A 94232-nucleotide genomic window follows, 5' to 3' on the forward strand; every position below is an offset into this window, starting at 1 on the left:
CGAAAGGGAATAGGTTCGGACAGCCGTATCGGAAGCAAGTTCCTTTACCCGGGTTGCGGTTATGGCGGTTCGTGTTTCCCGAAGGATGTTAAAGCTTTGATAAAGACCGCAGAGAAGCATGGATATGAAATGAAGGTGCTAAATGCGGTGGAGTCTGTGAATGAAAAGCAAAAGAGTGTACTTTTCAATAAATTGTTCAAGCATTATAAAGGGGCTTTGCAAGGGAAAAAGATTGCTGTTTGGGGACTTGCCTTCAAACCGGAAACAGACGATATGCGTGAGGCGACTTCATTGGTCACTATTGATCGGTTGCTGAGGGAAGGATGCAAAGTACGGGTGTATGATCCTGTGGCAATGGAGGAATGCCGTCGTCGTATGGGCGGGGGTGTGGAATATGCCGCAGACATGTATGATACTGTCTTGGAAGTGGATGCTTTATTGATACAGACTGAGTGGAAACAGTTCCGGCTACCCAATTGGAGCCTATTACTGAAATTGATGAACAATCCGGTCATCATTGATGGGCGGAACATTTATGACGCAGAAGAACTTCAACATTTGGGCTTTGATTATTACTGTATAGGAAGATGAATAAGTTGAAAGCATTAGTCTTTTACCAGTACCTACCTCCATGGAGGATTGATGTGTTTAATGAGATGGGTAAATATTATGACATGACCATCGCATTTACGGATGCTGACAGTGAGGGATTCACCTATAACAGGAAAGAATTGCTGGAAAAACTGGAGAATATTAAGGTCCTTTTCTTGACTAAAGGATTCAGGATTGGAAATAGGCCTGTACGTCTGGGAATTTTCAATTTAATCAAAAAAATAGATCCCGATGTCATTTTCTCCCATGAGTATTCCTATACAAGTATTTTGGTAGCCTTGTATAAGCAAATGGGGCTATTTCACTACAACTATTATCTGACAACATCTGACAACTTGAAAATGGCCGAAATATCTTCCGGATTGAAGGCTAAATCCAGGAGCTATGTATTGACCCACAGCAATGGGATTATAGTCTATGGTGATGCTGTGAAGCAATGGTATCAAAGAAGATTCCCCCGATTGCGGATAGAGGTATGTCCTAATATACAGAATCCTCAAACATTGTTGGCTTATCGCTCACAGTTTCAACCTATCCTTCAAAAATACATTCAACAATATGGTTTGGCAGGGACTTCTGTTATTCTTTACACAGGTAGGTTAGTAAAAGCAAAAGGGTTGGATTTGCTGTTAAATGCGTTTGCAAAAGCACAAATCGTAAATTATAGATTGGTCATTGTAGGTGAGGGGGAACTATCAGAAAGCTTGCAACAACAAGCAAAGCGACTTGGGCTGAAAGACAAAGTGGTTTTTGCCGGATTTCATACCGATGTCGGTTTGTATGCATGGTATGAAATAGCCAATTTTTTTATTCTGCCGAGTAGGTATGAACCCTTTGGCGCTGTTATTAATGAGTCTTTGGTTTACGGATGTCCCGTGGTGGCAAGCAAGTATATCGGTGCCACGGATTTTGTGACCAAAGGCAATGGAATGTTATTTGATCCCATGAATGAAACAGAATTCATTTACATAATAAGGCAAGCCTGTCGGAAATATTCCAATAAGCCTTTATCTAGGGCAAACTTGATGCCATGCTCTTTTGACAATTATGTATCTGCTTTTTATAATATTAATCGAAACAAGTGAAAATAGATTATCATAACATGCCGAAAGGGGCAGGTATGACAACGTTTGCCATACGCTACATAATGAACATTGTTCGAACATGGTATTTATTTCATTTGAAATATCCATGGGTGAAATACAATGGTTTCGTGAGAGTTATGGCTCACACTACTTTTGCCAGAGGCATGAAAATAAGTATTGGTCATAACGTCCAGTTTGGAGAATATTGCAATATCGCTTCTGATGTCGTATTTAAAAATAATATCTTGATAGCCGGACGTGTTTGTTTTGTCGGAAGAAATGATCATCAGTTTGATACTGTGGGTGAACTTATCTGGAATAGTTCAAGAGGGTACAATGGCATAACGATTGTTGAAGATGATGTATGGATAGGGCATAGTGCTACAATCGTGGGCGGTATCACTATCGGCAAAGGGGTGGTAATAGCGGCTGGAGCTGTAGTGACACAAGACATTCCGGACTGTGAAATTTGGGGAGGTGTCCCTGCAAAGAAAATAAAGGATCGGTTCTCGACAATTAGTGAGAAAGAACATCATCTACGATATATTAAAAGGATACAAGACAATAAAAGAAAGAATTAATATTACAATGATAATAAGCGGACTGCTTCACATAAACTTTCAGTATAATGGACTATCAAGATCTATGAATATGAAAAGATAAACATGAAAATAAAATGAGAAAAGTAGCATTAATTACTGGTATTACCGGCCAAGACGGTTCCTTCTTGGCCGAATTCCTTTTGGAGAAAGGATATGATGTACATGGCACCATTCGCCGCTCATCTGTTGATTTCAGGGAACGGATCGCGCATTTGGAAGGCCATCCCGCTTTCCATCTTCACTATGCGGATCTAGGGGATTCCACGAGTCTCTCGCAGGTGGTGAAGAGGGTAAAGCCTACGGAGATTTATAACCTCGCTGCGCAGAGCCATGTGCAAGTCTCTTTTGATTCACCGGAGTTCACGGCTGATGTGGATGCTACCGGGGTATTACGTATTCTAGAGGCGGTAAGGCAAAATGATCTTACGGGTACTTGTCGTATTTACCAAGCCTCTACTTCCGAATTATATGGGAAGGTGGAGGAGGTTCCTCAGAATGAGAAAACGCCTTTTCATCCGTATAGCCCCTATGCGGTGGCGAAGCTGTATGGTTATTGGATCGTAAAGGAGTATCGGGAGGCTTATCATATGTTTTGCTGCTCGGGTATCTTGTTTAACCATGAATCGGAACGACGAGGCGAGACTTTCGTGACTCGTAAGATCACGTTGGCTGCCGCACGTATCGCGCAAGGGAAACAGGACAGGCTTTTATTGGGTAATTTATCGTCGCTTCGTGATTGGGGGTATGCCAAGGATTATGTGGAATGTATGTGGCTGATCCTTCAAAATGAGAAACCGGAGGACTTCGTGATCGCTACGGGTGAGCAACATTCCGTACGGGAGTTTAGCGAATTGGCTTTCCGTTATGTGGGCTTTGAATTGTACTGGCAAGGTGAGGAAGAAAATGAGAAGGGAATCGACCGCAAGACGGGAAAGGTGCTGGTGGAGGTATCTCCCGATTTCTATCGTCCCACCGATGTGGTTAATCTTTGGGGAGATCCATCGAAAGCGAGACGTGAGCTGGGGTGGAATCCGCGAAAGACTTCTTTTGAGCAACTGGTGAAGATAATGGTGGACGCGGATATGGCGAAGGTGGCCGTGGAACGTGCCTCTGCGCATGTTCGTACTAATTTGGCTGAGTATCTAGAGAAGGGCATCGTGAAATGATGGAGAAGAACGCTAAGATATATGTAGCCGGCCATAGAGGATTGGTCGGCTCTGCCATTTGGGAGAATCTGGAAAGAAAGGGATATGAGAATCTGGTAGGACGTACGCATAAAGAGCTGGACTTATTGGATGGCATCGCTGTCAAGCGCTTTTTTGATGAGGAACAGCCGGAGTACGTGATTCTCGCAGCCGCTCATGTAGGGGGGATTATGGCGAATAGTAAGTATAGGGCTGATTTTATCTACCGGAACTTACAGATTCAGCAGAACGTGATTGGTGAGAGCTTTCGCCATGGGGTCAAGAAATTGTTATTTTTAGGTAGCACTTGTATTTATCCACGTGATGCGGAGCAGCCGATGCGAGAGGACGCTTTGCTGACTTCTCCGCTGGAGTACACGAATGAGCCGTATGCGATCGCCAAGATCGCAGGGTTGAAAATGTGCGAGAGTTTTAATCTGCAATATGGTACGAATTATATCGCTGTGATGCCGACTAATTTATATGGCCCGAATGATAATTTTGATTTGGAACGTAGCCATGTATTGCCAGCTATGATACGGAAGATCCATTTGGGCAAGTGTTTGAATGAGGGAGATTGGCAAGGTGTTTGCCGGGATTTAGATGCCCGTCCAGTGGAGGGTATTGATGGACATTGCTCCCAAGAGGAAATTCTTTTGGTTTTGGCTCGTTATGGGATCTCTTCGGATAAGGTGGAGCTATGGGGAACTGGTAAGCCGCTTCGAGAGTTCTTATGGAGTGAGGAAATGGCAGATGCGAGCGTATATATCATGGAACATGTGGATTTTAAGGATACTTATTCGCAAGGAGATACTGATATCCGTAATTGCCATATTAATATAGGTACCGGGAAGGAGATTTCGATCGCTACTTTGGCAGATTTGATCGTGAGAACAACCGGTTATCGAGGTAAGGTAGAGTTCAATCCCACAAAACCGGATGGAACTATGCGTAAATTGACCGATGTGACCAAACTGCATGAGTTGGGATGGCATCACCGGGTGGATATAGAGGATGGCGTGAGAAAAATGTATTATTGGTATCTAAGCGCTGTTATAAGATAAATGATTGCTTATGGATACGCATGTTGTTATTGCCTGAATACCTTGTATTCGGTTTTTATATGTATCTTTGTGAGAAAACAATAGATATATGATAGCTGAAATTAAATTCAAGAATATGTTCTCATTCAGAGATGAGACAGTTCTTAGCTTTGAGGCAGATAAGAGTAAGGATTTGGAGTCATATCATGTTGTTGAGCTGGCTCCGGATGTAAAATTACTTAAGTTAGCTGTCATTTATGGAGCCAATGCCTCAGGAAAAAGTAATATTATTAAGGTTTGCGATTTTATAAGGTCCTTTATAACTTGCACTCCACTTAATAAAGCGGAGCTAATTAAGATTGTTCCGTTCTTGCTAAATAGAACAAGTAAAGAACAAGCATCAGAGTTTTCTGTTTCATTTTATGCCATGAATGGAGACAAGGCTATCAGATATGTCTATTCCGTATTGTTGGAGACTACGCACATTGTCCGGGAAACCTTGATTTATTATCTCAGTCAACAACCGGCCACTGTTTTTGAACGTAGCATGGAAAACAATGTCTCTTCCATCAAATTTGGTCAAAAAGTTAAAATCAGTACGGCTGCAAAAGAGGAAATAACCTTAAAGTGTTTACCTAATATGTCTGTCTTTGCAGCTTACATGCAGGTAAATACCAATATTGCAGAAATGGAAACAGCCCTTCAGTATTTGACTAAACAAATGATGCCTGCGATAGTACCTACATCATCACTTAGCCGCTATGCAGAAGAGGCAATTAAAAAAGAAACTGCCAAAGAATATATCCTAAGGTATTTGCAGGAAGCAGACTTCAATATTTCGAATATTTCTTCAAAAGAGCAGGAGACTAAAAAGGGAGTAGTAAATTATACCATGTATCAGCACAAGGTCTCTTCCGGGTTGGGGGGGAATGATTACTATGAGTTCCCGGAGTTGTATGAATCAGATGGTACCATACGAACATTCGGCTTGGCATCCCAGATACAAAATAGTATTGGAAGCAATGCATTCCTTGCTGTAGATGAAATAGAATCATCTCTTCATCCTAAGTTGATCGAATATATGATTGAACGTTTCTTGAAGGAGTCAAAGCAAGCTCAGTTACTGCTTACTACTCATTATGACGGTCTGTTGGGGGAAGAGGATCTGCTTAGAAAAGATAATATCTGGTTCGCCGAGAAGAACACAGATGGAGCCAGTGTACTATATCCTCTAACTGATTTCAAAGGCTTGAATAGAATAAGCTCTCTACAAAAGGCGTATAAGTTTGGTAAATTTGGGGCAGTTCCTAATCTATAAATACCGGCCTTATGAGAAACGTTAGAAAGAATATTGCCACTAGACAAGTCATTCATATTGTGGGTGAAGGACTGACTGAATTGTTTTATTTCAGTCATCTTAAAAAGTTTCTAGGCTACAGATACTCTATATCTCCACGTCTGTTTGAGAATAATAGTATCGAGAAGATTGATAAAAAGATAAAGGAGCTTCTAAATGAAGATGTATTTGTAATCTGTGTTTTCGATGCCGATGTTAGCAGACGATCAGATGCTGAAAATAGGAAGATGGCAGCTCTGAAAAAGAAATATGAGAAGAATGGTAATGTTATTCTGTGCGACAGTTTGCAATCAATCGAATATTGGTTCCTTTTGCATTTTGAGGATACTTGCCGTCATTTCCTAGATTCAGCAGCTACAGAAAGGGCTTTGAAGCGCTATCTTCCAACATACGGCAAAACACGTAAATATCTGGAAAAAGATAGCTGGGTAAGGGATATGATTGCAGATGCAAAAATGATTAAAGCTTGTGAACTTGCAGAGAAGTATCAAGGTCGAGATTCATATAGTGAGATTTATAAAGCTATTAAAAAAGTAAAAGAATAGTAATCCATAATCTATTCTCTATCTTATCTCCAAGCTCTCCGGTCTTCTTTTTCTCCTTAGGGGAAGTAAGAAGGCCGGTTTCTTTATCGTCTATCCTTTATCGCTTTGAATGTCCTCTTCCTTTTTAGATAAAATGCCAGAATTAAACTGTCCCGCATAAGTTCCGGGATGGTGCTCAGTGTACTTTTCTCCAGATTCTCTTTACGCTTGGGCGCATATTCCGGCTTCAGCTGGTGATAGGCTTTCCGTGCCTCATAAACCGCTTTCGCATTTTGGATATGACCTTCCATCAGAAACTTAGCGGCGGCGATATAGTCCAGCCAAAAGCGAATGCGCATCACATGCTTTAAATCAGCTTCCCGGGAGTTCTTATAAAGCATCAGCAAACTATTCCGGAAATTGAGGAAGGTCTTGCGGGGACTTTCCGCGTTCAAGGTGGCTCCACCGACGTGGTAAACGATGGATTGTGGGACGCATACCAACCGATATCCCCGTGAACGTAAACGCCAGCACATATCGACTTCTTCTTGATGTGCGAAGAATCCGGCATCTAATCCCCCGACTTCCTTATACGTAGCCGTACGAACGAATAAGCAGGCTCCTGTCGCCCATAAGATATCGGCGGGAGTGTCGTATTGCCCCTCGTCCTTTTCCACGATATGCAAGATTCTCCCCCGACAAAATGGATAGCCGTATTTGTCAATGTATCCTCCGGCCGCACCCGCGTACTCGAAGTATTCTTTATTTCGTTGAGCCCGTATTTTGGGTTGGACACAAGCGATTGACGGATCAGAGTCGAGAGTGGCAATCGGGGCATCTAACCAATTGGGAGTAACTTCTACGTCGCTGTTTAATAAAACGCAATATTCATGGTCGAGCCTTTTGAGCGCTTGATTATATCCTTCGGCAAATCCGTAGTTCCGGTCGAGGCAGATAATGCTGACCGTGGGGAATTTTGCTTTCAACATCTCGATCGAGTCATCGGTAGAACCGTTATCTGCTACGATAACCTCCGCCCATTCCGGAGAGTTGGATACGACGGAAGGAAGGAATTCCTCCATTAGCTTTCTTCCGTTCCAGTTTAAGATGACAATCGCTACTTTTTTCATCCTTGTTGCTCATGTTTATGTTTCCAACGTTTATGGGTCCATAGCCAGTAGGCCGGATCACGCAAGATCATTTTCTCTAAAAGTCGTGCGTATCGCTCGGTGATGTAATTCTCCGGAGTCTCTTTTGGATTCTCCGTAATCAGCTTCATGTCTACGGTGTAATATCCTCTTTTTACCTTTTGGGTATCGAGGAAGATTACAGGCAGGTTCAGTTTCCGTGCGATACGCTCCGGACCGGTTAATATGGCTGTATCTTGATGAAGGAACTCGGTCCAATAATGCAGGTTGGCCTTGCTGGGTGTCTGGTCCGCCAAGAAGATGACGACTGATTTGGTTTTGTCTTGTTTTAACTTGATGATATCCCGTATCGTATCGTTTTTCTTGATGCCGAAAGAACCGAACTGTGTCCTGAGATCGGCGAATAGCTTATCAAAGGCCTTGTTGTTTAACGGACGGTATATCTGATAGATGCGTGAGTCCTCAAAACGGGTGGTCGATCCGGAGAACCATTCCCAGTTGCCATAATGCCCCATCGTGAGGATGAAGCAAGTATGGCCTTTCGCCATAAGTTGGTCAACCAATTCCGGGTTCCTCAGATAAGCACGCTGTTGTATCTCATCCAGAGAGATATGGGCTAGTTTAATCGTTTCTACGATATAATCGGCGAAATGATGATAGAACCGACGTTCTAATTGGCGTAATTCTGCCTTGGATTTATCCGGGAAAGAGGCGGTTATATTACGGCGCACTACTTTTACCCGGTATCCGGCTATCTTATAGATAAGGACATATAGGATGTCTGATAACACGTATAAAGCTCGCATGGGAAGTAAGGCGTGTACTTTTACCCAGCTATAAAGAAAGGCATATTGTATTTTATCCCACATCTTAGTTGACGGTTGATGATTGATTGTTGACTATTAATGCGGTGCGATCCTCATTCCAGCCGCCTAGTACGACTTTGCGGGTCTCATTGACCAAAGCGGCATCATAAGGGATTTCTACCTTTATATAGTTCTCGGTGAAACCGTGCATCTTGCCGTCTTTCTTGGTGTGTTCGAATAAGACATTCGCTTCTTGTCCGATATGGGCCTCATAAAAGGCATGAAGTTTCTGGTCTGAGATATCCAAGAGTTGTTGACTGCGTGCGTGTTTGGTCTTTGGGTCTACTACATAATCGATCTTCAGCGCTTGGGTACCCGGGCGTTCCGAATAACTGAACACGTGCAGTTGGCTTATATCCAAGCTATCGATGAATTGGCGGGCCTCCTCGAAGTACTCGTCTGTCTCGCCACGGGTTCCAACGATTACGTCTACGCCAATGAAAGCATGCGGCATTACTTCCTTGATCTTTTCGATCTTATGACGGAAAAGAGCGGTGTCGTAACGGCGGCGCATTAATTGCAAGACAGCATCGCTACCGCTTTGCAAAGGAATATGGAAATGAGGAGCGAAACGTTTGCTATGGGCCACGAAATCTATGGCCTCGTCGGTAATCAGATTCGGCTCGATGGAAGAGATACGATAGCGTACGATTCCCTCTACCTCATCCAAAGCACGGATTAAGTCGATAAAGGTTTCGTCGGTACTTTTGCCGAAATCCCCGATATTTACCCCTGTCAATACGATCTCCTTTCCTCCTTTACGTGCGACTTCCTGCGCCTGTTCCACCATGCTGGCGATCGTCCCGTTCCGGCTTCTTCCACGGGCGAAAGGAATGGTACAATAGGAGCAATAATAATCGCATCCATCTTGTACTTTCAAGAAATGACGTGTACGGTCATCGGCCGAGCAAGAAGGGGAGAAGGAACGTATATCCTTGCTTTGTGAGGCGATAACAGTTCCTCCGTGTTCTTTTTTTTCTAGGTTCTCTAGATATTGAAGGATATCTAATTTCTGTTCGGCGCCAAGAACCAAGTCCACGCCTTCTATATGGGAGACTTCCTCCGGCTTCAACTGTGCGTAGCAACCGGTCACCACGATAAAAGCGCCGGGGTGTTGCTTGCTGATCCGACGGATCGCTTGCCGGCACTTCTTATCGGCCAGTTCCGTTACGGAGCAAGTATTCACCACGCATATATCCGCTTTCTCTCCGGGGCGCACCTTGCGTACCCCTTGTTCGGCTAATAGCTTTCCAATGGTAGAGGTCTCCGCGAAATTTAGTTTGCAACCCAGCGTATAATAAGCGGCCTTTTTATTGTTAAATACGGTCTGATCTATCATTTTCGATTTAGTTAGAGTGCAAAGGTACTAATTAAGCCCGGATTAGTAAAGAGTTCGGATTGAGATGGACTTAAAAACTCTTTACTATTGCATAAATAGTTTTCCGGAAGCCTATCTATTCTTCTTTACTATTGGATATATTCTACAAACCACGTCGTGGTCTGTGCGATTCACGTCGTGGTCTGTATAAACCATGACGTGGTCTGTAAAAACCATGCCGTGAACTAAGGAATAGATACAGTCAAGCAACATTATTTATGAAGACTTGTTATCGAATAGTCCTTGCTGCGGCCTTGTTTTGTTTATTGTGCCGATAGAGGAAATACGGCAACTAGGGCTCCACTAAGATTAATACCGGATTGTTATCATTCTCGGGTTGCTCCCAATCGATTAGGTAACGGTTGTCGTTTGAGATGTATTTGGGAGTGAAATAGGCTTCTTCGGGAAGTTCAAATGAGTTTTCCGGGTATATGAATTGTACATAGGCTAATTGCTTCTCCGCTATATCATAATATAATGTATAGGTATCTTTATCGGAGAAGTTATGCATATAGAGCCGGTCTCCGATTTGCCCGGGTATGACAGGGATCGTCTTTGTCCTGAACAGGTCGTTTTTTATATCGTCTATCGTGATATTATAACGGAGTTCCTCGGGCGTTCGGTATTTACCTAGATCGAGGACGGCATAAGGAGTTAGCTTCATGTCGTTGGAAACTTTAAATATCGTATCGCAGAACAACTCCTTAAATGCGGCAATCTTATTTCCGTCGAAAGGACGGAACTCATAGGTAAATGTCATGACGAAAGGAGGTTCTGTATAAGATTTATAGTAAGGTATGCTATCCGATATGACTGTATCTTGGCAAAAATAGAACCGAATGGGTGCGTTGCCAGAGAGGTTGGGTACGTGACCTAGGATAACGTTCGTCTTAGGGAGTGGATAAAATCCCCGGATGTTCTTATCCGGAATTTGAATGGTTTGGTGGAATTTCCCTTGCCAATCGTATACCTTTATTCGGATGGGGCTATCTTTTATATAAATAAGATGATCATGAGGTTCTAGTCCGGATATACGACTAAACTCATCCGGACCTCCTCCTTGTTTGCCGATATCGTATAAATATTTTCCTGCCAAGTCGAAAACAGAAGCTCTGTTATCATGCTGCACCAATAGCTTATCGCCGTGTTTAATAATGCGGGAGATGTATTTGATCAAGATTGAGTCATTCGTTTGCAGAGGGATGAATTGGATGGATTTCGCCCATTTCTTTAAGGCTACTTCTTGAGGTTGATGGTCAAAAACAGTTGCTAGGTCAATTGTTATACATTCCTCTGATTTCTCGCTTGTGCCGGTACAAGCGGTTAGTAATATCGCAAATATAATAAGCCATTTATTCATAAAAATATCTTTGTCCTAAAGTTAATAGGACAAAGATATTTAATTTATTTCGAAATATTCGTAATATTATGAAGATTTTGTACTGTTATTTCCAATCCACTAAGGATGATTTAAAATAGTTCCAATCGGCCTTTTCCCATAAGGGGGCTTGCGCGCCAAGTCTTACTTTATATTCGTCCCAATGTGTGTTCTCTACTTTGGACCAACCTTTTTCGGCGACACCAGCCAAACGGGGCATTAACAGGAATTGCAGATCTCTGAAATTGGTGATCGTCTCGCACCAGATAGCGGCTTCTATACCCGCTACATCTTTTTGAGGATTCTCTACAGTTGGGTTGAAGGTCATTGGGTCCCAGTCGTACATTTCTTGGATCGTTTGTTTCTCGTAGGCGGCCATACCCAGACGTTCTTGCTCCGCGTTTTGGGTGGAGTCCGCACTTGGTTCCAGATATTTATGGTCCAGATAAACGTAACCGCTCGGCGAGAGAATCACTTTCGCTTTTTTGGATATACCAAGTCCCGGATCTTTTGGTGCCTCTTTCATGAATTCGGCGAATAAGGCCATGATCTCTTTATATTCGGCAGGTATATTATCTTTTTTCTTAGAAGAGTTCTCGCTTTTTTGCTTCAGATAAATCCAGTGCTGGATGACATCGCCTTCCGAGATATCCGCACGGGCGGTTTCTTGCCAGCCGACCATTTTCTTTCCATTCTTCAGTACGATTTCCCGTGTCTTATTTATAAAACGGACGAACTTATCATGGGGTAAGCCGATCGCCTCGTCGCCTCCGATATGAATGTAGTTTCCGGGTGCTAAAGCGGCTAGCTCCGCGATAACATCCTCCGTAAATTGCATCGCTTTCGGATCGTCTACGTCGAGGGCATTGAAGGCCTGCCCCGGGATGTTAACCTTGGTCTTGAATTTGACAGCGTTCTTGAAGTCCGGATAAGCGGCGAATACGGCAGCTGTATGCCCCGGGATATCTACTTCCGGGATGATCGTGATGAAGCGTTCTTTCGCGTAATTAACGAGATCCTTGAACTCCTCTTGCGTATAATAGCCTCCTTTTCTGCCGTTGTTGGGAAGTTGACCTCCTATTTCCGCTAGCTCGGGATATTTCTTGATCTCGATACGCCAGCCTTGGTTATCGGAAAGATGCATATGCAGTACGTTCATCTTATATAAGGCGACCATATCGATCACTTGTTTCACTTCCTCGGGATCGAAGAAGCAACGAGATACATCGAAAGAGAGTCCGCGCCAAGCGAAACGAGGTGCGTCCTTCACTTCCAGTAGCGGTAGATAAATCTTCTCGCCTCCGGGTTGTAGGTTACTACCCACGATTTGTTTCAAGGTAGTGATACCTCGATAGATACCTTCTAGGGTAGTGGCCTTGATGTAGATGTTTCTCTTTTGGATGGAGAGGGAGTAAGACTCATCTACGGGGACACTATCTTTCGGACTCAATCCATAAGCTTTTGGCAGGTCGGCGAACTCTTTCGGATCTGTCAACTCGAGGAAGATGATGCAATTCGATTCTTTGTCTGAGGCAGAAGCCAGCTTGATGCCGGACAACTTTTCTATCTCGTTGGATAGCAACTCGCCCATACCCTTTAAGGATTCGTCCGCATAACCGATCTCGATGCCGGGATGGATCGTGAATGTACCTTCGCCTACTGTCATTTGGGCCGGAGCGGGGATAATGCTTACGCTTCTTTCTCCAACATCTGGGGATGAACAGGCGATAAATGTAATAAAACTACAGAGGGTCAATGCCCATGCGAGAGTGATTCTTTTCATTCTTATTTTAAATTTATAGGTTATATCATGGCAAAAGTAAGGATTTGTTTTTACTTTTACGCGAATTTCACAAAAGTGTGCTATGATCAAAGAGAATTTCATTAAGATTTACGAGGAGAGTTTCAAGGAAAACTGGGCCTTGCCGGCATTAACGGATTACGGGAAAAGTAAAACCTTTACTTTCGGTGATGTAGCAACGGAGATCGCACGTATTCATCTTTTATTCCATGAGTGCCAAGTCCGTCGTGGAGACAAGATCGCGTTGATCGGTAAAGACAGCTCCCGTTGGTGCATCGCTTATATGGCGGTTGTTACTTATGGGGCGATTATCGTGCCTATTCTTCAGGACTTTAATCCGAATGATGTACATCATATTATTAACCACTCGGAATCTGTCTTTTTGTTTGTTAGCGACCGGATTTGGGATTCTTTGGAGGAAGATAAGATCGAGGAGGTTCGCGGCGTATTCTCTCTTTCTGATTATCGTTGCTTGCATCAACGGGATGGGGAGAATATCCAGAAGTTGATGAAATCGCTGGATGAGAAGATGACCGAGAAATATCCGGATGGCTTCACCCAAGAGGATATCAAATACGCTGAGTTGGATAATGACAAGGTGGTAGAGATCAACTATACATCGGGTACGACCGGATTTAGCAAAGGGGTTATGTTGACGGGGAATAATTTAGCCGGAAACGTGACGTATGCCCGGACACTGGATCTATTGTTCCGGGGTGAACGTGAGTTATGTTTCCTGCCTCTGGCCCATGCCTATAGTTGCGCTTTCAATTTATTGGTACCCATGGCATTCGGTGTGCATGTCTATTTATTAGGTAAGGTGCCGTCTCCTAAGATCTTATTAAAGGCATTCGAGGAGGTGAAGCCGAACTTGATCTTGATGGTTCCCCTGATTTTGGAGAAGATCTATAAGAAGATGATCCTTCCTCAGTTGAATAAGCGAACCTTGAAGTTGGCCTTGAATATCCCACTGTTGGATTCACGTATCTATGCGCAGATCCGCAAACATTTGGTGGATGCCTTGGGAGGACGTTTCCGTGAAGTGATCGTGGGGGGCGCCGCCATGAATCAAGAAGTAACGGATTTCTTGTATAAGATCAAATTCCCGTTCACGATCGGTTATGGTATGACGGAATGTGGCCCGTTGATCAGTTATGACCATAATAATGAGTATGTGCCCGGTTCTTGCGGACAGATCTTGAAAGGGATCATGAAAGTCCGTATCGATTCGGAAGACCCTTATAATAAGGTAGGCGAGATTCAAGTATCGGGCGAGAACGTAATGAAAGGCTATTATAAGAATGATGAGGCAACCCAAAATGTCTTCACGGAAGATGGCTGGCTAAGGACTGGTGATTTGGGTACGATCGATCATGACAACCGTATTTTTATACGTGGACGTAGCAAGACGATGATCTTGGGCGCTAGCGGACAAAATATTTATCCGGAAGAGATTGAATCCAAATTGAACAATTTGCCATTCGTGATGGAGAGTTTGGTCGTGGAGAAAAACGGGAAATTGATCGGGATGGTGTATCCGGATTACGATACGGTGGATAGTACGGGTATCTCGCATACGGATCTTCCAGTTATCATGGAACAAAATAGGATAGAGTTGAACAAGCTCCTGGCTCCTTACGAAACGATCTCGGAGATACAATTGTATCCGACAGAATTTGAGAAAACACCGAAGAAAAGCATTAAGCGTTACCTATACAGTAATTATTGATAAATAAATAGAAAGCAAACGCAGCTAATATTCAGCATATTGTAAAAGCGGTAGAAAATAATTCAAAAAAAAACGTCTTATGTTGTACAACATATATGATTAATACATACATTTGCATCGTTTTACAACAACAAGATATTATAGACCGTTTAAATTAAGAACAAAATGAAAAAGTTAGTTGCATTTGCTGCTGTTATCGCAGCTGTATCATTCGCATCTTGTGGCAACAAATCTGCTGAATCTACCGAATCTGTTGCTGAAACAGAAGAGGCTACTGTAGTTGAGGAAGCTCCTGTAGTAGAAGAGGATGCTGCCGCTACTGATTCTGTAGCTGTTGAGGTTACTGACTCTGTTGCCGTAGAAGCTGCTCCTGCTGAATAATAATCAGTAAACGAGTTTTGAGGACAGTCTGTATGCGTTGAACATACAGACTTTTTTTGTTTATAAACCATAGATAATGATATGAGACAAATTTTACTTCTTCCATTGGCCGCTCTATTGGCTATGCCGGTATTCTCGCAGACTCCTGCCGATACGACGCTTACGATCCGGAACATAGAGATTCAGGGTACCCGTTTCGCCGGGTTGAGCGAGAGGGGCGGGATGAAAATCTTGCGGGTAGATAATAACTTGAGTAGCGTTACCAATACGGCGGCGGATGCTTTTCGCCAATTGCCTTCTGTCATAACCGATATGGAAGGAGCCGTTACATACAGGGGCTCCGGTAATGTCGGGATGCTTGTCGATGGAGTTCCTTACGGTTTGCTGGAAGAATATAGCGGTGACGTGCTGATCCAACTTCCCGCCCTGTTCTTTAACCAGATCTCATTAGGGGCATTTCCTCCGATTAATGCGGTGCCGGATGGTGACGCGGGCATACTCAATCTGGTGCCTCGTATGTATGGAACGGGAGATTCCCCTCTATATGTTACGCTTGGGGCGGGATGGAATGAGCGATATAACGCAGGAGCGGTATTGAATTTGCATCCCGGAAAATTCCATATCAACGCGAAATACAATTATAGGAGGGAATACCGGGAACGATCTTTCAGCAAATCGACCGCGACCGCTAAAAACCGGACGGAGATGAATAATAATGCCACGGCTCGTCCGGACGTACATGTGGCGGATATGAAAGTAGACTATGATCTTTCCGCGAAAGACCGGATCACCGTGCATGGCCTGTATCATTTGATGGATTATAGCCGGTATGGACGCATTAACAACCGGGTATTCAACCCGAAAGGGGAGCAAATGAAGTACGTGATCCGTAACCGGTATAACGACCAGCGCCAGGAAGCTTATGCCGCCGAAGCGTATTGGAACCATGAGATTTCGGAGAATCAAGGTTTTTATACCGTATTCAACTATAATAATTTCTCGTATGATGAGGATAATGATTTCAAGAATGAGAATCCTCAAAACGGGAATATCATCTCGGAGGATAACCAATTTATCGACCATACGAAACATAATTATTTCTGGGGATTTGGATATGGGCAGGAGATCGATGGTTGGGATTTCAAGCTTGGTTATATAGGTCGTGCGCGAAACGAGGATTATCTGACGGCTGCTTTTGATAAGGTGGACGGTAGTTTTGAGTTAAGTCCGGCGAAATCGTATAATTACGATTTCAACCGTTATCTGAATTTGATCTATGCGGACGTGGTTAAGAATTGGGGCGCTTTTAACGCGGAGATAGGGATACAGGCGGAATTTAGTCATTTTAAGATGAATGAGTTTAGCCCTTCTTGGATCAACGACCCTTATTGGCAGGGGATAAAAGGCAAAGAGAACAAGAGTTCTCGTTTTCATTTGTATCCTCGTGCCCGTTTTACTTATGAGGTGAATAAGAGCAATCGTTTAAGCTTGAGTTATCAGCAACGGGCGATTCGTCCGAATGGCAGCTATTTGTGCTCTTTCTTGAATAACAGTGATCCTACCCATATCATACAGGGGAATCCGGACTTGAAGGATGAGTTTATACATAACGTAGAGCTAGGATATCAGTTTTCGGCTCCCCGTTTTCGTTTGACTCCGGCTATTTATTACCGGAATCGTACGAATCGTATCATGGAGATCGCTGGCCAAGTAAATGATGAGACGGTTTGGAAGAAAGAGAATATCGGACATAGCCAAGCAGTCGGAGCCGACTTGTCCGGTAGCTGGAATCCGGTACGTATCTTGACGGTCGGTTTCTCCGGGGATATCTATCGGGACGAGATCGATGGGCGTACGGTAGGCTATGGCGAGAAGAAATCCTTGGTTTGCTGGGATGTCAAGGGGAATGTGAACGTAAGTATTACGCCGACTACGGATTTTCAGGTAGACGGCTTCTACGTTTCCGACCAGCTTACGCCTCAAGGTAAGATCAAAGGCCGTTATAGCGTAAATGCCGGTCTCTCTCAATATTTCCTCAATCGTAAATTATGCGCGAACTTAAGTATCAACAATATATTCGATAGTTTAGAAGAAACAACGATTATTGATGCCCCGAACTTAGAAATGACGCAAAAGCGCAATCGTGATGCCCGGGTAGCTTGGCTTACGTTGACTTATCGTTTATAAAGTAGGTTCCGTGCCCTGTGTTCCATCTTGTTTGTGCTTTTGGATGAACAAGATGAAACGCATGGAACGGTCGTACGTGAAATAATTCCAGATCCAGTCGATCAGTACAATTAGCTTATTCTTGATTCCTAAGATGGAGCGTAAATGTACGAGCATCCAAACCAACCATGCCGTAAATCCGTGTAATTTCACCTTATTTAAATCGGCAACCGCTTTATTCCTGCCGACAGTAGCTAAAGTTCCCAAATTCTTATAATGGAAAGGTCTCGGTTTTTTTAGAGCCTCGATCCGTTGTAGATTTTCGGCTAATAACTCACCTTGCTGAATCGCTACCTGAGCGACTTGCGGATGTCCGTTCGGGTAATCCGGTTCTGTCATCCAGCAGACATCTCCTATGGCGAATATATTGGATAAGCCTTTTACTTGATTACATTCATTGACGATAATCCGTTCCCCCCGGGTCAAGAGTTCTCCTTCGATATGATCGAAATGAACCGCTTTCACACCACTTACCCAAAGTAAGGTTCTAGTGGGTATGGTTTGTCCGTCATCTAAGAAAACGTTCCCATCCTTATAGTCCACGACACGCTTCTGAAGAATGATGTTAACGCCCATATCCTCAAGGAAGCGTTTAGCGTTGGAGGAGGCTTCCGGAGACATGGCCCCTAGTAATTTAGGGGACCCTTCTATCAGATAGATATTCATATGAAAGTTTCCTAGATCCGGATAGTCTTTCGGCAAAACAAACCGTTTCATCTCGGATAAAGCGCCGGATACTTCTACACCTGTAGCCCCTCCACCTACAACAACTATATTTAGCAAAGCTTGCTTCTCGTCCGGGTCCGTACAAGTAGTCGCTTTCTCTAAATTAATTAATAAGGTGTCTCGTAAAGCTAACGCCTCTTCTACCGTTTTCATGGGTAGAGACTGTTCCTCGATCGTTTTGTTTCCAAAGAAGTTGGTGATAGTTCCAGCGGCGATTACAAGATAATCATATTCCAATTCGCCGATGGAGGTTTGAATGGTATGCCCTTTCGGATTGACGCCATATACCTCTGCCAACCGGAAGTAAAAGTTCTTTCTCTTCTGGAATATCTTTCGATATGGAAAGGATATTTCATTATATTCTAAGCCGGAGGACGCTACTTGATAAAGCAAGGGAGGAAACTGGTGATAGTTGTTCTTGTCGATTAAGACTACTTGAAACTTGCTCTTTTTCAATTTCTCAGCTAGTTTTAACCCTCCAAATCCGCCCCCGATAATTACGACCCGCTTTTTGTCTGTGTAAGGAATGTTGAAGCCCATGATCTAAACGCTTTTCCTATATAAACATAGAAAGAAGCGAATTGGTTCTTCCTTTAATTATTAATGTATGTAAGTGGGTTGAGGCTTTATTTACAGGAAGGTTTATCGTGTTTCGGGGAAATACGTTTCTTTACCTTCCGCTTCAATCGCAAAAACTGCAATATGGAAAGTATACGCATCAAGATTATGAATAAGATAACCCCTAGCAAAATATAGCAAATTATCGGCGATGTCATTTTACCCTCTTCTTTACAAATTTTATCCCAGTCTTTAATTTGGAATAGTAAAACATTAAAAAATATGGTGGTCATTATACACTATCTTTTATTAGATCATCCATACGGATAGGTGTCTAAAATCAATGAGGCAAAGATAAATGAGCATAACTTATTAGGAGTTATACAACTTGACAATTTAAATGTATATTCTGATAGGGGGTGTTTTCTACAACGATTTAAGTTTTTTCCTTAGCTCCGTGGGACTATATCCAAAGCGTGCCTTGCAAAATTTGTAGAAATGCGAATGCGAGGAGAAATCGAATTCATCTATTATGTTCTTAAAATCATCCTCGCTGTTAGCTATGGCGACCAATAGTCGTTTGGATTTCTCTTGCATCAGCCATTCGTAGGCTGGAATACCGAAAACTTTTTTTAACTTCATCCGAAAGGAATTTACTCCGTAACCTATCATTTGAGCTAGATCTGTTACTGTTTTAGCTTTTATATAATTCTCGGCGATGAGTCTCTCAAACTCTGCTGAATGCGTACTTGATAAATAGAAAAAGTAGTCTAATTCCTCTTTTCTATAAAGCTTTTTCAATAAGTAGAATAATTCCGTTCTCTTTAATTCATACAAAGGGTAGTTCAGGAAATTATTTTCAAGATATTGTCCGACAAGTTCTAGAAAACCGTATAAAGGTTCCACTATTTTCAGCTCTATCCACTTAGAGATAGGTTGAGGTAATATTCCGTACGGATGTTGGTAATACGGTAACTCATTCATCGTTAAACTGTCAAAAAAGAAAATGATGATTTTTGAACCTAGGGTGATATCATATGTATAATTTTCAAATGATCTTAGAAAGATCATATACTGTTCACCGATTGTTTTCTTTTCTTCTTTAGTGGAATATATAGTTATGGATCCGCTTAAGATAAAAATAATCATATCGCTGGATAAACCAGATAAGGTTTGTGTTATTTCCTCTGACATCAATATGATACTAAAGCCAGCGTGTAAGATTCGGTTTTCAGATGTTTCCGGAGAAATTCTGTTAATAAGCTTGTTCATGAAATTATTGTTATTTAGTTTGTTATACAAATATTTCCCCCTTCAGTAAATCTAGATGCAAAAAAAGCGCAATGTATTAGTATGGTCTGTATACAAACTATCATTTTTTGTATACATTATGATATGAATGAAAAATAAATAGGAATCAGAGGAGGTCTCTGATTCCTTGTAAAATAAGATCTCCCATTTTTTTATGGGAAGAATTAAGTTTACTAATACTTTAGGAGGGTAATTTCTATTATCACAATAGAATGAAATAAAAACTAAATACGTCTTACAAATGAAAATAAGACATTACGTATGAACAAGCTTGAATATTATAACGTATTGTGTTTTATTTTCTAAGTCGTTTTATTTATCCGTGCGGAATGGAAGCACCGGTAATCCTTGTATGTTTTGCAAGTTGCCAATTTGGAAATTCCGGAAACCATAACCAGCGGCTATTGGGGCTTTTACGCCCGGAGCTGAGATAATAACGGTTTTCTTGTTAGCGTCTATAGTTGCGTTTGCCTTGTGGAAACGCATGTCTTTTCCGGCTATCTCGAAGCCTATGATCCCGTTATCTCGATTGAAGCCATCTTCCGCATTCTTGAAAAAAAGAATGATTTTATCTTTATCTATTTCCATATGATCGTATTGGGGGCCCTCACAAGCGATGGTTGTATAACCATAGGTTTTGTTTAGAGCCATATAACAAAGACGCTCACCGATCTTTTGTTTCTCTTTGGGGTGTATTTGCCGTTTCTCGTAATCCTGTACCAGATCGTTTGTGGAAACAATACCGCTATTGGGGATCAACCGGGTGGCTTTGTATTGCTCTTCACGAAGGTACGCGGCTTGGTCTCCTTCTCCATATTCGTAAGGGGCGATTTCTACCAGATAGAAAGGTAATTCTCCTTGTCCCCATAATCCTCTCCAATGTTCTACCATTGTCGCTAGGCGTTTAGCGTAGTCCGGGTGTCCGACATTTGACTCTCCTTGATACCATAGGAAACCTCTGACCGTATATTTGCTGGCTGGTTTCAGCATTCCGTTATACATGATCATGGGTTGTAGCATCGGATGGATTTTCTCATCGTTACCCGCTAAGGATAGATCGATATCGCTATAATTCCGCAGGATGTCTTTGGGCAACCAACCTTCCACTGTGGAGCCGCCCCAGCTACAATTGATGATACCTACCGGCACGTTCAACACCTCGGTCAACAGGGTTGCGAAGAAATAGGCGGTAGCTCCGAACTCCGGGGCGTTTCGCGGATCACATACTTTCCATTCGCCACCTACCGGATAATCTTTCGGTTCCAAGGCTCCGACCCGTTGGATCGTAGCGTAACGGATCGAGTTCTTATATTTCCCGGATGTAGCGATAGCGTGGTTACCTCCCTCGATAGGGCAGTGCCAGAAACCTCTTAATGGCATTTCCATATTAGATTGGCCGGAACCGAACCATACCTCGCCGATCAGAAGATCATGCAAGACAATCTTGTCTTGTCCATTCTCTAATGTTAACTGTTGCTTTTCGAAACTGGCCGAGGGCGTCTGAACCCAGATTTCCCATCTGCCTTGATCGTTTACTTGGGCCGTGTATTCCGTATTGTCCCAAGAACTACGGACTTTCAGGCTTGAATTTGGGGTTGCATTTCCCCAGAGCCGTACTTTAGTGGCTTGTTGGAGTACCATGTTGTCGCCTACCAAAGCTGGCAGCTTGATCTCGGCCCGGAGGTTCACCAAACCGAGAAGGAGGCCGATCGCCATCCAATAGAATTTGTTCATATCGCTTGTTTTTTTTGATGTCGGAAACTTCCGACGGTTGTTAATCTGATAAAAAAGAGCCGGCAGGCGGTCTTTCGGACGGCTATTCGCCGGTAAGTCGTTCGATAATCTCCATACACATCCGTCCGTTGTGATAGGGACATTTCCAGAAACCGGCCTTGTCATCCTCGCGATTGATCTCGTGATCGAGCGATACGCTCCAATGCCATTCCCCTTGTTCCTTGTCGATCAAATAACGCTGAATGAATTTCCAGCATGTATAGGCTGTGCCTAAGGCAGGCTCATCTCCGAAATGTTGATACAAGTTGAAATGACCCACTACATTCTCGGCTTGCACCCACCAATGCAGGTCCGTGTCGGCTTTCTTCTCATCCGGGTGATACTCGTAAATGAGGCTACCGTTCGCTAATAACCCGTCTTCGGCCGCTATCGCTATCTTTTGAACCAAAGGCTCTACTTTCTGAAGGATCTCGTTGTTTCCCAATTCGATAGCGGCCTCATGCAGTAACCAAGATGCCTCTATATCATGACCGTAGGAGATGATACGGTATTTGCTTTCCCAATCCTCGTTGAAAAAGAGGTTTAAATGATAGGTACGGTGATCCAAAATCTTGTCGGTGAAAATCAGGATCAAGTTTCGGAGTTGTTTTTTGAGGTGCTCGTCTTTCCATACCCGGTACAAGTTGGTATAAGGTTCGAGGATATGCAGATGGGTATTCATTGTTTTTTTCTCATTCTCATCCTTGTCGCTGAGTCGCATATCCTCTATCAGTTTCCAGTCTTTCGTAAAGGCTTCCATATAACCGTTCTTTTCCGGGTCGAAACTATATTGTTCGATCGCCTTGAAGAGACGGATCGCATAATCCAACGCTTCTTTATCTCCGGTAGCCCGGTTGTACTCGCTTAATCCGTAGATAGCGAATCCTAAGGCGTAGATTTGCTTTTTGGTTTGCACCGGTTGACCGGTATAGTCTAATTCCCAGTAAATACCCTCGAATTCTTGGTCGTAGAATTTATCGATAAGGTAGCGTTTTGCACGGGTCGCCGTTTCCAGATATTCCGGCTTTCGTAATAAACGGTATGCGGCGGAGAATGTCCATAGGATACGGGCGTTCAAGATGGCGCCTTTAGGGGCATGTACGACTCGTTGGCCGTTTCCCGTGATTTGCCCATGGAAACCACCATACTCATTATCAATCATTCGGTTCATCCAAAAAGGGAGGATATTGTTCTCTAGCTCCCATTGAACCTCGTTTTGTAAATCTTCGGTGATTTTATTCATTTGTTTCTTTTCTTTTGGTTTCTAATGTAGCGGTGATTTCCTTCATCTTTGTCTCGCTAAGCGGATAGAAAGCGATAAATACAACAGACAGGATCGTACCTACGGCCGGTAAGAAACTGAGGAACATCTTGATTCCGCTAATCGTTTCCTCGCTTTGTACGGTATTGGCCTGAAATCCGAAGAAAGCGAGCAGCCAGCCTGTGATAGCCGTGCCGATCGCCCATCCGAATTTCTGGCTCATAGACGAGGAACTGAAGATCAATCCTGTGGCACGGTTCCCGGTTTTTAGTTCTGAGTAATCCGTGCAATCGGCGTACATGGACCAAAGTAAGGGGAAAATACTACCGGCGCAAATACTGATGAACACTTGGAACGTGAATATCAGGGCTAGATCCGTCTTGTCGAGCCAGAAAAAGAGGATGCTTAAGACCGAGGCGATCAGCATGGAGCCCATATAGGTTCTTTTCTTTCCGATCCGGTTGCTTAATGGGGCGGCCAAGATTACTCCGATAATGTTTGCCGCCTGTCCTACCGCCAGATATAATCCGCTTAAGACGAAGGAGACTCCGAAAAGAGATACATTGGCATAGGCTTCCTCAACGATAAAGTATTTGAAATAATATACGGTAGCCCCGTCGCGGATGGAATTGAAAACCAGAGCGGAGACACCTGCTCCCAATAGTATCCACCAAGGCTTGTTGCGCAATAGGTCTCTCAAGTCATCTTTTAACGAGCCTTGTTGCTCTTTAATCGGTTTTACCCGTTCTTTTGTCCATGCGAAACATCCATAAAAGAGAATGGCGCACAGGATAGCGATAACTACGACCGCTAGGGTCCATCCATGTTGTTGATCCGCCAATTCATCGCTATTTTCGCTAAAGAAGCGTACCATCGGCATGAATAGCAACAGAGCTATAAAGCTACCGATATAAGCGAATACCATTCGATACGTAGAAAGGGTATTGCGGTCTTGTGGCAACGGGCTCATTACTCCAAGCAGGGATGCGTAAGGCACGTTTATAGCGGAGTACACCATCATCATCAAGGAATAGGTGATATAGGCATAGATCAAATTACCTGTTTGTCCGAAAGAAGGAGTCGTGAAAGTGAGCACTCCGATAGCGGCGAACGGGATCGCCAGCCAAAGCAAATAAGGGCGAAATTTTCCCCAGCGTGTTTGCGTACGATCCGCCGCGACGCCGACAATCGGGTCAAAGACCGAGTCCCATATACGAGTTATCAAGAACATCGTACCTACGGCTGCTGCCGGTAATCCGAATACGTCCGTATAGAAAATCATCAAGTAAGCGCCAAACAGTTTCCAGAACATGGACGATGCCATGTCCCCGAAACCGTAGCCTATCTTCTCTGTTAGTTTAATCATATGAGTGGTTTTTGTAGGTTATTTCAGGAGTGGAAGATTTCGATCGATCAGCTTTTTCAGCGTCTCGACAGATGCGGTCGTAGTCAGCCCGTCGGCCGGAGTGTTCATGCAGTAATCTACCAATTTATCGATTGTGGATACAGCCACGTGCATACGGGTATCGGAGGATGCGTAGTAAATATATACGGTTCCATCCTCATCCGCGATCCATCCGTTAGAGAATAAAACGTTGGATACATCGCCGATCCGTTCCTCATTTTCCGGAGCCATGAAATAGCCGGCGGGTGTGGCGATAGGTCTCGTGGGATCTTCCAACGCGGTCATATACATATAAAGCACGTAACGTAATCCGGCGGCGCATCCCCGTACGCCATGGGCGAGATGTAACCAGCCTCTCGGTGTTTTGATCGGGTGGGGGCCTTCGCCATTTTTCACTTCCTTGATCGTATGGTAGTAACGTTGGTCGATGATGGTTTCTTCCTTGACTTCGGCGTGCGTGATATCATCAATCAAGGCCCATCCGATACCACCGCCACTTCCCGCGTCGATAAATCCGTCTTGGGGGCGGGTGTAAAGGGCATATTTACCATTTACGAATTCCGGGTGTAATACGACGTTACGTTGTTGGCTCTTGGTCTTTAAATCCGGGAGACGTTCCCAGTTTCTCAAGTCTTTTGTCCGGGCGATAGCTGCCGTGGCGGTTGCCGAGGATAGATCTCCGGGAGCTGCGTTCGGGTCATGGCGCTCGGCGCAAAAGATTCCGTAAACCCAGCCGTCTTCATGAGCGGTTAGGCGCATGTCGTAAATATTCGTGGCCGGGACAAGATCGTCCGGCATGGTTACCGGGTAATCCCAAAAACGGAAATTGTCTACTCCGTTCGGGCTTTCGGCTACGGCGAAGAAGGATTTACGGTCGCTTCCTTCTACACGTACCATTAATATATATTTACCATTCCATTTGATTGCGCCGGAGTTCATGGTTGCGTTCATGCCGATGCGTTCCATCAAGTAGGGGTTTGTCTTTTCATTTAAGTCATATCTCCAGAAGATCGGGGTATGTGCGGCTGTCAGTACAGGGTGTTGATAACGGGTGAAGATTCCGTTTCCGTCTTCTAAAGGGATATTTTTCCGGCTTAACAAGGTTTCGTGTTTAGCGAAGAGTTCGTTTACTTTTTCTTGAAATTGTTCCATGATGTTTTTGCTTTAAATGATATTATCAGATGGTGGGAGACGGGGCACGCCCCGTCTCTACAACTGGATATGACGTGATTTATCTGGTTATGTATGATGTTATTTATATAGGTTGATATCGGAGGCGAACAATGTTTTCGGATTTTCAAAGAACTTCTTGAAATCCTCGGCAGAGGCTTGTCCGGGATAAGGGCCAAAGAAGTGAGTGACTTTTTCACGGGCGTTTCTCCATACCAATACATAAGCGACCGGATATTTCTCCATGGCAGGCAGCAGGGTTCCCGTCCACCATGTGGAGTCTGGTATCCCTTCGTAGCCGGTCTCCGTGACCGCTATGATCTTATGGTTGGCTTTGCCTATGCTGTCTATTACTGAAAGACTGGTATCCATGCTTTTCAAGAAGAAATCCTTATCTTCCCGTTGGTAAGCGTCGAAGCCTAGGACGTCGATCAAGTCATGTCCGGGGTAACGTTCCAGATAAGACGCTTGATCCTGCGGCTCTGTACCTGTGGAATAAGCGTATACGATCTGGTCTGTTGCTCCGTGAGCGTTTAGATAATCGGCGGTCATTCGCCATAGCGCTTTGTATTCATCCGTGGTACATAAATTCTGTCCCCACCAGAACCAACTTCCGGTGTGTTCGTGCCAAGGACGGAATAGGACGGGAATCTTGGTGCCATCGCTTGTTTTCAAGGAAAGGATGAAATCATTCACTTTGCCTAGCCAACTTTGGAATTTCTCATAGTTCTCCCCTTCCGGAAGGATCGATTTCACGACAGCATGGTCTGATACGTCCCAAGCGTCCCCTCCGGTTTTAGGGTTACGGGGATGCCAACTTAAAGATACCAAGCCTCCCCGGTTATATTGGTTGATGATTTCCTTGCGTATTTTCTCGAAAGGTACTTTATCAAGGCTTTTATCTCCCCCGAGTTCGATCTCTCCAAGATCAAAGCTGATAACGGCCGGATAATCGCCGCATACTTTTCGCACGTCTGAGCCTCCTTCGTCAAATTCCCATCCGATCCCATAAACCGTATCATCGTGGTGTCCGAACATGATTCCTTTTTGTGGAATCGCACGTAGGTTCTCTATTAAACGTCCTCTCGGCGAAACCTGTTCGCTTGTCGGCTCTAGTCCTTTCTTCGACGGTGAACAGGCGATTAATGCCCCTAGGCATAACATGGTAATTAATTTCGTGTTCTTCATGATAACTGTCTTTCTTTATGAACGCAAATGTAAGAGGTATCGGGCAGACAATCTAGTATTATTTTATCGGATAGTGGTATTATTTTTATTTCTTAGCTTGTACCTGTATACGTTCTTTCGAGGTTATCTTCTTTTCAAATACCCTTGTGTCGATCTTGATAGGCTCGCTCGTGAAATCCGGGACATTATAGGAATAGACAGAGCGATCGTAATAGGTTTCCGGATCTTCCTGGGGAAGGAGAAAGGGCTTGCTTATCTTGCCATTCTCATCCATGCTTGCCAGATAAAGGCGGGTATAAAGGCCGTCACCCCGGCGGCTACTGAAGACAAACCAGCGGGAGTTGCTACTCCAGTTGTGAAAGCTTTCGGTGTCATCGCTATTTACTTCGGATAGCTTGCGGAGGTCTCCGCTTGTCAAGTCCAGTAACCATAGATCCGCCTCTTTATGCCAGATCGAAAAGTTTCCGTAATCGGATAAGGTGAACATAATATATTTGCCGTCATAGGAAGGACGGGGGAAAGATACGCTTTTCCCTAAAGCCTCAGCGTTCACCAACGTATCGATACGGCTCCCGAATGTACCGGTAGAGGGATCGAAATCGATACTACATAAATTATATCTTATCTCTTTATATTCTTCGGGAATCTTTTTAGCCTCGGCGGAACAAAAGTAAAGCGTACGACCATCCGGGGAGAATGCGGGGAAGGTCTCGAACCTGTCTTTCTTTTGCAAAGAATCGCAAAGAAGTAGATGATGATCTGCCGGATGGTAAACGACTACATCAGATTCCAAATCCAAGACTTCTACCCGCTCGTCCTTAACCGTATGGAACGATTGCCGGGTGTTGTTCGTGGAATACGCTATATATTCGCCTCCGGGATGCCAGTAGGGATAGACGCAAGCGGCGATTGTCTGATCTGTTTTCGTGTTGAGGTATTCATCCTTATTGCCGGTTCTCATAAAAGTGGCTCCATGCGTCCCTCGGATGTGAAGACTGAAATGGCTCGGGTCCGTACGATTGAAGGCATGGCAGTTTACGCACATACCTTTGATCAGCGTGTTTTCCACCAAAGGTCTTTCTTTATGAGACGATAGATCACGCTCATAAATACCCATACGGCTATAGACTTCATAACCGGGAGCGATCTTTCGGTATACTAGGCCGTAATCGATCGGGTGGGGGCTGATGTACATGGGGAAAGGTTTGTAAGTACTCCATTTACCCTTTTGCTTGATACTGACAGTAAAGAGTAAACTATCGCCTTGATTGGAGTTGAGCAGTTGCTTCCACTCTTTTTCCGGGAAATTGACATGCTTCGCGTTTATATGTACCTCTTTGCCTTGGTGCCCTTTTACGATAACATCTATCCGCTCATAGGAGGTATCCGTATAAGAGAAATTCATTGGAGCTATCGTGGCGGGAACTGTTACCCCGATATAATCCGGATAGATGGACGGGTATTTCTCTATTTGTTCGGGGGATACCACCGAATCCCCACAGGCGGTAAATAACGCTATACATATACTATATAATAAGATAAGCTTTCTCATGGCCGTTTATTTTCTGAATAATAAGTAATACCAAAATGTCTTCTCGTATTTCGGGCGAAGGATAGGCTCGGAGTCTTTCTGCGTCATATAGACACGGGCGAACTCGCTTACCCCTTCCAATACGTTGCGGGAGATGCTCCAAGGAAGGCCTTGGAAATTAGGATGCTGCTGTGTCCAAATGAAAATCAATGCCTCTTGATAAGAGATGGGTATGTGGTTATAGCCCAGATCTTTTCCCAGCGGATAATATTTCATGAAACGTTCCAGATCCTTCTTTTGCAAGACATAGGCTAACATATACTCGAAAGCCATCCGGTTACTTTTGTTATGTTGCAGCAATAAGCCTAGCATGACATCCATTTCCGTGTCGCTAAACAAGAAATCTTCCGTATATCGGGCTTTTCTCAACCATCCCCATTCGGGATGCTTCTCTATCTTTTCATCGTTATTTAGGTAGCTCATGGCATGGGTCGCCCATTTCTTATAGAACAAGGTATGCTGCAAAGCCCGCAGGTATTTGGCGGCGACAGCGTATTGTCCATTGATCAAGTTGGTCTCGGCCAGACGCATATAGGCACGTCCGCTTTTCTTATAGTCGGGGATAGCTTCCATCGCCTCGAACATATAGCGTTGTGAGGAGTTGATCATTCCCAGATGATAGAATATCTCGCTGGTTGGGAGCGGTGAGGTAAAATCTCTTTGGAAGGTCGGGATCAATCCTTCCGTTCCATTCTGGTAGAAATGGAACATGCGATCCCCTAATTGTCCGGTCTTGGCGAGAGCCAGATTTAAGCAGGTCACGGAGAAGGGGGAATTAGGCTCTTTGTTTTCTGCCGCCTTGATGATCTGGTTCCATTGTTTCATGCGGGTGAGGTAGTCGTATTTCATGGCCTCTTCCTTATCCGGATTGCTGGCGGCATAGATCCATGTGCCACCACCGATAAGGAGCAGGGTGGGGATAGCAGCCATCCAAACTTTAGTACCCTTTGCCGGTGGGGGTAGCAAGGCTAGTGCCCCGGGCATTATGGCTACGGTAGCGATTGTCAGTAACAGGGTGTTGGGAACGATCATGGGGAAACGATAATAATCGATGCCGGTCATGAGGCTAAGCAATGGATATTGCGTGAGGTTTTGTGCCAATAGGGGGCATAGGATTCCAAGCAAGATGTAGATAGGAATCCATATATAGGATTTGTTGGATACTATTGGTACGGATTTGATGCAATGCCCGATTGCTACTCCGATAACGAAGATGAAATAGGCCCCACCACCTACCACCCAGTAGAGCACCGGCATCATTAGGAGCGTATAGATAATTCGTCCCCATGAATGAGCGGTTTTTCGCTGGATGACTAGAGCGAAGAGGGCGAGAGTTATGGAGACGGGGAATGCCAGCAGGGCATTCTCATCACATAAAAATACCCAGAGCAGGATGGAAGGGAGAAAGCTGAGCGGATACCAAAAGTCGGAAGCCCCCATTTGTTTGGCCAGCCAGTTTATTTGCCGTTGGATAAGCACGAGAACGATCGCCAAGATCGTAGCCCCTGCCCAAGCGAAATAATAGAACTGCGTCAGGAACTCCGCTATATATTCAGCGATGCCTCCGGGATGGAGACATTTGTCGATTCCATATTCCGGCGTGAACAGGAATAACTGGAATTGCTCGTGGTAATGTAAATGATGAGGATAATAAAGCCCCCAAAACAGGCAAATCGCACAGCCGAATAATAAGGAGGCGATTCCTCTTATGTATCTATATTTACGTGTATTTTCCATGATTCTATTATTTAAAAGTCTCAGCTTCCTCGTCGTAGTAGATCTCTTGTACATCTTCAGCGTCGAAAGGAAGCTCGCTAGTGGATAATTCAGGTATATTATAAGATTTTAACGTGATATCGTAATGTTCCGGATCCTCTTGCGGGAGAACGAAAGGTTTATAGGCTTTTCCCGTACTATCCACGTAAGAGAAATAAGGCTTTCCGTATAGTCCGTCATCCCGCTTACCGGCAAAGACAAACCAATGGCTGTTAGAGGACCAGCTATGGTAGGTATCCGATTTATCGGAGTTGACGGCAGGTAAGGTATCTATCTTCCCGGTCTGGAGGTTCATCATATGCAGGTCTGTTTCTCGGTGCCAGATCGGGAAGGTTCCATAATCGGCTACCGTGAAAAGCAGGTATTTACCGTCGGGCGATATCTTGGGATGGCAGGCGGAGCCATTATGCTTCTGGGCATCCCATACGGTCTCGATCCGTTGGCCCCATTCCTTGGTATCTTTATGGAAAGATATGCGGCATAGGGAATATTTTAGGTTATGGATACTATCGGGCAACGGCTGGATGGGAGCGGAGCAATAATAGATCCAGTTCCCATCGGGCGAGAAAGTTGGGAAAGTCTCTAACTCATCCTTCCGGCTAGTCAATGGGGAGGTGATGAGTTGTTTCTTTCTGAAATCTGCGACCATTAGGTCGGAGGTCGTATCATAGACTTCCAACCGCTTACTTCCTAACGAATGAAAAGCAGGGATGATAATATTCGTGGAAAAAACGGCGAACTGCCCCGATGGATGGAAATCGCCATAGACAGCCCCATTCGGCAGACTGTCGTTGCTCAGTTTCAACTTCCTCAAATGTCCGTTACGGTTCAGCAGGGTGCCTCCTTGCTTTCCCCGTAAATGGAACATGGATAAACTTCCTTTCTTATTTCCGTAAATATGGCAGTTCATGCAAGAACCGTCGGTATCTTTGTTGTCGGCAATAACCCGTTCCTCGAAGGTATTGATCTCCCGCTCGCATAATTGGATCTTGTTCCATACCTCGTAGCCGGGTTCTATAAGTCGGTAGCTTATATAACTATCCAGTTTCTCCGGAACTACTTGCCAGTAGAAAGAGGGGTAACGAAACCATTTACCCTTGATACGGGCGACTACGGTTATTTGCAGGCGGTTGCCCACTTCCTGCTCTAAAAGGCTTTCCCATAGGTTTAAAGGGAAAATAGCTTTCTTTCCGAAAGATAATTGTATCTCTTTTGATTCCCCTTTCAAGGTTACTTGCATAGCGTCCGCATCGTTTCTCAATAAGAAGTTGAGAGGGGCGATATTCGTGGGAATCATGATATCCGTATAATCGGGATACATGGGGATTGGGTCTGTGGTATCCTCTATTTGCTTCGGGGTAGGGGCACATCCTGCCAGCAAGCAGATTATCCAGACGAGGTAATAGGTTATGTTCTCTTTCATGATTCTTGCTTCTTTCATGGCTTACTCTCCTTTCCGGGCTCTGTGGTCGCAAAATGATAATAGAACCAATAGGTCTTGCCGTATTTCTCTTTCAAACTCGTGTCCTTTGCCTCATAAAGCCGGGTATAATCGGCGAATTCTTTCGCTATCTCTACCGGGATTTGGTATTTTATAAGCTCTTCCGCACGGATATTACCTTGGCGGGCGAGATGGATCAGCAGGGCCTCGGCGAAAATGGGACTAGAGACCTTACCCGGTACATAATCTTCTACAAAAGAACGGAGATCTTTGGAGAGTAAATGATAGCAGAGTAAGTATTCGTAAGCACGGAGATTGCCGGCGTTCGAGGCGACTAAGTTCTGTAAGGAAGTCACGGCATCGTTACCGGAACGTAGTTGGTCTTGGGTCGGGATGTCTCTGCGTTTCTTCTCCAGCCACTCCTTTACTCGCGGGGTTTGCTGACCGGGTATTCTCTTTTCGGCCCAGCTTTTATGAAGGAGTGTCTTGTCTAATATACGTAGATATTTAAGAGCTGCTTCATCATCCCCATTGACCAGATTGATCTCAGCCAGCCGTTTGATCATACGGCTACCCGAATTGCGAGGAGAGAAGATCATACTTAGCATGGCGCAATGCTCGGCCATAGTCATATCTCCTAACGTGAACCATAACTCGTTGGCGAATAGGATAGAGAGAAAAGAAGCAGATGGGTTTACGGGAAGGATCAACCCATTCGTACCCGGTTGATTCCACGCTAGGAGGTTCCGGGAGAGAGACACGGGTGAGTTGATCTCGGATGGATGCGTGGCATTGTACAGGTTCCGGTAATAGGTCACCCAAAGGATTTGGCGGTCTGTCTCGAGATGTTTCCTCATCTTTTGTATATTTCCGAAATAATGTTCCACATCGAGGCTGAGTACATACTCCCGGTCGAGATCCGGCTTACTCCACCAAGTGGTAGCGGGATATTGGGTCGCTGGAAGAAGTAATATACCTGCCGCAAGCAGGGCACTTAGCTTTTGATGGTGCGCTATGATTCCGGCGGCCAGCATAAGGGCCAGACAGAGCCATGCCCCGTACCCGAAGCACCAATAGCAAAGAAGCATGGCGGGAATGCAGGTAAGAAGACGTTGCCCCTCAGTTTGGCTCCGGCTATATAACAGGAAAACACCTTCTGCTCCGATCAAGGAGAGAGTCGCGGATAACGGATAGGCGAGTCCGCAAGACCTTCCGGCCTCCCATAATACAAGTAGTATCATAAGAGGAAGGGCGTATCTCTTGCTGACGAATTGCCGGAATGTCCGATAGGTAAGCAGGGCAAATAAAGTTAAGACAACGCTTAGGATGAACGGGCCTCCCCCGATATAATAAAAGAATTGCGTAAGGAAATCGCCGGTGAGACAAGCCAGCCACGCTTCCTCCTGAAAATATCCACGGAGAAACTCGCCGCTGTACAAGAACAGCATCATTTGCTCTTTGTGGAACAAATGATAGGGGTACATCCAGAAGAAGAAAGCGAAGATCGCTATCGCCAGTACCGCTAGCGTGATCGACAGATCCTGTTTAATGATTCGCTTCATCCAGTTCCTTTCGTAGCTCTTCGGTCAAGGAGGTTTTTATCATCTTATAGAGGAATTTCCCGACCGTTTGGTTGATATGTTCTTTCATGAACGCATAATTAAAAGCTTGCGTCTCTACTCTCAAGGAATCCCATGTCTGCTTGATGCGGATGGAATCTTCCGGCGAGCAAGTCTTAAGCGCTGTCCATAGGGCATAGGATTCGCTATCGGTCTTTTGTTTCCAGTCTTTCCAATGCTGCAAGGCGTCGTTTTGCGGTGTACCGGAGGCCGAGCTGATGGAGTCTATCCGTACCGAGGTCACACCCGGTTCCGTTACGACCAGTAACTCTTGAAACTTGAGACGCAAGAGGATACGCATACGGAGGACTTTCATCTCTTCTCCCGTTCCTTGGAAAGTAAACCGTGCGTTCTCTATTCTCGTAGAATCGATATTTTCGATCGAGGCGTTTTCCATGGGTGCCAGATAAATCCATTCCCCATCCTGCTGCGCGGTGGGTAGGGTGCCTTTTATGATGTATTTGGAATCGTTAGATTGACAGGCAAATAGGCACAACAAAGTGAATATTCCTATAAATAGATATTTCATCGATCGTGTTCATTAGTAATTAGAGACTCAAAGTTTAGACTGCGTAAAGTTAGTGTTTTTTCGGAAAAGGGAATGATGTTTTTTTGACAAAGAGTGATACTTAATTTACGTCGCTGTTGGGGAGGAATGAAAAAAGGAGAACGCTGATTAAGACATCCTCCCTTTTTATGAAATAAAGAACAATTAAGCGTTTAGGACTTTCTTGAAGCGATGGATAAATTCCTTGGCCTCATCCATCGTCAAACAAAGCGGAGGAAGCAGACGGATCGTATTCGTTCCGGCTACGCCCGTGAACACTTTCTCCTCAAAGAGAAGTTTGCTACGCACTTCCTTGATAGATTCCTCGAACTCGATACCGATCATCAAACCACGGCCCCGAATTTCCTTGATACCCGGAAGTTTATGAAGCTCTTCCAATAAATAGGCACCCACTTTCGCCGCGTTATCAATCAAATGCTCGTCTTCCATAATATCGAGAACGGCGATAGCGGCCGCGCAAGCCAAATGGTTACCGCCGAAAGTAGTGCCGAGCATACCATAAACCGGCTTGAATTTCGGGCTGATCAATAACCCACCCATCGGGAAGCCATTGGCGATACCTTTCGCTACCGAGATCAAATCCGGCTTGATACCGGCATATTGATGCGCGAAGAATTTACCGCTTCTTCCATATCCGGATTGAATCTCATCCAAGATCAGACAGGCATCATAAGTCGTACACAGGTTGCGTAACTCACGCATAAAATCATCCGTTGGCAATTGGATGCCACCTACACCTTGGATACCTTCGATGATCACGGACGATACATCCCCCTTCTTCAACTCTTCCTCTACGGCGGAAGCGTCGTTCAATGGAAGATAAGTAACCGCTAGATCCTCATTTACCGGAGCGATGATCTTCGGGTTATCCGTGACACGGACGGCGGCGGAGGTACGCCCATGAAAGGCGTGCTTGAATGCGATCACCCGCTTCTTCCCGTTATGAAAAGAGGCGAGCTTTAACGCGTTCTCGTTCGCCTCCGCTCCGGAGTTGATCAAGAACAACGAATAATCATCGTAGCCGGAAGCCTTCCCTAGCTTATCCGCTAATTTTTGTTGCAAGCTATTGATAACCGAGTTCGAGTAAAAGCCTAATTTATTTACCTGCTCGGTAATCGCCTTTACGTAAGTAGGGTGGCTGTGCCCCACCGAGATCACGGCATGGCCGCCATATAAGTCGAGGTACTCGTTTCCCTCGCTATCCCATACATGACATCCCTTGCCTTGTACGATCTCTATATTAAATAATGGATATACGTCGAATAAATTCATCTTTATAGTATTTTTTAAAACGCGGAGGGTTTTAAGTGTAAGCCAACCGTCTCCTCCAATCCGAACAATAGATTCATGTTGTGGACCGCTTGGCCGCTAGCGCCCTTCAATAAGTTATCGATCATAGAGATGATAAGAAGCTTATCATCTATTTTCTGTAAGTGGATCAAGCATTTATTCGTATTTACCACTTGTTTCAAATCCGGGTTCTTATCAGTGATAAACGTGAAGCTGTGATCATCATAGTATTCCTCATAAATACGTCGGATCTCCACCAAGTCGATCTTGCAATCGATGTATGTCGTGGCGAATATACCACGGGAGAAATTACCGCGTACGGGGATGAAGTTGATCCGGCTTGAATAGCTCTTCTGCAACTGGCTCAAGCTTTGGTTGATCTCGGCCAAGTGCTGATGCGTAAAAGGCTTATAGATCGATATGTTGTCGTTGCGCCAGCTAAAGTGAGAGGTGGAAGAAGGCTTCACGCCCGCTCCCGTCGATCCCGTGATGGCATTGACATGCAAGTCGGAATTCAGCATCAAGTGCTTCGCCAACGGCAATACGCCTAATTGGATGCAAGTAGCGAAACAACCTGGGTTCGCTATATGCCGGGCGTTGCAAATCCGGCGGCGGTTCAATTCCGGCAGGCCGTACACGAAATCGTGCTCCGGGCCTTCGATCCGGTAGTCCATGCTCAGGTCGATAATCTTCACGTTCTCGGGAACCGTGTGGCTCTCCATGAACTTTTTCGTATCGCCATGAGCGGTACAGAAGAACAGAAGGTCGATGCTATCTAACGGCAACTCGCTGGTGAACACCAAATCCGTCTCGCCATAAAGACCGCCATGCACGTCCGTGATCTTGTTACCGGCGTTACTGCTACTGTTTATAAATGTAAGCTCGGCATCAGGGTGGTTTAGGAGCAGGCGGATCAATTCACCCGCCGTGTAACCCGCTCCGCCTATAATTCCGCATTTAATCATATCTCTTCGTCTTTATGGTTCGTATAATAAACACGCAACGGAGTGGAAAGAACCTTGATGAAGCCTTTAGCGTCCTCGGCGGTCCAGCCTTTCTGCATCTCTCCGTACTCACCGAATTTCGTCTTCACCAAGTCATCCTCAGATTCTACGCCAACGGTAGAGAAGGACAACGGACGAAGCTCCAGAATAGCCGTACCGTTCACGTTACGCTGAGACTCTTGCAACATCGCCTCGATATCGCGCATCACCGGTTCCAGATATTGGCTCTCGTGCAAGAACATGCCGTACCAGTTCGCTACCTGATCCTTCCAGTATTGTTGCCATTTGCTCAACGTATATTTCTCTAGGAAGCGGTGCGCCCCGATAATCAACATAGGAGCGGCAGCTTCGAAACCGACCCGTCCCTTGATGCCGATGATCGTATCGCCCACGTGCATATCACGGCCGATACCGTAAGCCGCCCCGATCTCCTCGATCTTCTGGATAGCGGCGATCTTATCCTCGAACACCTCACCATTCACGGCATGAACCTCACCGTTCTTGAACTCGATGCGCAATTGCTCGCTGCCGGTTTTCTCCACTTGTTTCAGATAAGCGCTCTCGGGTAATCCTTGCGCAGAATCAAGAATCTCGCCACCGCAGATAGAGGTTCCCCAAAGACCTACGTTATAGGAATATTTCAACTTCGTGAAATCGGCCTCGAAACCGTGTTCCTTCAAGTAGTTGATCTCTTCCTCGCGGCTCAAGGCCATATCGCGGGTCAACGTGATAATCTCCACGTTCGGAGCCAATACCAAGAAAGTCATATCGAACCGGATCTGGTCGTTACCGGCTCCGGTAGAACCATGGGCGATAGCGTCGGCGCCAATCTCGTTCGCGTAGCGGGCGATCGCCAAGGCTTGGAAGATACGCTCGGAGCTTACGGAGATCGGATACGTACCATTACGCAACACGTTTCCGAAAATCATGTACTTCAAGCTCTTCTCGTAATACTCTTTCGTAACGTCGATCGTCACGTATTTCGTGGCGCCTAGCTTATAGGCGTTCTCCTCGTTTTGTTTCAATTGTTCCTCGCTGAAACCACCTGTGTTAGCGCAAGCGGCGTATACCTCGTATCCTTTTTCTTTAGCCAGATACATGACCGTGAATGAGGTATCCAAACCTCCGCTGAACGCTACTACTACTTTCTTCTTCATCGTTTCTCTATTTTATGTTGTTTTTCTATCGTATTAATTTAGTCCTTTTTAGTCTGATTACGTGCCTCCCGCTCTCGTTGCGCACGATGCGGATCGGCCGGGTCGAACAGCATGGCCGTGCAGATGCAATACTTACGTTCGGTGCGTTCCAAGATATCGTGGTTCACGCAACCGTTGCAACCTCGCCAGAAAGCCTCATCGTCCGTCAAGTCGGAGAACGTAACCGGTACATATCCCAGCTCGGTATTCATCTTCATCACGGCAGCGCCGGAGGTAAGGCTGAATATCTTCGCTTTCGGCCAGCGCATGCGGGCAAGTTGGAAAGTCATGTCTTTGATGCGTTTTGCGATACCCAAGCCCCGGAAATTCGGATGTACGATCAAGCCGGAGGTAGTCACGTACTGCTTGTTTCCCCATGACTCGATATAACTAAACCCGGCGAACTCGTTTCCCGCCAAGGCGATCACCGCTTTGCCCTCTTTCATCTTCTGGGCCACATACTCGTGCGTACGTTTGGCGATACCCGTGCCCCGGACTTTAGCGGCAGACTCGATCGTATCTAGGATCGTATCCACATATACCTCGTGAGAGGCATCAGCGATCATAACATCAATTTCTATTTCTTGTTCCATTTTATTGTTTGTTCTTAGTTTTTTCCTTTTATATAAAATGTGATAAAGCGGCAATCACCTTCTCTTGGCTCACACCGTTGCGGGGGATTACCAAGATCGTATCGTCTCCGGCTATGGTGGCCAGTATCTCGCTGGGGGCATGGGAGTCTATGTCCGAGGCAATTCCCATGGCGTAACCCGGTCGTGTCTTCACCACCGCCAAGTTTCCGGAAAACTCGATATTCGGCTTTTTCTTGCCTTCAGGCTGTGCTTGTTTGCTTATACTCTCTTCGGGAAGGCGATATACATAATCTCCGTTTCCGTCGTGTACCTTGGCTACTTTCAGTTGCTTGATGTCGCGGGAAAGCGTAGCTTGCGTAACCGAGAATCCGCTATCTTCCAATTCTTTAAGCAGTTCTTCTTGGTTACTGATCACTTTCGTCTGTATAATACCGCAAATGGCATCCAATCGTTCCTTCTTTGTACTCATGTTGTATATTTATGCAAAACAGGCTGCAAATATAAAGAGTATTGTTGAATAAATATACAATCAAGGGCTTTTTTTTCTGATATAAGTAGGGGGTAAGGGATTTTCCTGCTTAGCCTAGGTTTAATCACTGTAAGTGTTAGGCATTTCATCTATTTATATTCATCTTCTATCAGCCGTTGGATGATCATGCAACAGCTGTTAGAAGATCATGTACCAATTGGTGGATGATCATGCAACGGATGGTAGATGATGGATGTTATTGAAAGAAAAGGCTAATACTCCCTATAGAAAGAACGAAAGGGGGTGGTCGTTTTGAACAAAATGGTAGTATCTTTGCGTTATTAAAAAGAGAGTATCAGGTTTAATTTCAAGTAAAAGGATATGAGAAAAATAGCAAGTTTATTCGTGGCCTTGCTTTTATTGGCAGGCTGTTCCAGCGTACCGTTGACAGGACGTAAGCAAGTGCTGTTGGTTTCGGACCAAGAGGTGTTATCGTCCAGCCTTACCCAGTATAACGATTATATAAAGACGGCGAAGAAGTCGACGAACGCGAACAAGAGCGCTATGGTAACCCGGGTCGGCAAGAGGATAGCCGCCGCTACGGAGGACTATTTGCGGGCGAACGGGATGGCGGATGAGGTAAAAAACTTCTCTTGGGAGTTTAATTTGGTGAATGATCCGCAGGTGAACGCCTTCTGTATGCCGGGAGGCAAGATCGTGGTGTACGAGGGATTGCTGCCTTTGGTTTCCTCGGACGATGAATTGGCGGTGGTCATCGGACATGAGGTCGCCCATGCCGTAGCTAAACACAGCAATGAGCGTATGAGCCAGCAACTAATGGCCCAATATGGGGCGGCTATTTTAGGTGCGGCCGTAAGCAATAAGAGCGCGGCGGTACAGCAAGCGGCCAATACGGTATATGGTGTGGGAGCGCAGTATGGCGTAATGCTTCCTTTCTCCCGTAAGCACGAGTCGGAAGCGGATTATATGGGATTGGTATTCATGACTATGGCGGGATACAATCCGGACGTGGCAGTCAACTTCTGGCAAAAGATGTCCGCCGGAAAGAGTGGCTCTACGCCGGAATTTATGAGTACGCACCCCAGTGATGCCACTCGTATAGCGGAAATCCAAAAAGTCCTACCCGCAATCAAAACCAAATACAAAAAGTAGTTGACAGTTGACAAGTGACAGCTATTTTACCACTTGTCTCAATTTTCAATTAAACAAGATTCCCATCTTGTTCATTAAGAAACAAGCATTCATATTCTGGGCTATCCCTTCTCTTAGTTGATAAGAGAAGGATAGCTCCTCGTCTTTTATATCCGCTTCGAAGCGGTAATTCTTTATTTGTTCCGGGAACTCTTCCTCCAAAGTACCCAACACTAAATCGTGGGTGGCGATGATGCCGCAAGCCTTATAAGCGACCAGCTGTTTCATAAGGGCAAGAGAGCCTTTCTGCTTGTCGATAGAATTTGTTCCCTTCAAGATCTCGTCCAAGATGATAAATAGCTTCTCCCCGTTTTGCAGCCTGTCGATAATCATTTTCAGCCGTTTCAACTCCGCGAAGAAATAAGACTCGTTGCTAGCCAAGGAATCCGAGGTACGCAAGCTGGTAACCATGTGGGCGGGATAAACCGTCAAGGAGGCGGCACAGACCGGAGCGCCTACGCAAGCCAATAAGTAATTGACACCGATCGTCCGGAGGTATGTACTTTTTCCGGCCATATTCGCTCCAGTGATAATCAGGAACCAAGGACTTTTGCGGATATCGATATCGTTCTTTACGCAGACATCCCGGTTCAAAAGAGGATGTCCCAAAGCCTTGCCTTCCATTTGGAAATAAGTGTCGGCAATCTCCGGATAGATGTATTCCGGATGGTTGAAAGCGAAACCACCCAACGAGTTCAGCGCGTCGAAACGAGCCAGCGCATCGAACCAAAGCGGAAGTTTATCGGAGTAAGTCTGAATCCAGCGTTCCAAAAGGATGGCATGGCGTGTATCCCGCAAGTAGAAGAGATTGAAAATGATACCCGCCAAACTGAATCGTTGGTCTAATCCTCCGATATACGACGACAAGCGTTTGATAGCATGCGAGGCCAATTCCTTCTCATTCGCTAATTGCCCGCTGATCTCTTTCAGCTCTTCCGACTGGAAATTATCTTCTTCCACACATTGCATCAGCTTTGAGTACCGATTGAAAATAGACTCCATCTTATTGACGGTCGCGTAAAGCGCATTGATTTCCTTGGCTCGTCCGTAAGCGATCACTAACGTGATTAAGAAATAAATATTCAATAAACTCCCGCTGATCCAATCCAGCGAGTAAGCGATACCCAATACGATCCACAACACTGGGACCGCCCAGATCAATAGTTTCCACGGTAGGCTATCAACGAATTTATGCTTACGCTGAGTGAGTCGGTCCATAAAGTTGATATCGTTGTCTCTCGTATCTTGCGTGTCCTGCCGGATGATTCCCGTCACATAGAAATGCTGCCGTAAGGCGGATAAAGCCGCTAATTCCTTGACAGCCTCTTGCCGTTTGACGATCTCCTTCTTATCTGTCAAGGGATTCGAGAGCCAACCGGCCAGTCGTTCCCGCCCGAACCCGGTTACGGTACGATTGAGCGATTGAAACAAGGAGCGGTCTCCAAACACATCCAGATCCAAGCAGAAAGAGTGCTCGCCCGAGATCTTATCGGCCGCCCCGTCGAACGCGCTGAAATCATAGTCTAGTCCTTTTAGCTCATCCTCGTTCAGTTTGATCAAGGTCTCGGCGTATACTTTTCGTGCGTACATTTTATTATGGTACCACATCAGGAGCGCGAACGGGATGATATAAGCGAAGGTGATCCCCGTCAGCCATTGCCAACTCTCATCCCTGAATATCCATAAGGAGAGGATCGCTCCCACCACTAAAGCCAACCGGATACTCCCCATCAAATGGATCTTCTTTTTCAAATTACCCAAGCGCCGTGTATAAGCGTCGATATTTTCTTTGTAATAACTATAGACTTCTTCCATAGGCGCGAATATAGGAAAAATGAACTAACCTCTTGAATTTTGGTTTATATATTATATTCATAGGTGAAATGACCATTATTCATGTAATTTGGGCGATAAAGCCAACTGCCGTTTCCCCTATATTCGCGGACACATTTATAATTTAAGATCATTTATGAAAAAAACGATTATATCCTTTCTCTTCCTTCTTGTTTGCGGTATGGCACATTCGCAAGTTTTAGCGAAAGGGCCGGAAGAGAGTTATAATGCGGATAGTATTCGTGCGATTTTGGATAAGTCACCTTATTTTACCTTATTCAAGGACAATTATTTTATTGGCGGTATCCCTATCGGCAACAAGCCTACGGCGAGAAACTCCGACGTTAAATTCCAGTTGAGCATCGCCCAGCGTCTTACGAAAAGTAAACTCCCCTTCGATACCTATCTTTTCTTGCAATACACGCAAAAGGCTTTTTGGAATGTCTTTCAAGAGTCCTTGCCGATGCGCGACTTGAATTTTAATCCGGGTATCGGTTTGGGGCACCTTATCGTGCATAAGAATAAATATATCGGGAAAGGCTATTTGATGGTCGAGCACGAGTCGAACGGTAAAGATAGCATCTTCTCCCGAAGTTGGAACAAGATCACCCTAGCGGCGGCTGTCCTGTTGAATAAGAACTGGGAAGTTCAATTCAAGGGCTGGATACCGATCGTGGACGGCAAGGAAAATAAAGACATCCTTAAATATAATGGTATATTCCAAGTAGCCGCTAATTACCGGACAGACAACAGGCGCTTTAACTGCGGGGTTATCTTGACCAAACGAAAGACTTGGTTCAGCTTTAACACTCAGATCGAGTTGAGCTATAAGTTTAATAATAACGAGAACCAATATTTCTTCCTGCAATATTATAATGGTTACGGTGAGAACCTTTTGGAATACAATCAATACAAAAGCATGCTGCGGATCGGTTTCGTGATCAAGCCGCAAGATTTCAGTATTTACTAAAAAATATCCTTCTTGATAGATCTCATTGATCGGGCGATAGATGTAATATATGATACATTTCGTTTCTTTAGGAAACAATACATTTACAGACTTTGTTTTCTAATATATTGAACGTTTCCCGGATAATTAAAGAGATACGCCATGAAGGAAAAAATTGAACAATTAAAAGCTCTCAACCACAAAGCTGAGTTAGGGGGCGGAGAAGACCGCATTGCGAAGCAACATGCGGCAGGTAAACTAACCGCTAGAGAAAGAATCGAACTACTATTGGAAAAAGGTAGTTTCGTGGAAATCGACAAGTTCGTGACACATACGTGCCATGAGTTCGGTTTAGAAAAACAGCGTCCATTAGGGGATGGCGTGGTCACCGGTTACGGAATGATCGGGCAACGCACGGTATTTGTTTTCGCTCAGGACTTCACGGTATTCGGTGGAGCCTTGTCCGAGACGTATGCCCGTAAGATCTGTAAGATCATGGACATGGCAACGGAACTAGGCGCTCCGGTGATCGGGTTGAACGATTCGGGAGGCGCACGTATTCAAGAAGGAGTTCGTTCCTTGGCGGGATACGCCGAGATATTCCTCCGGAACTCGTTGGCTTCGGGCGTGATCCCGCAGATTAGCGCCATTATGGGCCCGTGTGCGGGTGGAGCGGTTTACTCGCCGGCGTTGACGGACTTTATCTTTATGGTAAAACAAACGAGCTATATGTTTATCACCGGCCCGGAGGTCGTGAAAAGCGTGACGCAAGAAGAGGTTACGATGGAGAATCTGGGAGGCTCGGAAGTGCATAGCACCCGTTCCGGAGTGGCTCATTGCACGGCGGATAACGATATGGATTGTATCTTGAAGATACGTGAGTTGATGTCGTTCTTGCCGAATAATAATATGGAAGAGCCGCCATTCGTTCCTACTACCGATAGCCCGAACCGCATCGATCCGCAATTGGATCTGCTGGTTCCTACCAATCCCAACCAGCCGTACGACATGAAGGAACTGATCCTTTCCGTGGCTGATGATCAAAACTTCTTCGAGATACAAGAGGAATATGCCAAGAACATCATTATCGGTTATATCCGTTTGAATGGAAAGACGATCGGTGTCGTGGCGAATCAACCTGCCGCATTGGCCGGTACGCTGGATATCAATGCGTCCGTAAAGGCGGCCCGTTTCGTCCGTTTCTGCGACGCGTTTAATATACCGTTGTTGACGCTGGTGGATGTACCGGGTTTCTTGCCGGGCGTGAACCAAGAGTACGAGGGGATTATCCGTCATGGCGCTAAGTTATTGTACGCATATTGCGAGGCTACCGTGCCGAAAGTGACCGTCATTACCCGAAAAGCTTACGGCGGCGCTTACGACGTGATGAGCTCCAAGCATATCCGGGGCGATATCAACTTCGCTTATCCAACCGCCGAGATCGCTGTCATGGGACCGGATGGTGCCGTGAATATCTTGTTCCGTAAGGATTTGAAGACCGCGGAAGATCCCGAAGGCAAACGGAAGGAATTGCAAGCCGATTACCGGGAGAAGTTCGCTAACCCGTACCGGGCCGCTGAGTTAGGCTATGTAGACGAGATCATCGAGCCGTCTATCACACGCAGCCGCTTGATCCGTAGTTTTGAGTTGCTGGCCAACAAACGGCAATCCAATCCTCCGAAGAAGCATTCCAATATTCCTCTTTAAAAACGAATCCTTATGATAAAGAAAGTATTAGTAGCCAATCGTGGCGAGATAGCGATGCGGATATTCCGCACCTGCCGGGTGATGAACATCCCGACCGTAGCGATCTATACGCATGTGGATCGCGGAGCATTACATGTACGTTATGCGGAGGAAGCTTACTGCATCTCGGAAGATGAAGCGGATACCTCTTACTTGAAGCCGGACTTGATCCTTGAGATCGCCAAGAAGACAGGAGCCGCCATTCATCCGGGTTACGGCTTTTTGTCGGAGAATGCCGACTTCGCTCGTCGTTGCGAGGAGGAGGGCGTGATCTTTATCGGCCCGAGCGCCGACGTGATCGCGAAGATGGGTATCAAGACCGAGGCCCGTAAGATCATGAAAGAAGCCGGTGTGCCGGTTGTACCCGGAACGGAAAAACCGGTGACGGACATAGAGGATGCCAAGAAGGTAGCCGCCGAGGTGGGTTATCCGATTATGCTAAAGGCGCTTGCCGGAGGCGGTGGAAAGGGTATGCGCTTGGTGCATGGCGAGGATGAGATGGAAGCGGCTTTCCGTATGTCTCGTTCCGAGGCTGCCAACTCGTTCGGGAACGACGCCATCTATATCGAGAAGTATATCGAGAACCCCCATCACATCGAGGTGCAGGTACTCGGGGATAAATATGGGAACGTGATCCATCTGTATGAGCGTGAGTGCTCTATCCAGCGCCGTAACCAGAAAGTGATCGAGGAAGCGCCCTCTCCATTCGTGAAGGAGGCCGCTCGCCAGAAGATGTTGGCCGTAGCGGTGGAGGCTTGCAAGAAAATCGGTTACTACAGTGCCGGGACGTTGGAGTTCATGATGGATAAGGACCAGAACTTCTATTTCCTCGAGATGAATACCCGCCTTCAAGTGGAGCATCTGGTGACGGAGGAGACAACGGGCGTGGACTTGGTTCGCGATATGATCTTGGTGGCCGCAGGAAATCGTCTGCCTTATAAGCAGGAAGATGTGGCTTGCCGGGGGCATGCCTTGGAATGCCGTATCTATGCGGAGGACCCGGAAAATAACTTTATGCCCTCTCCGGGCGTGATCAAGGTGCGTGAGGCTCCCGAGGGACGTAACGTACGTCTGGATAGCGCCGCTTACGCCGGTTTCGAGGTGTCCTTGCATTACGATCCGATGATCGCCAAGCTTTGCACATGGGGCCGGACCCGTGAGTCCGCCATCTCGAATATGATACGTGCCTTGCGGGAATACAAGATCTTGGGAATCAAGACAACGATTCCGTTCCACCTGCGTGTGTTGCATAATGCGACCTTCTTGAAGGGGAATTACGATACGACCTTTATCGACACCAAGTTCGATAAGGAAGACTTGAAGCGTCGCCAGAATAGCGACCCGACCGTCGCCGTGATCGCCGCCGCCTTGAAGCATTACGAGGAGGAGAAAGAGGCGGCCGCCCGTGCGACGACCGTTCCGCTGGTAGGGGAGTCCCTGTGGAAGCACTACGGGAAGTTACAAATGTTGGCCAATAACTTTTAATGAGAGGAGGAATGATTATGTCAAAGGCTTTAGCGACTTATTTTGCCACGGTTAACGATATTCCCGACACAGAGTTCAAGGTAGAGATTCTGGAAGACGGGCCTATCAAGAAAGTATCCGTAAACGGTACCGTTTATGATGTAGATTACAATCTGGGCGGAGATACGATCCACTCGATCATCATGAACCATAAATCTCATGGCGTACAAATATCCAGTGTTGGAGATTCCACCTATGAGGTAAAGAATAAAGGTGATTATTTCCAAGTACAGGTGATTGACGAGTTGAAGAAATTACGCCTGTCGAGAACCAGTTCCAAGACGGTCGGCCGTCAGGTCATACAGGCCCAGATGCCGGGCGTGATCCAGAAGGTATATGTCAAGGTAGGCGATGAGGTCAAGGCGGGAGACCCGCTTTGCGTATTGGTTGCCATGAAGATGGAGAACGAGATCCGTACGCCGATCGATGGAGTGGTGAAAGAGGTGTATATCAATGAGACGGACAAGGTCTCCGTGGGTGATAAGATGTTGGTTGTAGAGTGAATTGTCTCGGGGTTATAGTTTTCCCTCGAGAGAATAGGAAAGGAATCGGAGTAGTCCGGTTCCTTTCGCATGTTTGGTAAAATTATCTTAAAAAACATTCTGTTTTTCTATCGTGTTACAGAGTTATTATTTCTACATTTGTAGCGTTTAAACCTAAATCATGAAGTTATGTTGACAGCAATGGTCATTGTGTTCCTTGTCGGTTATTTGATGATCGCATTGGAACATCCTCTAAAGATAAACAAGGCGGGAACGGCTTTGCTTATCGGTACGGTCTTATGGGTTATGTACACGTACGCAGCCCCGTTTTTCATCCCGAGGGCCTCGGCAGAGGAATTCAGCTTGTTCTTGGAATCGTTCCCCTCTTTGGGTTCTTTAACGTTTAAGGAACAATGTACCCGGTTCGTCGTGGAGCATCAGGTTCTGGATAGTATCGGAGAGATCGCCGAGACGCTTATATTCCTGATCGGGGCGATGATAACCGTGGAGCTGATCGATGCCCATGGCGGTTTCATGTTTATCACGAATCATATTACCACGAAGAAAAAGAAGAAACTGCTGGTGTTGATTGCCGTGATCACGTTCTTTATGTCGGCCGTGTTGGACAACCTTACGACCTCGATCGTCATGATCATGTTGATCCGTAAGTTGCTCGGGAATTATAAAGAGCGGTGGGTGTTCGGCAGTATCATTATTATAGCGGCGAATAGCGGTGGCGCTTGGTCACCGATCGGCGACGTGACTACGATCATGCTTTGGGTAAGGGGAAATATCTCCACCTCATCCACGATCCCCCATTTGATCCTGCCGAGTATCGTATCGGCGTTGATCCCGGTCTTGATCGCCATGCGTTTCTTGCATGGCAACGTGACGCCCCCTAATGCGTTCTCGCAAATGGAGGCGGACAATGAGTTGCTGAAGAAATTGAAGGATAAGGAGAAGTTATCGATCTTGATCATCGGTGTGTTGTGTTTATTGTTCGTGCCTGTATTCAAGACGGTTACTCATCTTCCCCCGTTTATGGGTATCTTGATGGGAGTGGGTATTCTTTGGTTTTATACGGAGATGCTATACGCTCGTAAACCGATCGACGAGGACTTGAAATTGCGTTTGTCCAAGGTGGTTCACCGTATAGACGGGGCGACCTTGTTATTCTTCCTCGGAATCCTTTTGGCGGTGGATGCCTTGCGTTGCAGCGGCGTATTGTCGGATTTCGCTTTCTGGCTGGACGATACGGTAGGCAATGTGTATGCGGTGAACCTGATTATCGGCGCCTTATCGTCTATCGTGGATAATGTTCCGTTGGTAGCGGGGGCTATCGGTATGTACCCGGTGGCTACGGACGCTATGGTGGCTGCGGCGACTGATCCGGCTTATCTGGCGAACTTCATGCAAGACGGCGTGTTCTGGCAGTTCTTGGCTTATTGCGCAGGAGTAGGTGGAAGTATGTTGATCATCGGTTCCGCCGCCGGAGTCGTCGTGATGGGCTTGGAACGGATCAATTTTATTTGGTACTTGAAGAATATCTCTCTGTTGGCCTTGGCGGGATATTTGTCCGGCGCGGTGGTATATATTCTCCAGAACTTAATATTCTAAATAAGTATATGATATTAATTGCGGATAGCGGATCTACGAAGACGGAGTGGTGCCTGGCGGATCAAGGCAGACCGGTCCGTACGGTCGTGACAGCGGGTACCAATCCTTATTTCCAGACACGGGAGGAGATTGCCGGAGAAATCCGGGGTGCCTTATTGCCTGCGTTGAGGGGTGAGCGGATCGATGCCATTTACTTCTATGGCGCCGGTTGCGCCTTCCCGGAGAAGAACCGGATCGTGGAAGAGGCGATTACGCCTTATATCCCGGCTCCCATAGAGGTGTATAGTGACTTGATGGCGGCTGCTCGTGCCTTATGCGGGAGCCGTCCGGGAATCGCCTGTATATTGGGGACGGGATCGAATTCTTGTCTGTATGACGGGACGGAGATAACGGAGCATATCTCTCCCTTGGGATTCATTCTGGGGGATGAGGGTAGTGGCGCCGTGCTCGGGAAGTTATTGGTAGGGGATTGCTTGAAGCGTCAGTTGCCGGCGCCTTTGGTTCAGAAGTTTATGGATCAATATGAGTTGACGCCCGCCTTATTGTTGGAGCGGGTATATAAACAACCTTTCCCGAATCGTTTCTTGGCTACCTTATCCCGTTTCTTGTTGGAGAATATCACCGAGCAACCGATTTATAATTTGGTCTATACGAGTTTCCGTAGCTTTTTCCTCCGTAACGTGGCGTTATATCCGGGAGCTGATACGTACCCGATTCATTTCGTAGGCTCTATCGCCTATTATTATCAGGAGGTATTGAAAGCTGCGGCCTTATCCTTAGACTTGAAGGTCGGTACGGTCGTACAGGCTCCCATGAACGGATTGATCCGGTATCATTTTACGAACGAAGAAAAAAATGAATGAGTTATGGCATTTCAAAAGATAACCGAGTCGGAATCGTTGTACGATAATCTGGATCAGATGTCTGTCCGGGAGTTGCTGGAAGGCATCAATAACGAGGACCGGAAAGTGGCGATCGCCGTTGGCCGGGAGATCCCGAAGATCGAGAAACTGGTAACCCGTATCGTAGAGCGGATGCGGAGAGGCGGTAGGCTCTTCTATATCGGGGCGGGTACGAGTGGTCGCTTGGGTGTCTTGGACGCCTCCGAGATCCCTCCCACGTACGGTATGCCGAATACCTTGGTGATCGGTTTGATCGCCGGCGGTGACCGGGCGCTCCGGAATCCAGTGGAGTCGGCGGAAGACGATCTGGATAAGGCTTGGGAGGAACTTCAACAATATCATATCAATACGAACGATACCTTGGTGGGGATAGCCGCCTCGGGTACGACTCCCTACGTGATTGGCGCCCTGCGTAAGGCACGCTCCGAGGGAATCCTGACGGCCTCTATCTCCTGCAACCCGGACTCCCCGATGGCGGCGGAGGCGGAGATCGCCATCGAGCCGGTAGTAGGTCCGGAGTTCGTCACCGGAAGTACGCGGATGAAGAGCGGTACGGCCCAGAAGATGGTGCTGAATATGATCACGACCTCCACGATGATCAAGCTTGGCCGGGTGAAGGGGAACCGGATGGTGAACATGCAACTGACCAACCAAAAATTGGTGGATCGTGGCACCCGTATGATCATGGAAGAGCTTCGTCTGGATTACGAGCAGAGCAAGAATCTCCTGCTCCTACATGGCTCCGTCCGGGAGGCGATCGATTCTTATCACCGTGAATGGCGGCTGAATCAATAAATAATTCCTATCTTTCGGGGTAAAACCTAAAAGATCGTTGATTATGATGTGGGATTTCATACTAAGACTTTTCGTGGCAGGTATTCTGGGCGCCGTTGTCGGGCTAGACCGTGAGTACCGTGCGAAGGAGGCGGGTTACCGGACTCACTTCCTTGTTTCGTTGGGTAGCGCGTTGATCATGGTTGTCTCCCAATATGGCTTCCAAGATGTCATCCTAGAGAATAGCGTAAGTCTCGATCCGAGCCGTGTGGCCGCCCAAGTGGTGAGTGGCATCGGTTTCATCGGGGCGGGTACGATCATCATCCAGAAACAATTCGTGCGGGGATTGACTACCGCCGCCGGTATCTGGGCGACCGCCGGTATCGGTCTGGCCGTCGGCTCAGGCATGTACGGGCTCGGTATCGCCGCCACTTTGTTGACGCTCGCCGGGCTGGAGCTGTTGAGCGTTATTTTTAAAAGCATTGGGATGCGAAGTTCCTTGGTGGTATTCTCTACCTCCGACAAGGAGGCGATCAACCGGATCGCCCGTGTTATCTACGAGAAAGGTTTCCTGCTGGTAAGCTATGACATGAAAAGACTGGGGCATCAGGAGAAGGACGAGTACGTCGTCAGCATCGTGTTGAAGGCCCGTAAAAACACGGAGGAAAGTCCACTGTTGCTATTGATGGAGCAATTTCCGGAGGTTACGGTGGAGAGAATTGAATAGTTATTCTGCATTGGCGGTAAGTTTTTGTATATTTGCGGCTCGAAACTATTTAATAATCGTACGATGAATTTTATTTCTAAGCTATTCAAGAAGAACGTATCTGAGGCGGAAGAGGCCGGCAAAGGTTCCGTGGAGGAGTTCGTATCTTTAATCCGTGTATATTATCAAGCCGTTATGGCCGTGAACTTGGGTATCACCAACTTGAACATGCTCGCCGATATGGCTTTGTTCAAACGCATGTTGAAGATACCGACCCAGAATAACAAATTGGGTGTCGCCGAGAAATCCCGTGTGCGCAAGGTGTTGATGGAGGATTACGGCCTAAGCGAGGCTTTCTTCAAGGAGATCGATAGCTCGGTGAAGAAGAACTGCAAGAACCAGAACGATATCAAGACGTATTTCTTCATGTTCCAAGGTTTCTGCAATGACTTGTTCAACTTGCTTGGCAATCTGATGCAGTGGAAGTTCCGCTTCTCTATGCTGGTGAAGAAGTTGCTGTATAATATGACGACGAAGACGGTTCACGATATCTTGACCAAGTCCGAGTGGAAGGATATCAGCGTGCAGAAGGCCGCATGGAGCGTGCGTAAGTATGCCGAGAAACTAGGCTACTCCGAGCAATGGATCACGGACTTCGTGTATAACGTCGTGCTTCTGGCGAAAGAGGACCAGAAGAAGGAACTCAAAAAGAACAAGGAAGCATGACCACCGAGCTGCATCCGCTAGGCTTCTTCCTCCCGGAGAATACGAGATTGCTGATGCTGGGAAGTTTCCCGCCTCCAAAAGCTCGTTGGAGCATGGATTTTTACTACCCGAATATCCAGAATGATATGTGGCGCATCCTTGGCTTGATTTTCTATGGGAACAAGGATGCGTTCCTGCAAGACAAGAAGGCGTTCAGCGAGGAGAAGGCGAAGGCTTTCTGCCGGGAGAAGGGGATCGGGATCGGTGATACCGCCATGGAGGTGATCCGCTTGAAAGCGAACGCCTCCGATAAGTTCCTTGAGGTGGTACGGCCGATCGATCCGGAAAAGGTCTTGTCCCAGATACCGGAATGCGTGGCGATCGTGGTAACCGGGCAGAAAGCGATGGATACCCTCCTCTCCGTATTGCCCGGCACGGAGGAGCCGAAAGTGGGCTCTTCCACGGAGTTCACTTGTATGGGGAGGCAGATGCGCCTGTTCCGCATGCCCTCATCCTCCCGTGCCTACCCGAGGCCGTTGGAGGAGAAGGCCGCTATTTACCGAGGGATGTTCGAGACTTTGGGGATGGTGTGATGAACCACTATTTACTTATTCAAAATGCCTTGCCCTTGCAGGGGACTGAATTATAGAAAAAACGTAATGCACAAATACTTTTTTGTATAACCTTTGTAGATTCAGATAAAAGTATTACCTTCGCAAGCAATATGACCTCCCACGCTTCCCGTAGAACAGCGCACCCGGGGAGGTCTTCGAGTTTTTATATGGTAACTTCTGATAAAATTGACCGATAAAATTGATTATACAAAGAAGCCGTTGACTATCGCCGAGCAAATTGCACGGCTAAAACAACGGGGGCTTATTTTCGATGATGAAAGCGAGGCAACCTTTTATCTTTTCAACATTAGCTACTATCGGCTTCGTGCTTACACTTATCCGTTCCAAGAGAACGGTGAAGATTGCGACCATAACTTTACCCGTAAAGATATTCACTTTGAGGACATCATTGCCCTTTATTGCTTCGATCGCAGACTGCGCTCACTCATTTTCAATGCAATTGAAAAGATTGAAGTGGCGGTACGCACAAAGGTTGTACAAGTTTATGCCGAAAGCACAGGCAATAGTCATTGGTACGATGATGAAAGTTTGTATCGCTTCGGCTATGACGACTTGATGGAACATATCGAAGCGGACGTAAACCGTAGCAACGAGGATTTTATCAAGCATTACAACTCCAAATACAATGACCCGCCGATGCCACCAAGTTGGATGGCGCTCGAAGTGGTGTCGTTTACCACATTGAGTCGCTTGTTCCAATCCTTAAAGTTAGACAACCGCAAAGAGGATATCACCGAACAATTTGGCTTGAAGAAAGTGGCTATCTTGGAGAATTGGCTACACGCCATATCCAATCTTCGCAACTGTTGCGCTCACCACAGCCGCGTTTGGAATCGCCGCTTTATGGTCAGCGTGACCTTACCATACAACACTCTTTATCTGTTTATGGATAGAACCACAATCGGACAAATTCGCACAAACAAGTTGTTTGCCGTGCTTTCTTGTATCGCCTATATCCTTGACATCATTAGTCCCGGTAGCGACTTCAAAAAGCATATCAAAGAATTGCTTAAGTCTGATTGTCATCTGCTCGAACTTAAAGATATGGGATTCCCGAAGTATTGGCAATCCCTCCCGGTTTGGCGAGAAAAATAGCAAACTTTGCGTCTTAAAGCGCACCCCGATAGTTTACCTCTTTACTTTTGGTAGCCCTTGACTCGTCAAGCTATCTGGTTTGTTTTTATATACCCCTCACCAAGTTTTTCTTGTGCTATAAACTTTTCTCTTTTGTAATACAGATCTTGTACCTATGTGTGGGGACTGTATTAGAGAAGATATACTCTCTCATGGGGACATGTCTGGGGACTAATTCAGTACCACCTTAAAAGCTTCTTCTTTTCCGTTTGAGGCATATAGCTTCAAGACAGGTATAACACTACGAGGTCCTGCGTTTAGGATGATTGAGTAAGTATCTCCTTGGGATAAATCGATTTGAGTGGTATAGGTGCCACTTGTTTCGGAGGAACTTTCAGATGCGGATTAGACGCTGTTTGTGGATGCGAATGAGAATTTTCGGATGCGTCTGTTTCGCATGCCCTCTTCCTCCCGTCCAAACATACAGGAAACGATATGCTCCTCATGGGTGCGATACCGGCCAATCTCTATTTGCGAGCCCTCACTGAAACCGGTTGGAAGAATGCGGCCTGCCATGCACAAATATTCTCTTTAGTCAGCGGCCGGTCATAATGGCTTACATATTTTAAGTACTTGATGCGACATTAGAACAGGAGAAACGTCGCAATATTCACGACGTTATTCAGCTTAAAACGTCTGATTATGGAGTTTAATGCACGAACTTATTTCCATTGAGGATGCAAGATACAGTTGTAGCATCTTATCGCCGTAAGATGTATGATCTTACTGTTGTAGGATGTATGATCTTACCGTTGTAAGATGTATCATCTTTCACGGATACTTGACATCTCCTTGTCTTGCGTCTTTTAGCAAAGTGACAGTTTGTAAATTTAAGTCCCGGAGAATCGATTCTTTCGGGCAAAGATGCGGTATGCTCCCGAAAACGAAAGAAAAAAGCGACAATCGATTGGTTGATAGGGCAATGCTGGAAAACGGCCTTTTATTCTAGCGGGATTTATTCATCGTATTTCATGTTTTGGGGGCAGGAAGGGAAGAAAAACGGTGCTACAATAGGGTTATAACAGGGTAAGAATGCCCATTTGCGACTACTCATAACCCTATTCTTGACTACTTACGATGCCCAACGGCAGTATCGGCCTAGCCTAACACGACCAGTCGTGTAGGCTTTTGGTGCCTATCAGAGGTGAAAAACGCTCTGTTTTAACAAAAAAGTACTTTTATGGCTATTTCTTTCTCGCTAGTTTGTTTCGTTTGTAAAATGAGTGTGTTATAGTAAGTGCTTTATATTGATCATAAAGATTGTTTGGTGTCAATTTTGCAGATAGAAGGATATTTTTAGGGAAGGTGCCATATAGCATAAAAAGGCGAGACTTGATAGCCTCGCCTTTTGTTTGGGTGGTGATTAAAAGATATTCTAGGATTAATTTTTTGTTTTAAATCCAATATGTCCACCATTATAAAAAGTTACAACATCACCAATGCTAATTTGGCCATAACCATTTATTGTTACTGTATGGTCATCGCTCATATCTGTAACGGTGTAATTACCGCTAGGAACAAAATAGAACCATATACTCATATAGGTTACACTTCCGTGGATCATATTTTTACCACCTGTTTCAGATGTGAGTTCAATCCATCCTCCGGTATATTCTGGATTTGAAGTTACTACGACTTTGCCATAGCCACTAGGAGTGGCAGCTTCATAAGTCATAGGATGAGGACCTAGAACTCCATTTGCTGCTATTACCTCTGTTGTTATTGCGAATAAAAGAACTGCTAAAAATAAAAATGCTCGTTTCATAATGATATAAATTAAAAGTTTAACATAGAGGAATAGGGGTTAGACCCTTATTCCTCGAATTCTTGTCCTTATTCCTTGGCCTTGAACATCCAGAACCAAGCCGTACCTCCTTCGCCTGCGCCAGCCTCGGGAGCGCAAAGATATAGATGGTTGTCATCTGATACTAGGATGTGGTAATTATACTCGGGTGCGTTGTCCGAGTTTGGTTGGACTCCTAATAAAGGATTCGTACCGGAGAATGACAGCGTGCCGACATCCCAGCCTTCCTTGGCTATGGCAGAGAGATCCCAAGAGATGTTACCACTTTCGCCACGGCTCATCTCTACTTTCTTCCCATTCAAGGTGAATGTCATCCATCCTTTTTCGAGGGTATCATCCGGATAACCTTTTTCAATACATTGATTATCGAAAGCTTCGTTTGTATTACCTGACGCTATATCCTCGAATTTCCACCAACCCGGGCCGCTGTCACTCATATAACCACCATTACCCCAGTAATTAGGAGCGTCCGTTGTATCCCAAACCCACGTGCGGCTATTGTATTCCGGACCGAAGAGCTGCTTGTAGATAGAAGGAACGTCGACGTATTCACTAATTGTCACATCTTGTGAATAAGATACGATCGAGCCGTCTTGGTTCATAGCCCGGACGGTCAAGCTCGTGAGGGGAGGAGTGCCAATGATGGAACCCTCGGTTCCGGTGGCTAGGATGGCCCCGTCTTGATCCAATACCTGTACGGTCAGCGTGGGATTGGTGGAGAAGGTGAACTTGTTTTGTCCGACCGTCGTTTGCGTAAGCTCTACACGGGCTTGCAGATCCGTTTCTGTTATGCTCGCTGCTATGGAGCCTTCTTCCTCTATCGTAGGATCGCAGGCGGTGAGGAGCATCGCGAATAGCGGGATAGCTATACTATATTTCTTCATGATTTTCTAATTAAAAGTTTGACTTTGTTGAAATCGTTTTTACCAGCGGTTATATTGGCTGTCCGAGCCTTCCCAGCCGGCGTTCTGGGCAATGCTGCCGTTCGACATATCCACCTCGCTCTCCGGTATCTTGAAGAATCCGGCGGTAGCGTTATATCGGGTGGCGTAGCCACCTCCGTGAGCCTTGTTAGAGTCCTCTTGGCCATTGGTGTATATTTTCACGTTGGTCTGCTTTTCCAATGCGGCGGCGGCTATATGCCAGCGGCGGATATCGTTCCATCGAATGCTCTCGAATGCGAGTTCCCAACGGCGCTCGTTTTGCAGGGCTTGGAGCGAGTAGGACGAAATAGGGCTTAAGCCGGCTCTCTCGCGAACCCGGTTGATTCCATCCGTGTTCTCTTTCAACTCGGATTGCATTAGTAATACATCGGCGAAACGGATAAGCACAAGGTCGTGGATATTGTTTAGCTGTAAGTTCTCGGAATTCTGAGCCCAGCCATCGGTTCCGTACATCAGGTTCTCGAAACATACGGAGTAGGCGTCTCCATTCTTTGCGGCTACAGGGAGCCATTTCTTGGAGAGGTATCCAGTTTCTTGGATAAACTCACCACCTCCACCGAATGCCCATCCTTGCTCGGTCCAAGCGGCGCAATCCGAAACGGATGCGTCACGACGTTTGTCGTTAGGTTCGGAGCTTCTCCAGTCGTTCACGAGGTTCGGGGCGGCAGGTCCGGCTCCCCAGCCTTGCCCGAAGGGGAACGATTCGGCCACGCCTGCCATGCCACGTACGCCGAAGTGTAGGGCGAAATTATTCGCGTAACCAATGCTTGTGCTCCAGTCGGCTAATTTGTTGTATTTGATAGCGAACAATGTCTCAGGATTTACGGCATTGTCATCTTCCACCCATTTCAGGCCCTGTCCGGTGGTATAGTCGTAATCTTCTACCGTAAACCGGTTTGTATAGGCCCAAAGGTTGCGGAAGTCCGACGTGACCAATGAGTATCCCGAATTGTTAACGCAATCGTCGATGTAGCCGATCACTTGGTCTTTTGTCAGTGTGGAGCCGTCGGGCAAAGCCACGGAAGTCAACGGTGAGTAAGTGGTACTGGTCAGTGCGGCCAAGTCTTCTCCATTGCAATACATACCCGTATAGAACAACCAAGCACGGCCAAGCATGGCTTCGGCGGTGTATTTATCGACATGTCCGTCCGTCTTGCGAGTGGCGGGCATAATTTCCGCTGCATCACGCAGGTCTTGTAGGATTTGTCCCCATAGCTCAGCGGCGGTCGGTTGGCTTGGCTCAACGGATTGTGAGGTGATAGTGAGAGGAACACGACCGTACATGGAGGCCAGCTCGTAATAATAGAAAGCGCGTAGGAATTTCGCTTCTCCCTCTATCTGGTTCTTGTCGGATTCTGCCAGTTGGATATTTTCAATACCATCCAGCAAGGAGTTCGCACGGTTAATACCTTGGTAACGGTCTTTCCAGAATTGTTGGGTCATGTCTTGCTTGGAGTTCAGCAACATATCCAGAGATTGCATATGCAAGTCGTTTGGACCTCCGCCCCCTAGACAATCGTCGCTGGCCAGCATAGCGGCATAAAGGAAAGAGCACTCAGGTGTGGCGGACACTTGGTTCAAGTTCTGATAGATACCGGCTAACGCTTGTGTGGCATCCTCGGTCGTAGCGGGAAAGTTCTCGCTACTTTTTGTTACGTAATCCTCGGCATCCAGCGTACAAGAGGTGATTCCCCCCATGATCGAGGCCGCGATACCGATTAAATATATTGTTTTTTTCATCTTGATAATCAATTATTAGAATTTGACATTAACTCCTACCATATAGGTTCTCGCTTGGGGGTAGTTACCTACATCCACGCCCGTTACCCAGCTCTCTTTATCGTTGAGAGCGGTTCCGCACTCTGGATCCATTCCTTTATAACCTGTGAAGGTAAAGAGGTTTTGGGTGGAGACATACAAGCGAAGCTGCTGGAATTTGCAACTTTTCCATAGACGTTTGATGTCGTAGCCTAGGGTTACGTTTTGGATACGGAAATAGTCTGCGTCGTCCACGTAAATATCGGAAATGTTGATATGGTTCACGGTGTTACCGGGCAACAGGATCGGGTATCGGTTGGATGTTCCCTCGCCATGCCAGTAATTGTAGACGTTGCTGCTATAGTTATCGAACTGTCCGTTACCAAACTTACGATACGTGTGGGCAACCTGCATGCCGAACGCTCCGTAAGTGGAGATGTTCAAGTCAAAGCCTTTCCAGCTAAAATCTAGATTCAAGCCCATCGTGAGGTCTGGATGAGGATTACCGATCTCCGTCTTATCGCTGTCGTTGATCACGCCATCGCCATTGACATCGACAAATTTCAAGTCACCCGGGGCTATCGAGGTGCCTTGCAGGGAGTTAGAGGCATTCCCACCGCAATTCTGGTCAAGATAGGCCTGTATATCCGCTTGATTTTGCATCACGCCATCGGTCTTATAGCCCCAGAAGTAACCGATAGGATGTCCTTCTTCCATACGGGCCATATAGGTGGTTCCCTCGGACAGAAGAGCGTTACCTCCATTTACGTAATGAGTACCGTTATTAACTTCTGTTACCTCATTCTTGTTATGCGCGAGGTTCAAGCCGATGCCATAGCTAAAGTCTGAGCCTACCTCATCCCTCCAATTTAAGGCAAGCTCGATACCCGTGTTCTTAACTGTACCGGCATTTGCGACCATGGAAGAGAAACCGTTGATTGAAGATACGGGTACGTCGATCAGCAAATCTTTTGTTTTCTTACTATACCAATCGAAGTTTGCGTTTAACCGGCCGTTCAAGAAGCGTGCGTCTAAACCTACGTTCGTCTGCTCCGATGTTTCCCATGTAATCTCGTTATTGGGTAACAAAGAGGGGTAAGCGCCTTGGGTTCCTCCGTTTTTATTATTATTGAAGGAATAAAGTCCTAAATCACCGAACGCGTATGTGGAGGCGTATTTGTACGCTCCGATATTCTCATTACCGTTTTGTCCCCAGCTGGCACGGACTTTTAAGAAATCCATCCAGTTCTTCGTGTTTTCCATCCAGCTCTCGTTACTCATCACCCAACCGGCGGAGAATGAAGGGAAATATCCCCAACGATGGCCATTGGAGAAGTTCGAGGAGCCATCGGAACGGATGATCGCGCTCAACATATAAGTTTCCTTGAGGTCGTAGTTGACACGGCCGAAATAGGATAAGATGGAGTGGTCATTAGTGGGATATCCTCCTACTATGCCGGCTGTACGGCCAGAGAAGTTGTTGAAATACGCATGCGTGAAGTCTCCGAAGATGCTGGTGGTAGCATGTCCTTCAATTCTCTCTGACATATTATTCCCCTCTCTGGAATACTCCGTACCGACCAATACGTCGAAGTGGTTCTCCTTGATGTCGAAAGCGTAGCTCAATGTATGTGTCATACCCCAGTTCCAGCCGATGGTCATATTCTCGTCCAGATAATCATCCGTATTCTGGTCGTTGTTATTATTTTTATAGATGCCGTTGTATGCTTTGTAGAGGCTGGAGTTCTGTTTGTAATAGACTTGGCCTTTATACTTCAAATCCTTTAACGGCTGTATCTCTATATAACCGATGGCGCTAAGATTGTGGTTCCGGCTTTTATTATTGCCACTGGTGGTATTTAGCAAGGTGTTCATCGGGTTATTGATGTATTGGTTGAGCCCGAGTAAACCCATTGCTCCGGATCCTTGCGCGATTAGGTCGTCGTAGTCGAATAACTCTCCTTGGCTATTGTATAATGGAACCAATGGATTGGCTCCCATCATGCTATAGATGCTGTTGGAGTATTGGTTACCGATTTGGATACCTTGGTTGGATGTGTGTTGGTAATATACGTTCTCACCGAATTTTATGATATCCAGATCCTTGTTTTTCCAAAGGATATGCTCGGAATTTAAACGAATGGTGAAGCGGCTGTAGTCGGATTTAACCGGACCACCGAAAATACCGTCTTGATACTGATAACCTACGCCAGTAGAGAACTTGGAGAGCTCTGAACCTCCGGTCACGTTCACGGAGTGAGATGTGGTTATTGCGTTCTTGTTGCGAAGTAACTCCAGCCAGTTCGTACCCGGGTTGGAACCGTTTTGATAGGATTCCAGTAAATCTGCGTCTAGGTATTGTGACCAATTGAAGGGCGATACGCCGGCGTTGAAGTTGATCTGGTCTTGAACGGCCATGTATTCTTTGGCGGTAAGCATATCCGGCATCTTTACTACATTCTGCCAACCGATGTTGCCGTCATAGGATACTTGCACTTTTCCTTCTTTACCTTGTTTTGTGGTAACCAAGATAACACCATTCGCCGCGCGGGCACCATAGATGGCGGAGGAAGCGGCATCCTTTAATACGTCGATACGCTCGATATCGGCAGGGTTCAAGGAATTGATATCGCCACCGGCCACACCATCAATAACATAGATAGGAGCCGTATCTCCATTCGTACCGGCACCACGGATGTTTACTTTAAATCCGTCACCCGGCTGACCGGAAGAAGCCACGATATTGACACCCGGGCTTTGATTCTGTAATGCGCTTAGTGGGCTGATCGTATTACGTTTAGCGACTTCATCGCCTTTTACCTCTACGGTCGCACCTGTCACCAACTTTTTCTTTTGTACACCATAACCTACTACCACTACCTCGTCCAAACTCTGTGAGTCCTCTTTCAAGGTGATCTGTAAGTCGGATGTTTGGGCGGTTACGGGAATCTCTTGGGTCATATAACCGATGTAGGAGATCTCTATGATAGAGCCGGGGGCGGCCTCTAAGCTGAACTTACCATCCAAATCGGTTATCACTCCGTTTGTCGTTCCCTTTACGATAACATTGGCACCGATGACTTCCATTCCTGTTGCGTCTTTCACGGTACCAGTGATTCTTTTTGTTTGTTGCATGACTTCCATCGAAGTACTAGGGGCGGCTAACATTTGTGGTATGCCACCTAGCTGGAAGGCCATACATGCGCCTAAAAACAGCGTCGTTTTCTTAATTGTTGAATTCATTATTTTTTACATTAAATCATATAAGGCTAAACTAAAATTCATTTACTCAATAGGGTCATTAGCGGTTAACTGCTAAAAACATTAGATTTTCGGTCCTTCCTCATAGGCAATTGTTTTTTGTTGTTAATATGTATTGTTAATTTCTGTCGCAAAATTACGTCGGATCCCAAGTGCGTTCAAATACTATTTTATCCAAGAATAATACTTTTTTGCCGGAGTGTATTTTTAACACATCGATGGGGTAGCCGTAGGCATGAAAGCCTTTGTGACTGGTCGCAAAGATAGATGTGTGAAGGAAAAGAGAAGGGGGGATTTTGTATAGAAATAGGGGGGGATATGTATTTATCCCTGTTAAAAAGGTCTCTTATACAATGATTTTTGTCTTTTTGTAGTTATCCCGGAACTCTTTGGGAGAGCAGTTTTTCTTTTTCTTAAAGATACGGTTGAAGTTCGAGAGGTTATTGAAGCCGCAGTCATAACAAATCTCCGCGATGGATCGTTGCGTGTCCACCAGCATGCGGGCGGCGTAACCGATACGGATATCGGTGATATAGTCGGAGAGGGTCTTCCCTGTCCTCAACTTGAAGAAACGGCTGAAAGCGGAAGGGGCCATACCTACGAGTTCAGCCAGTAGGTTCAGGCGGATATCCTGTTGGTATCGCTCGTTGATGTAATTTTGTACTTTTTGGATACGACGACTCTCGGAATGTATATCTGTTATTTTAGCGAACGAGGAACTAGCCAATACTTTGTAGTCCTCCTCGATGGAAAGCTCATACAAGATGGTCAAGAAGTTGATGACCGCATAAAAACTTTGCTCCTCGGAAACCAGCTTTTCCAGTAAATGGTAAACCTTCAAGATGGAAGACATCGGGAAACTGATGCCGCGTTGAGCTTTCTCCAACATTTTCCGGATACTGTTGAATTGGTTTTTCTCCAATATATTATTCCCGAAGAGATTGGGAGAGAACTGGATCGTGATCTCATGGATCAGAGGCGATTTACATGCGTTCTGCTCCCAGACATGCTCCAGTTCTTTCCCGGTTATCAATACTAACTCGTATTCTCCGATCACTTCCGCGGAATCACCGACCACACGCCTTACCCCCGGAGCGTGCTCAATGAAATTGAGCTCGTACTCCAAGTGGCAATGGATCGGATAGGTAAATTCTGTCTTACGTCGGTCTACGATGTAGAAGCAATCCTTTTCCGATAGTGGGGTTATTTCGTGGATAATGTCCATGTTTAGCTGACTGTTGATAGTTGACAATTGACAGTTAATGAACCTCGGTCAGCTCTATGACCTTGCTACGGGCATGAGCCGTAGAGAACACGTTCATTCCTATTTTCATCAAGAAATCTCCGCTGAAGGTACCTCCGTCGGTAACCAAGGTCGATTTCTGGCCCGGCATGAGGTTTATCTCTTGTACCTTATATTTCTTATTCGGGTCCAATCCTTGTAGCTTTACGGGGAAAGTCTTTTCTCCGAAGCGAGGGTGGATATCATAAGCGAATAGGACGGATTTGCTTTTTGCCTTATCCACGTACATCACGGATGAATGGTTGGTCTCGTAGGGGGAAACAAGACGGTAGAGATCGCCGTCGAGGATTGTGCCCTTTAGACGTTTGTAGTTGGCAACCGCTTCTTGGCAATATTTCATCTCGTCTTCGTTCATTTCCTTCAAGCTGATATCGAAGCCCATCTTACACATCATGGCCACGTCGGTACGGAACTTGATGGAGGTATTCTTGTTCCAGCTAGTCACGTGGGCGCACATTGCCTTTGCCGGGAAGAACTGGGAGAATCCCCATTGGATATACAAACGCTCGATCGGATCGGTGTTGTCGCTGCACCAGAATTCCGTGAAGTATTTCAATGCCTCGTAATCACAGCGGGCTCCACCACCGGAACAAAGCATGATTGGTAGGTGAGGGTATTTTTCGGCTACCCGTTTGAATACGTTATAGACTCCTCGTACATGATCGATATATAATTGATTCTGTTTCTCCTTGAGGTAAGGAGAATAGACATTGGTAATCGGGCTGTTGCAATCCCATTTGAAGAAAGCCAGATCCGGATTCTCGGTCATGATATTATCCACTACGCTGAATACGTAATCCTGTACTTTCGGGTTACTTAAGTCCAAGACAAGTTGATTGCGGTAGTAATAAGTCTCACGATTCGGTAGATGGATCGCCCAATCCGGGTGTTTCTCGAAAAGTTCGCTCTTGGGGTTTACCATCTCCGGCTCGATCCAGATACCGAATTTCACGCCGGCATCTTTAGCGGTCTGCACCAGATGAGGAATGCCGTTCGGCAACTTATCGTGTGTAACCTCCCAATCGCCCAATCCGGCCTTATCGTTTTGACGAGGGTATTTATTAGCGAACCAACCATCATCCAGCAAAAACATATCTACACCTAGATGCTTGGCTTCTTTCATTAGTTCCTCCAATTTCTTCTCGTTGAAATTGAAACCGGTCGATTCCCAGTTGTTCAGTAGGGTAAGTCGATCGCCTTTACCATCCTTGATCTGGTAATTACGTGCCCAATCATGGATATCACGACTGGCTTTTCCGGTTCCTTGGTTACTCAACGTAAAGATAAACTCAGGGGTGACGAACCATTCGTTCGGCTTCAATTCATAGGCGGACGCATAGGGATTGATGCCGGAGATGACACGAAGGTTACCGGCGTTGTCCACCTCGAACGTAAAGCGGTAGTTTCCAGTCCAACCGATCGTTCCCATTAAAACATCTCCTGTATTCTCGCTGGCCGGGGCACCTAACCCAATCTCAAAAAACGGGTAAGCGTGCATGGCGGCACGGGAGCCTAGTTTCGTATCGATAATCTTTTTCCCGAATTTCAAGTCTTGGCTGCTCATCTGTACTTCCTTGGCCCAGTCACCGCTAAACTCGGTCAATATATAGCGAGGACTCTCGAAATAAAGCATATTGGAAGCGTATTGGGTAATCGTGACCGGTTTTTTCTCCATATGACGAATCTCGGTCCAAGCCTTGATGACGTTTTCTTTAGCGAAAGTTACATAATGCAATTTAGCCTCCACTGGGTATACGTCATCTTTCAGGGAGATGATTGTCTCCGTAACGTTATTGTCTAGTTTCTTGGATTCGCTGGAAACATACTTGAATATACTGGTCATGTTCCCATCGTTGTGCTGGATGGCGAAAGCCGGTTCGAAATAATCCTCCGCTCCTGAACAAGGATACACTTCCCATCCACGGGTTGATACGCTGCCATCCGTTCCGGCTTGGATATTCCATGAGAGGTTCTCAAATTCGGATTCGTTTACTAATTTATTTCCCAGATAAGTTTGGTAGAGCCGTCCGTTGGGGGCTACTTGTAAAATCAAGTCCGTCTCGTTGGTCGAGATTAAGATCATCTTTTGATCGGCGGCTTTTACGAATGGCAAACAAAAACACAAAAGGATAACTGTAAGTAATAGATTTTTCATGGTAAATTATTTGAATGTGTAAATAGTAGAGACGTAGCGTGCCACGCCTCTACTAGAATACATATTGTAATTAATTCTGCTCTTTCAGGATCACGTCGTGAGCGCCACCCTCAACGATACTTGTAGAGGAGACAAGCGTGATCTTGGCATGCTGCTGCAACTCTTGGATAGAGATGGAACCGCAGCTACACATCGTAGCGATCATCTTACCCAATGTTACGTTTAAATTATCTTTCAATTTTCCGGCATACGGTACATAGCTGTCCACGCCTTCCTCGAATTTCAAGGACTCGTTTCCACCCATGTCATAGCGCTGCCAGTTCTTCGCACGGTTAGATCCCTCACCCCAATACTCCTTCACGAAGTTGTTTCCGATTTTCATCTTCTTCGTAGGAGACTCGTCGAAGCGGGCGAAATAACGGCCCATCATCAGGAAGTCGGCACCCATAGCCAACGCTAATACCATATGGTAATCGTGTACCAAGCCACCATCGCTACAGATAGGGATATAAACGCCGTGTCTCTTGAAATACTCGTCACGAGCTTTCGCTACGTCGATCAAGGCGGTAGCCTGTCCGCGACCGATACCTTTCTGCTCACGGGTGATACAGATGGAACCACCACCGATACCTACCTTGATGAAATCCGCTCCGGCGTCAGCCAAGTAGTTGAAACCATCTTGGTCAACCACGTTTCCGGCACCAACCAGTACCTTGTCTCCGTAGGTATCCTTGATCCAGTGCAAGGTCTCGTACTGCCATTCGGAATAGCCGTCGGAAGAGTCGATACACAATACGTCAACGCCAGCCTCTACCAATGCCGGAACACGTTCCTTATAGTCGCGGGTGTTGATACCGGCACCTACTAATAATTTCTTATCTCCGCCGGATAACTCTTTCGGATTCTCACGGTGGCTATCGTAGTCCTTGCGGAATACGAAGTATTGAAGCTTCTGATCCTTGTCGATGATTGGCAATGTATTCAACTTATGATCCCAGATAATCTGGTTCGCCTCTTTCAAGGTCATGCCTAGCTCGCCAACGATTAGTTTAGCGAACGGGGTCATGAAATCTTTCACCTTCATGTCGATCGGGTCTTTGCCTTCACGGTAATCGCGACTGGTTACCATACCTAGCAATTTGCCGTTAGGCGTACCGTCATCTGTCACACCAATCGTAGAATGTTCTGTCCGGCGGACTAGCTCAAGCACGTCGGCCAAGGTATTCTCGGGCGTAAGATTAGAGTCGCTGATAACGAATCCGGCCTTGAATTTCTTTACTTTGCGAACCATATCCGCTTGGCTCTCGATCGGTTGCGAGCCGAAGATGAAGGAAAGTCCTCCGTTGCGAGCCAACTCGATTGCCAGTTTAGGGCCGGAAACCGATTGCATGATCGCGGAAACGAAAGGAATATTTAATTCAATAGCGGATTTCTCGCCAGACTTGAATTTCACAAGCGGCGTTTTCAATGAAACGTTTGCGGGAATACATTCTTTGGTGGTTAAACCGGGAATAAGTAAATACTCACCAAATGTTCTCGATACATCGTTTAAGTAGATTGCCATAAGATTTTATATTTACAGGATGAGTTTTTTTAATTGCGCAAAAGTAGCGATTTCTGTTCATATATGAATCACATGTTTACATGAAATGTTCGAAATATGCGTCACGCAACATTTATAGTTATGGATTTGTTATTAATGTAGATTTAAAAAGGAGGAAAATATGAGAGTTGTAGTTGATAAGGCTCAATCCAGAGGGTATGCGAATCACGGTTGGTTGAAAACACATCACACGTTTAGTTTTGCTAATTATTACAATCCGGAAAGGGTTCATTTCGGGATGCTACGTGTATTGAATGATGATTCCGTGGCGCCGGGTGAGGGATTCGATATGCATCCACATAAGAATATGGAGGTTATCTCCATCCCGTTAAAGGGATATTTACGCCATGGGGATAGCATAAAGAATAGCGAGGTGATTACGCCGGGAGATATTCAGGTGATGAGCGCCGGTACCGGTATCGTGCATAGTGAGTTCAACGACAGCGGTAATGAACAATTGGAGTTCTTGCAAATATGGGTATTTCCCCGTGAGGAGAATACCAAGCCTCATTATGCCAGTTATGACGTGCGTCCGGTTACTTCGGAAAAGAATAAGTTGTCCTTGATCATCGCTCCGGATGGTAGCGCTCCTGCGTCGATCAACCAAGACGCTTGGTTCTCTTTAGGAAACCTAGATGCCGGTCAAGTAAAGGAGTATAAGCTACATAGTGAAAATAATGGGGTTTATTTATTCGTGATCGACGGAGAGGTGGAGGTAAGTAATACGATCCTGTCTAAGCGTGACGGGGCCGGATTCTGGGAAACCAATAGCATTACGATAGAAGTCTTGAAGCACGCTAAAGTTCTTTTGATAGAAGTTCCGATGATGAAATAAATGTTGATAGGTTAGTGCTGGCGGGTATCTTAATAGTTGATGTAACAAAGCTATTAGGGTACCCGCTCTTTCCTTTTAATGTTTTATCGGTTTATCCGTGAAGTAATCGATCATCTGTAAGATCGCCCGGCTACAAGCTGGACAGAATGGAGCGTAATCACGCATCATACAGTGATCCATCGGGCGATAAATGCCTTTAGCGATGTAACCGCCTCCCTCGAATACGCCTGCCTTATCCTTATGGGCGTCATCTAATGGGGTAGGTATCGGTGTATTAGCCGGTAGAAGATCTTTCCATTTAGCATCGAAGTTAACCAAGGTCGTGATGTTCGGTTCCCAAGGCTCGTACTTCAAATTATAAAAATCTTGATAAGCGACCTCGGAACTGAAGTATTCATCGGCTAGGCCGGCGAAACTATGTCCGAACTCGTGAACAAATACGACTGGGGTACGCGGGTTATCGGCGGTTCCCATGGCATAAAAATTATACATACCGCCACCACCGTAAGCGTCCGTGTTTACCAAGATGAAGATTGCGTCGCAAGGAGCGTTCCATACGGCGTCACGTATAGACTTCATATCCGGGGTGGTTAAATAGCGATCTACCCCAAACGTATAATAACCGGAATTCAATGCGGTATTCTTGAATATACCTTTACCGGATACATCTGTTCCCGATTCTTCCGAAACGGCATCTACCGCCCAGACATTGAAATCTTCCCGGCGAGTGTCATAAGGCGGGGTCTTAAACAATGCCTCCGTAAAACGTTTGGCATCAGCTACAAATTTCTCTTGCTCGTCCGCCGTATAACCTTCCGCTAAGAATACGAGGTCTACTTTCCCGGAGGAATCCCCGTTATATTGGATTTTTGTGATCCGGTTTTCCTTGAGTTTCCCCCGGTCAATAAAAATACTGGCCGGATCAATCTCTTGTTTCAATAAAGGATGGAACTGCATGTCGGCCTTGTCTCTTGCCGTAATCTCAATGATGACAGGAGCTTTCGGATAGGGGATAGAGATGCTATTTGTCCAAGATTGTGTCTCGGTCTTCGCTTGCTCCGTACTTCTCCATTCTTCGAATAACGTATTGAATCCTCGTGAGTAGATCAACTCTTTACCGGCTTTATCATATACATTAATATAATACCCTCCATAACCAAACGGATCGATCAAGTTTTTGACCGGCCCCGCCCAGACAGGTTCTTCCCGGAGTTGTTGTATAGCGGCGGCTTGGAAATCCCAATTTCCACTCAATGCGAAATCAATCCGGAGACTTTTCTTCGTGAAGTGTTTTTCAAAATTAGTTTGTGCCAGACAAGTGAAACTGTAAAGAATGGCGAATAATAATAAGGTTATTCTTGCTCTCATAGATCTATAATATTTATCATGTGTCAACTTTATGACGCAAATGTATATTATTTTTTTTTAGATTTGCCACGATTAGTGTATTATACTCGTTTATAAATAAATTAGACCTATGTTTAGAGAGATCAGACGAAAAGACCGGATTTTGGATAATGAGTTGGCAATTCGTTTATTGGAGGAGGCGGAATATGGTTTTTTGGCCATGTCGGGGATAAATGGGTATGGAATCCCGATCAATTATGTAAAGGAAGGGGATTCTATTTATTTCCATTGCGCTCCGGAAGGGTATAAGCTGGAATGTCTACGAGAAAACCCGAAAGTGAGTTTCACGGTAGTTGGCGCTACACAAATCGTTCCGGGAAAATTCACGACAGGTTACGAGAGCACTATCGCTTTTGGAGAGATGCATTTGGATTTGCCGGAAGAAGAGCGTCGGTATGCCTTGCGGCTACTCGTGAATAAATATTCATCGGCGTTTAAGGAGATCGGCGAAAAGTATATTGAGAAATCTTTTTACCGGACTAATATCTTACGTCTAGATATCTCGCATATCTCGGGAAAGTGTAAACGATTGTCTCAATTAGTATAAAAAAAGGGGGCCTAACCCCCTTTCCTGCAATATATCAATGATGGCTTAAATAATTAGAGACTCCTGCGTTTGTCGCTTTCATGGCGTCTTTTCCTTTGGACCAATTTGCCGGGCAAACCTCGCCATATTCTTCGAAGTGCTGTAAGGCGTCGACCATACGGAGAGCCTCGTCTACGTTACGGCCTAATGGTAAATCGTTGATTACATAATGACGGATCAAGCCCTCTTTGTCAATCAGGAACAGACCCCGGTAAGCGACCGGATTTCCTCTGGAGATAAGTTCTCCACTTTCGTTCGTAATATAATCAGCGGCCAATACGCCAAAGTTTTCAGAGATGGTTTTGGAAAAATCGGATACGAGTGGATAAGTCACCCCATGGATACCTCCTTTATTCTTATCTTGGTTTAACCATGCGAAATGAGAAAATTGAGAATCGACGGAGCAACCAACCACCGCTACGTTACGTCTTTCGAATTCCTGTAACTTTTGTTGGAAGGCATGTAATTCTGTCGGGCAAACGAATGTAAAGTCCATCGGATAGAAAAACATGACTACATACTTCTTGCCTACATATTGTTCCAAAGAGAAATCCTCGATGATCTCATTGCCATTCACTACTGCCGGAGCGTGGAATTCCGGTGCCTTTTTACCTATTAATGCTTTCATATTATAATTAATTTGTTTGTTAAGTAACAAGCGTAAGTGAAGGTTTGTTGTTGCTTTTTAGTAAAGAGACTGATTTTCTTGTGAAATAGACCTAAAGTTTATGCTTTAAAATTTCTCTGATTTTCAAAGATTTTATTTCTTTGTAACTTATTGATGTTAATAAAGAAAGTATATGGAGGTTTCCGAGGTAAAACAGCGTTTGCTGACAGATTTTTTTACATATTATCCCATGGGAGGTGCTCTGTATGATAAAAACGGTGCGCTAATTGATATAAATAAGTCCTTAAACGAGAAATTTCCTTTTACGAATGAAGCGGACTTCTTATTAAATAATCTTTTTCGTACAGATTTGTTGACCGATCTTCAAAAACAATATCTGCGTGGGGGAAGCGTGGTTTCCGGTTCTTTGCCTGTACCGTATTCTATCATCCCCTCAATGAATGAGAATAGAGAGATTCTTGGATATACCTTATTATTAACGGGTAATCCGGCGGTCGGGCAGGAGGCAGCCGGTTATGACCGGGAATTGAAGGAATTGACGGACATGTCGCAAAAGATGGCGGAAGCGGTTCCTGATACGATCCTTTTGGTAAACAAGCAACTGGTTGTAGAGAGGATTATCGCTTATGCTATGGAGACTTGTATAACACCAGAGTCGATCAATCGGCGTATCGATGATCTTCCGGGTTTCATTTATCCGGATGAGACTAAGCGTCGTGTGGCTGCGATCGTGCAAAGTTGCTTGAATAAGTCGGAGATCATGAATTTAGATTTATCGATTCCGGGACATAACGCTCCGATCGTTTATTTTAAACTACGGTTGGTACCTGTACATGACCGGTATGTGATTATTTATATACGGAATGTATCGGAGCTCGTTGAGCAGGAGAAAGCGAATGAGGCGTTAAGCAGTAAGTTGTCCGAAAGCCGGATGATGATGGAGCTTGCTTTGCAGAATAGCAAGATTACGACTTATTCTTTTAATTTCAGCCGGTTTAAGTCTTGCGATAAAGTACATTGTAACCGTTGTTTCCAGTTTTATGGCACGACCAATAGTTTATTGAAACGTAATCAGTTCATCTGTCAGGCTTTGCCGCAACTTCGTCACCCGGACGATTCTGGCGACTTTTTCTATCTATTCAATACGATCCGTACGAATAAATTGGATGAATATAAAATAGATTTTCGTCTAAAGAACGATGATAACACCTATCGGATCTATGAGGTGATCGGTAAGACGCATGAGAAGGATGAGAATGGTTTTCCGAATTTGATTGTTGGCTGTATGATCGATGATCAAGAACGATTGGAGTTTGAGGAAGACTTGATCCGTGCCAAGGAAAAAGCGGAGGAGGCGGATATGCTTAAGTCAACTTTCTTAGCGAATATGACCCATGAGATCCGTACACCATTGAACGCTATTGTCGGCTTCTCTGATTTGTTAGGAGTGGAGGAGGATTTGGAATTGCGTCAAAATTATATTAGCTTGATCAAGATGAACAATGATTTACTTTTAAGTATAGTAAATGATGTTTTGGATATTTCCAGAATCGAGTCTGATATGATGACGTTTACTTATATGGATGTTTATTTACCCTCCTTTATGAAAGATATATATAACTCCATACAATTACGTAAGCCGGAAGGGGTGGAAATAACCTTGGATGCATGTTCCGATATCATATTTAATATAGATCGGAATCGATTATGGCAAATTTGCATGAATTTATTGACGAATGCGGTTAAGCATACCAAGAAAGGTAGTATCTGGTTTGGATATACGCTTGAGGCTGAGGGGAAAATGGTTAAGTTTTATGTCTCGGATACAGGCTGTGGCATTCCCAAGGATGAATTGGATAATATCTTTGCCCGATTCGTGCAATTAAGCGATTTTGAGCAAGGAGTCGGATTGGGATTAGCAATTTGTAAAGGTCTGGTATTAAAAATGGGCGGTAATATTTCAGTGATTTCCGAAGAAGGATTTGGTTCTACATTTATTTTCACTTTACCTATGAAAAGACCCAATAGTTGGAAAAACTAGTGAACAAAACTCTTTGAAATTCGGTTGTCTATATAAGAGATGATTTAGGTTGTAGTCAATTTCCATAATAAGCATTAACTTATACATGCTTTTGGTTTATGTTTTGCCATAAGAAATTCTGGACTTATGGCCTAATCTTTTTGTATCATACCTGTAATCAAGGATTTTATATGACGAAAATAGAAATAAAGAATTTATCTATTCTTTTCGGCCCGGAGAAAATGCGTGCGAAAAGAATGCTAGTAGCGGGAAAAAGTAAACAAAACATTTTGAAAGAAACGGGTTGCACGGTAGCTGTACGTAATGCGAACCTAAAGATTGAGGAAGGGGAGTTATTTGTGATAATGGGACTTTCCGGAAGTGGAAAATCTACGCTGTTACGTTGTATTAACCGATTGAACGAACCCTCTTTGGGAGAAGTCTTTATCAACGGAAAAAACATAACGACTTCCTCGGATAAAGAATTATTGGATATACGGCGTAAGGAAATGGCTATGGTTTTCCAGCATTTTGGATTGCTGCCCCATCGCACGGTATTGAGTAATATCGCTTTTGGCTTGGAGTTACAAGGGGTTCCTAAAAAAGAAAGAGACCAGAAAGCTGTGGAAAGTGTAGCCCTAGTAGGGTTAAAAGGATACGAGAACCAGAAGGTTAGCGAGTTGTCTGGAGGTATGCAGCAACGTGTCGGATTGGCCCGTGCGATCGCGAATGATCCCGAGGTGCTCTTGATGGATGAGGCTTTTTCTGCCTTAGACCCATTGATCCGTGTACAGATGCAGGATGAGCTATTGAAACTACAAGAGAAGATGCAAAAAACGATCATCTTTATTACGCATGATCTTGACGAGGCGATTAAGTTGGGGGATCGTATCGCCATTATGAAAGACGGGGAGGTCGTGCAAGTAGGTACCCCTGAAGAGATCTTGACAGATCCGGCCAATCATTATGTCTCTAGATTTACGGAAAATGTAGATCGTGGACGTATCGTTACGGCCTCATCGATTATGATAACCCAGCCGGTTGTCGCTCGTATCCGTAAAGATGGCCCGGAGACCGTGTTGAGGAAAATGAAAGAGAAAAACTTATATGTATTGCCGGTCGTGGATGGGAATAGGCAATTTCTGGGCGAGGTTCGTTTGAAAGATGTCTTGGCTCTTCGGAAAGCGGGGAATCATGATCTCTCATCGATTGTGATGAAAGAGGTGCCTTCGGTTCTGGAAAACACGACGGTTGAGGATATGCTTCCTTTGTTACCGGAGATCCGGCAGGCCTTACCGGTCGTTAATGAGGCCAACCAATTGGCTGGCTTGGTTTCTACTTCATCGATTATAATCGAGATGACGGGGAAGGATAAAGAGGAAATAGATCAAATTGTTCAAAATGCGATAGAATTATGATAAATATAGGAAAATATATAGAGATTGCCATTAATTGGCTGACTGAGCATTTCGCTCGTTTTTTTGATGTGATAAATGATGGGGTCGGAGGATTTATCGATACTTTTCAAGATGGGCTGACTTGGATTCCGTTTTATGTGATGATTTTGGGCTTGGCATTGTTGGCTTGGTTCAAGGCAGGAAAAGGAGTCGGCGTGTTCACGGCATTGGGTCTATTGTTAATTTACGGAATGGGTTTCTGGGTGGAAACGATGCAGACTTTGGCCTTGGTACTGTCTTCTACCATCATCGCCTTGATGATCGGAGTTCCGTTAGGAATTTGGACCGCACGCAGTGATCGGGCGGATAAGATCATCCATCCGGTCTTGGATTTGATGCAAACGATGCCGGCTTTCGTCTACTTGATACCAGCCGTTTTGTTTTTTGGTTTGGGACCGGTACCCGGCGCTTTCGCAACGGTGATTTTCGCCATGCCTCCGGTTGTACGGCTGACCGATCTGGGAATCCGTCAAGTCCCGGCCGATATTGTGGAGGCTACCCGCTCATTTGGCGCTACTTCCTCTCAGTTGCTTTATAAGGTGCAATTGCCATTGGCTTTGCCAACGATCATGACGGGAGTGAATCAAACGATCATGCTTTCACTTTCTATGGTAGTGATAGCGGCCATGATCTCGGCAGGAGGATTGGGTGAGATTGTCTTGCGAGGAATTACCCAAATGAAAATAGGTTTAGGTTTCGAAGGAGGTATAGCGGTCGTTATCTTGGCTATTATCTTGGATCGTATTACGCAGGGCTGGGCGAAAGGTAAAGTGAATAAACAAAAGAAATAAGAAACATAGAAAAGAAAGAAATAGATATATGAGACGATTTACGATTATTATTGGATGCTGTATGCTTTTGGTGACCTTGCAATTTATTTTCAGTTGTGTGGATAGCAAGGATCGAAAGAAAATATCGATAGCGTACGCTAATTGGGCGGAGGGCATCGCTATGACCAACTTAGCCAAAGTGATATTAGAGGATCAAGGATATCGGGTAACATTAAAAAATGCGGATATCGCCCCGATCTTTACTTCTGTCGCTTCGGGAAAAGCGGATGTGTTCATGGATGCATGGTTACCGGTGACCCATGCGGATTATATGGAACAATACGGGGACCGGCTTGAGACACTCGGAACGGTTTATGAGCATGCGAAATTGGGCTTGGTAGTTCCGGAGTACGTTACCATTCGTTCCATCGAGGATTTGAATGCCCATAAAGATCAGTTTAAAGGTGAGATTATAGGGATCGATGCCGGCGCCGGTTTGATGAACTCGGCGGATAAGGCGGTTCAAGATTATTCTTTGGATTTTGATTTGAAATCTTCCAGTGGGGCTACGATGGTCGCTTTCTTGAAAAAATCGATTGATGCGAACGAATGGATCGTGGTTACCGGATGGACCCCTCATTGGATGTTCTCACGTTATCCGTTAAAATTCTTGGAAGACCCGAAAGAGGAATTTGGAGACTCGGAGCATATCGAGGTTATCGCTACGAAAGGATTCTCTGAGAAAGATCCATATGCAGCCTCTTTTTTCAAGAACTTTAAGTTAACCGATGAACAACTGAGCGAATTGATGTATTATATGGAAGACGGGACACGTACGGAATCGCGATCAGCCCGTGCTTGGCTTGAAAAACATCCCGAGATAATCAAATTATTCTTACCTTCGCAGGAGAATCAATTGAATGGGAGCCATGAGACAAATTAAGGGAGTCATATGTATTTTAATAAGTATCGTTATGTGTTGGTCTGCTTCAGCCGCAAACAATAAACGTTATGTGAATATCGTATTTATCGGGAATAGTATCACGTTTGGCGCCGGGTTACCGAAGCCTGTCCATGATGCGCCTCCTGTAAAGGCTGCGTTGTTTTTAAGCAAGTGCCCGGAAGTGGCTTCGGTCAAGTATTCCAATAGAGGACAGAGCGGCTGTACTACCGTTGATTATTTGCCGGATACGAATACGCTCTTCCCGTGGGCCGTACGTGCTGCCGATAAATTTAAGGATGAGACTTGGGCGGATTTGGTGTTCTCTATTATGCTGGGGACGAACGATAGCGCGATAGAAGGCACGAACGGCTGCCCGGTAACGCCCGAGCGGTATTATGAGAACATGAAGACAATTATCAATCGCTTATTAGCTTTATACCCGAATTGCCGTATTGTGGTACATCGTCCTCTATGGTATAGCCCGAATACGTATAATGGAGCTAAATATTTGGAAGAAGGCTTGCGAAGGCTCCAAGATTATTATCCGCAAATACAACGATTAGTCGATTATTATGCGTCTCATTTTCCCGGACAAGTCTTTCTGGGAGATACGAAGGGATTTGATTACTTTAAGGAAAACCATTTGACAGATTTCCAAGCGGAGAAGGGCAACGCCGGAGTGTTCTATCTTCATCCGAATGAGAAAGGAGCGGTCCGGTTAGGCGAATTGTGGAGTGAGGCGATTCGTCAGGCTTTAGGGCTTTGACCTCTATAAAAAAGCCATGCCATCCCAAGAAGACGACATGGCTTTTTAGGTCCATTTATAGGTATGACAAGCAAGTATTCGTTTATCTTTTTCCTAATCGATGATCTATTAATACGGCATGATGTTCTCCGTATAATTTAAGTTTCTCGACAATATTTTTCGCTGTAGCCTCTTCCTCTACCTGCTCTCGGACGAAGCCCCATAGGAAATCTTGTGTCGCCTTGTCTTTCTCTTCGGAAGCGATATCGACAATCTTGTCGATTGATCCGGATACATGCACCTCATGCTCGTAGATATGCTGGAAAATCTCCAACGGCTCTCCCCATGCTGTAGGAACGGAATTAACTACTCCGATCGTCACTTGTCCGCCACGCTTGATTGAGTAATCGATCATTTTATAGGCATGTTCAAGTTCCTCTTGCGATTGTTTTAACGTCCAATGCGCGAAACCATCCAGCCCTATCTGAGTGAAATGTACCGACATGGATAAATATAGGTTGGATGACCACATCTCCATGTTGATTTGCTCGTTGAGAGCATCTGATAATTTTCTGCTTAAAATCATAATGGCTTATTCTATTTTATGTTGTTTATAAATAGAACAAGCCATTATCGGTTTTGTTGAGTTTTTACGAAGGAAAGTGTATCGAGGTTATTTGATCTCGATTACTTTCTCGGCCATTTTAGCCTCTTCCTCAGTTCTTTTCGGTATGCTGATACTCAAGACGCCGTTCTCAACCTTCGCCTCAATCTTGTCTTTCTCTACATTGTCAGGCAAAACCATGGTTTGTTGGAACTTGCTATAAGAGAATTCGCGTCTCAGATAGCGTCCGTCTTTCTTATCCTCATTCTTTTCTTCTTTTTTCTCCATAGATACGACCAAGTTGTTGTTCTCATCGATCTTGATGTTGAAATCGTTCTTCGTCATACCGGGAGCGGCTACCTCAACTCGATAATCCTTATCGGATTCTATCACGTTGATGGCTGGAGCTGTAGAGTTTGCTTTTATCATCCAGTCGTTGTCAAATAAATCATTGAATACATACGGTAACCAATTTTGACTTCTTCTCATCGGTGTCATAATACAGTCCTCCAATTATTAGTTAAACATTCTATTTACTATTCTTATTTCTGAACTCGTCCTTTTTAATCTCGAATTCGCTATAGATACTTCAAATGGCATGCCAATCTGATAATGTGTGTGTTAATGCGGATAAAAGAGATTGAATAAGGTTTAACTCACGCATGGGGAACTTATGATTCGGGGGATGCGGGTGCAGGGAATAATATCTTTTAGAAACTGGAATAAAATACAATGAAACGGAAATCTGTAATATTGGCATAATATACGTTATTTTGGCACGATAGAATGACGGGTTGGATAATAACTTTTATCTTTAGACGTTTTTAATAGTAAATCGGTTCGTATATGAGAAAAAAGATAGAGTTGTTTGGACTGCGAATGAAAGCTGCGGTACAGAGCCATCCGGTAGAGGTGTCGCTTTCGGTTTTGGCCTGTGCGATGGGATGTTATGATTATGAAAGCGAGGGTAGTTTTTTCGACATGGTACTACAGTATATGCCAGTTGTTTTCTTGTTTGTTTATACCTTGAACAGGTGTTGCGCGAGGATGAGGAGACGTTTGTTGTATTATTTCTCGGCGTTGTTATGGATTCCTTTTTTAATGATGCCAGTAGAGCGATCTTTCTCTTCTACGCATCTGGTTTCGTTGATCATTGTGATACTCGTTTATTTGGGAAGTGGATGGATGAAAGATAACAAGCGCTTTGTGGAAAATACGCTTTTCTTTGTCCGGTCGCTTTTATATGCGGGCGGGCTTTCGGTGGTTATTTATCTGTTGTCCGGATCGATCTATAAGTCAATCCAATATATTTTCGAGATCTGGCAAGATGAGGCAGAAAGAATAATCGCTTATACGGCCTTTGTCGTTTTTAGCATCATTTTCCCACTATTGTTCTTGATGTTTAATGAACGAAGGGAGCGATCTTGGCTTCCTTTCAAGAGCAAGCTATTTGATGTTTTGCTAAACTATGTGCTTTCTCCGGCATTGCTTATTTATGCGGTGATCTTGTATCTGTATTTTATTAAGATCGCTGTCCTGTGGTCATTGCCTAAGGGAGCGGTTGCTTCTATAGTGGTAAGTTTTACTGCCGCCGCATTTATATTAAAAGGATGTCAGGTTTTTCTTACCCGGAGGTATTACGATTGGTTTTATGATCATGCCAGCCTTGCTGTGTTTCCGGCGTTGGTGATGTTTTGGATAGGCACGCTTTATCGGATTCGTGAGTATGGGTTTACCGAACCAAGGGTTTATTTAGTTGTCGTGGGGTTGATATTGACCGGGGCTGCCGTTTTATTTTCCGTCAAACGTTGGGCATCTTATTTATACGTAGCCTGTTGGGCGATCCTTTTGCTGGCGAGCGTAACTTATATCCCGGGGATGACGGCCAAAAATATTGAACATATCTCCCAAATGTCTCGAAAAGATGATCCGATGAAGAAGTCTTGGGAGGTGGAGTATATTCATATTTCCTCGGATAAGCCGGTTGATATCCGGGGATATAATACAATGGCGAGCTTACGGAGTTATAAAATGAGCGATGCTGCTCGGTTAGTGGCGGAGAATGATACGATCGCGGTTTACGATGAAGAGGATGTCTTGGTCTATCAAAAATCCTATGATGGTTTTTTGGACGGGCAATTGCGGAAAGTCGGGCTTTCGCGGCTGGCTCCTATCCCAGAGTCCGTCTATCCCGATCTTCTCCGGATCGATATGGATTCATCCGCCATTATTTTGGAGGCGATAGACTTGCGGAGAGATTCCGCCAATCATATTAACTATATCATAGGATCATGTTATCTAAAACAGTGAAATTGTATGTCTAGAAGTAAGGAGTTGGTTTTATTGGCCCAGCGTATCCGGGCCTTGTCTCAGACGGGGTTGGTTTATTCATTAAGCGAGTACGATACGGAACGTTATGAAGAGTTGAGCCGCCTAAGTGATGAGATAACGGCTCTGGCTACCGGATTGAAGCCCGATGATGTGGCGAGTGGTTACCGCCCGGCCCAAGAGTATGTAACCCCGAAAGTCGATATCCGTGCGGTTGTCTTTAACGAGAAAGACGAGATTTTGCTGGTCCGTGAGAAAATGGACGGATGTTGGTCGTTGCCCGGCGGATGGAGCGATGTGGGGTATTCCCCGAAAGAGGTAGCGGCGAAAGAGGTGAAAGAGGAGACGGGCTTGGATGTGCTTCCGGTCCGCTTGCTGGCCGTGATGGATATGAGCAAGCATCCGCATCCCGCTATACCTTATTATGTATATAAGTTTTTTATCCTTTGCGAGTTGAAGGGCGGGTCGTTTACCGAGACCTTCGATATCTTGGGGAAAGGCTTCTTTCGATTGGAGGAGTTGCCCCCGTTGTCCTTGGAGCGTGTGCTGCCGGAGCAGATCCAACGGATGTACGCCTATTATAAGCATCCGGGCGAAGATGTTTATCTGGATTAAGGATACTTTTGTACCTTCGCGACTTCATTTTAAAAACAATGTTATGAAAAGATATTGTCAGACCTTGGATCTGAAAGAGGACGAGCAGTTGATAAAAGAGTATTGCTATTGGCATTCGCCGGAACATATCTGGCCGGAGATACCGGAAGGAATCCGTGCGGTAGGGATCTTGAATATGGAGATTTACCGTTTGGGAACCCGGTTGTTCATGATCGTGGAGACGCCGGATGATTTTGATTGGGATGCGGCGTTCGCCCGTTTGGCGACGATGGATAAGCAAGCGGAATGGGAGGACTTCGTGGCGAAGTATCAGAAAGCCGCTCCGGGAAGCTCCTCGTCGGAGAAATGGCAGTTAATGGAATGTATGTTTAAATTGCCGGGTGCGAGTAAATAGACGGAAGAATGGAAAAACAAAAGAAACAGTCGCTGGTGGCCGCCCCGGGAGGGAAATCTTATTTGGTCCCGTTTATCTTGATCACGAGTTTGTTCTTGCTTTGGGGATTCGCCCACGGACTCTTGGATGTGCTGAACAAGCATTTTCAAGGAGTCTTCACGATGACCAAGGCAGAGAGCGGTTTGGTGCAATTCTCTACGTATATCGCTTATTTCTTGATGGCGTTGCCGGCGGGAGCGTTCATGAAACGTTACGGATATAGGAAAGGGATTATCATGGGTTTGCTATTGTTCGCTATCGGTGCTTTCGGGTTTATCCCGGCGGCTTTTTTGCATTCGGCTACGCCTTTCCTGATCGCCTTGTTTGTGATCGCTTGCGGGCTTTGTATCTTGGAGACGGCGGCGAATCCTTATTCTACGATATTGGGGCCGTCCGCTTCCGCCGCCCAACGGCTGAACTTATCCCAGTCTTTTAATGGATTAGGTTGGATATTGGGGCCTTTGGTAGGTGGTTTGTTGATATTCGGGGCACCGGAGGGAGATTCGATGGCGTTGACTAAACCTTATATCTTGGTAGGTGGTATCGTCTTGTTCGTGGCTTTGCTCTTCTTTTTCACGAAGTTGCCGGAAATTAAGCCGGAAGAAGAGGAGGAGGAGGTGACCGCTATTGTCGAGGAGAAACCCGCTGCCTTCCTATGGAAACGTAGGCAGTTTGTACGTTCCGTGGTCGCCCAATTCTGTTATTGCGCCGCGCAGACGGGAATCTTCGGGTTCTTTATTAATTACGTGACGGAGATGGACCCGGGCATCAGTAATTTGCGAGCGTCTCGTATTCTGGCATTCGGTGGAATGGCCTTGTTTATGATCGGGCGTTTGAGCGGTAGTTTTACGATGAAGTGGTTGGCTCCGGGCCGCTTGCTGACTTGGTATTCTTTGTTGAGTGCCGTTTGTATGGCTTTGGTGGTGGCTTCCGTAGGTACGCTTTCGCTATACGCTCTTTATTTATCCTTTTTCTTCATGTCCATCATGTTCCCTACGATTTTCGCCTTGGGGCTGGAAGGTATGGGCGTTTATACCAAGAAAGCCTCTTCTTATATCGTGATGGGAGTCGCCGGCGGCGCTTTCAGTCCGATGCTGATGGGATATATCGGCGAGGAGAATATGGCGCTGGGCTTCATCGTCCCGTTGATCGCTTTCTTGTATATCTTGTATTTCGCTATCAAATGCAAGCGGTAAATTTGGAATGCTGTTTTTTACTTATGGAATCCGGATAATAAACCAGTATGGCTTGTGTATGAAGGCTTGGGCTTCATGGGATAAATGTTACGCTCAAGCAATATCTGCTTATCTATATCGTTTTCATTTTAAATAAAATAAAAGAGAGTGGATATGAATAAAGGTTTGTTTTTGTGTGGGCTATTTATAGCTCTATTTCTGGCTGGTTGTGGGGATGATGAGGTTAAAATCGCTAATCAGATGACTTTATACTCAAGGCCGGATACGATTCATCTGGGGGGTGACTTAGGGATGGATTCCATATTGGTGAAGGGCTTCACGGCTTGTGAGGCGTATGACGCGAAATGGGGAACATTGCCGGAGGTTGTTGCGTGCGAGTTTGATATGAATGCCTCTTATCTCTATTTCTCGTATGAGGCAAAGGTGGTTTCTTTAGAGGATAGTATTTATGATATAGGCCAGAACTCGTATGCGGAAGAGAAAGCGGGTTTTTTGAAGGATTTTAGTTCGCAAGGCTTCGTTATCAGTTCGCAGCATATGCGAGATGATAAGAGGCAAGTGATAGCATGTACCTATTTAATATATGTAGAGAAGAATTCGGATGGAGAGAAGATCGATCGCTGGCTTCCTATGCGACCGGAGGAGTTGCGATGGCGTTATCTTCGTGTAAACTTTGATCAATTAAAAATATAAAATGATATGAGACATTTAATAGTTGTATGTCTAGCTTTTATGACGGGCTTTAATGTGGCTTGCTCACGGGATGTGGATCTGGGAAAAAATGATTTGCATTCAGAGTCGATGATAGAGAAGGTAAGTGATGATACCTTGGATATCATAGGGTTCACTCTAGCGCATGAACTGGCTACGACTGAAGGGTATTTGCCTTATGGCGTAGGGGATGAGTTTGGTTATACGGGTTCTTATACCTATAAGTCCTATGTGGTAAGGACGGAACATACATATCAAGATGATGGTACTAGTTTATGGGTTTGGAATGATACCATAAACTCTAGGGTCGGTTTTTATCCTTATCTTAGATCTGAGGTATATGATCTTGCGGATATTCAATTCCATATCCGGTCGTGTGCTTATAGATCAATGATGTCTGTCGGAGAAACAACAGATATGTATGATACAGCCCTCCTACACATCATTCGTTCCATTACTACAGGAGAGGATATGGATGTATGGATTCCTTGTAAACCATCGGAATTGAGGTATCGATGTGTTGTCTATCATTTAGAAGAGTGAACGGAATGTTTTTAGCCAAGCTCCGGCAGTAGATAATACCTGGAGCTTGACAATATCATTATCACTGCAACATCTGCATCAACTTATCCAACTTCGGAGCCATGATGATCTCCGTACGGCGGTTCTTGCTACGTCCATCGGCGGTCTCGTTATCAGCGACCGGCATAAACTCCCCACGACCACAAGGCTGTATCTGTAGCGGATTCACCCCGTAGTCCTTGGTAAGGATACGCACTACGGAGGTCGCACGGATCACGCTTAGATCCCAATTATCCTTGAATTGGGCGGTATTGATCGGCTTGCTGTCCGTATGGCCCTCTATATAAACGTCTATATCGTTTTGCTTATTCAACACCTCGGCCAACTTAGCCAACGCTTCCTTGCCTCGTTTATCGACCTTTGCGCTACCCGATTGGAACAGAAGCTTATCCGACATGGCTACATATACTTTACCATTCTTCTCGGTTACGGTCAGCTCATCACTGTTGAAACCCAGCAAAGCGTCTTTCACGCTACTCAACAGATTCTGTACCTTCGCGTTCTGTGCGTTCATCATATCCTGTAGCTCGTTGATGGTACGCTCACGCTCGTCCAGCTCACTCATCTTTTGCTGTAACAAGGCATTCAGTTTGTCCTGCTCACCCATATTGGTATTCAACATGGTCTGGTAATTACGGATATCACGCCCCATTGTGGTCGTATCCCTTATCAAGGCGGCGATCCGGTTGTTGAGCGCGTCGTTATCGTCCTTGCATTTAATCAATTCCTCCTTCAAGGCGTCGCCACGTCCGATCGCCTCCAACCGGCCGTTCTCGGCAAGGAGGTATTTCTTTTTACTCACGCACGAAGAACATAAAAGGAGTGCGGAGACCGAGATAAATAACAATCTTTTCATTTTACGCATAAAATTTCGTGCAATGTAATATTTATTACAATTTCCTACACGCAAGTTTAGGATATTTGTGTCTCATAAACCAATATTAAAGAATCAGCGGTATGAAAATAAGAGAAATAATACAAACGCTGTTCCCGACAAGAACTTGGAAACTAGCCGCTATCATAGCCGGAGGTGTCCTTTGCGGGCTGGGGTCTTATACCTTATATGCTTCCCGGGCGTGGACTTATTTGTCCGACGACCCGGCTACTTGCGTGAATTGCCACATTATGGGCCCTTATTATGCTACATGGAATCATAGCTCGCACAGCCGTAACGCCACTTGCAACGACTGCCATGTGCCGCACGAGAACGCCGTGAAGAAGTGGTTCTTCAAAGGTATGGACGGAATGCGCCATGCCTCGGTATTCATGATGCGAGGGGAACCGCAAGTGATACAGGCGATCGACGAGAGCGCGGAGGTAATCATGAATAACTGTATCCGTTGCCATACGCAGTTGAATACGGAATTCGTGAATACCGGAAGGATCGATCATGAGATGGCAATGGCGGGAGAAGGGAAAGCTTGCTGGGATTGCCATCGCGAGGTGCCACACGGAGGTATGAACAGCCTGTCTTCTACACCGAATGCGTTGGTGCCTTATCCGAAGTCCGTATCGCCGGACTGGTTAAAAGATATGCTAAGTAAATAATAATAAATCAGTATAGTTATGGAAAAGAAATTAAAATCATGGCAAGGTTGGTTGCTGTTTGGAGGAACCATGGTCGTTGTTTTTGTTTTGGGTATGATCGCTGCTTCCGTGAACGAGAGACATGCGGAGGTCACTAGCGTAATGAATAATAAGAAGACGGAGATCACAGGAATCGAGGCTCGCAATGATAAGTTCGAACCGAATTATCCACGTGAGTACCAGACTTGGGAAGCTACGGCGGATACGAGTTTCAAGAGTTTATACAACGGGAATCAGGCGGTCGATGTGCTGGAGGCTCGTCCGGAAATGGTGATCCTTTGGGCTGGTTACGCTTTCTCTAAGGATTATTCTACCCCGAGAGGGCATATGCATGCGATCGAGGATATGCGTAACACGTTGCGTGTAGGCGCTCCGATGACAGAGAACGAGGGGCCGCAACCGGCTACTTGCTGGACTTGTAAAAGCCCGGATGTTCCCCGTATGATGCAAGCGATGGGCGTGGATAATTTCTATAAGGGCAAATGGGCTTCTCTGGGTAAAGAGATCGTGAATCCGATCGGTTGCGCCGATTGCCATGAGCCGGAGAATATGAACCTGCATATCAGTCGCCCGGCTTTGATCGAGGCTTTCCAGCGTCAAGGCAAGGACATCACGAAAGCGACCCAGCAAGAGATGCGTTCCTTGGTTTGCGCGCAATGCCACGTGGAATATTATTTCAAGGGCGATGGCAAATACTTGACTTTCCCTTGGGATAAAGGTTCTACGGTTGAGGATATGGAGGCTTATTACGATGAGGCCGGTTTCGCCGATTATACGCATAAGCTAAGCCGTGCTCCGATTTTAAAGGCACAGCATCCGGATTATGAGATCTCCCAGATGGGTATCCATGCGCAGCGGGGTGTATCTTGCGCCGATTGCCATATGCCGTATAAGAGCGAGGGGGGCGTGAAATATAGTGACCACCATATCCAAAGCCCGTTGGCTATGATCGACCGTACGTGTCAGGTTTGCCACCGTGAGAGCGAGGAGACTTTACGCAATAATGTGTACGAGCGTCAGAATAAGGCGAATGAGATGCGTAACCGTTTGGAGACCGAGTTAGCGAAAGCGCATGTAGAGGCGAAGTTCGCGTGGGATAAGGGAGCTACCGAGGATCAGATGAAAGATGTATTGAAATTGATCCGTCAGGCACAATGGCGTTGGGATTTCGGCGTGGCTTCTCATGGTGGCGCGTTTCACGCTCCGCAAGAGATTCAAAGGATATTAGGCAATGGATTGGATAAGGCGATGCAGGCTCGTCTGGCTACCGCGAAAGTGTTAGCGAAATTAGGTTATACGGATGATGTTCCGATGCCGGACTTCTCTACGAAAGAAAAGGCTCAGCAATATATCGGTTTGGATATGGCCGCTGAACGTACCGCCAAGGAAAAATTCCTAAATACAATCGTTCCTCAATGGGTGAAAGAGGCGCAAGAAAATAATCGTTTAGCGAAGAACATTTGATTATGTGGAAACAACCTTGGGGATATGCTGAAGGCTGGGTCATCTGTGCCGGTTTACTGATTACGGGATTTGGCTTGCAACTGATCACCGGCCCGGTTCAGGCAGGGTTGTTCCAATATCCGGTGAATGTGGCCGGAGGATTGATTTTTCTGTTGGTTCTATGTATAGGGTTTGTTGTTGGCCGGAAAATCACGGTTGTCCAGTGGTTTTCCGGGTTAACGGCGAGCATTACCTCTTTATCGGCTCTTTTGTCAGTTGTGTTGGTTATGGGATTTGTGGGTCCGGGTATCGAGCGGATTACGATGTCGTGGCCTTTTATCCTGCTGTTTCTCTATTTCTTGTTTGTCTTGGGCTTTGTCACATTGAAGCGTATCGTATCGTTTCGCTGGAGGGATGTTCCGTTTATGCTGAACCATGTCGGTTTATTTATCACGCTGCTGGCGGCGATCTTGGGAAACGGGGATTTACGCCGTTTACGGATGACGGTTCCGCTGGAGAATCCTGAGTGGAGGGCTTCGGACGAGAAGAACGAGATGATAGAACTACCGCTTGCGATCGAGCTTCGTTCGTTTACGATTGATGAATATCCTCCTAAGTTAATGCTAATCGACAATACGACCGGAAAAGCGCTTCCTGAAAAGCAACCCGAGAACATATTGGTGGAGGAAATTCCCTTAGCCGGAAACCTGCAAGGCTGGAAGGTTGAGGTTACCCGTTCACTACCGATGGCGGCTTGCGTGATGGGGCAGGATACGGTAAACTTCGTGGAATTTCACTCCGAGGGGGCGACCACCGCTTTATACGTAAAAGCACGTAACGAACTTACCGGACGGCAGAAGGAAGGCTGGGTGAGTTGTGGCAGCTATATCTTTCCATACATATCGCTCCAACTGGATGATGAGGTCAGTATGGTGATGCCGGAACGGGAACCGAGACGCTTTGCCTCGGACGTAATGGTCTATACGAAAGATAAACAGACCAAGGAGGCATGTATCGAGGTGAATAAGCCACTCTCTATTGCCGGATGGAAAATCTACCAATTGAGTTACGACGAGACGAAAGGTAAATGGAGCCGGATGAGTGTATTTGAGTTGGTGAGAGATCCATGGTTGCCGATCGTTTATACAGGGATCTTAATGATGATAGCCGGGGCGATCGGATTATTCCTATCCGCTCCTGTAAAAAAAGAATAGTATGGATTGGAGTTACTTTATTTATTTCGCCGCTCCGGCGTTATTTTGCTGGATAGGTGGGGCATGGTTGGCTTATCGTCCTTCTTTTTCCAAGGGGGCTGTCGCTTGGACCGTGTTTGGCTTGGCTATATTCTCCGCTTTTATCATAGGGATGTGGATCTCGTTGGAGAGGCCGCCCTTGCGCACGATGGGAGAGACTCGTCTATGGTATTCTTTCTTCTTGCCGGTGGCGGGCGTGATCACTTATGTCCGTTGGCGGTATAAATGGATACTTTCCTTTAGTACATTGTTGGCCTTTGTCTTTATCTGTGTCAATCTGTTTAAGCCGGAGATACATAACAAGACCTTGATGCCCGCTTTGCAAAGCCCGTGGTTCGCTCCGCACGTGATAGTCTATATGTTCTCTTACGCCATGCTGGGCGCCGCTGCCCTTATCGCCATTTACCTGCTGATCCGTGCGAGGAAGAAGGGGATTGACGAGGGGATGATGAGTTTATGCGATAACTTGGTATATGTCGGTATGGCCTTTCTCACGATTGGGATGCTGTTCGGCGCTTTATGGGCCAAGGAGGCGTGGGGGCATTATTGGAATTGGGACCCGAAGGAGACATGGGCGGCTGCCACTTGGTTGGGGTACTTGATTTATATCCATTATCGCCTTCACCACCGCTTGCGTTATTCAGCGGCGTTGGGGCTTTTGGTTTTCTCTTTTCTTTTGCTACAGGTGTGTTGGGTTGGCGTGAATTATCTACCCTCCGCGCAAGGATATAGTGTACATACTTATAATATGGAATAATTAAAATCAGAGGTATATGAAAAAACTAGTTGTTTTAGTAGCGGGCTTGCTCTCCGTGGCCCTTTTCGCGCAAGCGGAAGAAACACAAAATACGAAAGAGAACACGTTCTCGATGAAAGTACAGATACGTCCGAGAGCCGAGTACCGGAACGGGGTCTTATTCCCCCGGCCTAAAGATGCCGAGTCCACCGGGTTTATCAATAACCGTGCCCGCCTTTCTTTGGGGTATGAGCGGGATCGTTTGTCTATCGGCTTGTCCGCGCAACATGTTGGAGTATGGGGACAGGATCCTCAGATCGATAAGAATGGCCGTTTTATCTTGAATGAGGCGTGGGCGAAGCTGGATTTCGGATCGGGTTTCTTCGCTAAGTTAGGTCGCCAGTCATTGGTATACGATGACGAGCGTATCATGGGGGCGTTGGATTGGAACGTGGCCGGTCGTTATCATGATGCTTTGAAGCTAGGCTACGAGAACACGAATAACCAACTGCATTTAATTCTCGCATTCAACCAGAATGATGAGAAAACGATCGGAGGAACGTATTACGCTCCGGGTGCGCAACCCTATAAAACGATGCAAACCCTTTGGTATAAGCATCTCTTCGACAAGAGTTTTAATGCATCCTTCTTGTTTATGAACTTAGGGATGGAAGGCGGTGATGCCGAGAAACAAAACTCGGATACAAAATACCTGCAAACCTTAGGAACGAACCTGATCTATACGCCTAGTAACTGGACGATAGGTGGTACTATCTATTATCAATTCGGCAAGACGAAAAGCGGACGGGATGTTTCCGCTTTCTTATGGGCGGTAAACGCCGCTTATCAAATCGATCCGCAATGGAAGATCGGTGTAGGTAGTGATTATCTGAGTGGCTCGGATGGGGCCGACGGGAAATATAAGGCGTTTGATCCTCTGTACGGAACCCATCATAAGTTTTATGGTGCCATGGATTATTTCTACGCCTCCTCTTTTGTCAACGGATTGAATCCGGGTTTATGGGATAATCAGATAAATGTAGCTTATAAACCTTCTTCCAAGGTAAACCTGTCTTTAGCCTATCATTATTTCTCCATCACGGGCGACGTATACGAAGGTAATGATAAATTGAGTAAAGGTTTAGGTTCGGAATTGGATTTCCAAGTGGATTGGGTAATTATGAAAGACGTGAAATTATCCGCGGGATATTCTACGATGTTGGGTACGAATACCATGAAGGCCGTGAAGGGTGGAAATCCGTCTCATTGGCAAGATTGGGGTTGGTTATCAATAAATATTAATCCAACTATATTCACGACGAAATGGTAACAGTTCTCAAGGAAAAGGGTATATTTGCAGGAGTAAACCTTTTTTCAAAACAAGATACGATGGATATAACCGATATGTTTAAAATCCCGCTTTTTAAGAATTTTACGCTTAAGATGCGGGAAGAGTTTTTGGATAAACTTGAATATACAGTAGAGGAGCATCCAAAAGGAAAAACCATAATTCATCAAGGGACGACTTGTAACGCCCTTCATGTTTTATTGGAGGGAAAATTGAACGTGGATGTTTTGGACGTATCAGGTAACATCGTGCGCGTGGAGACGATACAGGCTCCACGCACGTTCGCTACGCCTCATATCTTTTCCGAGAAAAACCAATTCCCCGCTACTTTTACCGTCGACGAGGATGTGGTATTGCTTAAGGGCACCAAGGAGTCTGTATTTACCTTAATGCATTCTATGCCGTTATTCCTGCATAATTTCCTTTGCGTCAGTACTAGCTGTAATAAATGTACGATGACTCGTTTGAAGGTGCTTTCGTTTCGTGGCATCCGGAACCGCTTTATTTATTACTTATTCGAACATCAGCAAAAGGATTCGAATGTCGTGGAACTAGAACATACCCAAGAGCAGTTAGCAGAGTATTTTGGTGTTACCCGCCCGGCTTTATCGAAGGAAATCGGGAGATTGGTGGATGAGGGATTTATCAGCATTACAAGGAGAAAGGTGACGATTTTAAATAAGACGGCGTTAACATGTATGCTTTAATGCTTTTGGGAAAAAGGTAAAAAGCGTACATTTGTGCCCAAACAAATAACTCCGGTGTATGGGCAAAGTTTTAATTATTGACGACGAGAAGCAGATTTTAGGTTTACTTTCACGCATTATCGGTTTGGAGGGATACGAGGTTTTACAGGCTGCTACTTGTAAGGCGGGGCTGAGGCAGATGGAGCAACATTCGCCGGAGGTGGTATTGTGCGATGTGTTCTTGCCGGATGGTAATGGCGTGGATTTGGTGTCGGACTTAAAGAAACTCCGCCCTCTATCCGAGATCATCCTACTTACCGCGCATGGTAATATTCCGGATGGCGTACAGGCAATCAAGAATGGAGCCTTCGATTATATTACGAAAGGGGATGATAATAATAAGATCATTCCTCTGGTAGCCAAAGCGATGGAGAAAGCTTCTGCCGCTTATCAACAGCAAAAGAAGGAAGCTACGTCCGTCGGGAGGCAATATTCGTTTGATACGATTGTCGGTAAATCACCCGCTATCCAAGCGGCGATAGCGTTGGCTCAGAAAGTCTCGGCTACGGAGGTTCCAGTTCTGTTGACTGGTGAGACCGGTACGGGAAAAGAGGTCTTTGCTCAATCCATCCATCAACATAGTACCCGGAAAGGGAAGTCTTTTGTCGCTATCAATTGTTCCTCTTTTAGTCGGGATTTATTGGAAAGCGAGATGTTCGGTCATAAAGCGGGGGCTTTTACCGGTGCTTTGAAAGAGACAAAAGGCTTGTTTGAGGAAGCTTCCGGAGGTACGATCTTCTTGGATGAGATCGGGGAAATGGCTTTCGACTTGCAAGCGAAATTGCTCCGTATCCTTGAGACCGGGGAGTTTATCAAGATCGGCGATACGAAACCAACGAAAGTGGATGTACGAATTATTGCCGCTACCAACCGTGATTTAGAGAAAGAGATCGAGCAAGGGCATTTCCGGGAAGATCTATTTTATCGGCTTTCCGTTTTCCATATCCATCTTCCTGCGCTTCGTGAACGGGTCGAGGATATCCCTCTCCATATAAAAGCCTTTGTTTCCGCTTTTTCCTCCAAGATGGGAAAGAATATCCGAACAATTTCGCCCGAATATATAGATGCCCTGAAAAAACGAGCTTGGAAAGGTAACGTACGTGAGTTGCGTAATGCAATTGAGCGTAGCCTGATTATTGCCGATGGAGATACCTTAACCTTGGATGCTCTCCCTTTGAATATGCAAACCTCCTCTGCGGCGAGTACGGAATCTTATAGCGGTTTTGACCTGAGTGGCGTAGAGAAAATGCATATCCAAAAAGTGCTCAAATACACAAAAGGCAATAAAACCGAAACTTCCCGCCTTCTAGGTATAGGCCTCACTACTCTTTATCGGAAGATTGAGGAGTATGGGCTTTAATCTCATATTCTGCATTATATGTATACCCGAAAGCATCTTGAAGATATGCAAGGAGAAACGGACATTGCTAAATAGTTTATCTTTGCTGAACGTAAACTTAATAATAATCGCTTAAAATACATCACCTATGAGTCTGAAGATTAAAACAAAACTAAGATACGGAATCGGGCTGCTGTTTGCCATGATCGTTTTGCTGGGAGGTCTATCGGTAAAGAACATCTCCGATATGTCTGCCGACACAAGGAACATATTGGCCGATAATTATAATTCTTTACTCTATTCACGCCGGATGCTGGATGCGCTGGAACGAATCGATAGCGATCCTTCGGCTCAAGCAGATTTCGAGAAAAACCTAGGGCTACAGAAAAAGAATATCACGGAGGTCGATGAGAACGTGGCCACCTCGCATCTAGTCGCTCAATACGAGCGATTGGCGAAAGAGCGTAATGAGGAGAATATCCGTCGTGTACGTCTCGCCTTAAATCAAGTCATGAGTTTGAATATGGCTTCTATCTACAGGAAAAGCCAAGTGGCGGAGTCTACGTCTCAAAAGGCTTTATTTTGGATTTGGGGGATTGGCCTCTCTTGTATGGTGGTCGCTTTCGCTTTTTTAATACGTTTCCCCCGTTCGATAAATACCCCTATCCGTATGTTGATGGACGGTATCATGGAGATCGCTAACCATAATTACGAGAAACGCTTGGATCTCACTAAATATGATGAATTCGAGGGGGTCGCGAAATCCTTTAACCGGATGGCGGAACGGCTTACGGAATACCGGAAAAGTACGTTGGCGGATATTATCCAAGGAAAGAAATATATAGAGGCTATCGTGAATAGTATCACGGAGCCAATCATAGGCTTGGATCGGGATCGTAAGATTCTTTTCGCCAATAACGAGGCTTTGACGATCTTGAATCTCAAGCGGGAAAACGTGATCGGAAAGTCTGCCTCGGAATTATCCTTACGGAACGATTTGCTTCGCAGGTTAGTTCGGGAACTGATCCAGCCGAGCGAGAAAAAAGAGCCGCTTAAAATTTACGCGGATAATAAGGAAAGTTATTTTCAAGTGCAATATATACCGATCCGTGTGTCGGAGAATAGCGAGGCGGAGGAGTATGTGGGCGATGTGATCTTATTGAAGAACATCACGGAGTTTAAGGAGTTGGATTCCGCTAAGACCACTTTTATCTCGACGATCTCCCATGAATTGAAAACTCCGATATCGGCGATCATGATGAGCCTGAAATTGTTGGAGGATGCCCGTGTGGGAGCCATGAACGACGAGCAAAAAGCACTGGCGGAAAGTATCAAGGAAAGTAGTAATCGATTACTGGAAATTACCAGTGAGCTATTGAAAATGACGCAGGTGGAGGCCGGCAAGCTACAATTGAATCCGAAAATAACCAAACCGATCGAATTGATCGAGTATGCGATAAAGGCGAACCAAGTGCAAGCTGATCGCTTCAATTGCCATATAGAGGTGGAATACCCGGAGAAGATTTCCAAGCTTTTCGTGGATAGCGAGAAAATCGCATGGGTCTTGACGAATCTATTGTCGAACGCAATTCATTATACCCCGGAGAATGGCCGTATCATAATCGGTGCCCGCCAGCAAGATCATAGCGTGGAGATCTATGTGCAAGATTTCGGTAAGGGTATTGATCCCCGATATCATCAAAGTATATTCGATCGCTATTTCCGTGTGCCGGGAACGAAGGTACAAGGGAGTGGTCTAGGGCTGGCTATCAGTAAAGACTTCGTGGAAGCTCATGGAGGAACACTTTCTGTTGATAGCGCGGTTGGAAAAGGAAGTACTTTTGTTATAAAATTCAATGTATAAGAGGGTAAAAAAAGAGGGTGTTAATTACCCTCTTTTATAATATCGCTTCCTCCGGAAGTGGATGTATCCGATCTTGCCGAACCTTTGTAATGTACATCACTACCTCCGCTTGCCGAAGCCTTGATATAATCGGTTACGTGCGTATAAATATCGGAGCCACCACTGGCGGAACATTCCAACTGGTTTAAGATAAGATCATAAGCCTTGATATCCGAGCCACCTGAGGCGGAATATTCGCCGTTCTCCGCTTTTCCCGTAAGCTTGAGATCGCTACCTCCGCTGGCACGGCCTCGTATTATTCGGGTAGTAAGATCGTTGATGATGATATCGCTACCGCTGGTCGCTTCAATTATGCAATTAGATACGTTGACCGGTTTCTCCATTTTCACGTCGCTACCCCTTGTCGCTATAATTTCCAGATCATCTCCGGATAAAGCGCTTCTCAGGACAAAATCCATACAACCGGACATCTGGATTTTTTCCAGCTTCTTGGAAGTGCCCTCTATTTTAAATCGGGTAGGGCTTAATTGTGTACCATTCTCTGTGGAGATTGAAAGTTCTTCATTTTTTACTTGAACGTTTATATAAGGATATAAGTTCTCGTCGATCGTGATTCGTAAGGACGCTGATTCTCCTTGCGTATATCCGAAAACGTACGACGGATTTCCCCCACGGCTGAATAGGCTGAACCAACTGTCGCTATATCCCATGGCGGTTGAGCCGACTTTTATCGCTGAATAGTCTCTGACGGAGATTTCTTTCGTGATAATATCCCCATTCCCTTTTACTTTCTTCGCCTCGATAGGCATCACGCAAAAAGCGATCAACGCAAATAAGGCCATCATTCTTGTTCTCATATGAAGTGTAATTAATTTATACTCTTTTCTTATAAGACGAATGGAGTTGAAAAAACGTTACATCTAAAATGAAAAAAAAGAAGCTATCATTGACTTTTTTTGTGATAGCTTCTTTTTCTTACCCTAATAACAGGGAGGTCGATTAATTACTTTTAGGTTTTTCAACCATATGTTCTACTCTGTCTTTGACGTATTCGACTTGATTTTTACCCGTGTCTACCACGTCCTTTACTTTTTTCTTTGCCTTATCTGTAAGACCGTGGAGTTCGTTCTCCAGACATTCGAACTGTCCTTGATCTTCCATCCTGCGAAGTACGTAACCAACAACTACACCTACGGCTAAACCGAATAATACATTTTTCATAACTACTACTTTTTATGAGTTAAAACATTATTTTTTATAGTTATGAAACAGCAAGTCAACCAATAAGGTTGGTGTTTATTTGTTATTTTTCAGTAAATCCCTAATCTCGGTAAGTAATTGGATATCCGCAGGGGGAGCGGCCGGAGCTTTCGGGGCCTCTTCCTTCTTCTTGCTTAAAGCATTAACACCTTTGACAAGTAAAAAGACGGCGAAAGCTATGATTATGAAATCCAGTGTCACTTGTATGAAATTTCCGTAGTTAATGGAGACCGCCGGAGAGATCACCTTGTCTCCCTCCATTACAGCATGCTTCAAGGTGATTTTTAAATCCGTGAAATTGACGCCACCTACAAGTAAACCTACCGCCGGCATGATCAGATCCGCTACGATAGAAGATACGATCTTTCCAAAGGCACCACCGATAATGATACCTACCGCCATGTCCACTACGTTACCTCGCATGGCGAACTGCTTAAACTCTTGTAATATTTTTTTCATAAAACAACGCTTTTTATATTATAACAACAAAATTAGCCATAAGTTGAATATTTTCAATGCTTATAGCGAAATTTGAAGAAATTATTTTTGATTTTCATGTTTTTGTTTGACCCATTTGAGCATTGATGTGTTATATCCTCTTTCTTTGGCCTTAGTCAATAAAAAGAGAATAGCCTCTTCTGGGAGTGTAGGCGTACGACTAAGTAGCCATAAATAGTCTGAGGTATTACTGCCTACGAGAGCGTATGAGTAATTATCCTCGTCAATTTCCATAATGTTGTACTCGGCGTAGAACCGCATAAAGAAACACACTTTTAATTTACTAGGACACGTAGGATCTGTTATTTTGGCTATACCTTTCGCTCGTTTGAAGGAACCGGAAAAATTACCCCAATATCCGCTGTTAACAACTTCTATATCTCCATTCGGGAGAAATGAGTATTCCACGGTAGCCCCTACGAGATTATGCTCAAAGCGATGATCAAAGCGTGCTATTTCAAACCATTTCCCCATATAGCGGTGTAAATCCAAAGTCTGGACGGTTTCTTTGTTTATAATACGTTGAGTGCAAGATAAATTACACTGCATTATAAGACAGATGAGGCCTATTAGTTTAAATCGCATAGGTTTTTATTTTTATCTCATAATAAACATAGAGAGCCTCTAAAAAGTTTGAAAACGTTCATATTTTAGGATTTTTATTTTTTCGACAATCTGTGCTTTAACTTTTAATTTGAAATTTCTATCCAGTCTGAAGTGAGAAATTCGTAGTTGTGGCATTTCCGGACGATAGATTTAGATCCACGTTTTTATATGTTTTTTTGTATTGAAAATTTCATAGTTATGATTTGGAAAAATCATAACTATGAAATAAAAAGTCATAACTATGAAATAAATGACTCTTTACAGTGAAAAAAATATATGAGGATGTTTTAATTGTAAATGCTTGTTTGAGAGTTAGTAATCGTCAAGATGTCTAACTTTGCGTGTTTGTTTTCAGTTGGAATTTAAAATAGAGAGATATGGATGAGAAAGAT

Annotated in this window: 82 protein-coding genes and 1 pseudogene (1 of these 83 only partly in view); 43 read left to right on the plus strand and 40 right to left on the minus strand. The window is 45.3% G+C overall.

Annotated features, from left to right (window positions below; all coding sequences use genetic code 11):
- From DW033_RS13745 to DW033_RS13775, 7 genes are all read left to right on the plus strand, one after another.
- Nucleotides 1–591, plus strand: partial view of a UDP-glucose/GDP-mannose dehydrogenase family protein gene (locus DW033_RS13745; RefSeq protein ID WP_005865546.1) — the final stretch only. The gene continues 723 nt to the left of window position 1, outside the view; only the last 591 of its 1314 coding nucleotides appear in the window; the start codon falls outside the window, past its left edge; it ends in the stop codon at nucleotides 589–591.
- Nucleotides 588–1697, plus strand: a complete 1110-nt coding sequence (locus tag DW033_RS13750) for a glycosyltransferase (RefSeq protein ID WP_005865548.1) — start codon at nucleotides 588–590, stop codon at nucleotides 1695–1697. The genes DW033_RS13745 and DW033_RS13750 overlap by 4 nt, the downstream gene beginning before the upstream one ends.
- Nucleotides 1694–2278 (plus strand): DapH/DapD/GlmU-related protein, encoded by a 585-nt coding sequence (locus tag DW033_RS13755; RefSeq protein ID WP_009018610.1) that lies wholly within the window; start codon nucleotides 1694–1696, stop codon nucleotides 2276–2278. The genes DW033_RS13750 and DW033_RS13755 overlap by 4 nt, the downstream gene beginning before the upstream one ends.
- Before the next feature lie 95 nt (nucleotides 2279–2373).
- Nucleotides 2374–3465 carry a GDP-mannose 4,6-dehydratase gene (gene gmd, locus DW033_RS13760; RefSeq protein WP_122382839.1) on the plus strand — a complete coding sequence of 364 codons (1092 nt, stop codon included), beginning with the start codon at nucleotides 2374–2376 and terminating at the stop codon, nucleotides 3463–3465.
- Nucleotides 3465–4547: a GDP-L-fucose synthase gene (locus tag DW033_RS13765; RefSeq protein WP_008778095.1), complete on the plus strand. Its 1083-nt coding sequence runs from the start codon at nucleotides 3465–3467 to the stop codon at nucleotides 4545–4547. Before gmd ends, DW033_RS13765 begins: the two co-directional genes overlap by 1 nt.
- Nucleotides 4548–4635: 88 nt before the next feature.
- Nucleotides 4636–5844: an ATP/GTP-binding protein gene (locus tag DW033_RS13770; protein WP_005865557.1), complete on the plus strand. Its 1209-nt coding sequence runs from the start codon at nucleotides 4636–4638 to the stop codon at nucleotides 5842–5844.
- 11 nt (nucleotides 5845–5855) lie between these two features.
- Entirely contained in the window at nucleotides 5856–6428 is a 573-nt protein-coding gene (locus DW033_RS13775; RefSeq protein ID WP_122382840.1) for an RloB family protein, read from the plus strand.
- A gap of 83 nt (nucleotides 6429–6511) precedes the next feature.
- Here DW033_RS13775 and DW033_RS13780 read toward each other — a convergent pair whose 3' ends face one another.
- From DW033_RS13780 to DW033_RS13800, 5 genes are all read right to left on the minus strand, one after another.
- The gene (locus tag DW033_RS13780) at nucleotides 6512–7537 is read right to left on the minus strand and encodes a glycosyltransferase family 2 protein (protein WP_122382841.1); all 1026 of its coding nucleotides are present in this window, start codon (nucleotides 7535–7537) and stop codon (nucleotides 6512–6514) included.
- Entirely contained in the window at nucleotides 7534–8424 is an 891-nt protein-coding gene (locus DW033_RS13785; protein WP_122380506.1) for a lysophospholipid acyltransferase family protein, read from the minus strand. The genes DW033_RS13780 and DW033_RS13785 overlap by 4 nt, the downstream gene beginning before the upstream one ends.
- 1 nt (nucleotide 8425) lies before the next feature.
- Nucleotides 8426–9760, minus strand: a complete 1335-nt coding sequence (gene mtaB, locus DW033_RS13790; RefSeq protein WP_122382842.1) for a tRNA (N(6)-L-threonylcarbamoyladenosine(37)-C(2))-methylthiotransferase MtaB — start codon at nucleotides 9758–9760, stop codon at nucleotides 8426–8428.
- Between the two features lie 331 nt (nucleotides 9761–10091).
- Nucleotides 10092–11159, minus strand: a complete 1068-nt coding sequence (locus DW033_RS13795) for a 6-bladed beta-propeller (RefSeq protein WP_005865567.1) — start codon at nucleotides 11157–11159, stop codon at nucleotides 10092–10094.
- Nucleotides 11160–11244: 85 nt separating this feature from the next.
- Complete coding sequence (locus tag DW033_RS13800) at nucleotides 11245–12960, minus strand: family 20 glycosylhydrolase (protein WP_048928339.1); 1716 nt, start codon at nucleotides 12958–12960, stop codon at nucleotides 11245–11247.
- A gap of 82 nt (nucleotides 12961–13042) precedes the next feature.
- On the opposite strand from DW033_RS13800, the gene DW033_RS13805 reads away from it, so the two are divergent.
- The 3 genes from DW033_RS13805 (at nucleotide 13043) to DW033_RS13815 (ending at nucleotide 17275) form a co-directional block, all read left to right on the plus strand.
- Complete coding sequence (locus tag DW033_RS13805) at nucleotides 13043–14707, plus strand: AMP-binding protein (RefSeq protein ID WP_005855185.1); 1665 nt, start codon at nucleotides 13043–13045, stop codon at nucleotides 14705–14707.
- Between the two features lie 165 nt (nucleotides 14708–14872).
- Nucleotides 14873–15088, plus strand: a complete 216-nt coding sequence (locus DW033_RS13810; protein ID WP_005855187.1) for a hypothetical protein — start codon at nucleotides 14873–14875, stop codon at nucleotides 15086–15088.
- 81 nt (nucleotides 15089–15169) lie between these two features.
- On the plus strand, nucleotides 15170–17275 hold the full coding sequence (locus DW033_RS13815; RefSeq protein WP_048928338.1) for an outer membrane beta-barrel family protein: 2106 nt from the start codon (nucleotides 15170–15172) through the stop codon (nucleotides 17273–17275).
- On the opposite strand, the gene DW033_RS13820 is transcribed toward DW033_RS13815, so the two are convergent.
- From DW033_RS13820 to DW033_RS13905, 17 genes are all read right to left on the minus strand, one after another.
- Entirely contained in the window at nucleotides 17270–18580 is a 1311-nt protein-coding gene (locus tag DW033_RS13820) for an NAD(P)/FAD-dependent oxidoreductase (RefSeq protein ID WP_048928337.1), read from the minus strand. The genes DW033_RS13815 and DW033_RS13820 overlap by 6 nt on opposite strands.
- Before the next feature lie 444 nt (nucleotides 18581–19024).
- Entirely contained in the window at nucleotides 19025–19870 is an 846-nt protein-coding gene (locus DW033_RS13830) for an AraC family transcriptional regulator (protein ID WP_122382843.1), read from the minus strand.
- A gap of 351 nt (nucleotides 19871–20221) precedes the next feature.
- Nucleotides 20222–21643, minus strand: a complete 1422-nt coding sequence (locus tag DW033_RS13835) for a sialate O-acetylesterase (RefSeq protein ID WP_122382844.1) — start codon at nucleotides 21641–21643, stop codon at nucleotides 20222–20224.
- Nucleotides 21644–21725: 82 nt separating this feature from the next.
- Nucleotides 21726–22925, minus strand: a complete 1200-nt coding sequence (locus tag DW033_RS13840) for an AGE family epimerase/isomerase (RefSeq protein WP_005865581.1) — start codon at nucleotides 22923–22925, stop codon at nucleotides 21726–21728.
- Nucleotides 22918–24309, minus strand: a complete 1392-nt coding sequence (locus DW033_RS13845; protein ID WP_048928335.1) for an MFS transporter — start codon at nucleotides 24307–24309, stop codon at nucleotides 22918–22920. The genes DW033_RS13840 and DW033_RS13845 overlap by 8 nt, the downstream gene beginning before the upstream one ends.
- Nucleotides 24310–24327: 18 nt before the next feature.
- On the minus strand, nucleotides 24328–25500 hold the full coding sequence (locus DW033_RS13850) for a glycosidase (protein WP_005865585.1): 1173 nt from the start codon (nucleotides 25498–25500) through the stop codon (nucleotides 24328–24330).
- A 99-nt stretch (nucleotides 25501–25599) separates the two neighbouring features.
- Entirely contained in the window at nucleotides 25600–26706 is a 1107-nt protein-coding gene (locus DW033_RS13855) for a glycoside hydrolase family 26 protein (protein ID WP_048928334.1), read from the minus strand.
- Nucleotides 26707–26791: 85 nt separating this feature from the next.
- Complete coding sequence (locus tag DW033_RS13860) at nucleotides 26792–28258, minus strand: PD40 domain-containing protein (RefSeq protein ID WP_122297640.1); 1467 nt, start codon at nucleotides 28256–28258, stop codon at nucleotides 26792–26794.
- Between the two features lie 6 nt (nucleotides 28259–28264).
- A complete protein-coding gene (locus DW033_RS13865; RefSeq protein ID WP_122297639.1) occupies nucleotides 28265–30034 on the minus strand; it encodes a DUF6057 family protein in 1770 nt (589 codons plus the stop codon).
- Between the two features lie 7 nt (nucleotides 30035–30041).
- Entirely contained in the window at nucleotides 30042–31514 is a 1473-nt protein-coding gene (locus tag DW033_RS13870) for a PD40 domain-containing protein (RefSeq protein ID WP_122297638.1), read from the minus strand.
- Complete coding sequence (locus DW033_RS13875; RefSeq protein WP_122297637.1) at nucleotides 31511–33076, minus strand: DUF6057 family protein; 1566 nt, start codon at nucleotides 33074–33076, stop codon at nucleotides 31511–31513. Before DW033_RS13875 ends, DW033_RS13870 begins: the two co-directional genes overlap by 4 nt.
- A complete protein-coding gene (locus tag DW033_RS13880) occupies nucleotides 33060–33662 on the minus strand; it encodes a DUF4369 domain-containing protein (RefSeq protein WP_122382845.1) in 603 nt (200 codons plus the stop codon). Before DW033_RS13880 ends, DW033_RS13875 begins: the two co-directional genes overlap by 17 nt.
- A gap of 183 nt (nucleotides 33663–33845) precedes the next feature.
- A complete protein-coding gene (locus DW033_RS13885) occupies nucleotides 33846–34973 on the minus strand; it encodes an aspartate aminotransferase family protein (protein WP_122382846.1) in 1128 nt (375 codons plus the stop codon).
- 14 nt (nucleotides 34974–34987) lie between these two features.
- Nucleotides 34988–35956, minus strand: coding sequence for an N-acetyl-gamma-glutamyl-phosphate reductase (gene argC, locus DW033_RS13890; RefSeq protein WP_005855221.1), 969 nt, complete (start codon nucleotides 35954–35956; stop codon nucleotides 34988–34990).
- Nucleotides 35953–37152, minus strand: a complete 1200-nt coding sequence (locus DW033_RS13895; RefSeq protein WP_005855223.1) for an argininosuccinate synthase — start codon at nucleotides 37150–37152, stop codon at nucleotides 35953–35955. The genes argC and DW033_RS13895 overlap by 4 nt, the downstream gene beginning before the upstream one ends.
- A gap of 38 nt (nucleotides 37153–37190) precedes the next feature.
- Entirely contained in the window at nucleotides 37191–37784 is a 594-nt protein-coding gene (locus DW033_RS13900) for a GNAT family N-acetyltransferase (protein ID WP_005865603.1), read from the minus strand.
- 28 nt (nucleotides 37785–37812) lie between these two features.
- Complete coding sequence (locus DW033_RS13905; RefSeq protein ID WP_005855227.1) at nucleotides 37813–38253, minus strand: arginine repressor; 441 nt, start codon at nucleotides 38251–38253, stop codon at nucleotides 37813–37815.
- A gap of 381 nt (nucleotides 38254–38634) precedes the next feature.
- On the opposite strand from DW033_RS13905, the gene DW033_RS13910 reads away from it, so the two are divergent.
- A complete protein-coding gene (locus tag DW033_RS13910; RefSeq protein ID WP_005865607.1) occupies nucleotides 38635–39426 on the plus strand; it encodes a M48 family metallopeptidase in 792 nt (263 codons plus the stop codon).
- Nucleotides 39427–39471: 45 nt separating this feature from the next.
- On the opposite strand, the gene DW033_RS13915 is transcribed toward DW033_RS13910, so the two are convergent.
- Nucleotides 39472–41280, minus strand: coding sequence for a MutS family DNA mismatch repair protein (locus DW033_RS13915; protein ID WP_122382847.1), 1809 nt, complete (start codon nucleotides 41278–41280; stop codon nucleotides 39472–39474).
- 154 nt (nucleotides 41281–41434) lie between these two features.
- Between DW033_RS13915 and DW033_RS13920 the strand changes: the two genes are divergently transcribed.
- The 11 genes from DW033_RS13920 to DW033_RS13970 all read left to right on the plus strand — a co-directional run bounded on the left by DW033_RS13920 (nucleotide 41435) and on the right by DW033_RS13970 (nucleotide 52433).
- Nucleotides 41435–42268, plus strand: a complete 834-nt coding sequence (locus DW033_RS13920; protein WP_005855233.1) for a phospholipase A — start codon at nucleotides 41435–41437, stop codon at nucleotides 42266–42268.
- Nucleotides 42269–42409: 141 nt separating this feature from the next.
- Nucleotides 42410–43954 (plus strand): acyl-CoA carboxylase subunit beta, encoded by a 1545-nt coding sequence (locus DW033_RS13925; protein WP_005855235.1) that lies wholly within the window; start codon nucleotides 42410–42412, stop codon nucleotides 43952–43954.
- A 12-nt stretch (nucleotides 43955–43966) separates the two neighbouring features.
- Nucleotides 43967–45478 carry an acetyl-CoA carboxylase biotin carboxylase subunit gene (gene accC / locus DW033_RS13930; RefSeq protein WP_122382848.1) on the plus strand — a complete coding sequence of 504 codons (1512 nt, stop codon included), beginning with the start codon at nucleotides 43967–43969 and terminating at the stop codon, nucleotides 45476–45478.
- Nucleotides 45479–45495: 17 nt separating this feature from the next.
- Nucleotides 45496–46020, plus strand: coding sequence for a biotin/lipoyl-containing protein (locus tag DW033_RS13935; protein ID WP_036611924.1), 525 nt, complete (start codon nucleotides 45496–45498; stop codon nucleotides 46018–46020).
- A 168-nt stretch (nucleotides 46021–46188) separates the two neighbouring features.
- Nucleotides 46189–47616: a sodium:proton antiporter NhaD gene (gene nhaD, locus DW033_RS13940; protein WP_122297636.1), complete on the plus strand. Its 1428-nt coding sequence runs from the start codon at nucleotides 46189–46191 to the stop codon at nucleotides 47614–47616.
- Nucleotides 47617–47624: 8 nt separating this feature from the next.
- A complete protein-coding gene (locus tag DW033_RS13945) occupies nucleotides 47625–48479 on the plus strand; it encodes an ATPase (RefSeq protein WP_005865617.1) in 855 nt (284 codons plus the stop codon).
- A 3-nt stretch (nucleotides 48480–48482) separates the two neighbouring features.
- Entirely contained in the window at nucleotides 48483–49313 is an 831-nt protein-coding gene (gene murQ / locus DW033_RS13950) for an N-acetylmuramic acid 6-phosphate etherase (RefSeq protein WP_005855245.1), read from the plus strand.
- Between the two features lie 43 nt (nucleotides 49314–49356).
- Entirely contained in the window at nucleotides 49357–50019 is a 663-nt protein-coding gene (locus DW033_RS13955; RefSeq protein WP_005855247.1) for an MgtC/SapB family protein, read from the plus strand.
- Between the two features lie 63 nt (nucleotides 50020–50082).
- Nucleotides 50083–50724 (plus strand): hypothetical protein, encoded by a 642-nt coding sequence (locus tag DW033_RS13960; RefSeq protein ID WP_005855249.1) that lies wholly within the window; start codon nucleotides 50083–50085, stop codon nucleotides 50722–50724.
- A complete protein-coding gene (locus tag DW033_RS13965) occupies nucleotides 50721–51296 on the plus strand; it encodes a uracil-DNA glycosylase family protein (protein ID WP_122297635.1) in 576 nt (191 codons plus the stop codon). The genes DW033_RS13960 and DW033_RS13965 overlap by 4 nt, the downstream gene beginning before the upstream one ends.
- 207 nt (nucleotides 51297–51503) lie before the next feature.
- Complete coding sequence (locus tag DW033_RS13970) at nucleotides 51504–52433, plus strand: Abi family protein (protein WP_303247155.1); 930 nt, start codon at nucleotides 51504–51506, stop codon at nucleotides 52431–52433.
- Between the two features lie 444 nt (nucleotides 52434–52877).
- On the opposite strand, the pseudogene DW033_RS13975 reads toward DW033_RS13970, so the two are convergent.
- The 8 genes and pseudogenes from DW033_RS13975 to DW033_RS14015 form a co-directional block, all read right to left on the minus strand.
- Nucleotides 52878–53041, minus strand: a pseudogene (locus tag DW033_RS13975) (Fic family protein); the annotation flags it as partial.
- 812 nt (nucleotides 53042–53853) lie between these two features.
- Nucleotides 53854–54237, minus strand: coding sequence for a hypothetical protein (locus tag DW033_RS13985; protein WP_048928325.1), 384 nt, complete (start codon nucleotides 54235–54237; stop codon nucleotides 53854–53856).
- A gap of 68 nt (nucleotides 54238–54305) precedes the next feature.
- Nucleotides 54306–55160, minus strand: coding sequence for a hypothetical protein (locus tag DW033_RS13990; protein WP_122297634.1), 855 nt, complete (start codon nucleotides 55158–55160; stop codon nucleotides 54306–54308).
- Between the two features lie 39 nt (nucleotides 55161–55199).
- A complete protein-coding gene (locus DW033_RS13995; protein WP_122297633.1) occupies nucleotides 55200–56960 on the minus strand; it encodes a RagB/SusD family nutrient uptake outer membrane protein in 1761 nt (586 codons plus the stop codon).
- Nucleotides 56961–56975: 15 nt separating this feature from the next.
- Complete coding sequence (locus tag DW033_RS14000) at nucleotides 56976–60221, minus strand: TonB-dependent receptor (RefSeq protein WP_122382849.1); 3246 nt, start codon at nucleotides 60219–60221, stop codon at nucleotides 56976–56978.
- Between the two features lie 364 nt (nucleotides 60222–60585).
- The gene (locus DW033_RS14005) at nucleotides 60586–61464 is read right to left on the minus strand and encodes an AraC family transcriptional regulator (protein ID WP_005865630.1); all 879 of its coding nucleotides are present in this window, start codon (nucleotides 61462–61464) and stop codon (nucleotides 60586–60588) included.
- Between the two features lie 34 nt (nucleotides 61465–61498).
- Nucleotides 61499–63697 carry an alpha-galactosidase gene (locus DW033_RS14010; RefSeq protein ID WP_122382850.1) on the minus strand — a complete coding sequence of 733 codons (2199 nt, stop codon included), beginning with the start codon at nucleotides 63695–63697 and terminating at the stop codon, nucleotides 61499–61501.
- 70 nt (nucleotides 63698–63767) lie between these two features.
- Nucleotides 63768–65261, minus strand: coding sequence for an IMP dehydrogenase (locus DW033_RS14015; RefSeq protein ID WP_005855263.1), 1494 nt, complete (start codon nucleotides 65259–65261; stop codon nucleotides 63768–63770).
- Between the two features lie 160 nt (nucleotides 65262–65421).
- Here DW033_RS14015 and DW033_RS14020 point away from each other — a divergent pair, with 160 nt between their 5' ends.
- Nucleotides 65422–66135, plus strand: coding sequence for a pirin family protein (locus DW033_RS14020; RefSeq protein WP_122370075.1), 714 nt, complete (start codon nucleotides 65422–65424; stop codon nucleotides 66133–66135).
- Nucleotides 66136–66210: 75 nt separating this feature from the next.
- On the opposite strand, the gene DW033_RS14025 is transcribed toward DW033_RS14020, so the two are convergent.
- On the minus strand, nucleotides 66211–67503 hold the full coding sequence (locus DW033_RS14025; RefSeq protein ID WP_122382851.1) for a M64 family metallopeptidase: 1293 nt from the start codon (nucleotides 67501–67503) through the stop codon (nucleotides 66211–66213).
- A 109-nt stretch (nucleotides 67504–67612) separates the two neighbouring features.
- Here DW033_RS14025 and DW033_RS14030 point away from each other — a divergent pair, with 109 nt between their 5' ends.
- Nucleotides 67613–68089 carry a pyridoxamine 5'-phosphate oxidase family protein gene (locus tag DW033_RS14030; protein WP_122382852.1) on the plus strand — a complete coding sequence of 159 codons (477 nt, stop codon included), beginning with the start codon at nucleotides 67613–67615 and terminating at the stop codon, nucleotides 68087–68089.
- A gap of 34 nt (nucleotides 68090–68123) precedes the next feature.
- On the opposite strand, the gene DW033_RS14035 is transcribed toward DW033_RS14030, so the two are convergent.
- Nucleotides 68124–68756: a peroxiredoxin gene (locus DW033_RS14035; protein ID WP_008774437.1), complete on the minus strand. Its 633-nt coding sequence runs from the start codon at nucleotides 68754–68756 to the stop codon at nucleotides 68124–68126.
- A 172-nt stretch (nucleotides 68757–68928) separates the two neighbouring features.
- On the opposite strand from DW033_RS14035, the gene DW033_RS14040 reads away from it, so the two are divergent.
- From DW033_RS14040 to DW033_RS14060, 5 genes are all read left to right on the plus strand, one after another.
- Nucleotides 68929–70797: a HAMP domain-containing sensor histidine kinase gene (locus DW033_RS14040; protein WP_122382853.1), complete on the plus strand. Its 1869-nt coding sequence runs from the start codon at nucleotides 68929–68931 to the stop codon at nucleotides 70795–70797.
- A 170-nt stretch (nucleotides 70798–70967) separates the two neighbouring features.
- Nucleotides 70968–72194, plus strand: coding sequence for a glycine betaine/L-proline ABC transporter ATP-binding protein (locus DW033_RS14045; RefSeq protein WP_008781005.1), 1227 nt, complete (start codon nucleotides 70968–70970; stop codon nucleotides 72192–72194).
- The gene (locus DW033_RS14050; protein WP_008774434.1) at nucleotides 72191–73024 is read left to right on the plus strand and encodes a proline/glycine betaine ABC transporter permease; all 834 of its coding nucleotides are present in this window, start codon (nucleotides 72191–72193) and stop codon (nucleotides 73022–73024) included. The genes DW033_RS14045 and DW033_RS14050 overlap by 4 nt, the downstream gene beginning before the upstream one ends.
- 28 nt (nucleotides 73025–73052) lie before the next feature.
- A complete protein-coding gene (locus DW033_RS14055) occupies nucleotides 73053–73946 on the plus strand; it encodes a glycine betaine ABC transporter substrate-binding protein (RefSeq protein WP_005855279.1) in 894 nt (297 codons plus the stop codon).
- Entirely contained in the window at nucleotides 73933–74712 is a 780-nt protein-coding gene (locus tag DW033_RS14060) for a GDSL-type esterase/lipase family protein (protein ID WP_008781006.1), read from the plus strand. Before DW033_RS14055 ends, DW033_RS14060 begins: the two co-directional genes overlap by 14 nt.
- 82 nt (nucleotides 74713–74794) lie before the next feature.
- On the opposite strand, the gene DW033_RS14065 is transcribed toward DW033_RS14060, so the two are convergent.
- Together DW033_RS14065 and DW033_RS14070 are read right to left on the minus strand one after the other, a co-directional pair.
- The gene (locus tag DW033_RS14065) at nucleotides 74795–75277 is read right to left on the minus strand and encodes a ferritin (RefSeq protein WP_121962499.1); all 483 of its coding nucleotides are present in this window, start codon (nucleotides 75275–75277) and stop codon (nucleotides 74795–74797) included.
- A gap of 87 nt (nucleotides 75278–75364) precedes the next feature.
- Nucleotides 75365–75793 carry an Hsp20/alpha crystallin family protein gene (locus tag DW033_RS14070; protein ID WP_005855288.1) on the minus strand — a complete coding sequence of 143 codons (429 nt, stop codon included), beginning with the start codon at nucleotides 75791–75793 and terminating at the stop codon, nucleotides 75365–75367.
- A gap of 348 nt (nucleotides 75794–76141) precedes the next feature.
- Between DW033_RS14070 and DW033_RS14075 the strand changes: the two genes are divergently transcribed.
- From DW033_RS14075 to DW033_RS14100, 6 genes are all read left to right on the plus strand, one after another.
- Complete coding sequence (locus tag DW033_RS14075; protein WP_122297626.1) at nucleotides 76142–77605, plus strand: DUF4153 domain-containing protein; 1464 nt, start codon at nucleotides 76142–76144, stop codon at nucleotides 77603–77605.
- 6 nt (nucleotides 77606–77611) lie between these two features.
- Nucleotides 77612–78238 carry an NUDIX hydrolase N-terminal domain-containing protein gene (locus DW033_RS14080; protein WP_034532374.1) on the plus strand — a complete coding sequence of 209 codons (627 nt, stop codon included), beginning with the start codon at nucleotides 77612–77614 and terminating at the stop codon, nucleotides 78236–78238.
- 43 nt (nucleotides 78239–78281) lie between these two features.
- Nucleotides 78282–78632, plus strand: coding sequence for an L-rhamnose mutarotase (locus DW033_RS14085; RefSeq protein WP_009018638.1), 351 nt, complete (start codon nucleotides 78282–78284; stop codon nucleotides 78630–78632).
- A gap of 8 nt (nucleotides 78633–78640) precedes the next feature.
- Nucleotides 78641–79867, plus strand: coding sequence for a sugar MFS transporter (locus tag DW033_RS14090; protein WP_122297625.1), 1227 nt, complete (start codon nucleotides 78641–78643; stop codon nucleotides 79865–79867).
- A gap of 153 nt (nucleotides 79868–80020) precedes the next feature.
- The gene (locus DW033_RS14095; RefSeq protein ID WP_122297624.1) at nucleotides 80021–80560 is read left to right on the plus strand and encodes a hypothetical protein; all 540 of its coding nucleotides are present in this window, start codon (nucleotides 80021–80023) and stop codon (nucleotides 80558–80560) included.
- Between the two features lie 6 nt (nucleotides 80561–80566).
- Nucleotides 80567–81121, plus strand: coding sequence for a hypothetical protein (locus tag DW033_RS14100; protein ID WP_036611843.1), 555 nt, complete (start codon nucleotides 80567–80569; stop codon nucleotides 81119–81121).
- A gap of 61 nt (nucleotides 81122–81182) precedes the next feature.
- On the opposite strand, the gene DW033_RS14105 is transcribed toward DW033_RS14100, so the two are convergent.
- A complete protein-coding gene (locus DW033_RS14105; protein WP_011965889.1) occupies nucleotides 81183–82016 on the minus strand; it encodes an OmpA family protein in 834 nt (277 codons plus the stop codon).
- Between the two features lie 101 nt (nucleotides 82017–82117).
- Here DW033_RS14105 and nrfH point away from each other — a divergent pair, with 101 nt between their 5' ends.
- The 8 genes from nrfH to DW033_RS14145 all read left to right on the plus strand — a co-directional run bounded on the left by nrfH (nucleotide 82118) and on the right by DW033_RS14145 (nucleotide 91476).
- Nucleotides 82118–82708, plus strand: a complete 591-nt coding sequence (gene nrfH, locus DW033_RS14110) for a cytochrome c nitrite reductase small subunit (protein WP_009018642.1) — start codon at nucleotides 82118–82120, stop codon at nucleotides 82706–82708.
- 18 nt (nucleotides 82709–82726) lie between these two features.
- The gene (gene nrfA, locus DW033_RS14115) at nucleotides 82727–84211 is read left to right on the plus strand and encodes an ammonia-forming cytochrome c nitrite reductase (protein ID WP_048928320.1); all 1485 of its coding nucleotides are present in this window, start codon (nucleotides 82727–82729) and stop codon (nucleotides 84209–84211) included.
- Between the two features lie 2 nt (nucleotides 84212–84213).
- Entirely contained in the window at nucleotides 84214–85404 is a 1191-nt protein-coding gene (locus DW033_RS14120; protein WP_048928319.1) for a cytochrome c biogenesis protein ResB, read from the plus strand.
- A 1-nt stretch (nucleotide 85405) separates the two neighbouring features.
- Nucleotides 85406–86200, plus strand: a complete 795-nt coding sequence (gene ccsA, locus DW033_RS14125) for a cytochrome c biogenesis protein CcsA (protein ID WP_008774423.1) — start codon at nucleotides 85406–85408, stop codon at nucleotides 86198–86200.
- Nucleotides 86201–86216: 16 nt separating this feature from the next.
- Nucleotides 86217–87509: an alginate export family protein gene (locus tag DW033_RS14130; RefSeq protein ID WP_008774422.1), complete on the plus strand. Its 1293-nt coding sequence runs from the start codon at nucleotides 86217–86219 to the stop codon at nucleotides 87507–87509.
- Between the two features lie 59 nt (nucleotides 87510–87568).
- Nucleotides 87569–88234 (plus strand): Crp/Fnr family transcriptional regulator, encoded by a 666-nt coding sequence (locus tag DW033_RS14135; RefSeq protein WP_034532394.1) that lies wholly within the window; start codon nucleotides 87569–87571, stop codon nucleotides 88232–88234.
- 58 nt (nucleotides 88235–88292) lie between these two features.
- Nucleotides 88293–89633: a sigma-54 dependent transcriptional regulator gene (locus DW033_RS14140; RefSeq protein WP_122382854.1), complete on the plus strand. Its 1341-nt coding sequence runs from the start codon at nucleotides 88293–88295 to the stop codon at nucleotides 89631–89633.
- Between the two features lie 127 nt (nucleotides 89634–89760).
- A complete protein-coding gene (locus DW033_RS14145; protein WP_122382855.1) occupies nucleotides 89761–91476 on the plus strand; it encodes an ATP-binding protein in 1716 nt (571 codons plus the stop codon).
- 20 nt (nucleotides 91477–91496) lie between these two features.
- Here the strand turns inward: DW033_RS14145 and DW033_RS14150 are convergent, their stop codons facing one another.
- The 4 genes from DW033_RS14150 to DW033_RS14165 all read right to left on the minus strand — a co-directional run bounded on the left by DW033_RS14150 (nucleotide 91497) and on the right by DW033_RS14165 (nucleotide 93819).
- Nucleotides 91497–92333 carry a head GIN domain-containing protein gene (locus DW033_RS14150; protein ID WP_009276823.1) on the minus strand — a complete coding sequence of 279 codons (837 nt, stop codon included), beginning with the start codon at nucleotides 92331–92333 and terminating at the stop codon, nucleotides 91497–91499.
- A 142-nt stretch (nucleotides 92334–92475) separates the two neighbouring features.
- Complete coding sequence (locus DW033_RS14155) at nucleotides 92476–92697, minus strand: hypothetical protein (protein WP_005855327.1); 222 nt, start codon at nucleotides 92695–92697, stop codon at nucleotides 92476–92478.
- 75 nt (nucleotides 92698–92772) lie between these two features.
- Nucleotides 92773–93195 (minus strand): large-conductance mechanosensitive channel protein MscL, encoded by a 423-nt coding sequence (gene mscL, locus DW033_RS14160; protein ID WP_005865683.1) that lies wholly within the window; start codon nucleotides 93193–93195, stop codon nucleotides 92773–92775.
- Nucleotides 93196–93276: 81 nt separating this feature from the next.
- On the minus strand, nucleotides 93277–93819 hold the full coding sequence (locus DW033_RS14165) for a lipocalin family protein (RefSeq protein WP_122382856.1): 543 nt from the start codon (nucleotides 93817–93819) through the stop codon (nucleotides 93277–93279).
- Nucleotides 93820–94232: the final 413 nt, after the last annotated feature.

This window comes from Parabacteroides sp. AF39-10AC (genome assembly GCF_003635405.1).
Classification (GTDB): Bacteria; Bacteroidota; Bacteroidia; order Bacteroidales; family Tannerellaceae; genus Parabacteroides; species Parabacteroides distasonis.

Coding starts and splice junctions, on each gene's coding strand:
- DW033_RS13750 (WP_005865548.1), top strand. CDS start 588: ATGAATAAGTTGAAAGCATTAGTCTTTTACCAGTACCTACCTCCATGG.
- gmd (WP_122382839.1), top strand. CDS start 2,374: ATGAGAAAAGTAGCATTAATTACTGGTATTACCGGCCAAGACGGTTCC.
- DW033_RS13765 (WP_008778095.1), top strand. CDS start 3,465: ATGGAGAAGAACGCTAAGATATATGTAGCCGGCCATAGAGGATTGGTC.
- DW033_RS13770 (WP_005865557.1), top strand. CDS start 4,636: ATGATAGCTGAAATTAAATTCAAGAATATGTTCTCATTCAGAGATGAG.
- DW033_RS13775 (WP_122382840.1), top strand. CDS start 5,856: ATGAGAAACGTTAGAAAGAATATTGCCACTAGACAAGTCATTCATATT.
- DW033_RS13780 (WP_122382841.1), bottom strand. CDS start 7,537: ATGAAAAAAGTAGCGATTGTCATCTTAAACTGGAACGGAAGAAAGCTA.
- DW033_RS13785 (WP_122380506.1), bottom strand. CDS start 8,424: ATGTGGGATAAAATACAATATGCCTTTCTTTATAGCTGGGTAAAAGTA.
- mtaB (WP_122382842.1), bottom strand. CDS start 9,760: ATGATAGATCAGACCGTATTTAACAATAAAAAGGCCGCTTATTATACG.
- DW033_RS13795 (WP_005865567.1), bottom strand. CDS start 11,159: ATGAATAAATGGCTTATTATATTTGCGATATTACTAACCGCTTGTACC.
- DW033_RS13800 (WP_048928339.1), bottom strand. CDS start 12,960: ATGAAAAGAATCACTCTCGCATGGGCATTGACCCTCTGTAGTTTTATT.
- DW033_RS13805 (WP_005855185.1), top strand. CDS start 13,043: ATGATCAAAGAGAATTTCATTAAGATTTACGAGGAGAGTTTCAAGGAA.
- DW033_RS13810 (WP_005855187.1), top strand. CDS start 14,873: ATGAAAAAGTTAGTTGCATTTGCTGCTGTTATCGCAGCTGTATCATTC.
- DW033_RS13815 (WP_048928338.1), top strand. CDS start 15,170: ATGAGACAAATTTTACTTCTTCCATTGGCCGCTCTATTGGCTATGCCG.
- DW033_RS13820 (WP_048928337.1), bottom strand. CDS start 18,580: ATGGGCTTCAACATTCCTTACACAGACAAAAAGCGGGTCGTAATTATC.
- DW033_RS13830 (WP_122382843.1), bottom strand. CDS start 19,870: ATGAACAAGCTTATTAACAGAATTTCTCCGGAAACATCTGAAAACCGA.
- DW033_RS13835 (WP_122382844.1), bottom strand. CDS start 21,643: ATGAACAAATTCTATTGGATGGCGATCGGCCTCCTTCTCGGTTTGGTG.
- DW033_RS13840 (WP_005865581.1), bottom strand. CDS start 22,925: ATGAATAAAATCACCGAAGATTTACAAAACGAGGTTCAATGGGAGCTA.
- DW033_RS13845 (WP_048928335.1), bottom strand. CDS start 24,309: ATGATTAAACTAACAGAGAAGATAGGCTACGGTTTCGGGGACATGGCA.
- DW033_RS13850 (WP_005865585.1), bottom strand. CDS start 25,500: ATGGAACAATTTCAAGAAAAAGTAAACGAACTCTTCGCTAAACACGAA.
- DW033_RS13855 (WP_048928334.1), bottom strand. CDS start 26,706: ATGAAGAACACGAAATTAATTACCATGTTATGCCTAGGGGCATTAATC.
- DW033_RS13860 (WP_122297640.1), bottom strand. CDS start 28,258: ATGAGAAAGCTTATCTTATTATATAGTATATGTATAGCGTTATTTACC.
- DW033_RS13865 (WP_122297639.1), bottom strand. CDS start 30,034: ATGGAAAATACACGTAAATATAGATACATAAGAGGAATCGCCTCCTTA.
- DW033_RS13870 (WP_122297638.1), bottom strand. CDS start 31,514: ATGAAAGAAGCAAGAATCATGAAAGAGAACATAACCTATTACCTCGTC.
- DW033_RS13875 (WP_122297637.1), bottom strand. CDS start 33,076: ATGAAGCGAATCATTAAACAGGATCTGTCGATCACGCTAGCGGTACTG.
- DW033_RS13880 (WP_122382845.1), bottom strand. CDS start 33,662: ATGAAATATCTATTTATAGGAATATTCACTTTGTTGTGCCTATTTGCC.
- DW033_RS13885 (WP_122382846.1), bottom strand. CDS start 34,973: ATGAATTTATTCGACGTATATCCATTATTTAATATAGAGATCGTACAA.
- argC (WP_005855221.1), bottom strand. CDS start 35,956: ATGATTAAATGCGGAATTATAGGCGGAGCGGGTTACACGGCGGGTGAA.
- DW033_RS13895 (WP_005855223.1), bottom strand. CDS start 37,152: ATGAAGAAGAAAGTAGTAGTAGCGTTCAGCGGAGGTTTGGATACCTCA.
- DW033_RS13900 (WP_005865603.1), bottom strand. CDS start 37,784: ATGGAACAAGAAATAGAAATTGATGTTATGATCGCTGATGCCTCTCAC.
- DW033_RS13905 (WP_005855227.1), bottom strand. CDS start 38,253: ATGAGTACAAAGAAGGAACGATTGGATGCCATTTGCGGTATTATACAG.
- DW033_RS13910 (WP_005865607.1), top strand. CDS start 38,635: ATGAGAAAAATAGCAAGTTTATTCGTGGCCTTGCTTTTATTGGCAGGC.
- DW033_RS13915 (WP_122382847.1), bottom strand. CDS start 41,280: ATGGAAGAAGTCTATAGTTATTACAAAGAAAATATCGACGCTTATACA.
- DW033_RS13920 (WP_005855233.1), top strand. CDS start 41,435: ATGAAAAAAACGATTATATCCTTTCTCTTCCTTCTTGTTTGCGGTATG.
- DW033_RS13925 (WP_005855235.1), top strand. CDS start 42,410: ATGAAGGAAAAAATTGAACAATTAAAAGCTCTCAACCACAAAGCTGAG.
- accC (WP_122382848.1), top strand. CDS start 43,967: ATGATAAAGAAAGTATTAGTAGCCAATCGTGGCGAGATAGCGATGCGG.
- DW033_RS13935 (WP_036611924.1), top strand. CDS start 45,496: ATGTCAAAGGCTTTAGCGACTTATTTTGCCACGGTTAACGATATTCCC.
- nhaD (WP_122297636.1), top strand. CDS start 46,189: ATGTTGACAGCAATGGTCATTGTGTTCCTTGTCGGTTATTTGATGATC.
- DW033_RS13945 (WP_005865617.1), top strand. CDS start 47,625: ATGATATTAATTGCGGATAGCGGATCTACGAAGACGGAGTGGTGCCTG.
- murQ (WP_005855245.1), top strand. CDS start 48,483: ATGGCATTTCAAAAGATAACCGAGTCGGAATCGTTGTACGATAATCTG.
- DW033_RS13955 (WP_005855247.1), top strand. CDS start 49,357: ATGATGTGGGATTTCATACTAAGACTTTTCGTGGCAGGTATTCTGGGC.
- DW033_RS13960 (WP_005855249.1), top strand. CDS start 50,083: ATGAATTTTATTTCTAAGCTATTCAAGAAGAACGTATCTGAGGCGGAA.
- DW033_RS13965 (WP_122297635.1), top strand. CDS start 50,721: ATGACCACCGAGCTGCATCCGCTAGGCTTCTTCCTCCCGGAGAATACG.
- DW033_RS13985 (WP_048928325.1), bottom strand. CDS start 54,237: ATGAAACGAGCATTTTTATTTTTAGCAGTTCTTTTATTCGCAATAACA.
- DW033_RS13990 (WP_122297634.1), bottom strand. CDS start 55,160: ATGAAGAAATATAGTATAGCTATCCCGCTATTCGCGATGCTCCTCACC.
- DW033_RS13995 (WP_122297633.1), bottom strand. CDS start 56,960: ATGAAAAAAACAATATATTTAATCGGTATCGCGGCCTCGATCATGGGG.
- DW033_RS14000 (WP_122382849.1), bottom strand. CDS start 60,221: ATGAATTCAACAATTAAGAAAACGACGCTGTTTTTAGGCGCATGTATG.
- DW033_RS14005 (WP_005865630.1), bottom strand. CDS start 61,464: ATGGACATTATCCACGAAATAACCCCACTATCGGAAAAGGATTGCTTC.
- DW033_RS14010 (WP_122382850.1), bottom strand. CDS start 63,697: ATGAAAAATCTATTACTTACAGTTATCCTTTTGTGTTTTTGTTTGCCA.
- DW033_RS14015 (WP_005855263.1), bottom strand. CDS start 65,261: ATGGCAATCTACTTAAACGATGTATCGAGAACATTTGGTGAGTATTTA.
- DW033_RS14020 (WP_122370075.1), top strand. CDS start 65,422: ATGAGAGTTGTAGTTGATAAGGCTCAATCCAGAGGGTATGCGAATCAC.
- DW033_RS14025 (WP_122382851.1), bottom strand. CDS start 67,503: ATGAGAGCAAGAATAACCTTATTATTATTCGCCATTCTTTACAGTTTC.
- DW033_RS14030 (WP_122382852.1), top strand. CDS start 67,613: ATGTTTAGAGAGATCAGACGAAAAGACCGGATTTTGGATAATGAGTTG.
- DW033_RS14035 (WP_008774437.1), bottom strand. CDS start 68,756: ATGAAAGCATTAATAGGTAAAAAGGCACCGGAATTCCACGCTCCGGCA.
- DW033_RS14040 (WP_122382853.1), top strand. CDS start 68,929: ATGGAGGTTTCCGAGGTAAAACAGCGTTTGCTGACAGATTTTTTTACA.
- DW033_RS14045 (WP_008781005.1), top strand. CDS start 70,968: ATGACGAAAATAGAAATAAAGAATTTATCTATTCTTTTCGGCCCGGAG.
- DW033_RS14050 (WP_008774434.1), top strand. CDS start 72,191: ATGATAAATATAGGAAAATATATAGAGATTGCCATTAATTGGCTGACT.
- DW033_RS14055 (WP_005855279.1), top strand. CDS start 73,053: ATGAGACGATTTACGATTATTATTGGATGCTGTATGCTTTTGGTGACC.
- DW033_RS14060 (WP_008781006.1), top strand. CDS start 73,933: ATGAGACAAATTAAGGGAGTCATATGTATTTTAATAAGTATCGTTATG.
- DW033_RS14065 (WP_121962499.1), bottom strand. CDS start 75,277: ATGATTTTAAGCAGAAAATTATCAGATGCTCTCAACGAGCAAATCAAC.
- DW033_RS14070 (WP_005855288.1), bottom strand. CDS start 75,793: ATGACACCGATGAGAAGAAGTCAAAATTGGTTACCGTATGTATTCAAT.
- DW033_RS14075 (WP_122297626.1), top strand. CDS start 76,142: ATGAGAAAAAAGATAGAGTTGTTTGGACTGCGAATGAAAGCTGCGGTA.
- DW033_RS14080 (WP_034532374.1), top strand. CDS start 77,612: ATGTCTAGAAGTAAGGAGTTGGTTTTATTGGCCCAGCGTATCCGGGCC.
- DW033_RS14085 (WP_009018638.1), top strand. CDS start 78,282: ATGAAAAGATATTGTCAGACCTTGGATCTGAAAGAGGACGAGCAGTTG.
- DW033_RS14090 (WP_122297625.1), top strand. CDS start 78,641: ATGGAAAAACAAAAGAAACAGTCGCTGGTGGCCGCCCCGGGAGGGAAA.
- DW033_RS14095 (WP_122297624.1), top strand. CDS start 80,021: ATGAATAAAGGTTTGTTTTTGTGTGGGCTATTTATAGCTCTATTTCTG.
- DW033_RS14100 (WP_036611843.1), top strand. CDS start 80,567: ATGAGACATTTAATAGTTGTATGTCTAGCTTTTATGACGGGCTTTAAT.
- DW033_RS14105 (WP_011965889.1), bottom strand. CDS start 82,016: ATGAAAAGATTGTTATTTATCTCGGTCTCCGCACTCCTTTTATGTTCT.
- nrfH (WP_009018642.1), top strand. CDS start 82,118: ATGAAAATAAGAGAAATAATACAAACGCTGTTCCCGACAAGAACTTGG.
- nrfA (WP_048928320.1), top strand. CDS start 82,727: ATGGAAAAGAAATTAAAATCATGGCAAGGTTGGTTGCTGTTTGGAGGA.
- DW033_RS14120 (WP_048928319.1), top strand. CDS start 84,214: ATGTGGAAACAACCTTGGGGATATGCTGAAGGCTGGGTCATCTGTGCC.
- ccsA (WP_008774423.1), top strand. CDS start 85,406: ATGGATTGGAGTTACTTTATTTATTTCGCCGCTCCGGCGTTATTTTGC.
- DW033_RS14130 (WP_008774422.1), top strand. CDS start 86,217: ATGAAAAAACTAGTTGTTTTAGTAGCGGGCTTGCTCTCCGTGGCCCTT.
- DW033_RS14135 (WP_034532394.1), top strand. CDS start 87,569: ATGGATATAACCGATATGTTTAAAATCCCGCTTTTTAAGAATTTTACG.
- DW033_RS14140 (WP_122382854.1), top strand. CDS start 88,293: ATGGGCAAAGTTTTAATTATTGACGACGAGAAGCAGATTTTAGGTTTA.
- DW033_RS14145 (WP_122382855.1), top strand. CDS start 89,761: ATGAGTCTGAAGATTAAAACAAAACTAAGATACGGAATCGGGCTGCTG.
- DW033_RS14150 (WP_009276823.1), bottom strand. CDS start 92,333: ATGAGAACAAGAATGATGGCCTTATTTGCGTTGATCGCTTTTTGCGTG.
- DW033_RS14155 (WP_005855327.1), bottom strand. CDS start 92,697: ATGAAAAATGTATTATTCGGTTTAGCCGTAGGTGTAGTTGTTGGTTAC.
- mscL (WP_005865683.1), bottom strand. CDS start 93,195: ATGAAAAAAATATTACAAGAGTTTAAGCAGTTCGCCATGCGAGGTAAC.
- DW033_RS14165 (WP_122382856.1), bottom strand. CDS start 93,819: ATGCGATTTAAACTAATAGGCCTCATCTGTCTTATAATGCAGTGTAAT.